Here is a 113,121-nt window from a genome sequence, read left to right on the forward strand (position 1 = left end):
ATCTAAGCGGGAAACTCGCCTTAAGATGAGATATCCCTGGGGACTAGATCCCCTTGAAGGGTCGTTCGAGACCAGGACGTTGATAGGTCAGGTGTGTAAGCGCAGTAATGCGTTCAGCTAACTGATACTAATTGCCCGTAAGGCTTGATCCTATAACAAGTCTGCCTTGTCGATCGGCGCCGTGCGAAAGCACTGGCCGCGATCCAGGCGACAGGTTGGATTCTCGTGTGTGATACACACAACTCAAAATTACTGCTTCTTCCAAGATTGGTTGTGCTGCGAAGCAGCGCAACACCCCTCTTTGCCTGATGACCATAGCGAGTCGGTCCCACCCCTTCCCATCCCGAACAGGACCGTGAAACGACTCTACGCCGATGATAGTGCGGATTCCCGTGTGAAAGTAGGTAATCGTCAGGCTCCCTAAGCCAGAAACCCCCGCCCGAAAGGCGGGGGTTTTTGCATTTCAGCGACCGAAATGCGTGTGGAGTACTCGGCATGGATGCTTGTCGTGCTGCATGCGCTGATGATTGCGATGCCGTCGAATGCCGAGAGGGCGGAACGCAACTTTTCGTCTGTTGTGACGATTGTTGAAGTTACTTGTAGCGCCGCCGCGGACCATTTGCATCAAGGCGCGTGCCGAAGTGCTTCACGCCGAGCCATCACCAGGCAACAGAGCGGCGCAAAGGGGCCAGCGCTGCGTATTCCTGATCCTCGTCCTCTTTTTGCGCAGCTGCACCATAGGGCTGCTCTCGCCAGTTCAGCGCGCTGTAGTCGGGCGTGATGATGACCCTTCGGGAATCAAAGTTGAACCGAAGATAGACGCGATCACCCGGCTTGAATCCGAACATCTCAAAATGCGCGTCGATGGCGAGCATCCATGGCATGTACGGTTGGCCATCCTGAGGAAGGTCAGGCTTGTTGCCGAGGGTCAGCTCAACCTCGGGATACTGTTTGAGCTTCTTGGGACGTGACTTACTATAGGCGTTAGCCATCTTCCGACTCCGGTAACGAGTTGGTTGTGGTCAGCGGGTCGTATGGGTGGCAGCCCATGCGGCCCGCGCTCTTACTGCTTTGCTCGCTTCAGCCGCTCTTCCGATTCGCGCTGTGGAGCAGATCGCTTCTCCTTATCGGTGAAGCAATAAGAAGTTTAGTTCGGATTGCATCTCATAAATCAGTGTTGCAATCGAACTAGCCGAGCGGCAGATGCTCGGAATGACACGCTTCGACTCGCGAGAAGAGTTTCGTACGTGTCCAATAGTTTGCTGATGATGGCCATGATATGACTTCGCAGACCTAATAAAATAAGGCGAAGAAAAATGAGACGGTTCTATCTCAAGAAAGGAGACCGTTCGTCGAACGGCGGCGTTGTTCTGGAAGGTATGGATTTCTTCGTACACCATGGCACCCCGGTGACATTTCTAGGCGCGGAGGTTTACTGCTCTGCGTGCGATTCGAAAGGTGTCATCGTCGCTCACGGACCACGACGGCCCGACTCGATCATGGGGAAGCATGCTGCGCTTGATGGTGATCGATGTGCTTGCCGCTGCCATCCCAGCCCGGTCATGCACGCTTCTCAAGATACGGCATCTGTGGAATTCACTGCAGGCGAACTTGCCGAGATGGGCTTCGGCCCCGCAGGAAATCCACTACCCCAACGTCGTCGCGAATCGCACGACGAGCAAGTGCGAGTCGTAGATCGTGCTGGAAAGCCAATATCCGGTGTGCCGTATCACATTCGTTCTGCGTCCGGTGCCACGTGCAAGGGGCTGACCGATAGCCAGGGGTACTGTCGTCGCGTCTATACCGATAATCCTCAACAACTCGACATCGCGGTGGGCATTCAGGCGCTGGAAAGGTGGGAGCGATGCCGGCGCCGACGTTGACGTCGGTAATGGCAGCAGTGCTACCTGCTCGACAGCCAGCCTCGCTGCCGGACGCTCACGCGTGGTGGCATGCACGCGAACGTTGGCGACTTCGGCCAGCCACCGACCGATACGCGCGTTGGCGGCCTCGACATCCAGCTTCAGCCCTGACTGCTTGAGCGTGGCTGCGAGCGGCACCACGAAACTCTCCTTCAGATAGCGGTTGAAGCGTTCGACCTTGCCCTTGGTCTTGGCCCGATAGGGTTGGCATACCTTCGGCGTGAAGCCGTAGGTCTCGGCCAGTGCGAGCAGTTGCGTGTTCCATCGATGCTGGCCTTCGCCGAATGCGTCGCGCTCGACAACCACCGACTTCGCGTTATCGAACAGCACCTGCTCGGGCGTGCCGCCGAAGTAGACGAATGCGTCGCGTAGGCACTAGCACAACGTCGTGGCGTCTTCGCCGGCGGTGAAGCGCACGAAGCTCGCACGGCTGTAACCGAGCGTCGCCACCAGCGCCAATAGCGGCGCGCGACCACGACGGATGACGGTGAAATCGGCTTGCATCTGTTTGCCCGGCGCCGTCTCGAACCGCACCACCGGTTCGGGTTCGGCACGCTTGTACGGCAGGAGAAACGCCTTGAGCTGGCTGATGCCGCCGTCATAGCCGGCGTCTTGCAGTTCCCGAAGCAGCACCGTCGCGGGAATCCAGTGCGGCCGCGCAGCGGCGACACGCTCGAGCAGGTAGTCCTTGAACGGGGCGAGCTTCGTCGGACGTGGCTCCCGTTGCTTGTAACGCCCCGCCTGCTCGTCGCGCAGATAGCGGCGCACCGTGTTGCGCGACAAGCCCGTTTGCCGCGCTATCTCCCGTACCGCCGTCCCCCGTCTTGCCAATACCTTGATTTCCACTGCTTGCTCCTGAGTCAGCATCGGCGGCAAAAAGCCGCCATCCTCTCCCAGGTGGGTCAGGTTTACTTCGGCGGGTGGGTCAGTTTTACATCGGCGCTAACAGCTCACCGCAAATTCCCGGTCGAACGTCGCAATGCGAGTCAAACGGTCACGGTAGGTCACCTGTTCTCCGCTGAAGCCTTTCTTACTTGTACTTTTCCCATGGCGTCAAAGATAGTCGCTCGCCAGGCTGCCGGCGAAAAGGCTTTGCGCCGTGACATCCCCGCTTTGTAACGTGTTGATCGCCGCGCGCACGTCCTCGCGAGTCAAATCGAGAGCCCGCAATTTGCCGCTCACTTCCGCAACGGATTCGATACGGCGATATACCTTTGAATGGGTCTGCGCATATTGCGCAAGCCCACGCAATTTCGGGATCGCATCGCTGAACTGCGTGCCGTGCGGATCGACGAGATCCGCGACCACAGTTCCGTCGTCGAGCGTAGCAAAGAATATGAAGTCCGGGCGGACCATCCGGTATTGCCCGTCCGCCAGATATGCCACGCCCAAAGACGATTGACCCGGCTGCTGCGGGTTGCGATACCAGAAGCTGAAGCCCTTGCGGCCGGATTCAGTTTCGAGCACCTTTATTTCCCATGCGTTCAGTTCGGCCGGATACCCGCCGTCCTTAACGCAGAGCAAATGGTTCTTCCAGATCGGCAGGTCTAACACCGTGCCGCCGTCACGGGCCTTCGTCGGCTCAAACCGCGCCTCCGGCTTGATCAATTCTACGTCCTGCGGATCCGCGCTCATCTCGACGATCTGACGGTACGATTCCTTGCGGTCGTCGTTCAACGCCTTGATCCGCGCTCCGTATTGCGTCATCCACGCCTTTACCAGACGGTCAGCCTCGCCGTCAAAGTAAGCCTGGACTTCGGTCACAAGGCCCAGGCCGGCCACAGTGACGCGCGCTTCAACGATGGCCTCCAGGAACTCCTCGGGATCGTGGTCCGGATTGGCCATTTTGTAGGCCAGATGATCAACATAGGTACGTGCAATGTCGGGCGTGAAGACGTGCGTGGCACGTCGATAGACATCGGCGATGGCCGCTGCATCGGCGTCCTCTTCCCACAACTGGTTGAAGCTCTTGGCCTTGCCTTGCAGATCGGCGCGGACGGTTCGCCCGTCCACCGTCAACACGGCCTCGCGCCGGGCCGCGATCGTCTCCCGGTTCTCCCGTTGGAACTGGTCTAGTGCTTCGTGCAATGCTGCATGAGCCAACTTGCCCGCGTTCGGCAGAATCCCGTCCGATGCCAGCTCATGCGCCAGCGCAGTCAGGCGCTTGGCTAGCTTCGCGCCACGTTGCGGACGGGTCTGCGACGGCAGGGCCTCGAACGCTTGCCATACCGATTCTGGCGCGTCGGGATTGGGCTTGACCTCAACGTAATCGATCAGGATGCGACCCGGCGTCGCTGCCTGCGTATCATCGCCGCTGATCAACGCATCGACTACACTCATTGCCGTCTTTCGGTCGAACTTCGGCAGCAAACAGTCGACCGTGTTCAATAGTTCGTTGCCGGGGATGCGACGCGCAAGGGGCGAACGCACCATGCGACCGAGCAACTGCGTAATGTGTGTGCGGTCGCTGGCCGCGCGGAACGACACCATTACCTCGGCGCGCGGGCAATCCCAACCGGTGCTAATCGCGTCCTTTGCGACCAGCACGCGGACCCAGTTCGACTCCTGAACGCGCTGCGGCTCGATGTAGGGTACGTCACGGTTGCCGAAGCGCTGAGTGGTGTGCTCCCCGAATACGTGCGCTACGCTACCGGGCGGCAGTTCCGGATAACGCGCATAGATGGTGTCCAGTGCGCGTCCGATCTCGTTCGGATCCGGCGTGTTTGGCACCTGCAATACCATCAGCGGGAGAACGGCGTGTGATTCTTCCTGCTGCTTGGCGTACTCGCCCCACGCTTGCGTGGAATCCTTCAGCTTGTCGGTCGCACGACGGACCAATACCGTATCGAACTCGCCAGCCTCTTCCGGAATGTCGAGCAATATCGTGTCTTTGATCAGACCGGATTCCTGTACCTTCGTCGGGTCCACCGTCACGTTATCCAACTTCATGCGCTTCGCGGCGCCTTCCATCGCCTGGTTGAATCGATCGACCGTAGCGGAGATGCCAAGGACGACCGGAATGCCCGGCACCCCACCTGTGCCGTTGATCAAACGAAGGACGATGGTGCTTTTGGCATTTTGGCTGGCGGTAGTGGAATTGCCCATGCCACGATGCGCTTCGTCGAGCACCAGGTACAGGGTCAAGTCTGGGTCCTCGATGGTGTTCTGGATGGTGTCCCAGATCGTATAGGCCCGCAGGTCCGGACGGGTCTCGGGCAGCAGGTCGCCCGCTTTGGCTTCGAGTTCTTCCTGATCGAACCCTCGAACCAACAAACTGTTTTTGCCCAACTTCTGTGTATTGAGGAAGTAGATCTTCCCCGCTTCGAACTTGGCCCGATTGAACGTGTTCTCCACGACAACCATGTCGGTGTGGTTAATACGGTCGCTGGCTTCCATCAGTCGGAAGCGGGTCTGTTCGTTTAGGGAGGGATCATCGCTGAACCAGATGACGACGGCACCCGCGTCAGCCTCGAAGCCGAATTCGTCGTCCCCGTGGAACAGCGCCTCGAACGCCGCAGCGGCCATGACGGTCTTACCTGCACCCGTGACGGCCGTGAGGGAGAAGGCGGTCTTGTCCCTCTCACCGCGCCAATACCTGCGTGCCTTGCCCAGATTGGTCAAAGCGTCGCGCACGGCATCGCGCTGGTAATCCTTGAGAGTGAACTTCATCCGTCAGTCTCCGTGGGTAAAGCTAAAGTTGGTCAAATAGGATTCGTACAGGCGCACGGGCTCCGCACCGTCCGGCAGACGGCGTGCGATCGCTTGATAGCGCCGATCGTCGTCGGTGACGATGTAAACGGTGTTGATTCCGGTTGCTGCATTCACTGCCTTGACGAAGGGTGTTGCCGCGTCAACGTCGGTCAATAAACCATAGGCATCCGCGACGGCCCAGCCATCGGACGGCAACTTGTCGATCCGCCGCCCACGAGCTCCCGCCCGCAACCAAAGCAATGGAGCAATGCGATGAAAAGCCAAGTTGTGGCTAACCGAGATCGGGGTCTCGTAGGTCAGCGTGAAGAACTCTGCATTCTCCTCGAAGCCTTCGGACATGGGGAATTCGTCGGTGAACTTGTAGTCGCCCTTGATCGCTTGACCATCCGGAGTCTTCCCCGTAATGGCGACTTCGACGCGAGGCTTAGTGATGAAGTCGCAGATTCCGTGCTGCTCCCAATCTGCGTCACCTGGCCGCAATCCTTGCTCGCGTAGTCTCTTCTGTTCATCTGCCGCAACTTCATTGTTCGTCACAGAGATTGACTGGCGGCTTCCGCCATCTTGGCGGTTCAAGCGCATGACGGCATGCGCTGCCGTCCCGGACCCTGAGAAGAAGTCGAGTACAACGGCCCTAGCGTTTTCGCCGATAGCAAGGCGCAGACAATCTTCGACTGCATATAACGACTTCGCGAACGGAAACTTTCTCCCGGGCAACAACGCTGCTAGTAAGCCCGTACCATTTGGTTGTGCGTTGTGAGACTCTTTATCCCATTGTGTCGTTGGCAATGCCGCCTTACCTGTCTCGAATTCGACGATAACTGACCCGTCCGGGTCGCGGCCGGTCACTTTCAAATGACCTTCGGCGACCTCCGATACTTGCCCACTCGTTAAATAGTAAATTGTGGGAGACTTTCCACGTTTGCCTGGAATGACCTTTACGAAACCTTCCGCTAAGCGTTTCTTTAGCGTGGCCGGCGTAAGCCCCCAAATCATCTCTGTACCATCCGGTTTCAAAGGCCAAACGGTAGTGCAGCCGGCTTTCTCGTCTACAGTTGACCGATCAACACCAGCCGCGAGCGATGTCCCGATTGACTCAATGCGGCCCGAATGGTTGCCGACGAAAATAGGGTAGAACTGGTCAGGCCTAGGCTGGGGACCATTTCTTCTCGAAGAGTCTTCAAACCGCCGCAGGCTCGCCCATCGAACTTTCTCACCCGAACTGTCGCGTTCTGCCGCCAGTTTGGCAGATCCAAATTTTACGAAATAGATGAATTCATTAGTTCGAGTCAGCTCATTCGCTCGGACTACGCCCTTGCGGTTAATGACTGACGACACCATCTGGATATTTGCTTCAGGGAACGTTTGCTCTAAAAGGAGCCCTAACCGCAAATATTCCTTCTCGTCGATCGTGACTATGAGCACCGATCCTTGAGGATTTAACAAATCCCTCGCAATCGCAAGGCGGCGCTCCATAAATGCAAGCCACTTGCTATGTCTATATAGGTCATCGTTCCCGACGTAGTCGTTGTTATATTTCCAGTCTTTCGCGCCCGAGTTGTACGGCGGATCAATATAAATAGCGTCGATCCTACCGCGATGCGTGTAGGTCAACGCATTGAGGACGTGATAATTCTCGCCGTTGATGACGGTATGGAAAGGTTTGTCGCCCCCGCGCTGTACTTTACCGGTGCTGACAAGGCCCGGGTGGATCGTGTCACTGAACTCCGCCACCACCACTAGATCATCCAGCGCAACCATCTGCCTCTCGATGCTTTCCACACCCAGCAGGATCAATTCGGCTTGTTTCGTCGCCTTGTAGACTGCTTTCACCTGCCACAAGCGCTGATCGCCCTTCTTGACGGTGCCACGTGGCGGCAAAACGCGGACCTTGTCTCCCTTACGGACGAGACGCTCGGGTAACTCAACGGCTTCAGGGCGGTGGCGCTCAAAGTTCAGGCCGAAGGGAAGGCGCGAGGATAGAACCTTGAACTCCCGATCAAGATCTGCCCCTAATTGTGGATCTTTGGCTTTGGTTTGGGCAATCAGGTCGGTCAGACGGGACACGGGCTACTCCTTTAACGTAGCCCGCAATGATGCCAGAGGCCGGAGCGATAGGGCGAAGTTGCTGTTCGTCAGGCATGTTTCGTGCTCGCGACGTTGGACACGCCGAAAGCCAAGGCTTCATCCATGTCCTGCTTTCGTATCTTGGTTGAGTATTGCGGGAAAGACGATCAGCTGTGTCGCTGGGTGTGGTGAGTTTGGAAGCTCATGCTGAGGGGGGCCGTTCATTGCCATCGTGGCGTAGGGATGGTTGTTGTTCTATGTTGACCGGCCGGTCGAATGTCGGCCGAGTTCTGTCAGATGGCCGACGCGCGCTTCGGCCAATGCCGACGTTCGAGGAGGCGATCAAGCTGCTCTGGCTGGCGCTGCGCAATGTGCTGGCCAAGACCGTGCGGTCCGCCTTCGACTGGAAATCAGCGATGAACCAGTTTGCTATCCTGTTCGGAGAGCGATTTATGCAGGCGCGCGGATAACGTGCTGTTCAACCGCCTCGCCCACAAAATGTCGGATAGGCCCGGTGCGTTGGACTGCAAAAACGAGCATTACGAAACGCGCCATCGAGTTGACGCAGTATCTAAGCAGAGAGTTTCAAGCAGTAAGCGGCAATACCGCTGAACGCTGCGCCCGCACCTCACGCAGACCATCCAAAGAGATGCTCTTGATCAAAATATGCGTCTCCGTTCGACGCGTTGCCAGTGTATTTGACCCGGATCGTCCCCTTGCCCTCGGATGAGAACCGTAGCTCCCCTGCCGTGAAATCATGACCGAGTTGATGCTGATTAACGCCATCGGTAACGAATGAATCGAGATGCCATGCCTGCCACTGGCACTTCGCGCGCTTCGAGGCGAATCTCACTGCGACACCCGCCGTAAGGTAGAGCCTTGTGGCGACGTTCATGTAGGGAATCTCATGCAGGTCATCGTAGTGCAAGTCACTCACGTCGCCGAGTGCCCGCCGGAAGTGATCGAGTGTAAATACATCGTTTGTTGCGTATGTCATAGGTATCCCCTGTGGGCAGTACCGGCCCATTTTTTGCGCGCATCAACGATGCAATTGGCGACCGAACGTCGTTATTTATAGGCTTGCGTGGACATATACGCGCTCGCGCTCCAGCTCAGTCATTTGTTTGCGCTGCTCGTCCGCCAGATCGAGCGTCTCAGCATCGTCGGCGATACGGCGAAACTCCATCTTGCGGTGCGTCTTGAAGATGTCAAAAAAGCCGTCGCCCGGCAGGCCATCCTTCGCCCTCGCCATCACCGCGGAATAGATGACCTCATTCCATGGTCCAAGTTCTGAGCACGCCTTCTCCAGCGTGTCGTACACATCGGAAGGCGGCGTTTCAGGTGGAAACGCACTGAACAATTGCTTGAAGGTGACCGTTCCGCGCTTCCTGGCCGCGCTGCCAATCATCGTGCGCACAGCACTAACATATCGATTAAGAACCATAGTGGACCTTTGCAATATCAGAGGTAAGCATTGCGCCTGTAATCAACATACGCTGTGATCCGCCCCATACTTTGACGGATCACCGTCGTGCTGGCAAATGTTCTCTCACATTCGTAAAGGCCGCAGTTCTGATGACATCGCCTGGACGCAACCGGAACCTGCGAGCATCGTCGGGTCAGGGGTCTTGTTTTTCTGCGCCAACTTTATCGCATCGGCGGATACGAGGGATGGGTCGAAGGGCTGCCGGCAAAGGAGACGAATACCTCCGAAGCCATACCTAACGTATCCGGTGGCAATATTTGTTTGTTCACCTTTATGAATTGGTACACCGGCAGCGTCAAGTGCCGCAGTGAGACTGGGCTGCAAGATCTGAAAACTTTGCTGTTCGTTGCTGTAGATGCCGGCTAGTCGCATGACCGTAGAAGAAACGGGTACAAAAAGCGCTGCGCCGGACACTACGATGTACGAAAGCAGAAAGGCCCCAAGTGAAGCCAGCTTAAGGGGTTGGTAAAAGCCCGGCCTCCAGGTACGAGCGTTAAGATACATGATTGCAGGCAGCAGGCTAACGGCCGTTGTGCCAATGAATACGGCGAACACGAGCAGCTTCTCGAGCCAACCGCCGTCTGCATATCGCTCCGCGATGTGCAGAGTAATCAGGAGAGGAATCGATGTCGCTGTCAGTGCCAAAATGGCAGCTAGAGCCAAGCCACCAGCGTGGATTGCATGGATAGGAAATTTTGCACCACTCTTTTGAGAAACATCTAATGATCTGCCGTTATAGATTCCAAAAGCAAATGCTGCAAGAAAGGCCATCACGAACATGATCCAGACCTGACTCGTGTCCAGCTCAACCACCAAGACAAATCCAGCGAGCCATCCAATAGTTGCACATAGAAACAACCGTGGAACCGCTTTCGGAAGAGTACGTTCCTGGCGGTAGTTCCACATGGTGCTAATCAGAAGCAGCGAGGGCGCGATGAACTGCAATAGGACAGCGACCGCGATAAGCATTGCCGCAATAAAAAGAAAGATCAAACCGCTGCCTGACATTGCCGAATCCTGGAACAAGCTTGTCCAATGTATTGACCGCAGATAACTCCAAACGAATAGAGCCGCTGGAAGGAAGGAAACAGGAGCTACTTTCCATGCGACGTCGAGTGTATCTTTGACCATCGCGATGGTTTCTTTGTACATGTCTTTTCGGCTCACCGCAGGCTGCTCTGAAACTGAGTCGCCCGACGTACTCTTGCGGATTTCGTGAACTGCGTGGTCGTTCGAGGACGGTGCTGCATCAAACTTACCTGATGAAGAAACTGAATGCAGCGTGCCATTTGGAAGTAAATTTTCTCCGGCAGAACGGGCGTCGCTCGCCGGTTTTCGACGGTCATCCTTCATCTTAGTTCTCCATTCTTTATCTTCGTTGTGTACAGCGCCCATCCGAGCACTGCGCAAGAAACACAGCAGTACGCCAACTGCTTTGTAGCCGCTAGCTGGTTGAGATAGTCGGCAGACTAATGGCGTCGCTCAGACCTAGTTGTGACGAGACGCGATTCGCGAATTCGGAGCAAACTCGATCGCCACGGATATGCGCATGATGATGCGGGCTTGTCTATGCGGATCATCAATCGTGTCTGACCTTTCCCCTCTGAAGTATCCCACTGTAAAGTTAGTGGCAAGGCCGCAGGAGAAACCTTGTCATGAAGAAGTCGCGGTTCAGCGAAGAGCAGATTATCGGGGTGCTGAGGGAAGCCGATGCCGGCATGAAGGTCGCAGACTTGTGCCGCAAGCACGGCATATCGGATGCGACGTTTTATAACTGGCGTAGCCGCTACGGCGGCATGGATGTGTCGGAAGCGCGACGATTGCGGCAACTGGAGGAGGAAAACCAGCGGCTCAAGCGGCTGGTGGCAGACCAGGCGCTGGACATCCAGGTTCTGAAGGACGTGCTCGGAAAAAAGTGAGTTCGCCCGCGCAGCGCCGGGAAGTCGTGCAGCAGGTAATTGGACAGCACGACTATTCGGAGCGTCGAGCGTGCGCGCTCATTGGCCTGAATCGCCGGACATTCCGGCGATCGGTGCCGTCTGACGTCGACCACGAAGTGCGGCAACGGCTACGCGAACTGGCGCAGCAGCGGCCACGGTTTGGTTCGCCCCGCCTGCACGTGTTGCTACGCCGAGAAGGTCTGGTCCAGAACCACAAGCGCACTGAGCGGCTATATCGCGAAGAAGGCCTGTCGCTTCGCCTGAAACGGCGAAAGAAGCGTCCAAGTCATTTGCGCGCGGTAATGCCGACACCCACCGGCGCCGACGAAAGCTGGGCGATGGACTTTGTTGCTGACGCGTTGGTGCATGGCCGACGCATTCGAATGCTGACCATCATCGACACGTGGAACCGGGAGTGTCCGCACATCGAGGTCAACTTCTCGCTGACGGGTGTTCGCGTGGCGCGCGTTCTCGAGCAGTTGCGGCAACGGGGACGGCCCCCCAACCTGATTCAGGTGGATAACGGCCCGGAGTTCGTCAGCAAGGCGCTCGACGCCTGGGCGCACGAGCACAGCGTAAAACCGCAGTTCATTCGGCCCGGCAAACCGGTGGAGAACGCTTACATCGAGAGCTTCAACGGCCGACTGCGTGAAGAATGCTTGAATCAGCATGCGTTCGCCAGTCTCGACGATGCACGCGGGCGAATCGAAGCGTGGCGCACGGACTACAACTCGGTGCGTCCGCATAGTGCCTTGGGGCAACTGGCGCCGGACCAATTCCGGCAATTGCATCAACCGAAAACCGGCGAGCCCACTAACTTACGAGTGGTGTACTCGAAGGGGTAAGGTCAACGTCCTACAGCAGCTACTCCTTTGAGGCGTTGCGACAGGCAGGATTGGGACTACGGTCGATCGCATCCGTCCAAAGCGGACGTTCGAGGTTCGTGGGAACACTCATAGATTGAACGACCGCTTAGGCCGAACTGCTGTCCCCGCGAAGCCGGCTTGGATGACCGGACCACTCTGAAGCAGCCGCCTGTTGGTGACGCGCCGAAGGACGGCTCTGGGTCGTCAACCGGCTGTCGCATTCTTGGAAACGGTCATTCATCAGCGCGCGTACTAGAACCGACCACGCCGCGGGATGCTCTTCCTGATGACAAGCTCATGTCTGTCTGCGACGAGCGGACTGTGCCCCACAGGGGCACAGTCTGACGTAGGTCGGGGTGTTCCCTCGAACTCGGAGTGTTCCAGGCAGTCCAGTCAACTCCGTGCTCTCCAGTCCAGCTAACCATGCACTAATCCAGCCAATTTCGTTTCCCTGCACAAATAAGTTAAACGTCAATATTCCCCGCCCGCAACGCATTCGACTCAATAAACGCCCGCCGCGGCTCGACGTCATCCCCCATGAGGGTAGTAAAGATCCCATCCGCAGCAATCGCGTCCTCGATCTGCACACGCAGCAGTCTCCGCACCGCCGGATCCATCGTCGTTTCCCACAGCTGCCCGGGGTTCATCTCCCCCAGCCCCTTATACCGCTGCTTCGACACGTTCCGCTCGGCATCCGCAAGCAGCCACTTCATCGCGCTCTTGAAGTCGTTCACAGCCATACTGCGCTCCCCGCGCTTGATGACCGCACCTTCCCCAATAAGCCCCTTGAACGTATTCGCGGTGGTCACGAGCTGCTGATAATCCGCCGTGTGCTGGAACTCCTGGTCGATGACCGAAACCCGCACGTTCCCGTGATGCGTCCGCTCGACATGCAGCGACCGTTGCTCGCGAACCGGGTCATACGAAGGCACCACACGCACGCCGTTCTTGAGCGCGTCATCATGCAGCGCGGCGTGCAGCGCCTTCGCCGAAGCCTCCGTCGAAGCCTCATTGGAGAGGTCGATCGCCACCCCGTCCATGACCGCTTCAAGCGCGGCCGGGTCATACAACCGGCTCAACCGCTCGATCACGCTCTTCGACAGCAGGTACGACCGCGCCAGCTCCCCGAGCGCATCGCCGGAAATCGCTGCCGCATTCTCGCCAGGCACCAGCTCCGACCCTTGCAGCGCCAACCGCAGCATGTGCGCGTTGAGCTCCACGTCGTCCTTCAGATACCGCTCGTCCTTGCCTGCCTTGATCTTGTAAAGCGGCGGCTGCGCGATATACACATACCCGCGCTCGATCATGTCCGGCATTTGGCGATAGAGGAACGTGAGCAGCAGCGTCCGGATGTGCGCACCGTCGACGTCCGCGTCGGTCATGATGATGATGCGGTGATAGCGCAGCTTGTCGAGGTTGTAGTCTTCCTTGCCGATCCCGCAGCCCAGCGCGGTCACGAGCGTGACGATCTGCTCCGACGACAGCAGCTTGTCGTAGCGCGCCTTCTCGACGTTCAGCACCTTGCCGCGCAGCGGCAGGATTGCCTGGAACTTGCGGTCACGCCCTTGCTTGGCCGAGCCGCCTGCCGAGTCGCCCTCGACGATGTAGATTTCGCACTTCGCCGGGTCTTTCTCCTGGCAGTCCGCGAGCTTGCCCGGCAGGCCGACGCCGTCGAGCACGCCCTTGCGGCGGGTCATCTCGCGCGCCTTGCGCGCGGCATCGCGCGCACGCGCGGCTTCGACGATCTTCCCGCAGATGATCTTCGCGTCGATCGGCGTTTCGAGCAGGAACTCTTCCAGCGCTTTCGCGACGACTTCTTCAACCGGCGCCCGCACTTCGGACGACACCAGCTTGTCCTTCGTCTGCGAGCTGAACTTCGGCTCCGGCACCTTCACGGAAAGCACGCACGACAGCCCTTCGCGCATGTCGTCGCCGGTCGTCTCGACCTTCGCCTTCTTCGCGATTTCGTTATCGGTGATGTACTTGTTCATGACGCGCGTCATCGCGGCGCGCAGGCCGGTCAGGTGCGTGCCGCCGTCGCGCTGCGGAATGTTGTTCGTGAAGCACAGCACGTTCTCGTTGTAGCTGTCGTTCCACTGCATCGCGACTTCGACGCCCACGCCTTCCTTCTCGCCGATGGCGTGGAAAATGGTCGGGTGCAGGTTGGTCTTCGTCTTGTTGATGTACTCGACGAAGCCCTTCACGCCGCCGGCGAACGCGAAATCGTCTTCCTTGCCCGAACGCAGGTCGGTCAGGCGAATCCGCACGCCGTTGTTCAGGAACGAAAGCTCGCGCATCCGCTTCGCGAGGATGTCGTAGTGATACTCGACCGTGCCGAAAATGGTCGGATCGGCCATGAAGTGCACTTCGGTGCCGCGGTTCTCGGTGTCACCCGTCACCAGCATCGGCGACACTTCCACGCCGTCCACCATCTCGAGCACGCGATCCTGCGCGACGCCGCGATGGAACTCCATGAAACGCTTCTTGCCGTTGCGGCGCACGGTGAGGCGCAGCCAGCTCGACAGTGCGTTCACGCACGACACGCCCACGCCGTGCAGGCCGCCGGACACCTTGTAGCTGTTCTGGTCGAACTTGCCGCCGGCGTGCAGCTCGGTCATCACGATCTCGGCGGCGCTGCGCTTCGGCTCGTGCTTGTCGTTCATCTTCACGTCGGTCGGAATCCCGCGGCCGTTGTCGGTCACGGAAATCGAGTTGTCGGCGTGAATCGTCACGTGGATGTCGTTGCAGTAGCCGGCCAGCGCTTCGTCGATCGAGTTGTCGAGCACCTCGAACACGAGGTGATGCAGACCGGTACCGTCCGACGTGTCGCCGATGTACATCCCGGGGCGCTTGCGCACCGCTTCCAGACCTTCGAGGATCTGGATCGACGAAGCGCCGTAGCTGCTGTTATCGGGTTGCGGATTGTGCTGTTCACTCATGGATATCTTCCGGTTCTGCGAGGCCACTCTAGTGGCGGCGCGGTACGTTTCAGCGAGAAATCGCCGGGCCGCTCCAGTTTCCTGGCTCGTCCCGGGTGCCGGTCAGGCACCCGAAGGACGGGTTGTCGGTTCGCCATAAAAACGCCAAAGGGGCTTGCCGCCCCCTGGTGTGTGTCGTGATGTCGCGCGCGTCAGATGCGCATCGGCATCACGACATACTTGAACTCTTCGTTCTCGGGCACCGTGATCAGCGCGCTCGAGCTGGCGTCGCCGAGGCTCACCTGCACGGTGTCGACCTTCAGGTTCGCGAGCACGTCGAGCAGGTACGTGACGTTGAAGCCGATGTCGACGGTATCGCCCTGATACGCGATTTCCAGTTCTTCCTGCGCCTCTTCCTGGTCGGCGTTGGTCGACATGATCTTCAGCTGGCCCGGGGCGATGATGCAGCGCACGCCCTTGAACTTGTCGGAGGTCAGGATGGCCGCGCGCTGCAGCGAACGCTGCAGTTCTTCACGGCCGATCTCGAACGTGTTCTTGTGCGCCTTCGGGATCACGCGCTGGAAGTCGGGGAACTTGCCCTCGACGAGTTTCGACACGAGCTCGACCTGGCCGAACGTGAACTTGGCCTGGGTCTGCGCGATGTCGATGGTGACGGTGTCGTCGATGTCCTCGAGCAGGCGCTGCAGCTCGAGAATGGTCTTGCGCGGGACGATCACTTCCTGGCGGCCGAACGTGCCGCCTTCGAGCTTCATCGACGAGAACGCGAGGCGGTGGCCGTCGGTGGCCACGGCCATCAGCTGGTCGCCGTCGACGACGAGCAGCATGCCGTTCAGGTAGTAGCGGATGTCCTGCTGCGCCATCGCGAAGTGCACCATGCCGAGCAGCTGGCGGAACGACTTCTGCGGGACGGTGAGGGTCGCGCCGAAATCCTTCGCCTGCGCGACGGTCGGGAACTCGTCGGCCGCGAGCGTCTGCAATGCGAAGCGGCTCTTGCCCGATTGAACGGTGAGGCGCTTGTCGGCGAGCGACAGCGTGACCTGGCCGTCAGGCATCGCGCGCAGGATGTCGAGCAGCTTGCGGGCCGCGACGGTGGTCGCCACCTGGTCGCCGCCGACGCCGAAATCGGCGCGCGTGGTGATCTGCAGCTCCAGGTCGGTCGACAGGAACGAAACGTCCGGGCCGTTCTTGGTGATCAGCAGGTTGGCAAGGATCGGCAACGTATGGCGGCGTTCGACGATGCCGCTGACCGTTTGCAGCGGCCTGAGGAGGGTGTCTCGTTCGGTCTTGACCAGTTGCATAGAGTTCCTTCGTTGAGTAACGGCCTGCAGCGCAGCAGCCTCGCAGCGCCCCGCCGGCCGGGCTCTTGGCCCGCCGCCGCCGGAGCGGTCAAACCAGTATTGTGCCTCAAAACCGAATCGCCCCCCTTAAATTGGGGCGGAGGCCGAATTATCAAGTGCGCCCGCGTGCTCAGCCCTTCAGCGTCTGTTCCAGCACGTGCAGCTCATGGTTGAGCTGCGCGTCCTTGCTGCGCTCGTCGGCGATCTTGCGCACCGCGTGCAGCACGGTGGTGTGATCGCGCCCGCCGAACAGCTCGCCGATTTCCGGCAGGCTCTTCTGCGTGAGTTCCTTCGCGAGATACATCGCGATCTGCCGCGGCCGCGCGATGTTCGCCGGACGCTTCTTCGAATACATGTCGGCGACCTTGATGTTGTAGAAGTCGGCGACGGTCTTCTGGATGTTCTCGACCGAAATCTGCCGGTTCTGCACGGTCAGCAGGTCTTTCAGCGCTTCCTTGGTCAACTCGATCGAAATTTCACGGCCGTGGAACTTCGAATACGCGAGGATCTTGCGCAGCGCGCCTTCGAGTTCGCGCACGTTCGAGCGCAGGTGCTTCGCGACGAAGAACGCGACGTCTTCCGACAGGTTCACGCCTTCCGACTGCGCCTTGCGCATCAGGATCGCGACGCGCATTTCCAGCTCGGGCGGCTCGATCGCGACGGTGAGGCCCGAGTCGAAGCGCGAGATCAGGCGATCGTCGATCCCCGAGATTTCCTTCGGATACGTGTCGCTGGTGATGATCACCTGCGCCTTGTTCGCGACGAGCGCCTCGAACGCGTAGAAGAATTCTTCCTGCGTGCGCGACTTGCCGGAGAAGAACTGGATATCGTCGATCAGCAGCAGGTCGAGCGAGTGGTAGTAGCGCTTGAAGTCGTCGAACGCCTTGCGCTGGTACGCCTTCACCACGTCCGACACGTATTGCTCGGCATGGATGTAGCGGATCCGCGCGCCGGCCTTGTCGAGCAGCAACTGGTTGCCGATCGCGTGGATCAGGTGGGTCTTGCCCAGGCCGACGCCGCCGTACAGGAACAGCGGGTTGTACGAGATGCCGGGGTTGTCCGCGACCTGGATCGCGGCGGCGCGTGCCAACTGGTTCGCCTTGCCGGTCACGAAGTTGTCGAACGTGAGCACCGGGTTGAGCTTCGAGCGCTCGTACATCGAATCGGCTTCGCCGCCGTTGGCTGGCGCGGCGCCGGGCCCCGGGCGCCACGTGCGGCGGCCGGCGGCCGCTTCGTGCGCGGGCAGGCTCGGCAGGTCGATGTCGGCGTCGTCGGCGTTCAGGTGGTGCGCGGCGGCGGCCGACGGCGTCATCGGCACGTTGGCCGGCGCCGCCGATGCATTCGCGGCCAGGTTGGCGGCAATCGCGGCCACCGTGGCGGCCGGGCCGCTCGGCTGCAGCGGCGCGCGCGGGGCGGCCGACGTGCCGCCGGCAGCGGCGCTGCGCATGCCGGCCTTCGGATCGAGGACGAACTGGATTTCGATCGGCGCGTTCCAGAAATCACGGGCCAGATCGGAGATCCGGCCCGAAAACTGGCTCTTGACCCAGTCCAGCTTGAAACGGTTCGGCGCGGCGATGGACAGCGTGTTCGCTGACGCATCGAAGGCCACCGGGGCCAGGGGTTTGATCCACGTCACGTACTGCTGGGGCGTGAGCTCGCGCTCCAGCAGTGCGGAACAGTGTTGCCAGAAATCGTTCATCAAGTAACTGTCGTTTTTTGCATGCACAGCGCGGCTCGCCGCCGCCCTTGTCGCGGTCGCGCAACAAGGCCCGAAGCGGTCGTGCGAGCGTGCCTCGGACGCCTGCGTCACAGTCGTGGAGAGGCAGGCGGGAGCCGGGGCGGCGTGCGGGATTCTTGGAGATAAGGCGAGATTCTAACGCCAAACGCAGCCACAGCGGGACTTATCCACAGGCTGGTTTTGTGGGGCGCGGGGCCGGATCGGCCGGGGCGGGCACAGGTGGTCGACTCCTAAGGTATTGACCGTCAAGAGAAAAACGGTTTAAATAGCGGGTTCCGCGAAAACCAATCCTGTATTCCCGGCGATTGCGTTCGCCCGAATGCCTCCGGTTAAGGGCACGCGGTCCCCTGAATTTCGACATTCTCGAACAAGTGAGAACATCATGAAACGTACTTACCAACCGTCCGTGACGCGCCGCAAGCGCACCCATGGCTTCCGTGTCCGTATGAAGACGGCAGGTGGCCGCAAGGTCATCAACGCTCGCCGCGCGAAGGGCCGCAAGCGCCTCGCCATCTAAGGCAGGTTGCGCGCTGTGTCCGCCGTCCGCAGTCCTGCGGAAGGTACCGTCGAGCCGGGTGCGAATCCGTCGCAGACGAAAGCCGCCTTCCCGAAAGCTGCGCGACTTCTGAAAACGGATGAATTTTCATCCGTTTTTCGTTTGCGCCCCTGGCGGCGCTCCGCGCACTTCGTGATTTACGGCAAGCCGACCGGCCAGGCAGCTCGGCTGGGGCTTGTCGTCGGCAAGAAGTACGCGCCGCGTGCAGTCACGCGTAATCTCGTGAAGCGGCTGGCGCGCGACGCGTTTCGCTTGCGCCGGGCCGAATTCGCCGGTTACGACCTGCTGCTGCGGCAGCACACGCGCTTCGACAAGAAAGCGCTGCCGAGCGCGGCTTCCGCCCCGCTCGCAGCGATGTGCGCGGCCGAGATCCGCGAACTGCTCGACAGGGCAGTCCGGGAAATCTCCCGCCGCGCGTCGAAGCCCGCGTCCGAGTGACGCATCCGTTCGCGGTGCGGCGTTCGCGCCCGCCCGGCCGGTTTTGACGCGGTGCCGAACGGCGCCGCCCAAGGTATGGAAACGGTATTGATCGCCTTGCTGCGCTTCTACAAGGTTGCCGTGAGCCCCCTGCTCGGCAACCGTTGCCGTTTTTATCCTTCCTGTTCGGATTACGCGCGCGAGGCAATCCAGTATCATGGCGCCGCGCGCGGCACGTATCTCGCCGTCAGGCGCGTGTGCCGATGCCATCCGTTTTCCGCGGGCGGCATCGACCTCGTCCCGCCGCCCAATTCCGACACTCGCGCTCGCGGCGAAGCCGACGCGCGGTCCCATCGACTCTGAGACAACGCATGGATATCAAACGCACCGTCCTATGGGTGATCTTCTTCATGTCAGCTGTCATGCTGTACGACAACTGGCAGCGGTCCCACGGACGCCCGTCGATGTTCTTCCCGAGTGCTACGCAGACGGCCCCCGCGGCCGCTGCCGGCGGCGCATCGGGCACGGGCGCGACGACGACCGCAGGTGAAGTACCTGCCGCCGCAGCCGGCACCGCTCCGTCGACGACGGCACCGGCCGCGCAGGCGCAGCTCGTGAAGTTCTCGACCGACGTATACGACGGCGAAATCGACACGCGCGGCGGCACGCTCGCGAAGCTGACGCTGAAGAAGCAAGGCGACGGCAAGCAGCCCGACCTGTACATCACGCTGTTCGACCACGCGGCCGGCCACACGTATCTCGCACGCTCGGGCCTGCTCGGCGGCGATTTCCCGAACCACAACGACGTCTACTCGCAGGTCAATGCGGGCCCGACGTCGCTGACGGGCGACCAGAACACGCTGAAGCTGTCGTTCGAATCGCCGGTGAAGGGCGGCGTGAAGGTCGTGAAGACCTACACGTTCACGCGCGGCAGCTACGTGATCGGCGTCGACACCAAGATCGACAACGTCGGCACGGCGCCTGTCACGCCGACGGTCTACATGGAGCTCGTGCGCGACAACACGGCCGTCGAAACGCCGATGTTCTCGCACACGTTCCTCGGGCCGGCGGTCTACACGGACACGAAGCACTTCCAGAAGATCGATTTCAGCGACCTCGACAAGAACAAGGCGAACTTCGAGAAGTCGGCCGACAACGGCTGGGTCGCGATGGTGCAGCACTACTTCGCGTCGGCATGGATTCCGCAGCAGGGCGTGAAGCGTGACATCTACGCCGAGAAGATCGATCCGGCGCTGTATCGCGTCGGCGTGAAGCAGCCGGTCGCCGCGATCGCCCCGGGCCAGTCGGCCGACGTGCAGGCGCGCCTGTTCGCCGGTCCGGAAGAAGAGCGCATGCTCGAAGGCATCGCGCCGGGCCTGGAACTCGTGAAGGACTACGGCTGGGTGACGATCATCGCGAAGCCGCTGTTCTGGCTGCTCGAGAAGATCCACGGCTATGTCGGCAACTGGGGCTGGGCGATCGTGCTGCTCACGGTCCTGATCAAGGCGGTGTTCTTCCCGCTGTCGGCTGCGAGCTACAAGTCGATGGCGCGCATGAAGGAAATCACGCCGCGGATGCAGGCGCTGCGCGAACGCTTCAAGAGCGATCCGCAGAAGATGAACTCGGCGCTGATGGAGCTGTACAAGACCGAGAAGGTCAATCCGTTCGGCGGCTGCCTGCCGGTCGTGATCCAGATCCCGGTGTTCATCTCGCTGTACTGGGTGCTGCTCGCATCGGTCGAAATGCGCGGCGCGCCGTGGATTCTGTGGATTCACGACCTGTCGCAGCGCGATCCGTTCTTCATCCTGCCGGTGCTGATGGCCGTCTCGATGTTCGTGCAGACGAGCCTGAACCCGACGCCGCCGGACCCCGTCCAGGCGAAGATGATGAAGTTCATGCCGATCGCGTTCTCGGTCATGTTCTTCTTCTTCCCGGCCGGCCTGGTGCTGTACTACGTCGTGAACAACGTGCTGTCGATCGCGCAGCAGTACTACATCACGCGCAAGCTCGGCGGGGTCAAGAAGAAACCGGCCTGACGCCTGTCGCACACGCGGGCGGCCAGCCGCCCGCGATGCATGCAAAAAAGCCGCATGGTTTGCCCCATGCGGCTTTTTGTTTTTGGGCGGCGATGCGTGATGCGTGTGCGTCCGTCGTTCCCGGTCAGGCCTTCTTCGCTTCGATTTTCGGTTCGACGATGTAGAACTGCTCGATCAGTTCCTGAACGAGGTAACGCTGATGCGGCGGCAGCGCCTCGATCTTCGACGCGAGTTCGATCGTCTCGGGCGTCGGCGGATAGCGCTCGTCGCGCGGCAGCGGTTGCGGCGTCGGGTGTTCGATCACGCTCGGCGACGGGCCGTAATGCAGCCAGTGCAGCTCGACGCGCAGCCACTCGGCGAGCGTTTCGAGTTTGTCCGACGTCGGAATCGTGCGGCCCGTCAGCCATTTGTGCGCGGTTTGCGGCGAAACGGGATGCGTTCCGCGGTGGCGCAGATTGAATCGGTTCGCCAGCTCCGTCGCGCCGGTGACCTTCTCCGGGCTGCGCCGCAGGGCGAATTTCAGGCGTTCCGAGAACGCGGCTTTTTCTTCGGATGTCGGCATGGGGGAGATTGTGCAATTCCGCCGATGACTTTCAGACAACTGCGTAGGATAAACGTATCTCATTTGGATGAATCCCAACCAGGTGCGGAGCGGGCGATCGAATTGGGGGCCCAGTCGTTGGCCCACTCCGGCAGGCATACTCGTCCGAAACGGGTGGTTCGATGCTACGCCGGATTGATACTCGGCTTAGCCCCAGCGGGATAAATTCGGGGGAGTCCGAAACCAACGGGGTGGCCGGTGGCGTGCGGGCCGGCACGCTACAATGCCCGCGTTCCGATGCCCGAACTGTTGCGCGGGCGCACCATTCACTGCCTGACCACCCGATTCATCCGATTCCCATGCTCGCTACCGATTCCGATCCCATCGTCGCCATTGCCACTGCTGCCGGCCGGGGAGGGATCGGTGTCGTCCGCGTGTCGTTCGGACGAGGCGGCGAGGCGGCCGCGTTGCCGCTGATCGACGCGTTGTGCGGGCAGAAGCTCGCGCCGCGTCATGCGAGCTACGTGCCGTTCCTCGACGAGCACGGCGCGCCGCTCGACCGCGGGATCGCGCTGTATTTCCCGGCGCCGCATTCGTACACCGGCGAGCACGTGCTCGAGCTGCAGGGGCATGGCGGGCCGATCGTGATGCAGTTGCTGCTGCAGCGCTGCCTGGATGCGGGGCGCGGCTTCGGGTTGCGGCTCGCGGAGCCGGGCGAGTTCACGCGGCGTGCATTCCTGAACGACAAGCTCGACCTCGCGCAGGCCGAGGCCGTAGCCGACCTGATCGAGGCGAGCACCGAGGCGGCGGCGCGGTCGGCCGGGCGTTCGCTGGACGGCGCATTTTCAAAGCAGATCCATGCGCTCGTCGACGACGTGATCACGCTGCGGATGCTGGTCGAGGCGACGCTCGATTTTCCGGAAGAGGAAATCGATTTCCTCGAAGCGGCCGATGCGCGCGGCAAGCTCGCGAAGATCCGCGCGCAGCTCGCGCACGTGCTCGGCGATGCACGGCAGGGTGCGCTGTTGCGCGAGGGCTTGTCGGTGGTGCTCGCGGGGCAGCCGAACGTCGGCAAGTCGTCGCTGCTGAACGCGCTCGCCGGCGCGGAGCTGGCGATCGTCACGCCGATCGCCGGGACGACGCGCGACAAGGTTGCGCAGACGATCCAGGTCGAAGGGATTCCGCTGCACATCGTCGATACGGCCGGGCTGCGGGAGACGGAGGACGAGGTCGAGCGGATCGGCATTGCGCGCACGTGGAGCGAGATCGAGCGCGCGGACGTCGTGCTGCATCTGCTCGATTCGCGCACGGGGATGACGCCGGATGACGAGACGATCGCGGCGCGGTTTCCGGGCGGCGTGCCGGTGGTGCGCGTGCTGAACAAGACGGATCTGACCGGGGTGGCTGCTTGCGTCGAGCATCCGGCGGCGGAAGGCGATCTGACCGAGGTGCATCTGTCGGCGAAGCGCGGCGACGGGATCGACATGCTGCGCGCGGAGCTGCTGCGGATCGCCGGTTGGCAGGCGGGGGCCGAAGGCGTGTATCTCGCGCGCGAGCGGCACCTGATCGCGCTGCGGGCCGCGCAGGAGCATTTGGCGCAGGCGGCGGATCATGCGGAGCAGAGGGCGCAGTCGCTCGATCTGTTTGCCGAGGAGTTGCGGCTCGCGCAGGAACAGCTCAATGCGATTACCGGGGAATTCACTTCGGATGATCTGCTGGGGGTGATTTTCAGCAGGTTTTGTATCGGGAAATAACTGCGTCACCCGAAGACTCGGAGAAACGCAGAGGCCGACTGCACACTCGTCAATACGGTTTGACTCCAACGCGATGGTTCGCGCAGGCGTATGCGAGAGAGAACGCTACAAAGATGAAGAGGCACGCGGCAACAATCCTGGCGACTCGACTCGTTTTCTCGATCTTCGTGAACAGAACACTGCCGATGAGAATGAGCGCGACGCCGATGAAGAAGTCACTTGCCGCGCTGCCCATACCGCCTTCGGCGTGGCTGTCCACAAAGCTCATGTAGTCGTAACTCAGAAGATGGTGCAATTGTTCCATGTTTCGCACATGGATGAGTGTCGCAACGGCAAAGGCTAGTCCCGCTACCGAGATGACCGACGCGGCGATTGACAGTGCAACTTGGGCTCGTGTTTTCATGAGTTATCCCACCGTGTAATAGGCTTGCGTCTGCGCGTAGATCAGGATAACAAGGAGGGCGATGGCACAGCCAAGAGCGACGTTGAAGCTGCTGGCGCTGCGATTTGCCTTAAGCGCGGATAGCGCCGCGAACGCGCTAATGGCGGCGAGCACCAAGACGTAAAAGCGACTCGCGAGCAGTTCAGCTGCCGGTACCTCTCGATCGAAGCGATTTGTCCAATGGTAGGTAATCGCTTTCAGCGTCAGGCCATCAGTGATGACGGCCGGTTTGAGCAGCAGGTGAGACGCAGGCGCGCCCGCACCAAGGTAGCAGAGAATGAGCACGAGAAATGCCACCGCGACAAATTTCAGTTTCATAGGTTATTGAATTCAGCAAAATTCCAGCGCAAATGCGTATTCACTGTTCCCAAACGTCGCCGTCCCGGTTTTGATAGCTGCCGTAGTGGTGCTGATACATCCACTTGCCGCCACGTAGTTCACAGCTGGCATTTGTCGCAAGCTGGCGCCGCCCATATCGCCTGACGCGATTGTGCTTCGTAACAGCCAACATTGAGCAAAAAGCGTTGCCGCTCATTGTCGCGAGCCGACCTCACCACGCCCTGCGGCTATGCGCCTGTCCCGCCGCCGTTTTCTTTGCACGCTCGTCGCGTTGCCGATGGTTGCCGCACGCGCCGCAGAGAATTCTTCCGTGCGGCTTCGGGCGGCCGACCGCAACGCAATCATCCGCGCCGTCTTTTCCGATGGCGCATCGTTTCCCGATCTGAGCTCGCGTCACGTTGCGCTGATGAAGACCCTGCGAGTGATGTGGCTTCCGGTCGAATCCGGTGCACCGGGTATCGATCCGATACGGCCGCTGATCGGTGAAGGGGCGACGATCGCACTAGTGAAAGCGACACTCAAAACCGACGACGATACGCTCGCCATTCGCACACTGGCCGAACTCGGACATCTCGTGCCCGAGTTTGCAGCGGTTTCCGGCACGCTTGCGCCTGGGCGATACACAATCCCGCCAGCGCTTCGCAAGCTGTTCTCGTTCAAGGAAAGCGGTGTCGATGCGTCGGGCCATTTCGAATTTCGTGCCGTGCATTTCGCCGTGCTGAGGGGCGCCAACTGGACGACCGTGGATGCGAACTCGATCGACGACGTGTTGGACGAAGGGGACTTTTGGCCAATGCCCTACATCGATGGCAAGCGGCCGTATGGAGATTGCACTTACTACCAGTTTGACATGGCCGAACTGCTGGGCGAGCCGTACAAGCGGGACGCCCGAGGCAATCTGGTCAAAGATGCGGAAAAGGATGCGCGCCTCGAGCGTCTCCACTACGAAACGCTCGCTGCGCTACAGGTGTTCCTGATGCATGCCGAACTGAACCGATCGGCATGATTGGCTCACGGTTCGGACCAACAATTACGCTTTGACCGTCAGGCGATCAAAGCCCCCGAACCGTCACTCACTTCAATCCCAATGCCGATGATGATAGTACCCGCCACCACCGTAATACCCACCGCCGTCAGGCACCACGATACAGCCGCTCAACAACACGGCGATACCGGCAATCAGTAAAAGGGTCTTCTTCATCGCGTTCACCTGCTCGGGTTCGGTATGAAACCCAGCATAGCGAGCACTGACAACACCGGCTGTAAGCGTTCGTATCCCTGTCCCGCAATCCGTAACGGCGGATTATTCCGGTCACAATGACCGTAACAAATACCCAAACAGCAGACGTTTTCAGGCGACGACGACCCTGTTTCGCCCCGCATCCTTCGCACGATACAGCGCGGCATCGGCGGCTTCGATCAATGCATCGGGCGTCGACAGGTCGTCGGCCGACACGGTCGCGCAGCCGACGCTGACGCTCACGCGCCCGGCCGGCGCAGCAGGCATCGCGAGATCGAGCCGCAGCACCGCTTCGCGCACTTCGTCGGCGACTACCCGCGCGCCGCGCGCGCCGGTGTTCGGCAGCACGATCGCGAACTCCTCGCCGCCGTAACGCGCGACGATATCCGCGGGCCGCCTCACCGCGCCGGCCAGCGCATTCGCGACCGCAATCAGGCACGCATCGCCCTTCACGTGACCGAACGCGTCGTTGTACGCCTTGAAGCGATCGACGTCGACCATCAGCAGCGACAGCGGTTCGCCCTGCCGCCGCGCCTGCAGGAACAGCGTGTGGAAATGATCGTTGAAGTGGCTGCGGTTGAATGCGCCCGTCAGCCCGTCGCGCGCGGAGGAACGGATCAGCGTCGCGTGCGCCTCGAACAGCCGCTGGTACAGCATCGTCACTTCCCACGCGAGCACGCACACGAGCACGCCCGGCGTGAACATGCTGAACACGCGCGCGAGATACCAGCCGACCGTGAAGCGATGGTTGCTCATCAGGTTCAGCGTCGTGTCGGTGAGGCACGCGAGCACCGCGATCGCGAGCCACAGGTCGAGCGTCGTGCGCAGCCGCCCGCTGACCAGCACGGCAACGAGCGCCAGCGCATTGAGCATCCACACGACGAGCGCGACGCCGTTGACGGGCAGCACGGCCGCGTCGCCCGGAGGATGAAACGCTGGCGGCAGCGACACGTTCAGCGCGAACAGGCACAGCAGCCCGGCGGCGACGGCCGGCCCGCCGACCAGTGCGAGCGTCCACCAGCGCGTCTGCTGCGCGCCGATCGGTGCGCGCGCCAGCCGCACGCGGGCGAGCAGCGCGACCATCACGAAACCCGGGAAGCCCGCGTGCCAGAAGATCCACATCCACGCGGCGCTTTGCGGTTGCGCGCCGAACAGCCCCTGCGGCGCGAACACGCCGGGAAAGGTGAGCAGCTGCAGCGCGACGGCGAGCGCAGTGAACGCGTAGGCGCCGCCGAGCGCGCCGAGCACCGGCTGGCGCGTCACGGTGAACTGCGCGCCGAGAAAGAACGCCGCGATGCTCGCGGTGGTGAACACGGTGAGCGCGCACATCGGCATGAACGGCTCGACGGCCGGCAGCGCGACGTTCGCATGCGGCGCGGCGATCCCGAGCGCAAGCATGATGACGAGCGCCGTCAGCGCGCCGAACCAGAGCTGACGGCGCGTCGTATGCTGGATCAGGATGCCTTCCATGGATGTCCCCGGGCACGTATGCGTAAAACGCCCGGTCGTGCGCCGGGCGGCAGGCAGCCGGCGCTGTGCGACCGGTGCCGCCTGATGCTATCGCGTTATGGGGGCGCGCTCAAATCCCGAGGCCGGGACCGAAATTGCCGGCGACCCAGTGCGTGACGGCGTCAACGTCCGCGTAGTCCTGTTCGGGCAGGCCGTCGAGCATCGACAGCACTTCGTTGCTGGCGCCGGCGTCGCGCGCGGCATCGACGATCGTATCCTTGTTCGCCGGGTAGTGGACGGCCGCCAGCACGTCGGCGATCTGCAGATCGATCGTTTCGTGGGGAATGTCATGCGGGGGGCTGGCGGGCTTGTCGTTCACGGCGGCGTCTCGCGGGTTGAGCGGGAATCGGATCGAGGCGGAATTCGGGGGCGTAACGGAGCGCATCACGCGCTGCACAATCCGGGGCGGCCAAGCCGGCGCGCCCCGCGGATGGACGGCGATCGACTCAATGCCCGCGTCGCACGCGGCGCCACGGATGCTTCCAGTCGATGTGCGGTGCGTTTTCGTCGCGAGGATGCTGGCGCCGATGTTCCTGCCAAAGTTCGTCGGAGAACAGCGCCGCCACGATCACGAGCGGCAGCACGAGGAAAATACCGAGTATGACTTGCTCGATCACGATAGCCTCCGTGCGGTGGCAGGAACCCTTGCTCCCATTTTAGGCTCTGAACTTCGCCCGCGTTCAATTTCTTACAGTGCGAAACGGGCCCGCGCGCGGCCATGCCGCGCGGGCGTTCCGCACGTGCGCCGGCATCAAAAAGGATATGAACATGCAACTCCAGAACGATACCAACACGCTCGCGCTGCGGCCGCTGGAGCGCCAGGACCTGCGCTTCGTCCACGAGCTGAACAACGACGCGAAGATCATGCGCTACTGGTTCGAGGAGCCGTACGAAACCTTCTCGGAACTGTCGCAACTGTACGACCGTCACGTGCACGACCAGCGCGAGCGCCGGTTCGTCGCGGTCGACGCGCAAGGCGAACTGATCGGCCTCGTCGAGCTGATCGAGCTCGACTACATCCATCGCCGCGGCGAGTTCCAGATCATCATCGCACCGCAATGCCAGGGGCGCGGCTATGCGGGCCAGGCGACGCGCCTCGCGATCGAATACGCATTCAAGGTGCTGAACATGCGCAAGCTGTACCTGATTGTCGATACGTCGAATGCAGCGGCGATTCACGTGTACGAAAAATGCGGATTCCAGCACGAGGCCGAATTGAGGGAAGAATTTTTCGGAAACGGCGCGTATCACAACGCTTATCGCATGTGCATCTTCCAGCGCGATTATTTCGAGCGTCAGCAATCGGCCTGATTGAAGCTGGGTAAATACCTGGATGAAAGTCGCCCGCGGCGGGGCTTCCGCGGGCGCCGGATGCATGCGGGGAAATACGGATAAATACGGATCCGCTTATACCTGGCATTGTTCTTGTATCAGGTAAATGCGATTCCGCGCTGCGATAAAGTCGAATCGTTTCGGATGACTTTAGGTGCAACGCATCAAAATGATCCGGATAGCGAAATGGATTATCCAAACCGTTCAATTGCCGCATTGTAAATTTTCTGAAAGTCTTGTCGGGTAACGCTTTCCGCCCGGCGCCATGAGCCTGTCCGCCGCGCGCCGAACGTTGCCGCTTGCGCGCATCGAGCGAAAAACGGGCTGCGCGCGGGGTGCGACAATCCGCCGCTATTGCGGTCGCACAACAAATGTGCTTGCTATCGCTTGCCGGTCTTCTAAAGTGAAAAACGCGGGTTCACGATCACCTTTAAACACATAGCTAACCCAAGCCTGGTGCCCGCAAGCCTGGAGACAGAATATGATGAAGCGTACCGGTATCCTTTTTGCCCTCGTCGGCGCATTTGCCGTGGTGTCGATTGCCCAGGCAGGCGGCGATTCGGCGGTCAAGCCGAAGCAGGAAATCCAGCTGACGAAGAACGCATGGGGCTGCCTGTCGAAAGACAATCTGGACTCCGTACTGAATCACGAGCGCGACGGCAAGTCGCAGGCGAGGCAGCAGTACTTCGACGACTACCGGTGCCTGTCGGTGCCCGAAGGCCAGCGCTTCCGCGTGGTGTCGGTCGACCAGGGCGACGTGCAGTTCGTCAGTGCCGACAACAGCGACCAGCAGGGTCTCTGGACCGATTCGCGCTTCGTCAAGCAATAACCGCCCAGTCACCGCGCAGTCGCTCGACGCGCGAGCGCGCCGGCCCGACGAGCCGGCGGCGCGAACCGAATACGGCCCGGCTCATGCCGGGCCGTTGCGCTGTGAGTCGCGCATGACACGCGCCGGACGGCGCGCATTCGGTATCATCACGGCCCGACCGAACCGAATGCCCGCCCGGGCCGCATCCGCATGGCGCTGAAATCCACGATCTACAAAGCCGAACTGCAAATCGCCGACATGGATCGGCATTACTACGCCGATCACGCGCTGACGGTGGCGCGCCATCCGTCGGAAACCGACGACCGGATGATGGTGCGCCTCGTCGCGTTCGCGCTGTTCGCGCACGAGCGGCTCGAATTCTGCAAGGGGTTGTCGGATGTCGACGAGCCCGACCTGTGGCAGAAGGACCTGACTGGCGCGATCGACGTCTGGATCGAAGCCGGCCAGCCCGACGAACGGCGCATCTCGAAGGCGGCCGGCCGCGCCGGGCAGGTCACGGTGATCGCGTACGGCGGCAAGACGTCGGATATCTGGTGGCAGGGTGTACGCAGCAAGGTCGAGCGGCTGCGCAACGTGCAGGTGCTGTCGCTCGCCGACGGCGTCGCGACCGCGCTCGGGCAGCTCGCGGAGCGCACGATGCGCCTGCAGTGCACGGTGCAGGACGGCGCGGCGTGGATCTCGAGCGCCGACCACGATCCGGTCGCGGTCGAATGGACGGTGCTGAAGGCGCGCGCGGGCGCGTGACGGCCCGCGCACCGGCCGCATTCAGCCGATCGCGGCCGGCGGCCCCTTGAATTCGAGCATGTTGCCTTCGGGATCGAACAGGTAGATCGATGGCCCGTAGCCGCCGGCGCCGTAGCGCTCCGCGGGCGCGCCCGGCCGCGCGCCATGTGCGGCGAAATGCGCGATCAGCGCGTCAGGGTCGAACGGCTCGACGCGCAGGCACAGGTGATCGAGGTTGCGTCCCGTGCCGGGCGGGCCGCTGTCGGGACGGTCGATCGGGCCGCCGACCGACAGCAGGTCGATCAGCGCATCGCCGGCGCGCAACTGCACGAGGCCCAGATCGGGCTGTTCCTTCTCCACATGGCAGCCGACGGCGTCGCAGTAAAAGCGCGTCATCGCCGCCATGTCGGTCACGCGCAGCACGATATGATCGATCGCGCGGATGGTGGGCTTCATGAGTGGATACTCCTTCGCAGTCGACGAGCATCGAGTGTAGACGCATCGCGCCTGCGCCGCCCGCTGGAACGCGGCACAATCGACAGACGAAAAAAAGCCCGTTCACGCAGAGCGGAACGGGCTTAATCCATATCAGGAGGAGACATGGAGGAGACAGTTCCAACTATACACACGGCGATGGTGCGACGCAATATTCCGAATGCAAAAAAACGTCAGGACGACGATTTGTCGCATCCGCACTGCAGCAAAATGGTGACGGGGCGATGACGAAAACCGTGCCGGAGCAGACGGCGCACGCGATTCGCCGGATTTATCTTCAATTGATGTGACCCCGGTTCGCCGTCAGAATCACAGAGCAAGATTCAGGGCGCGACGGCACGTGCCGATGTCTAGAGTAGGCACCATCTACACTAGAGTGCGAGGTTCAGATGAAAACCGCCTATCCGACCGACGATGCCCGCTGGGGCGCCGTGACCGAGCGCGATCCGCATGCGGACGGCGCGTTCTTCTATGCCGTGAGCACGACCGGCGTGTTCTGCCGCCCGACTTGCGCGTCGCGGCTGCCGCGTCGCGAGCATGTGTCCTTCTTCGCCGATCCGGCGGCTGCGCGTGCAGCCGGGTTCCGGCCCTGCAAGCGTTGCCAGCCGGAAGGGCTGCCGCGCGAGCTCGAGATCGTCAACCGCGCGTGCGCGGTGCTCGACGCGCATGCCGAGCGGCTCACGCTTCAGCAACTGAGCGATGCCGTGCACGTGAGCCCGTTCCACCTTCAGCGGCTCTTCAAGCGCGTGGTCGGCGTGTCGCCGCGGCAGTACCAGGCCGCGCAGCGCGGCGCCGCGCTGCGGCAGGCGCTGCAAAGCGGGCAGCCGGTCACGCAGGCGGCCGTGGACGCGGGCTTCAACTCGCCGTCGCGGCTCTATGCATCGGTGCCGCGCGAGCTCGGGATGGCGCCGTCCGCGTTCCGCCGCCAGGGCGCCGGCCTGCGGATCGACTATACGACCGCACCGACGTCGCTCGGCACGGTACTCGTCGCCGCGACCGAACAAGGCATCTGCCGGATCGCGTTCGGCGATGAACCGGCGTCGCTTGTCGGCGAGCTGAAGGACGCGTTCGCGCGCGCCGAACTGGTCGAATCGTCGGCACGGCTCGCGCCGTTCGTCACGCAGATCCGTGCATACCTGGATGGCACGCGGCACGCGTTCGACCTGCCGCTCGACATCGCGCCGACGGCGTTCCAGCAGCGCGTGTGGGAAGCGCTGACGCATATTCCGTACGGCGAAACGCGCAGCTACTCGGAGATCGCCGAGGCGCTCGGCTCGCCGCGCGCGGTGCGGGCCGTCGCGTCCGCGTGCGCGTCGAACCCGGTCGCGATCGCGATCCCGTGCCACCGCGTCGTGCAAAAGGGCGGCGCGCTCGCCGGGTATCGCTGGGGCGTGCGCCGCAAGGCGACGCTGCTTGCGTCCGAGGCGCGTCATGTGCACAACGATGAAACCGAGTCCGTTGCGGAGGGCAGCGTAGTTTGAGCATCGCAAAAACAACGATCACGTCAATCGTGAGCGGCGGCCATGTGCCGCCGTCCGCGCAGATGGAACTGCGCTTCAACGCACCGTACGACTGGGCGCGCGTGCTGCGCTTCTTCAGCGGGCGCGCGATTCCGGGTGCCGAGCAGGTGGCGGACGGCGCGTATCGCCGCATCGTCGATCTGCACGGCGATTCCGGCCGGCTCACGGTCACGAAGCATCCGCGCAAGCATTGCCTGATCGCGACGGTCGAGGGGGCGGTCGCGCGCCATGTCGACGATGCGTTCGCCGCGCGCGTCGCGACGATGTTCGATCTCGGCGCCGATCCGGCCGCGATCGGCGGCGGGCTCGCGCGCGATCCGTGGTTCGCGCCGCTCGTCGAGGCCGCGCCGGGGTTGCGCGTGCCGGGCGCATGGTCGGGGTTCGAGCTGGCCGTGCGCGCGATCGTCGGCCAGCAGGTGAGCGTGAAGGCCGCGACGACGATCGTCGGCCGGCTCGTCGAGCGGGCCGGCGAGCGTGTCGTGAGTGAGGACGACGGCGCGCCCGCGTGGCGCTTCCCGACGCCCGACGCGCTGGCCGCGTGCGATCTCGACAAGATCGGGATGCCCGGCAAGCGGGTTGCGGCGCTGACGGGCGTGGCGCGCGCGGTGGCGGCCGGCGACGTGCCGGTTGATCGCACGCATGCCGATCTCGCGACGCTGCGCGGCGCGTGGCTCGACCTGCCCGGGATCGGCCCGTGGACCGTCGAATACATCGCGATGCGTGCATGGCGCGACCCGGACGCGTGGCCGGCATCCGATCTCGTGCTGATGCAGTCGATCGCCGCACGCGATCCTGCGCTCGACCGGCTGACGAGCCAGAAGCGCCGCACCGAAGGCTGGCGGCCGTGGCGCGCGTATGCGGCGCTGCATTTGTGGAACGAAGTGGCCGACCGGGCGGGCGGCGCGCGCGGCGGTTGATGGCGACGGCCCGCGGCCGGGCGCGGGGGCGCTTCCCGCAACCCCTTGTCCTGCGGGGCTGAGAGGCCGCAAGCCATTTCGACTAATGTCGTTTCGCAATGGACTGCGCCCGGGTCCGATTTCGAGCAGGGAAGTTGCGCGACATCGCGGCCAGCAAAATAAAACCCTCGATCACAAGCGTGAGATTTGCATGCCGAACGGGCGGATACGCCCATACGCCCGTGCGTGTGGCGCGGTCGGGATGCATATATGGCTGTCTGGGTTCGTCCCCGTACCTATACTGAATTCACCTGACGAAACCGGAGGCAGAGCATGAACGTCAATGTGGCCGCCAAGGAGCCCACCAGCGCTGGCCAGTTGGTCACCCGGAGCTATGCCAGGCTCGTGCTGGCGGGCTTCGCGCTGGTACCGGCGTATCTGATTGCCTACCTGTACTTTTTCCAGGATCCGTCGCTGAAATTCGAGAATCACGCCTTTCACGAGCTGGCGATCGCGGTCGCGACGCTCGAAGGTGCGTTCGTCACCTATGTCTGCTGGCGGTGCTATCGCTTGTCGGGCGAGCCGCTGCTACGCTGGCTTACGCTAGGCTTTCTGGGTTTTACTCTCATCTATGCGTTGCATGGCGCCTTTACCGGCATGGCGCATCACAATATCTGGCTGTTCCTGCTGTACGGGCCGGCCTCGCGCCTGACCATGTCGATCCTGCTGTTCGTCGGGCAACTGTCGTACAGCCGGGCGGCCGACAGCGCAACCGGACGCGCTGATCGCCGCGTCTGGGCGACGTGGATCGCGCTGTTCGGGCTGATCGACGTGGCGGTCGCCTGGATCGCCTACTCGCCGGTGGCCGGTGCCCTGTGGGTGCGCCTGTCGATGGAGGGCGGGGCCCTGGTGTTCTCTACCGTGAACGTCGCCGCGCTGGTCGTGCGCCGCATCCGCTCGCCGCTCATGACGATCTACGGCATTTCAGTGGCGTCATTCGCGCTGTCCTCGCTCGCCTTCATCCTCGGGCGGCCGTGGAATCATATGTGGTGGCTGGCGCACGCGATCTTTGCCGCGGGCTTTGTCCTGCTCAGCTACGGTGTCGTCCAGGCCTTTCATACAACGCGGTCGTTTTCGAAGATCTACAGCCAGGAAGAGCTGTTTGCCCGCTTGAGAGACGCGATGGCGAGGACGGAGCGTGCGCTGCAGGAACTGCAGCGGACCAACGCGAAGCTCGAGCACATGGCGGCAACGGACCCGCTCACGGGTGCGGCCAATCGGCGCCAGTTCATCGAAAGCGTGGAAGCCGAAATTACCCGGGCGAAGCGCAATGGCGCGCCGTTTTCGTTGCTGGCGCTCGATCTCGACCACTTCAAGGCGATCAACGACAGTTACGGGCATCAGGCGGGCGACGAGGTGTTGCAGCGCTTCGTCAACAAATGCCTCGATGCGATCCGGCCGTACGACGGCTTCGCGCGGGTGGGCGGAGAAGAATTCATGGTGCTGCTGCCGCAAGCCGCGCTGGATACCGCGCAGTCGATCGGTGAGCGCATCCGCGCAGCGATTGCGGGTGCCCCGTTCGAGGCCGGCATCGGCAAGCCGATTGAGGTCACCGTGAGCGTGGGGGCGTCCGAGTTCGGTCGGGACGGAGAGACGATCGACGCGATCCTGCGCAAGGCCGACGAACGCCTGTACTGTGCGAAACATCAAGGTCGCAACCGGGTGGTGACAGCGTAGCCGGCAGCAGATCTCCTGCCGGTCCCGCTCCGTCGCCGTCAGATCGTGCGGCGAGCAGCCATCGCGCGAGCACGCCGGCCACCGGCGAGTAGGCGATCCGGGCAACCGCCCCGGCGATCGCGAGTTCGGGGTGACCACGACTTGAGGTGCGCGAGCGGTCAGGTCGACGGCACGGTGGCACCTGCCGCCGCTTGCCCACTCGTCGCATTCCGTCGGACGAATTCGTCTGGCCGACGTGCGCGTCGACGCCGCCGGGAACCGGCGAGGCATGACGCGATAGCCGCAACCGGCCCGTCCGGCGGCCTGCTCCGGCCCGCGCACCATGCCCGGGGCCACCTCAAGCGCGGGTCTCGGCGAGATGTTAAAGTGCCCGCTACCAACGAAGCGACCAATAATCCAGCCGGCCGCGCGCGGCGTTCTGCGCGCGGTCGTCACGCACTTGCGTCTCCATGTCGAACACCATGACTCACCGCCAGTCCGAACTGCTGCTGAATCGCCTCGAAGCGCTGAGCTCGGGCCCGACGCGGCAGCATCTGCCCGACGGCCTGCGCGGCATCGAAAGGGAAAGCCTGCGCGTGACGCGCGACGGGATGATCGCGTTCACGCCGCATCCGCGCGCGCTCGGTTCGGCGCTCACGCACCCGTCGCTGACGACCGACTATTCCGAAGCGCTGATCGAGCTGATCACGCCCGCGGAACGCGACGCCGCGATCACGCTCGAACGTCTCGACGATCTGCATCGCAACGTGTATGCATCGCTCGGCGACGAGATGCTGTGGAACGACTCGATGCCGGGCCTGCTGCCGGCGGACGACCAGATCCCGATCGCCGATTACGGTACGTCGAACATCGGCCGCCTGAAGACGGTGTACCGGCGCGGCCTCGCGTATCGCTACGGCCGCACGATGCAGTGCATCGCCGGCATCCACTACAACTACTCGCTGCATGAGGAAGTGTGGCGGCGCCTGCATGCGGAAGAAGGCTCGACGGCCACGCTCGTCGATTACCAGTCGGAGCGCTATCTCGCGCAGATCCGCAACTTCCGCCGCCGCAGCTGGTTGCTGATGTACCTGTTCGGCGCGTCGCCCGCGCTCGACACGAGGTTCCTGCGCGGCAAGCCGCACAAACTCGACACGTTCGACGCCGATACGCTGTACCTGCCGTACGCGACGAGCCTGCGGATGAGCGATCTCGGCTACTCGAACACGACCGCGCAGGCCGCGCTGCACGTCGACTACAACACGCTGTCCGGCTATCTCGACGCGCTGTCGAAGGCCGTGAGCGAGCCGTATCCGGCGTACGAGGCGATCGGTACGCATCGCGACGGCGAGTGGATCCAGATCAACACGAACGTGCTGCAGATCGAGAACGAGTTCTACTCGACGATCCGGCCGAAGCGTGTCACGTATTCGGGCGAGCGGCCGCTGCATGCGCTCGCGTCGCGCGGCGTGCAGTACATCGAGGTGCGCTGCCTCGACATCGATCCGTTCGAGCCGACCGGCATCGCGCTGGAAACCGCGCGCTTCATCGACGCGTTCCTGCTCGCGTGCGCGCTCGACGAGAGCCCGGCGCTCGACTGCCCCGCGTACAAAGAAGCGAACGCGAACTTCGGCAGCGTGACGATGGAAGGGCGCAAGCCGGGGCTCACGCTGACGCGCGACGGCCAGCCGGTCACGTTGCAGGCGTGGGCCGACGAGCTGATGGCCGATATCGAAACCGTCGGCCGCCGTCTCGACGAGATCCGCGGCGGCGACGAGCATGCGCGCGCGATCGCCGCGCAACGCGAGAAGCTCGCCGATCCGGAGCGCACGGCGTCCGCGCGCGTGCTGCGCACGATGCGCGAGAACGGGCAGTCGTTCCTCGGATTCGCGCTGGCGCAGAGCGAAACGCATGCCGCGCATTTCCGCGCGCGTCCGCCGTCGGCGGACACGCTGCGCACCGAGCAGGCGCTCGCCGCGAAGTCGCTGGCCGAGCAGGCCGAGCTCGAAGCGAAGGAGGCCGGATCGTTCGACGCGTTCGTCGCGGCCTACCGCGCGTATACGCTGAACCGCTTCAGCGTCTGACGATCGCGCCCGCGGCCGCGCGTGTTGGCATGCGGGCCGCGAGTGAGGCGGCCGGCGCAGGGCGCGCTACGGGGTGGCCGCCGCCAGTGGGCAGTGCCTCGGGCCTCGCCGGCCACCAGGCGGTTCGTCGCGCTGATGCGCGATCGATCCGGTCCAGCCGACAGTCAATGATGGGCGTATGTGCCGCGATCGATCGCGTGCGGCAGCGCCGGCTTCCCTGATTCCACGTTCGCCCGGCCGTCGCGGCCATAACCGGCATCCTCGCCGCGCGCCTGCGCGGCACGCTGCATGATCGCCTGCATGTTCTCCGGAAAGTCGGGACTGCTCGCGAGGCTCGTCCGGTAGCCGGCTGCCTGCAACTCCACGAGTTCCTGGCGGACCTGCGCGCGCGTCAGCGTCGACGCGGCCTGCGCGTGCGCCGTGAAGGCCGCGCCGATCAGCAGGAACGCGCATGCCGCGTGTTTCATCGTCTTCATCGTGTTCGCTCCGTGAGGTTCCGGCGCCGCGCCGTCGCTGGCGCGGGCGGAATCGATGCGGCCAGTCTAGGCTTCGGACGCCAAACGAAACATCCCGCCCGCCGGCAGGCACCTTTGCCGCACGTGCAACATTGCGCGGGTGACGACGTTGCGCAGCCCCGGCAAACCGTTCGCGACGGGCTTCCTGTCGAACGCGACAGCGACTCGCCAATTTCCGGTCATCGTGCGGCGGATGGTCCGTACCGGGGCGCCACGTATCGGGCTTGTCCCCCTTGTGCAAGCGTCGCGCGCCTCCTAACCTCTTTTAAGCGACTGATCGGTTGGCCGTGCAACGTCGTTGCGTGCGCAAGCGCCCGATCGTTGTCGCGACGGCAGAACGACCGCTTTGCACCGAATCCGGGGGCGCGCCGAAGCGCCAACCCGGGTCGACCGCGCAAGGCATGGAACCCGAGCAAGCGCTAAAGCGCCAACCCGGGTCGACCGCGCAAGGCATGGGACCCGAGTAAGCGCTGAAGCGCTAACTCGGGTCGACCGCGCAAGGCATGGGACCCGAGTAAGCGCTAAAGCGCTAACTCGGGTCGACATTGGAGACACGATGAGCCCTACCGACGCCCTACCGCCCGGCATCGTCTTCGCGCAGCCGTTGACGCCCGTCGCCAACTCGCTGCTCCTGTCCTTCCTCGTCGCCGCGATCCCGATCGCGGTTGCGCTGATCGCGCTCGGCGTGCTGCGCCGCCCCGCGTGGCAGGCATCGCTCGCCGGGCTCGTCGCCGGCCTCGCGGTCGCGATCGGCGCGTGGGGCATGCCGGCCGGGCTCGCGTTCGACGCGGTCGGCGCGGGCATGGCGCTCGCGGTCGTGCCCGTGATGTGGATCGTCTTCAACGCGCTGCTGCTGTACAACATCGCGGTGAAGTCGGGCCGCTTCGACCAGTTCCGGCAGTGGATGCTCGACAACCTGCCCGACGATCGCCGCCTCGTGCTGCTCGTCGTCGCGTTCTCGTTCGGCTGCCTGCTCGAAGGGATCTCGGGATTCGGCACACCGGTCGCGATCACCAGCGCGCTGCTGATCGCGCTCGGCTTCCCCGCGCTCGAAGCGCTCACCTACACGCTGCTGTTCAACACGGCGCCGGTCGCGTTCGGTGCGCTCGGCGTGCCGATCACCGTGCTCGGCGCGGTCACGTCGCTGCCGCCCGCGACGCTCGCCCAGATGGTCGGCCGGCAGTTGCCGTTTTTTGCGCTGCTGCTGCCGTTCTACGTGGTCGGCGCGTATGGCGGGCTGCGCTCGATCTCGAAGCTGTGGCCGGCGCTGCTCGTGTCGGGCGCCAGCTTCGCGATCGCGCAGTTCGTCACGTCGAACTTCCTCGGCTACCAGCTCACCGACGTGCTGTCGTCGCTCACGTCGCTGATCGTCACGATCGGCTTCCTGCAGGTGTGGAAGCCGCAGCCCGATCCGCAGTTCGCGCTCGCGCGCAGCGTGCCCGCAACGGCCGGCGCGGCGCGCGCGGGCTTCGGCGGCTGGCTGCCATGGCTCGTCGTGTCGGTGGTCGTGATCGTGTGGGTGCACGCGGGCATCGCGGCGATCGGCGACGTGAAGATCAAGTGGCCGGGCCTGCACAATGCGGTGTTCGTGTCGCTGTACCACAAGCCGTATGCGGCGATCTGGGACTTCCAGCCGCTCGGCACGGGCACCGCGATCCTGCTCTCGGCGGTCATCACGGCCGCGCTGACGCGCACCGGCGCCGGCGCGTTCCTCGAGTGCGTGGTCAAGACCTGGCGGCAGACGTGGATCGCGATCGTCACGGTGATGATGATCGTCGGGCTCGCGTACCTGCTGAACTACTCGGGGATCAGCTACACGCTCGGCACGGGCGTCGCGTCCACGGGCGCGCTGTTCCCGCTGGTGTCCGCGTCGCTCGGCTGGATCGCCGTGTTCCTGTCCGGCAGCGACACGTCGGGCAATGCGCTGTTCGGCAACCTGCAGGTCGTCGCCGCCAGGCAGCTCGGCCTCGATCCCGTGCTGATGGCCGCGACCAACTCGTCCGGCGGCGTGATGGGCAAGATGATCTCGCCGCAGAACATCGCGACGGGCGTGTCGACGACGGACCTGAAGGGGCAGGAAGGCGTCGTGTTCGCGCGCACCTTCTGGCACAGCGTGATCCTCACGCTGCTGCTCGGCGTGCTCGTGTTCCTGCAGCAGCACGTGTTCACGTGGATGATTCCGGCGCTGCCGAAGTGATGCGCGGCGCAACGAGAGAAGGAAGGCACGAGGAAAGGACGAGGGAAGGCGCGGGAAAAGCGCCAGTCAAAGCGCGAAACCGGTGAACGCGCGGCAGTTCAGCGCGCGTTCACTCGTCGCGTCGCGTCCACCGCTTCGCCGCCGGCCGGCAGGATGCACGCGAGGAACGCGTCGATCGCCGGGCTCTGGCGGCGCGCCTTCAGGTAGTACACGTATTCGTCGATCGTCGTGTCGACGCCGCGCAGCGCGATCACACGCAGGTCCGGATGGCGCTCGGCCTCGCCGAGCGGAAACAGGCTGCCGCCCACGCCGTGCAGGATCGCCTCGCGGATCGCTTCGCGGCTGCCGATCTCGGCCACCGATACGGCCGCGACGCCGGCCGTCGCGAGGATCGTCTCGGTGCAGCGGCGCGTGACCGAGCCTTCCTCGCGAATCAGAAGCCGCACGTCGGCGAGCTGCACCGGATCGATCGCGTCGAAACGCGCGAGCGGATGGGTGCGATGCACGACGAGCACGAGCGGATCGGTCGAGATCACCTTGCGTTCGAGCCCTTCGGTGTCGTTGCGCTGCGACGAGACGGCGAGATCGATGCGGAATTCCTGCAGCGCCTGCAGGATTTCCTCGGAGTTGCCGATCCGGCAGGTGAGCGCGATCGACGGATGCGCGTTCGAGAAGCGGCCGACCGCGTTCATGATGTAGTACGGCCCCGTCGCGCCGATCCGCAGATGGCCCTCGAACAGGCCGCCGACGTTGCGCAGCATGATGTCGGCCTGCGCCTCGAGCGCGATCATCTTCTCGACGAGCGGCAGCAGCTCGACGCCCGTCTCGGTGACCTCGAGCTTGCGGCCGCTGCGGTAGAACAGCTCGACGCCGTACACCTGCTCGACCTGCCGGATCTGCGCGGCAATGGTCGGCTGGCTCACGCCGAGATGGCGCGCGGCGCGCGTGATGCTGCCCTGCCGGACGGTCGCGTGGAACGCCTTCAGCTGATCGAACACGACTCGGCTTCTCCCCCCCCTCTTCATCGCGCGTCAGCGTAGCGCAGGCGTGTGTCGGCCGCATGAAACGCGCGTCGTGCGCCGCTTCGAAAAAAAACTGGGGGTCACCAAAAGAAACCTGCGGTAACCGGTCACGGCTAGGACACGCCGGTGCGGGGTAATAGCGGCAACGCACCGACCGCCGGCCCCGCTTGACCGGCGCCTCACTCCTACCGACAACAGGGTTCTCTTCATGTCCTCGAACAATCGACGCGATTTCCTGCGCCTCGCCGCGCAGTCGGCCGGCGCGATGGCCGCCTACGCCGGCTTCCCGCCCGCGATCCGCAACGCGTTGGCGATGCCGGCCGCCTACCGCACCGGCACGATCCGCGACGTCGAACACGTCGTGATCTTCATGCAGGAAAACCGTTCGTTCGACCATTACTTCGGCGGGCTGCGCGGCGTGCGCGGTTTCAACGACCCGCGCCCGCACCTGTTGCCGAGCGGCGCACCGGTGTGGCAGCAGCCGCCGGCGTCGGTGTTCACGAAGAACTACCATTCGCGCGGCCTCGATCCTTCGGCGCCGTACGTGCTGCCGTTCTACCTCGATCCGAAGCAGACGACCGAATTCCAGCCGGGCACCAACCACGGCTGGAGCAGCGGCCACCTGTCCTGGAACAACGGCCAGTGGGACCAGTGGGTGAACCAGAAGCAGGACGTGCTGACGATGGGCTACCTGAAGCGCCAGGACCTTACGTACCACTACGCACTGGCCGATGCGTTCACGATCTGCGATTCGTACTTCTGCTCCGCGCACGCCGACACGGCGCCGAACCGCATCTATCTGTGGACCGGCACGATCGACCCGCTCAACCGCTACGGCGCGCAGCCGAACGGCCCCGGCATCGGCGAGCGCAACAACGTGAACGGCTACACATGGACGACCTATGCCGAACGCCTCGAGGACGCGAAGATCAGCTGGAAGCTGTACCAGGGCGGTACGGGCATCCCGGGCGACCCGACCGACAACTACACCGACAACTCGCTGATGTTCTTCAAGCGCTTCCAGGTGAAGGAAGGCGCGAGCGGCCCGCTGGTCGACAAGGGCGCGTCGAACCACACGCTGGCCGAGCTGAAGGCCGACGTGCAGGCGAACAACCTGCCGCAGGTGTCGTGGATCGTGTCGCCGTACAAGTACAGCGAGCACCCGCAGGCGTCGCCGACCGACGGCGCGTTCTACATCAACATGGTGCTCGAGGCGCTGACGTCGAACCCCGAGGTGTGGGCGAAGACGGTGTTCATCCTCAACTACGACGAGAACGACGGGCTGTTCGACCACGTCGTGCCGCCGGTGCCGCCGGTGACGAGCGGCGTGGGCGGGCAGGGCATCGTGTCGCCGGACCTGCTGTCGACTCTCGGCGACGAGCTGCTCGACCTGAACAAGTACCCGGGCGAGATGAGCCCGCTCGTGCCGGGCGCGGACCCGGGCGGCCTCCAGCCGATCGGCCTCGGGCCGCGCGTGCCGCTGATCATCATCTCGCCGTGGACGAAGGGCGGCTGGGTCTGCTCGGAGACGTTCGACCATACATCGGTGCTGCGTTTCCTCGAAGCGCGGTTCGGCGTGAAGGAGCCGAACATCAGCGCATGGCGCCGGTCGATCTGCGGCGACCTCACGTCGGCGTTCGACTTCTCCGCGCGCCCCGACACGCGTACGGTGAGCTTCACGGTGCCGCAGCACATCGCGACGGCCGGCCAGGCGTACCAGGTGCCCGCGCAGCAGTCGATGCCGGCGCAGGAGCCCGGCACGCGGCCCGCGCGTGCGCTGCCGTACGAGTTGTTCGTGCACAGCCGCGTGGGCGCGCATGACGACACCGTATCGCTCGACTTCGCGAACACCGGCGACGCGGGCGCGGCGCTCTACGTGTACGACCGCCGCAACCCGGCGACGCCGGCGCGCCGCTATGCGGTGTCCGCGCACGATCGCTTCGTCGACACGTGGAGCACGTCGGCCGCGCGCGGCGACTATCATCTCGCGGCATACGGCCCGAACGGCTATCTGTGCGAGTTCCAGGGCAACACGCGGCTCGTGGCGGACGGCCGTCACGCGAACCTCGAAGCGAAGATCGGCTACGACGTACGCAACCGCCACGTGTACCTGCAACTGCGCAACAGCGGGCGCGCGGCATGCAGCGTGACGGTCGACAACGCGTACAGCCATGCGCATGCACGCACCTATACGCTGGAGCCGGGCGAGCGCGTCGAGGATCACTTCGAGCTGTCGTCGAGCCACGGCTGGTACGATCTGACGATCACCGCGACGACGCTGCGCGGCGGCGACGACAAGGTTGTGCGCCGCTTCGCGGGCCACGTCGAGACGGGCCAGCCGAGCCACAGCGATCCGGGGCCGGTGAAGCACACGGCCTGACGGCCGGCATGCGTCGCGCGGTTCGGGCACGGGGCGCCCGCCGCGCGGCCGCTGCATTCCGGCTGCATTCCGGTAGGCGGAATTGGCTTTTGGAAACTGAAAACTGTTGACGATGTGTCGGGCCGAGGGTTATACAAGGATCATTCGCCGATATGGCGCCCTCGATTTCTACCGCAGCCTCGCTGCCTGCCCGACCATGACTGCCCCGAACGCGCTCAGCGCCATCGAACTCCTGCAAAGCCAGTCGCTCGCGATGATTGTCCAGGACATGCTCGAGCGCGCGATCGTCTCCGGCGAATACGCGCCCGGCGAGAAGCTCAACGAAGTCGAGATCGCGACCAGGCTGAACGTATCGCGCGGCCCCGTGCGCGAAGCGTTCCGCGCGCTCGAACAGGCCGGCCTGCTGCGCAACGAGAAGAACCGCGGCGTGACCGTGCGCGTCGTGCCGCTGCGCGAGGCCGAGGAGATCTACGAAGTGCGCGCGATGCTCGACGAGTCGGTCGCGCGCGCGCTCGCGAAGCGCATCTCGCCCGATACGCTGAAAGTGCTGAAGGGCATCATCCAGTCGATGAAGGACGCCGCGAAGACGCACGACGTCACGCGCTATACCGAGCTGAACGTGCAGTTCCACGACGCGATGGTCGTCGGCGTCGGTAATACGCACCTCACCGACACCTACCGCCGGCTCGTGCGCCAGCTCGGCCTGCTGCGCCAGGCTGCGATCGAGGCCGAGGAGGATGCGATCGCGGTGTCCGCGGCCGAGCACGACAAGATCGTGCAGGCGCTCGCGGGCGGCGACGAGAAGAAGGCCGTCGCACTCGTGCGCGAGCACGTCGCGCACGGTCTCGCACGGATGCGCCGCACGCACGAGCAGGGGCTGCCGGCGACGGGCAAGGCGGCGCGGGAGAAAACCGCGCGCGCGTAAGGCCGGCAAGGCCCACGCGGCAGCCGCACAAAAGCCAAGGGACGCTTCGCAGCGTCCCTTTTGCTTTGCGTCGTCAGGCCGACGCGTCGTCACGCCTTGTCGGCTTTCCCGGCCGCGCTCGCGAATTTCGCGAGCCACGTATCGACGGCCGCCGGCCGCCGGCTCTCGTCCTCCGCGCGCTCCTTGCGGCGGATCGCATTGCGCACGACGTGCGCGCCGACATAGCGGATCGGCTCCGGCGGGAAATGGCCGAGCGGGCCGCGCACGATCGGGCTGCGCGTCCACGCGTTGTCGAGGCCGAGCACGAGCGACGACAGGATCTGCCCGCCCATGTAGGTCGGCCCGACGCCGTTGCCCGAATAGCCGAAGCCGTAGAACACGTTCGGCGCATCGTCGAGGCGGCCGAAGAACGGGAAGCCCGTCACCGAACGATCCGACGGCCCGTTCCAGCTCGCGGTGACCGGTACGCCCGCGAGCGACGGGAAGAATTCGCGCAGGCTGTGCGTGAGCTGTGCCTCGTACGGCGAACGCCGGTCGAACACGGGCGCGATGCGGCTGCGCCACGAGAACGTATTGCCGCCCTTGCCGAGCATCAGCCGCCCGTCGGCCGTCGTGCGGTAGTAGTAGACGAAGATCCGCGAATCGAGCACCGACACACCGTCCACGAGCCCGGTTTTCTCGAGCAGCTCGGGACACTTCTCGGTGATGACCATGTCGCTCGACACGACCGCGATCGTGCGCTCGAACTGCGGGAAACGGCTCGCCATCCACGCGTTGATCGCGAACACGAGCTTGCCCGCGCTCACGCTGCCGGACGGCGTGCGAACGACGGCCGGCTGCCCGGGCGTGAAGTCGAGCATCGGCGTGCGCTCGTAGATCCGGATGCCCATCGCGAGCGCGACGCGGCGCAGCCCGCGCACGAGCTTGCCGGGATGCACGGTCGCGGCGATCGGCGAGTAGACGCCGTCGAGATTGCGCGCGGAACCCGAGCGGCGCGCGACTTCGGCGGGCGGCAGCGGCTCGTAGCTATGGATGCCGCACGCGGCGAGCGCGTCGAGCACCGGCGCGAGCGTGCCGACCTGCGCGCGCGACGTCGCGGTGTACAGCGTGCCGTCGAGCCGCAGTTCGGCATCGATGTCATGCGCGCGGCAGAAATCGGCGATGTGCTGGACGGCTGCTTCGGATGCCTTCACGAGCCGGATCGCCTCGGCTTCGCCGAACAGGCGCCGCAGCGTCAGGAATTTCGCGGACCACGTGAGCAGGCAGCCGCCGTTGCGGCCGCTCGCGCCGGCGCCGCACAGGTCGGCCTCGAGGATCGCGATGTCGAGCGCGGGGTTGTGCTGCTTCGCCTGGATCGCGGTCCAGAGCCCGGTGAAGCCGCCGCCGACGATGCAGACGTCGGCCTGCGTCGCACCTTGCAGCGCGGGGGCGAGATCGCCGTCGTTGAACAGCGCTTGTTCGATCCAGAAGGGGCGCATCGGATGGTTCGTCAATAAGAGTCGGGGCCGCGCCATGCACGGCGGAAAACCTGGCGGCCGCGTGCGCACTCGCGTGCGGCCAGATGCATCGCGTGACGTCGTCAGGCCGCCGCTTCGGCCGACACGCGGCGCACGCCCGTCGCGCGCAGCGTGTCGGCGATCGCGGCGACGGCGCCCGGAATGCCGGCTTCACCGAAGTGGCCGATGCAGCCGACACGGAACGTCTCGACTTCGGTCAGCTTGCCCGGATACGGAATGTAGCCGCGCTTTTTGACCTCCTGATAAAACCGCTTGAAATCGTAGTTCGGATCGTCCGGCGCATGGAACGTGACGATGATCGGCGCCTGGATCGCCGGGTCGAGGAACGGCCGGAAGCCGAGCGCGCCGGCCGCTGCCCACCCGTTGAAACGCTTGCATACCGGCACTTCATTCACCTTCGGACCCCTTGACTGTGGCGCCGCGGCACGCGGCGGATGAGTGGTGACCAGCCTCTTGCTGCTACGTTGTTTTGCTTTCTGTTCTCTGCATGTTGTTGACAATCTACAAATCATCCATTTTAATGTCAAGCATGAAAAGCACTCCCATCGGCGCGGCGCGGGCGCCGACGACTCAACCTCTCTCCGAACCGAAAGGACTGAACGTCATGACCGAGACGCCTGTATCCGTGGAAGTGAACGGCCGCCGCTACAACTGGATGAGCCGGCCCGTGGTGGTCGTCTGCGTCGATGGCTGCGCATACGAATATCTGGAAATGGCGGCCGAGGCCGGCGTCGCGCCGTTCCTGCGCACGCTGCTGAAGCCCGGCACGGCGCTCAAGGGCGAGTGCGTGGTGCCGAGCTTCACGAACCCGAACAACCTGTCGATCGTGACAGGCGTGCCGCCGGCGGTGCATGGGATCAGCGGCAACTACTTCTACGATCGCGACACCGGCGCCGAGGTGCTGATGAACGATCCGAAGTACCTCGTCGCACCCACCGTCCTCGCGACCTTCGCCGAACAGGGCGCGCGCGTCGCGGTCGTCACCGCGAAGGACAAGCTGCGCCGCTTGCTCGGCAAGGGGCTGAAGGGCATCTGCTTCTCGTCGGAGAAGGCCGACGAGGCGAGCATCGACGAAAACGGCATCGACAACGTGCTCGAGCTGGTCGGCAAGCCGGTGCCGAGCGTGTACAGCGCGGACCTGTCGGAATTCGTGTTCGCGGCCGGCGTGCGCCTGCTCGAGACGCGCCCGGTCGACTTGATGTACCTGTCGACCACCGACTACGTGCAGCACAAGTGCGCGCCCGGCACGCCCGGCGCGAACGCGTTCTACGCAATGATGGACAAGTACCTGCAGCGTCTCGACGAGCTCGGTGCGATCGTCGCGATCACGGCCGACCACGGGATGAACGCGAAGCATGACGACGAGACCGGCGAGCCGAACGTGATCTACCTGCAGGAACTGTTCGACGAGTGGCTCGGCCACGACGCGGCGCGCGTGATCCTGCCGATCACCGATCCGTACGTCGTGCACCACGGCGCGCTCGGCTCGTTCGCGACCGTCTACGTGCCGGCGTCGGCCGATGCCGGCGCGCTGCGCGCACGGCTCGCCGCGGTCGACGGCATCGAGGTCGTGCTGACGGGCGCCGAAGGCTGCGCGCGCTTCGAGCTGCCGCCCGCGCGGATGGGCGACCTGATCGTGATCTCGAAGCAGGACGTCGTGCTCGGCACGCGCCGCATCAAGCACGACCTGTCGGGCCTCGATGTGCCGCTGCGCTCGCACGGCGGGATCTCCGAGCAGATCGTGCCGCTGATCTTCAGCAAGCCGGTCGCCACCGACGTCACCGGCCGCGCGCGGTTGCGCAACTTCGACATCATCGACATCGCGCTCAACCATCTGCAGTGATGCGCACGCATCCGCAAGGGGACACACTCATGAACGCCATTGCAGCATCGACGGCCGTCCGCGAGATTCGTCGCGAAGCACTGCGAATCGACGGCGAACGGATTCATCGGGATGCGGTGATCGACGTACGAAACCCGTACGATGGCTCGCTGGTCGGCACCGTGCCGAAGGCGACGCTGGACGACGTGCGGCGCGCCTTCGCGGTCGCGCACGCATACCGGCCGACGCTCACGCGCCACGACCGCGCGGCGATCCTGCGCCGCGCGGCCGACATCGTGCGCTCGCGCACGGCTGAAATCGCGGCGCTGATCACGGCCGAAGCCGGGTTGTGCATCAAGGATTCGACGTACGAAGCGGGCCGCGTGGCCGACGTGCTGACGTTCGGCGCCGGTGAAGTGCTGAAGGACGACGGGCAGATCTTCTCGTGCGACCTGACGCCGCACGGCAAGAAACGCCGCGTGTACACGCAGCGCGATCCGCTGCTCGGCGTGATCTCGGCGATCACGCCGTTCAATCACCCGATGAACCAGGTCGCGCACAAGATCGTGCCGTCGATCGCGACCAACAACCGGATCGTCGTGAAGCCGTCGGAGAAGGTGCCGCTGTCGTGCTACCTGTTCGCGGACATCCTGTATGAAGCGGGCCTGCCGCCGCAGATGCTGCAGGTGCTGACCGGCGACCCGAAGGAAATCGCCGACGAGCTGATCACGAACCCGGCGATCGACCTGATCACGTTCACCGGCGGCGTCTCGATCGGCAAGTCGATCGCGTCGCGGATGGGCTACCGGCGCGCGGTGCTCGAACTCGGCGGCAACGATCCGATCATCGTGATGGAAGACGCCGATCTCGACGAAGCGAGCACGCTCGCGGTGTCGGGTTCGTACAAGAACTCGGGGCAGCGCTGCACCGCGATCAAGCGGATGCTCGTGCACGAGGCGGTGGCCGATCGCTTCACCGAACTCGTGGTCGAGAAGACGCGTGCATGGTCGTACGGGAATCCGGCCGACCCGTCGGTCGACATGGGCACCGTGATCGACGAAGCGGCCGCGAAGTTCTGCGAGCAGCAGGTGAATGACGCGATCGCGCGCGGCGCGCGGCTCTTGGTCGGCAACGTGCGCGACGGCGCGCTGTATTCTCCGACGGTGATCGATCGCGTGACGCCCGACATGCCGCTCGTGAAGTATGAAACCTTCGGCCCCGTATCGCCGATCATGCGCTTTCGCGACATCGACGAGGCGATCCGGATGTCGAACAGCACCGACTATGCGCTGTCGTCGTCGGTGTGCACGAACCGCTTCGACACCATCACGCGCTTCATCACCGAGCTGGAAGTCGGCAGCGTGAACGTGCGCGAGGTGCCGGGCTACCGGCTCGAACTGACGCCGTTCGGCGGCGTGAAGGATTCGGGGCTCGGCTACAAGGAAGGCGTGCAGGAAGCGATGAAGAGCTTCACGAATACGAAGACGTATTCGCTGCCGTGGTAAGCGTGGTGGCGCGCGCACGCCGCGCCGGCGGTGCGCGCCGCGATGCCACCCGGCCGTGCGTGGCCATCACGGCCACAGGCGGCGGTCAATCGTCGTCGTCGCCGTGACGGTGATGGCGCCAGCCTCGATGCCGGCCGTTGTCGTGCCAGCGACGGTCGCGGTATTCGCCGTAGTACGGGGCGTAGTAGGCCGGCGCAGGTTCATAGTAGACGGGCGGCGGCGCGTAGACCACCGGAGGCGGCGTTTCGATTACCGGGCCCGGCACGCCGAAGTACACGCCGACGTCGGCATGTGCGAACGCGCTTGCCGACAGGCAGGCCGCCGCGATGCCGATGACGCCGGACAACAGGATTCGCTTCATCTCTCTTCGCTCCGTTCGCGGCCGACCGGCCTGCGAATAACCCACTTCATCCTGTCTCAATGGTACGTAGCGCTCACGGCGCGGGTGATACCGGGTTGTCGCTTCTGTAACTACCCGTAACGCCTCGTCGTGCCCCGCTTCCGGCAAGATTTCGTCTGACGTTGATGAGGGGTGGCCGACGCAGGCCGTCGCGACATGGTTCGCGCGTTATTCGATAGGCTCATATCGTTAGCCGATTTGCGTTTTTGCGGCGCTTCGACGCGTCGGTAGAATTCGCGGACCTCTCGAACGGCGCATGCGTGCCGGCGGGATGATTCTGTCCAATCATTCGGGGTCCGCACCATGAAATTCTTCCGCTCCATCCTGATCGTCGCAGTGCTGCAGGCCACCGCGGCAACCAGCGCGCTGGCTGCCGACGACCTGTCGCAGATCAAGTCGGCCGGCGTGTTCCGGGTCGGCACCGAAGGCACCTACGCGCCGTTCACGTACCACGACGAGACGGGCAAGCTGACGGGCTTCGACGTCGACATCGCGACCGCGATCGCGCAGCGCCTCGGCGTGAAGCCACAGTTCGTCGAAGGCAAGTGGGACGGGCTGATCGCGGGCCTCGACGTGAACCGCTACGACGCGGTCGTCAACGAAGTGTCGATCACCGACGCACGCAAGGCGAAATACGATTTCTCGACGCCGTACATCACGTCGCACGCGGTACTGATCGTGCGCGCGGACAACACGACGATCCGCTCGTTCGACGACCTGAAAGGCAAGCGGTCGGCGAACACGCTGACGAGCAATTTCGGCAAGCTCGCAGCCGCGCATGGCGCGGACGTGGTGCCCGTGCAGGGTTTCAACGAATCGATCGACCTGCTGACGTCGGGACGAGTCGACGCGACGATCAACGATTCGCTGTCGTACCTCGATTTCCGCAAGCACAAGCCCGACGCGAAACTGAAGATCGCGGCGACCGACAAGACCGGCGCCGGCGACGCGTCCGGCGTGCTGTTGCGCAAGGGCAGCCCCGCGCTGGTGGCCGCGATCGACAAGGCGCTCGCGGACATCAAGGCGGACGGCACCTACGCGAAGATCTCGCAGAAGTACTTCGGCCGCGACGTGTCGCAGCCGTGATGCGAGGCTGAACGATGCCGGCCTGGCTGAACCTGATGACGGAATCGCTGCGGCCCCTGCTTTACGCAGGGCTCGTGTTCACGGTTCCGCTCACGCTCGCGTCGTTCGCGATCGGCTTGCTGCTCGCGTTCGGCGCGGCGCTCGCGCGGCTGTTCGGGCCGCGCTGGGCGCAGGCCGCCGTACGCTTCTATATCTGGCTTTTCCGCGGCTCGCCGCTGCTCGTGCAACTGTTCGTGATCTTCTACGGATTGCCGAGCGTCGGCATCGTGCTCGATCCGCTGACGGCCGCCGTGATCGGCTTCTCGCTGAACGTCGGCGCGTACAACGCCGAGGTGATTCGCGGCGTGATCGAATCGATGCCGAAGGGGCAGTGGGAGGCGGCGTACTCGATGGCGATGACGCGCGCGCAGGCGTTGCGCCGCGCGATCCTGCCGCAGGCTGCACGCGTGGCGCTGCCCGCGCTGTCGAATTCGTTCATTTCGCTCGTGAAGGACACGTCGCTCGCGGCCGTGCTGACGGTGCCCGAGATCTTCCAGGCCGCGCAGCGCATCGCGGCCGTGACCTACGAACCGCTGATTCTCTATACCGAAGCCGCGCTGATCTATCTGCTGTTCAGCTCGGTGCTGTCCACGCTGCAACGCCGCCTCGAAACCCGCTTCGGCCGTCACGCGCTGTTCCAGGCGGAATTGCGATGATTCGTCTCGAACGCATCGACAAGTCGTTCGGCGCGCAGCGCGTGCTGAGCGCGATCGACCTCGCGTTGCAGCCGGGCAGCGTGACTGCGCTGATCGGGCCGTCCGGCAGCGGCAAGAGCACGCTGCTGCGCTGCGTGAACCTGCTCGAAGTGCCGGAGGCGGGCACGCTTGCGGTCGGCGATGCACGCATCGACTTTGCGTCGGGGCGCCGGCCGTCGCGCGACACGGTGTTTGCGGTACGCAAGCAGACCGGCATGGTGTTCCAGAACTTCCAGTTGTTTCCGCACCTGAGCGCCGTGCAGAACGTGATGGAGGGGCTCGTGACCGTGCAGCGCTGGCCGCGAGAGCGTGCGCGCCAGCGGGCACTCGCGTTGCTCGACAAGGTCGGTATCGCGGACAAGGCCGACGCATGGCCGGCCACGCTGTCGGGCGGGCAGCAGCAGCGCGTGGCGATCGCGCGTGCGCTCGCGCCGTCTCCGCAGGTGCTGCTGTGCGACGAGCCGACGTCGGCGCTCGATCCGGAGCTGTCCGTCGAAGTGGTCGAAGTGCTGCGCCAGCTCGCGCGCGAAGGCACGACGATGCTGATGGCCACGCACGACCTGCGCTTGGCCGCATCGATTGCGCACGACGCGGTGTTCCTCGCCGACGGCCGCATTGTCGAGGCCGGTACGTCGCGCGACCTGTTCGGCCGGCCGTGCGACCCGCGCACCGCGAAATTCGTCGCGACGCTCGCGCAGGGCGTGCCGGCGTTCTGACGCAAGTCGCGACACCGGCGACGCTCAGCTCGGCACGTACCCGTCGAGCACGGCGGCGACGATGGCTTCCGGCGCATCTTCCTGGACCAGGTGGCCCGCATGCGGCACCCTGATCAGCTTGCCGTTCGCGATGCGATCGGCAAGCGCCTGCCCCTGTCCGAGCGGAATCCACGCGTCGTCCTCGCCCCACACGATGCGCACCGGAAAGTCCGGCGGCGCGTAGCGGGCCTCGGCTTCCTCGATGTAGCGCTGGCGCATCTGCGCGATCTGGCGATAGAACGCGGCCTGACCGGCTGGCGTGAGCCACGGCGCACGGTAGATCGACAGCGCGTCGTCGCTCAGCGGGCGCGCGACCGCATGGCCGAGATAGGCCGACACGAGCGCGTGATGCGCATACGGGGGCAGCCCGGCGAACGCGGCCTCGTGCTGCGCGACGTGCTGCACGAACGGCGACCCTTGCGGCGCGATCGCGACCGGATTCACGAGCGTGAGGTCTGCGTACGCGATGCCGTCGAGGAAGTGCGCGCGCAGCACGGTCGCGCCGCCGTAGTCGTGCGCGAGCACGCGCGGACGTGAAATCTTCCACTCGTTCAGCATCGCACCGAACAGCCCGTTCTGGCGGCCGAGCGACACGTCCGTGTCCGGCATGTCGGATTGACCATAGCCGAGCAGGTCGTAGAAGAACACGCGATGACGCCACGCGAGCCACGGCGCGATCCGGCGCCACACCTGCGAAGAAAACGGCGTGCCGTGCACGAGCACGAGCGGCGGGCCTTCTCCGAGCGTGCCCCATGCAATCCGGTGGCCTTCGAAATTGAAGCGGTTCGCGAGTTCGAGCATCGGCTTCTCCGTGATAACCTGTTTTGGCTGTTAACAGGTTACGCCGGATTGTCCGGATGTGAAACCGATAGGTGGAATTAAATGGTTACTCGATCTGAGCCTGCGCGATTCGCGCACGAATGGAGCACGGCCGATTTCGTCGGCGGCCATCCGGCGCTCGACTTCCTCAACACGGTGGCCGACACCGGCAAGACGCGCGACGAGGACAAGCTCGTCGACTGGCCGGCCGTGCGCGCGTGGGCCGAGAAAGCGGGATTGCTGGCGCCGGACGATCTGGCGCGGCTGCGGCGCCATCCGCGGCAGGACGGCCCGGACGAGCTGGCGGCGCTGCATCGCTTTCGTGACGATGCGTACGCCGCGATCGCGCACCTGACGGCCGGAGGCGGCGGCAGCGCCGGCGCGCGCGCGGCGGACCGGCTCGCGATGGCGATCCGCGAAGCGATCGGTCGCAGCGCGTTCGACGCGGTCGACGGCCGGTTCGCGTGGCGGCCTGACGCACGCGCCGCTTCGCGCTGGATCGATGCGGCCGCGCTTGGCTTCGAGCAACTGCTGCGCAGCGACGATTTCGCGCGCGTGCGGCAGTGCGGCCGGTGTACATGGTTTTTCGTCGACCGCGGCCGCGGCGTCGGGCGCCGATGGTGCGACATGCGCACGTGCGGGAATCGCGCGAAGGTGGAGGCGTTCAGGGAACGGTGAAGCGCGCCGTTACGGTTGCCGCGTCGCGCGCGGCCGGCGCGCGAGCGTCATTGAGCGGCTTCGTGCGGCCGATGTTCCGGCCATAGCGTTGCGGCGACGAACAACCCGGCCGCGAGGAACGGCGCGCCGATCGCGAACAGGATGGCCATGAGACCCCAGCGATCCCAGAACCGGTCGACGACCGCGCGCTCGGGTGTGACGGGGTCGTACAGCACATTGACCGCTTCGCCTGCGTACAGGCCCGGATGCGACGACGCCGAGCCCTGGGCGAACGTGATCCGGCGCCCGCTGTCGGTCGTGAACGCGACGATCGCCGAATACAGCGACGTGCGTGCACGGGATGAGCGCGCGTTTTCCGCGATCTCGACGACATGGCCGGTCGATTGCGCATAGTGACGGGCAATCTGCCACTGACGCAGGCCGGTGGCGCCTGCGCCTGCCAGGAAGCCGGTGCCGATCGCGATCGGAATCAGCGCGATCGCGACATCCCAGCGGCGCCGCGCCTGCTTGCGTGCGGCCCGGGTCGGCGGTGCGTCGGATGGCCGGCGGCGGCGCTCGCCGATGATCAGCAGGCCGCCGATCGCGAACGACGCGATGGCGAGCAGCGCCGCCACCGCAGCCGGAAACCAGCGCTGCGCAAAATCGTCGATCAGCGCGGGGCGGTCGGGATGGGCGGGGTCGAGCAATACGTCGACGTTCTCGCCGATGTCGTAGGCGGGGACGGTCGATGCGGTATTGCCGGCGATTTCGCGGCGCTGGCCGTCGTTCGCGAGGTACGCGACGATCGGCCGGTACGCGCGCATCGCGTCGCTGTCCTGCACGATGCGCACGATCGTGCCCGGCGCGCGAACCAGGTGGCCGGTCGCCCGGCCGGCCGTGACGGCGAGCACGCCTGCCAGCACGAGCAGCGCGACGCCGAGCGCCAGCGCGCCGAGCGCGTCCTTACCGGGCATGACCGGATCCGGTTCGTGCGTCGCGCGGCGGATTCGGGTGTGCCGGGGTGAGCGGCGTGTCCCGACGGACAGGCCGGTATCGGTGCAACCATGGCCTCTCAATGGTCGCGTCTCGTTCGCATGCATCCATGTCTGGCGTCCCATGTTCTCTCAGTGCCGGCGGGCAAACGGGAGTGCCTGCGCCGGTCGTGTGATATTTGTCGGACGATTCTAGCGGAAACGATGCGAAACGGGCGTGCGGGTGGGTACCGCGACAGAGGGCGTGCCGCGAGCGCGGCGCGCGGAAATGGAAAAAGCCCGGTTAGCTTTCGCTAACCGGGCTTCGGAATTCCTGGTGGGGCGTGAGTGACTCGAACACTCGACCTACGGATTAAGAGTCCGCTGCTCTACCAACTGAGCTAACGCCCCCAACAGAAGAAAGATTATGCGTGAGTATTTCAGGCTTGGCAAGTCCTTTGTGCGAATTTCCTGAAAATATTTCGTCACGGCAACGGCAGCTGCCGGCGCGATGACGAGCGATCGCAGTTTGCGCGCTCCCGGTATGATGACGCCACACGTGTTGCGCGGCGGTCGCGCAACGCTTTCTGGACTTTCGAAGATGGACGAAAACGCTGTCCGCGAATTGCTGGATCGCCTGCTGGCCCCGTGGGTCCGCTCGCTCGGTCTGGTCCCCGTGTCGATCGGCGACGACAGCGTCACGCTGCGCCTGCCGTTTTCCGGCGAATTCCGCCATTCGGGCGGCGGGATCTGCGGCCAGGTGTTCACGGCGGCCGCCGATACCGCGATGGTGGTCGCGATCTCGGCCGCGCTCGGCGAGTTCCGGCCGATGACGACCGTCTCGCTGAACACGAACTTCATGCGTCCCGTGCGCAAGGGCGACTTGCTCGTCACCGCGCGCGTGCTGCGGATGGGCCGCAACCTCGTGTTCGGCGAAGTCGAGCTGTTCGACGAGGACGGCAAGATGGCCGTCCACGCGACGTCGACCTACGCGCTCGTCAGCTGAGCGGCGCGATGTTCGACCAGATCGTCTTTGCGGGCGGCGGCAATCGCTGCTGGTGGCAGGCCGGCTTCTGGGACGTCGCGCAGCCGGCGCTCGGCCTGCGCCCGCGCGTGATCACCGGCATCTCGGCCGGCGCGGCGACCGCGTGCATGCTCTATACGCGCGACGCCGCGTGGGTGATGCGCTATTACGAAGAGGCGCTGCGCCACAACCGGAAGAACGCGTACTGGGGCAACCTGTTCGGGCGCGAGCCCGTGTTTCCGCATTACCGGATCTACCGTCAGGCGTTGCTCGACATCTACGGCGAGCCGTTCGCGAAGCTCGCCGCGGCACCGGAGATCCGCATTGGCGTGTCGCACGTGCCGCGCTGGCTCGGCGCGCGCAGCGCGGTCGCCGCCGGCCTCGTCGCGTACAACATCGAGAAGTACGTGCGCAAGACGCTGCACCCGACGCTCGGTCGCACGCTCGGCTTTCGGCCCGAATTCGTGCGTGCGCAGGCTTGCACGCAAGTCGACGAACTCGCCGACCTGATCCTGCAGTCGTCCTGCACGCCGCCGTTCACGCCGGTGCTGCGCCGCGGCGGCCGGCCCGTGCTCGACGGCGGGATGGTCGACAACGTGCCGGTCGACGCGCTCGACCCGTCGCCGGGTGACGTACTGGTGCTCGTCACGCGGCTGTATCCGCGCCCGCAGATGTTCACGGTCGCGCATGGCGACCAGCGGCGGCTGTACGTGCAGCCGTCGAGCAAGGTGCCGATTTCGAGCTGGGATTACACGAGCCCGTCGCAGATGCGGCATGCGTACGACCTCGGGCGGCGCGACGGCGAGCATTTCCTGTCGCGCGTCGGCGCGATGACGGGCGGCAGCGTGGCCGCCTGACGGCAGGGAACGGAGCAGCGGGGCCGCGCGGCGCGCGCAGCCCGTGCGGTCAGCGCTTGCGGATCGGCGTCAGCGCTTGCGGGTTGGCGACGCTCGACATGTCGCCCTGGTCGAACGCAAGGATGTTCCTGAAGGCCGCGCTGAAGTAGAGCTCGTAGCTTTCGCGTTCGACGTAGCCGATGTGCGGCGTGCAGATCACGTTTTCCATCCGCAGCAGGCTGTAGCCCTGCAGGATCGGCTCGCTTTCGAACACGTCGATCGCGACCATCCCCGGCCGGTTGTGCGACAGCGCGTTGACCAGCGCATTTTCCTCGAGCAGTTCCGCGCGGCTCGTGTTGACGAGCAGCGACGTCGGCTTCATCCGCATCAGGTCTTCCTGCTTCACGATCCCGCGCGTGTCGTCGTGCATGCGCAGGTGCAGCGACAGCACGTCGCTCTGCTCGAACAGCGCTTCGCGGCTTTCGGCGGCCGCGTAGCCGTCGGCGCGGGCGGCCTCGAGCGAATGCTCGCGGCCCCAGATCAGCACGTTCATCCCGAATGCCTTGCCGTAGCCGGCGACGAGCCGGCCGATCTTGCCGTAGCCCCAGATGCCGAGCGTCTGGCCGCGCAGCACCTGGCCGAGGCCGAAGTTCGGCGGCATCGCCGACGTCTTCAGGCCCGACTGCTGCCAGGCGCCCTGCTTCAGGTTCGCGACGTACTGCGGAATGCGGCGCTGGGCGGCCATCACGAGCGCCCAGGTCAGCTCGGCGGGCGCGACCGGCGAACCCGTGCCTTCGAGCACCGCGATACCGCGGTCGGTACAGGCTTCGAGATCGATGTGACTCGAGACGCGGCCGGTCTGGCTGATCATGCGCAGGTTCGGCAGCTTGGCGAGCAGTTGCGACGAAATCGGGGTCCGTTCACGAATCAGCACGAGCGCCTCGACTTCCGCCAGACGGCTTGCGAGCTGTCCCAACCCGCGCACCGTATTGTTGAAGACCTTCACATCGTGGTCGGCAAGCATCTCGAAGCAGTTCAGCTTGCGGACGGCGTCCTGGTAGTCGTCGAGGATGGCAATTTTCATGGTGAGCGGGTGTCGCGCGTGGAAAGCAGCGGTGGCGGTGGTGGCGGCGCACGTCGCGCGCCCGTCCCGCCCGGCCGGGGCCGACATGATGCTACGTCGGCCGCCTTCATGGTGTCTTTTTAACAGGTTGTTACGCTCCGCCGCAATCGGCGCCAGCCTCACCGGGAGGCGCTTGCGTGCCGGGCGGCGGGGTGCGCTGTTGTGTCGCATCAAATACGTCCTTCCTGATTCGACCGCGTACTCGACGAGGTTCACCCAATTGTTGCTCCAATCAGAATAATTGGATCAACTATCCGCAGAAGGCGAGGATTTTTGACTATTTTTATCTCGATTCAGCGACCTGTTAGGCAACTCTGCATCTTTTTCGCTGTCGTAGGAGAATTACGCATTTGCTTCATCTTTTTGAAGTTGTAACAGCGGCAGGAGTCGTTTATGGATCATTTGCAGTCGATGCGCGTGTTCGTCAGGGTTGCAGATCTCGGCAGTTTCGCGCGGGCCGCGAGCGCAATGGATATCTCCAACGCGGTTGCGACGCGTCACGTCGCCGATCTGGAAGGCCGGCTCGGCACGCGTTTGCTGAACCGCACCACACGCAGTCTTTCCCTGACGGAGTCGGGCCAGGTCTATCTGGAGCGTGCTCGCCAGATCCTCGATGAGCTCGAGGACGTCGAGCAGATGGTCGTCGCACGCAATCACGAGCCGGTCGGCACGCTGCGCATCGTCGCGCCGGTCGTGTTCGGCCTGCATAACCTCGCGCCCGTGTTGCAGTCGTACACGGAGAATTTCCCGAAAGTGGTGCCGGATCTCACGCTGGTCGACCGGCAGGTCGATCTCGTCGAGGAAGGCTTCGACGTCGGCATCGTCGTGACGCGCCAGATGCGCAGCGCGAGCATCGTCACGCGGCGCCTGACCACCGGCTGCATGACCGTATGTGCGACGCCGAGCTACCTGGAGAAGCACGGGGTCCCGACCCATCCGGAGCATCTCGCCGAACACCCGAGCCTGAGCCTGCCGACCGAATACTGGGGCGACGAGCGCGTATTCACGGGGCCGGACGGCGAAGTGCGCGTGCGCCCGACCAACGTGATCGTCGCGAACAACACCGCGATGCTGCGCCAGTGCGCGCTGCTCGGGATGGGCGTCGCGATCCTGCCGAGCTACCTGATCGGCGGTGACATCGCGCACGGCGCGCTCGTGCGGCTGCTGCCGGATTTCCGGCTGCCGCAGGTCGAGATCAACATCGCTTACCCGAGCCGGCGCCATCTGCCCGCGAAGGTGCGCACGTTCATCGACCACCTCGTCGAGCATTTCAGCCACTCGACCGACGCGACGCTGGGCGAACAGTGGGCCGCGCAGAGTTCGGCGCTCGCGCCGATCGGCGTCGAGACGCGTGCCGAGCAGCCCGAATCGGCCGACCCTAACCTGTCGCCGCGCCTGCCGCGTTCGCTGCGCACGCGCGTCGCGGTGCCGTCGCCGCTGTAACGGCGCGACGGCCGGGCGGCGATTGCCGCGGCACAAGAAAAAACGCGGATCGAGCGATCGATCCGCGTTTTTTTATGGCTGCCTGCCGGAACCTGATGCGCCGGGGCGAACCCCGGCGGCCGGGTCGTTACGAACCCGTCTTGCGCGCCGTCGTCTTGCGGGCGGCGGTCTTGCGGGCCGGTGCCGGTTTCGCTTCGGCGCCTTCCGTCACGGTTTCGGCATCCTTCGTCGCCGATTTTGCCGTCTTCTTCGCGGCGGCCGCCTTCGGTTCCTTCTTCTCGAACTCGAAGCCGATCTTGCCGTCCGGCTGCTTCACGAGGAACGCCTTGAAGTTGCGGCCGGTGCGCGACGACTTGAAGTTCGGCATCAGATCCGTACGACCGTCGGCGAGCAGCTTGCCCATCTGCTCGCGCGTGATTTCCTGCTGCAGGATCACCTTGCCCGAGCGGAAGTCGCAAGTCTTCGGGTTGGCAACCGAGTGCTCGCACACGTAGCTCATCCCGTGCTCGAACACGCGGCCCTTGCACTTCGGGCACGCGCCGACCGGCTCCTGCGCGGAGAAGTCGGGCGCTTCGCCGTCCTCGCCGCCCTGGTCCTGGCCGAAATCGAACTCGAGCTTGTAGTTCTTCGTCTCGTCGTCGAAGGACAGCTTGAGGATCGCCGAGAACGGGCGGCCCATCTTGCTGCGGAACCCGGACAGCGGACCGATTTCCTTCTTCTGCAGCAGCTCCTCGACTTCCGGGATCTCGAACTGCCGGCTGCCCGGGATCTTCGAGATCGAGAACTCGCACTTCGTGCACGCGAAGCGGCGGTAGTTTTCCTTCACCTGGCCGCCGCAGTTCGGGCACGGCGTCACGAGCGTCGCGTAGTCGCCGGGGATCGTGTCGGAATCGTATTCCTTCGCGCGCTTGACGATCTGCTGCGTCATGCGGGCGATTTCCTGCATGAACGCTTCGCGCCCGAGATTGCCGCGCTCCATCTGCGACAGCTTGTATTCCCATTCGCCGGTGAGTTCGGGCGCGGTGAGTTCCTTCACGCCGAGGCCGCGCAGCAGCGTCATCAGCTGGAATGCCTTCGCGGTCGGGATCAGTTCGCGGCCTTCGCGCAACAGGTATTTCTCGCCGAGCAGGCCTTCGATGATCGCCGCGCGCGTCGCCGGCGTGCCGAGGCCCTTCGCGGCCATCGCCTCGCGCAGCTCGTCGTCCTCGACGAGCTTGCCCGCGCCTTCCATCGCGGACAGCAGCGTCGCTTCCGAGTAGCGTGCGGGCGGCTTCGTCACGAGCGCGACGGCGGCGATTTCGTCCGTCTTCACCTTCTCGTTCTTCTGCACCGGCACGAGGTTCGCGTCCGCACCTTCGGCGTCGCGGCCGTACACCTGCAGCCAGCCCGGTTCGACGAGCACCTTGCCTTCGGTCTTGAAGTGATGGCCGGCGACTTCGGTGATCCGCGTCGTGACGCGGAATTCGGCCGCGGGGAAGAACACGGCGAGGAAGCGCTTCACGACCAGGTCGTACAGCTTCTGCTCCGGCTCGGACAGCGACTTCGGCGCCTGCAGCGTCGGGATGATTGCAAAGTGGTCGCTGATCTTCGAGTTGTCGAAGATGCGCTTGTTCGGCTTCACCCAGCCCTTGTCGAGCACCTGCTTCGCATGCGGCAGGTAATTGTTGCTCTCCTTGAGCATCTCGAGCGTGGACTCGACCGTCGAAAGATAGTCTTCCGGCAGCGCGCGCGCGTCGGTACGCGGGTAGGTCAGCACCTTGTGCTTTTCATACAGTGCCTGCGCGAGACCGAGCGTGTTCTTCGCGGAGAACCCGAAGCGGCCGTTCGCCTCGCGCTGCAGGCTCGTCAGGTCGAACAGCAGCGGCGACAGTTGCGTCGACGGCTTCGATTCCTCGGAGACCGTGCCGACCTGGTCGCGGCATGCGGCGACGATCGTTTCGGCGGCAGGCAGGCTCCACAGGCGGGAGTCGCGCTTTTCCGGATCGAATTCGTCGCGCTTGAATTTCGGGTCATACCACTTGCCTTCGTAGAAGCCGCCCGCGCACGCGAATTCGGCCCTCACTTCCCAGTAGTCGCGCGGGATGAAGCGGCGGATTTTCTCTTCGCGTTCGACGACGATCGACAACGTTGGCGTCTGAACGCGGCCAACTGTCGTCAGGAAGAAGCCGCCGCCCTTGCTGTTGAACGCGGTCATCGCGCGGGTGCCGTTGATCCCGACGAGCCAGTCGGCTTCCGAGCGGCAGCGTGCGGCGTCGGCGAGCGGCAGCATGTCGGTGTCGCTGCGCAGGTTCGTGAAGCCGTCGCGGATCGCCTGCGGAGTCATCGACTGCAGCCACAGGCGCTGGACCGGCTGCTTCGCCTTTGCGTGCTGCGCGATCAGGCGGAAAATCAGCTCGCCCTCGCGCCCCGCGTCACATGCGTTGATCAGGCGGTCGACGTCCTTGCGCTTCATCAGCTTGGTGAGCACCTTGAGCCGCGACTCGCTTTTTGCGATCGGGTTCAGGTCGAAATGCGGGGGGATGACGGGCAGATGCGCGAAGCTCCATTTCCCGCGCTTGACCTCGTACTCTTCCGGGGCGGCGATTTCCAGCAAGTGGCCGACAGCGGACGAAAGGACGAATTCGTCGCTCTCGTAATACTCGTCATGCTTGGTAAAGCCGCCCAAAGCGCGTGCGATGTCGTTCGCGACAGAAGGCTTTTCCGCAATGATCAGTGCTTTGGACATGACAGGTGTGTGTTGGTAGACCGGGTTCGCCGGTTGTGGGTCGCTTTTACGACCGCTTTATAGCACACGCCGTAGCGATGGCGGCTCGGCGTGTAAAAAGCGGCCCATCATAGAGGGGGGCCGCAGCGGCGGCAAGCGCCCGCCGCGGCGGAGCGCGCAAACATGCGAAAAACCGCCGGGCCGGCCCGCGAATTCAGGCTTCGACGGTCAGGACGTTGCGCAATTTCGGTGCGTGCGGCGCGCCGGGTACCGCGCTCAGGTCGGACAGCATCCGCTCGACGATCGCCGCATGCGGCAGCACCGTTCCGAAGAAGCGTGCGGTGTTGGCATCCTCGATCAGGATCGTCGGGAAGTTCTCGACGTCGAGATCGTCGAACTGGTCGGCATGCGTTTCGATGTCGATCCAGGCGAAGCAGGCGTCCGGATGTGCGTCGGCGAGCCGGTCGAAGGCCGTCCGGTAGTCGCGGCACGTGCCGCACCACTCGGCGCACAGGCAGGCGACGAGCAACGTGCCGGGATCGGCGAGACGCTCGGCGATCCGATCCGCATCGGTGTCGAGATTCAGCGCAGGCATGGATTTCCTTGAGTATCGTCGGCGGCGCGGCCGCCCCTATGCGGGGAAATGTAGCACGCCGCGCGCGGGCGGGGCGGGCGCCGCGTCAAGCCGGGCGAAGCGGCCGCCGGGGAGGCTGGCGACGTGGCCGGCCAATTCCAGCGCGAGCAGCGCGCGGTGCAGCACGTCGTCGGACAGGCCGCTGTGTTCGGCGAGCCATTCGTACGTGACGGGGCTGTATCCCATCGCGGCCAGCACGGCCAGTTCGGACGGGGTGCCGGGCGGTGGAGACGGCGGCGATGCGTCGGTTCGGGCTGGCGCGGCGGCCGCAGCGGCGGGATCCGCGTGCGTGCTGCCAGCGGCTTCGGTTCCGTGGGGGCCGCCGGCATTCGCGCCCTGATTTCCGGAGCACGGCGCGTCACCCGCCGCGCGAGCCGCCGGTTCGCCCAGCCCGTATTCCTCGAGCACATCGAGCGCCGCCGTCGTAAGCTTCGCGCCGTCGCGGATCAGCGCGTGGCAGCCCTGGGCGAGCGGCGCGTGGATCGAGCCCGGCATCGCGAACACATCGCGCCCCAGTTCGTTCGCGAGCCGCGCGGTAATCAGCGAGCCGGAGCGCGGCGCGGCCTCGACGACGAGCGTACCGATCGCGAGCGCGGCGATCAGCCGGTTGCGCTGGGGGAAATGCGCGGCGCGGGCCGGCGTGCCGAGCGGCCATTCCGACACGATCGCGCCGTGCGCGGCGATCTCGTGGGCGAGCGCCCGGTGCCGCGCCGGGTAGACGAGGTCGGCGCCCGTCGCGATCACCGCGACCGTGCCCGACCGGCCATCGAGCCCACCGCGATGGGCGGCGCCGTCGATCCCGAGCGCGAGGCCCGAGACGATCGAGAGCCCCGCGTCGGACAACTCGCGTGCGAAGCGCGTCGCGTCGGCGAGCCCCTGCGGCGTCGCGTGGCGGCTGCCGACCACGGCGAGGCCGCGCGCGTGCAGCAGGTCGAGTCGGCCCTTTACATATAGCAGCAGCGGCGGATCGTGCAGGTCGCGCAACCGCGGCGGGTAGGCCGGATCGTTGAGCGTGACGAGCGCATTGCCCGGCGCATCGAGCCACGCGAGCGCGGCATCGGTGCGCGCGTCGAGATCGTCGTGCGGGCTCGCACGCACGGCCTGTGCGGCGGCGGGGCTGCCGACGGCGGCGATGGCTTGATCGGACGCGCGCAGCAGCGCCGCCGGCGACCCGAATGCATCGAGCAGCCCCTGCAGCACGGCGGGCGCGAGGCCGGGCGCATGCGCGAGCTGCAGCCATGCGCGAAGCGCCGAGGTGGTCAGCGCTTGCGGCGACATGAGGCTCCCCTCGAACGCGGCGGCCAGCGGACCGCGTGGCGCCATGATAAAATTTTCATCATCCGAAATACTCGACAGGGCCGCGCGCGCAGGCGCCCGGCCAATTGCAGGGCGATCCGCGGCATTGATTCGCCGCGCATCCGCCTCATCTTCATTGCATCCCGGCGGCGGCGCCAGCCGGCCGGATGGCCGATGCGCCACGCCGCTCCACCGAATACCGAACGCCATGGCTTTGCTCAATATTCTTCATTACCCCGACAAGCGGCTGCACAAGGTCGCCAAGCCCGTCGACAAGGTCGACGACCGGATCCGCAAGCTCGTCGCCGACATGGCCGAGACCATGTACGCGGCGCCCGGCATCGGCCTTGCGGCCACGCAGGTCGACGTGCACGAGCGCGTGATCGTGATCGACATTTCCGAGGAGAAGAACGAGCTGCGCGCGTTCATCAACCCCGAGATCGTGTGGTCGAGCGACGTGAAGCAGATCTACGAAGAGGGCTGCCTGTCGGTGCCCGGCATCTACGACGAAGTCGAGCGTCCCGACCACGTGCGCGTGCGCGCGCTCAACGAGCAGGGCGAGACCATCGAGCTCGACTGCGAGGGCCTGCTCGCCGTGTGCGTCCAGCACGAGATGGATCACCTGATGGGGCGCGTGTTCGTCGAATACCTGTCGCCGCTCAAGCAGACGCGCATCAAGACGAAGATGAAGAAACTCGAACGCGCGATGTAACGCGTTCGCCCTGCCCGATCCCGAACGCTGTCATGACCCATACGTTGCGCGTGATTTTTGCCGGTACGCCGGAATTCGCCGCGGCTGCCCTCGCCGCGATCCACGAGGCCGGTTTTCCGGTGCCGCTCGTGCTGACCCAGCCCGATCGCCCTGCCGGGCGCGGGATGAAGCTGCAGGCGAGCGCCGTGAAGCGCTACGCCGTCGAGCACGGGATGCCCGTCGCGCAGCCGCCGTCGCTGCGCCGTGCGGGCAAGTACCCGGCGGAGGCGGCCGACGCGATCGAGCTGCTGCGCGCGACCCCGCACGACGTGATGGTGGTTGCCGCGTATGGCCTGCTGCTGCCGCAGGAGGTGCTCGACATTCCGCGCGACGGCTGCATCAACATCCATGCGTCGCTATTGCCGCGCTGGCGCGGCGCCGCGCCGATCCACCGCGCGATCGAGGCCGGCGACGCCGAGACGGGCGTCACGCTGATGCAGATGGACGTCGGCCTCGACACCGGCGCGATGATCGAGGAGGCGCGCATCGCGATCGCACCCGACGATACGACCGCGACCCTGCACGACCGGCTCGCTGCCGACGGCGCGCGACTGATCGTCGATGCGCTCGTGCGACTCGAGCGCGACGGCACGCTGCCGGCGACGCCGCAGCCGGCCGACGGCGTGACCTACGCGGAAAAGATCGGCAAGCATGAAGCGGCGCTCGACTGGCGCAAGCCTGCCGACGTGCTCGCGCGCCAGGTGCGCGCGTTCGATCCGTTCCCGGGCGGCGTCGCGACGCTCGACGGCGCGGCGATCAAGCTGTGGGCGGCCGAGCCCGTGGCGGCGCGCGGCGACGCGCTGCCCGGCACGATCGTCGAAGCCGCGCCGGAAGGCGTGGTCGTCGCGTGCGGCAGCGGCGCGCTGCGCGTCACCCAGCTGCAGAAGCCGGGCGGCAAGCGGTTGCCCGCGCGCGAATTCCTCGCCGGCTCGCCGCTCGCGGCGGGCCAGCGTTTCGCGCTGCCTGATGAGGCTGCCTGAGGTTGCCTGAAGGGGCCTGAGCGCCATTCGACACGGCCTGCCGGCCGTGCGCAATCGGCCGTACGGCCGAGTCGCGCGGCGCGGCAGGCGCGCGTAGAATTTCCCTGCGCTCTCCGGTTTCGAGGTTTTCATGTTCGGCATCACCCATTTCGGCTTCTTCGTGCTGGCAGTTTTCCTGCTGAACGTCACGCCCGGTCCCGACACGGCCTATATCGTCGGCCGCAGCGTCGCGCAGGGCCGCGGCGCGGGGCTGATGTCGGCGCTCGGCATTTCGGCCGGCTGCTGCGTTCACGCGCTCGCGTGCGCATTCGGCCTGACTGCGCTGCTCGCGGCATCGGCTGCCGCGTTCACGGTGATCAAGCTGGTCGGCGCCGCCTACCTGATCTACCTCGGCGTGCGGATGATCATTGCGAAGCAGGCGGCCGAGCCGTCGGGCACGGCGGCCACGCAGGCCGCGAAGCCGCTGCGCCAGCTGTTCATGCAGGGCTTCTGGACCAACGTGCTGAACCCTAAGGTCGTGCTGTTCTTCGTGTCGTTCTTCCCGCAGTTCGTGTCGGTCGACAGCCCGCACAAGGCCTGGGCGTTCCTGACCCTCGGTGCGGTGTTCGTCGCGATGAGCACGGTCTGGACCAGCCTGGTCGCCTGGGTCGCGGGCAGCGTCACGCAGCGCTTTTCCGGCAAGCCGGGCGTCAGGAAGTGGCTCGACCGCACGGTCGGCAGCGCTTTCGTCGGCCTCGGCCTTCGTCTTGCAACATCGCAACGCTGAGATTGAATTTTTCCGGCAAGACCTTATCTAACAAATCGCTTACAATTTTCCGTCGCGCCCTGTGATGCGCGGCGGGTTCCCTGACGGATAAGGAGTGGGTATGTTCAATTGGGTCAAAACGGCGATGCTGATGGCCGCGATCACGGCCCTGTTCATCGTGATCGGCGGGATGATCGGCGGCTCGCGCGGCATGACGATCGCGCTGCTGTTCGCGCTCGGCATGAATTTCTTCTCGTACTGGTTCTCCGACAAGATGGTGCTGCGCATGTACAACGCGCAGGAGGTCGACGAGAACACGGCGCCGCAGTTCTACCGGATGGTGCGCGAGCTGGCCACGCGCGCGAACCTGCCGATGCCGCGCGTCTACCTGATCAACGAGGACGCGCCGAACGCGTTCGCGACGGGCCGCAACCCCGAGCACGCGGCAGTCGCCGCGACGACGGGCATCCTGCGCGTGCTGTCGGAGCGCGAGATGCGCGGCGTGATGGCGCACGAGCTCGCGCACGTGAAGCACCGCGACATCCTGATCTCGACGATCACCGCGACGATGGCGGGCGCGATCTCGGCGATCGCGAACTTCGCGATGTTCTTCGGCGGGCGCGACGAGAACGGCCGGCCAACCAACCCGATCGCGGGTATTGCGGTCGCGCTGCTCGCGCCGATCGCCGGCGCGCTGATCCAGATGGCGATTTCGCGGGCACGCGAGTTCGAGGCCGACCGCGGCGGCGCGCAGATTTCCGGCGATCCGCAGTCGCTTGCGACCGCGCTCGACAAGATCCATCGCTATGCGGCCGGCATTCCGTTCCAGGCGGCCGAGGCGCATCCGGCCACCGCGCAGATGATGATCATGAACCCGCTGCACGGCGGCGGCCTGAAAAACCTGTTCTCGACGCACCCGGCCACCGAGGAGCGCATCGCGCGCCTGATGGAGATGGCGCGTACCGGCCGCTTCGACTAAGCCTCGGCACGCCGCGCGGCGGTTGCCGCGTGGCGTCCGTCCCGCCACCCCGCACGCTTCGCGCTGCGGGGTGTTTCATTTGTGCGAGCCGTAAAGGGGCCAAAGGGGCCGCGTGGTCGCACGCTACAATGCGCGGTTTGGGAGCGCGGGGCCACGTGGCGGCCGCGATCCTGCCGTTTGCCGTATTTGTTTGCTGCGCTTGTTTGCCGATTCCGCTCTGATGACACGAACCCGTTCTTCCGCTCCGCCTTCTTCCGGCCGCCCGGCGCGCCTGGCCGCGCCGCATCTGGCGCCCGATTCGCTCGGCTTCGCACTCGACGCGGCCGCGCAGGCGGTCGATGCAGTGCGGCGCGGTACCGCGCTGCCGGCAGCACTCTCCGCGGTATTCGCGCAGATGGCGTCCGGTGCGCAGGCGCTCGCGCGCGGCGCGACGCAGGACGTCGCCTACCGGACGATGCGTCGCCTCGGCAGCGCGGACTGGCTGATCGGCCGGCTCGTCAGCAAGGCGCCGCCCGCGCACGTGTACGCGGTGCTGGCCGGCGCACTCGCGCTGTTGCTCGACCCGGCGGACGAGGCAGCGTATTCGGCGTTCACGGTTGTCGACCAGGCCGTGACCGTGATCGGCGCGCGCCGCGAATATGCGTTCGCGAAGGGGATGGTCAACGCGGTGCTGCGCCGGTTCCTGCGCGAGCGCGACGCGCTCGTCGCGGCGATGCAGGACGACGCCGTCGCACGCTGGAATTACCGTGCATGGTGGGTCGATGCGGTGAAGCGCGCATGGCCCGACGCATGGCAGGCGATCCTCGCGGCCGGCGAGCGCCAGGGGCCGCTGACGCTGCGCGTGAATGCGCGCCGTGCGAGCGTCGACGCGTATCTCGACACGCTGCGCGCGAGCGGGATCGAAGCGACCGCGATCGGCCGGCATGCGGTGCGGCTCGCGTCGGCGCTGCCGGTCGAGCGCATTCCGGGATTCGCCGACGGCGTGGTGTCGGTGCAGGACGCTGGCGCACAGCTCGCGGCCGAATGGCTCGGCGCGCGCGACGGCATGCGCGTGCTCGACGCATGCGCGGCGCCCGGCGGCAAGACCGGTCATATTCTCGAACTGGCCCGTGCGGAAGTCGTCGCGCTCGAAAGCGATGCGGCGCGCGCGGCACGCATCGGCGAGAATCTCGTGCGCCTGTCGCTCGAAGCGGACGTGCGCGTCGGCGATGCGGGTGCGCCCGACGCGTGGTACGACGGGCGCCCGTTCGACCGTATCCTGGCCGATGTGCCGTGCTCGGCGTCCGGCATCGTACGGCGGCATCCCGACATTCGCTGGCTGCGCCGCGAGGCCGACATTCCGGCGCTCGTCGCGGAACAGCGTCGCATCCTGTCGGCGTTGTGGCCGCTCGTGAAGCCGGGCGGCGAACTGCTTTACGTGACCTGTTCGGTCTTCCCCGAAGAAGGCGAGTTGCAGGCCCGCTGGTTTGAAGCGGCCTGTGAAGATGCGGTACGATTGGACGCCCCCGGCCAACTGCTGCCGGGCGGAGTGCAGGGAGGGGCGGCCGCCGGCGCACTCGACCAGAACACCGATCACGACGGATTTTTCTACGCGCGGTTTCAGAAACGGTGACGATCAAACACCTTTTTCCACTTCGGCTCGCGGCCGTCCTGATGGTCGCGTTGACGCTGTGCCTGGCCATCGTCCGGCCGGCGCATGCCGAATCGATCGCCGTGCAGCGCGCGTCGCTCCAGGCCGACGGAAGCGGCTGGAGCCTCGACGCCCGGTTCGATTTCGAGCTGAATCCGAACCTCGAGGATGCCGTCAACAAGGGCATCCCGCTTTATTTCACGACCGACTTCGAGCTGAGCCGCGCGCGCTGGTACTGGTTCGACGAGCAGCCGGTGTCGGTGACGCAGACTATCCGCCTGTCGTTCCAGCCGCTCACGCGCGAGTACCGCGTGTCGACGGGCGGCCTGCAGCTCGGTTTCCCCACGCTGAAGGACGCGCTCGCGGTCGTCAGGCACATCACGTCGTGGCGCGTGATCGAACGCAACCAGGTGCGCGTCGGCGAAACCTATACGGCGTCGGTGCGCATGCAGCTCGACACGGCGCTGATGCCGAAGCCGTTCCAGGTCGATGCCGTGAACAACCGCGACTGGACGCTCGGGTCGGACTGGAAGCGCTTCAACTTCACGGTGACCGAACGTGCTAAATAAAGTGCGCCGCGCGGCCAGCGGGAAGAGCCTCCTCGTTCGCGTGATCGTCTCGACCGTCGCGCTCACCGCGTTGCTGCTGCTCGTGCTGCTCGCGGCCGCGAGCGCGAACACCGAATTCTTCGATCGGTACTACTCGTGGCTGTACGCGACGAACATCGTCGTCGCGCTGGTGTTCCTGCTTGTGGTGCTCGGGCTGATCGGGATGATCGTCGTGCGCCTGAGGAAGGGCAAGTTCGGCACGCGGCTGCTCGCGAAGCTCGCGGTGTTCTTCGCGCTCGTCGGCGTGGTGCCGGGCGGGATCATCTACATCGTGTCGTACCAGTTCGTGTCGCGCAGCATCGAATCGTGGTTCGACGTGAACGTCGAGACCGCGCTGACGGCCGGCCTGAACCTCGGCCGCGGGATGCTCGACGCATCGCTGTCCGACCTGCAGACGAAGGCGCGGATGATGTCCGACCAGCTCGCGAGCGTCGATGCGAATACGAACGGCACGACGCTCACGCTGCTGCGCCTGCGCGACCAGTTCGGCGTGCAGGACGCGACGATCGTCGAGCCGAGCCGCGGCGGCTCGGGCGCGGCGCCCGACCTGCACATCGTCGCGCAGGCGTCGGGCAATTTCGCGGCGCTGATCCCCGACGACCTGCCGACCTCGCTGATGCTGAGCCAGGCGCGCGAACACGGCGCGTACGCGGCGATCGAGGGCGAGGTCGACGGCGATCCGCGCGCGCACGGCGCGAAGGGCCCGCTGCGGCTGCGCGTCGTGCGGCCGATTCCCGACGCGACGACGTCGCTGCTGCAGCCGGCCGAACGCTTCCTGCAACTCACGCAGCCGGTGCCGCCTGCACTTGCGCACAACGCCGACGCCGTGCAGCGCGCGTATCGCGAGTACCAGGAAAAGTCGCTCGGCCGCACGGGGCTGCGCAAGATGTACATCGGCACGCTGACGCTCGCGCTGTTCCTCGCGACCTTCATCGCGATGATGCTCGCGCTTGCGCTCGGCCAGCAGCTCGCGCGGCCGCTGTTCCTGCTCGCGCAGGGCACGAAGGAGGTCGCGGAAGGCGACTACACGCCGAAACGCGAGATCAAGACGCGCGACGAGCTCGGCTTCCTCACGCAGTCGTTCAACGCGATGACGCGCCAGCTCTCCGAGGCGCGCCTCGCGGTCGAGAAGAACCGCATCGCGCTCGAGCATTCGAAGGCGTATCTCGAAAGCATCCTCGCGAACCTGACGGCCGGCGTGTTCGTGCTCGACCGCCAGTTCCGGCTGACGACGGCCAACCGCGGCGCCGAGCGGATCTTCCGGCAGCCGTTCAATTCGCTGATCGGCACGACGCTCGACCAGATTGGCGTCGTCGCCGGGTTCGGTGCGATGATGCGCAAGGCATTCGCCGATCGCGAGGCGGCCGACAGCGGCAGCGGCGATCACGGCCACTGGCAGCAGCAGTTCGCGGTCGAGGTGCCCGGCGAAACCGACCCGCTGACGCTGCTGGTGCGCGGCACGCGGCTGATGTCGACGGTCGAGGGGCAGGAAGACGATCCGCAGACGGCGGGCTATGTCGTCGTGTTCGACGACATCTCCGACGTGATCTCCGCGCAGCGTTCGGTCGCGTGGGGCGAGGTCGCGCGCCGGCTCGCGCACGAGATCAAGAACCCGCTGACGCCGATCCAGCTGTCGGCCGAGCGGCTGCAGATGAAGCTGTCCGACAAGCTCGCGCCGCCCGACGCCGATGTGCTCAAGCGCGGCGCGACGATGATCGTCAACCAGGTGGCCGCGATGAAGCGGATGGTCGACGATTTCCGCGAATACGCGCGCACGCCGCCGGCCGTGCTCGCGAACCTGCAGCTCAACGAACTGGTGAGCGAAGTGCTCGGGCTGTATGGCGTCGGCGAAGGCAAGAACCCGATCGTCGCCGAGCTCGCGCCGTCGCTGCCGGTGATTCGCGGCGACGCGACGCAATTGCGCCAGGTGATTCACAACCTGCTGCAGAATGCGCAGGATTCGGTCGCGGAGTCTGCGCATCCGCGTGTGTTGATCGAAACCAAGACAGTAGAATATGGCGATCCCGACGCCGACGGCAAAACACGCGTCGCGGTACGTCTTACCGTGTCCGACAACGGGCCCGGTTTTCCGGCGCGCATCCTGACCCGCGCGTTCGAGCCTTACGTGACGACGAAGGCGAAGGGCACGGGGCTGGGGTTGGCCACGGTCAAGAAAATCGTCGACGAGCACGGCGCGCGGATCGATCTGCGCAATCGCATGCACGGCGAGAGCGTCGAGGGTGCGCAGGTGTCGATCCTGTTCCTGCAGATGGCGAGCGATGCGCCAGGCGCCGAACCAGGCGTGCAGGGCGGGACGGCCCCCGCTAAGACAAAAGCAAGTGTGCAGACAAAGGCAGCGTAAATGGCAACCATCCTGGTGGTAGATGATGAAATGGGCATCCGGGAATTGCTCTCGGAGATCCTCAGCGATGAAGGACATGTCGTCGAGGCGGCGGAGAACGCGCAGGCCGCGCGGGAATACCGGTTGAATCAGGCTCCCGATCTCGTGCTGCTCGATATCTGGATGCCCGATACCGACGGCGTGACGTTGCTCAAGGAATGGGCGGCGCAGGGGCTGCTGACGATGCCCGTGATCATGATGTCCGGGCATGCGACGATCGATACGGCCGTCGAGGCGACGAAGATCGGCGCGCTCGATTTCCTCGAGAAACCCATCGCGCTGCAAAGGCTGCTGAAGTCCGTCGAGCACGGTCTCGCACGCGGCGCGGCGCCGATGTCCGCCAACGCGGCGGCGAAGGCCGGCGCCGGACAGGCCGCGGGACCCGCGGCGGTTGCGTCCGCGGCTGCGCTGCCGACGCTCGGCGACGACATGGCTTCGGCACTCGGCCTCGCGGGCCAGACGGCAGCGATCCCGTTCGACATCCCGTTGCGCGAAGCGCGCGATGCGTTCGAGCGTGCGTACTTCGAATATCACCTCGCGCGCGAGAACGGCAGCATGACGCGCGTCGCGGAGAAGACGGGCCTCGAGCGCACGCACCTGTATCGCAAGCTCAAGCAGCTCGGCGTCGAGCTCGGCAAGAAGCCGTCCGAAGGCGCTTTATAAATTTTTTTGCGAAAACACTTGAGCAGGTGCGAGAAGCTCGCTATACTTTCTCTTCTTCGTTGGCCCGGTAGCTCAGTTGGTAGAGCAGCGGATTGAAAATCCGCGTGTCGATGGTTCGATTCCGTCCCAGGCCACCAGCAGTTCCAACCCCAAGAATCGGAAGGTTCTTGGGGTTTTTCGTTTGTGGTGGGTATTGCGCGTCATCTGCGGTGTGCGCGGCAGCATTCGCGGGGGCGTGATAAAATCCGTGCCCGTTCAATGACTTAGCGCATCGCTTGATGCGCGCGGCAACGATACCGCGCGATGGGCGGTATAAGCGCGCCGCCGCGTTCGCGGCCGATCGCGCTGCCTATACTGGTCGAGCCGGCGCAAGCCGGCACGCGTCGGGCCGCCCGGCGGCAGCCGGCCCTGGGGCGCAGTGCGACGCGAGCCTACACATTCACGGAGTATCACGGTGATTCGGACAGACGCTAAAGACGGCGCGCTCGTGTTGTTTTCCGGTGGGCAGGACTCGGCCACGTGCGTGGCATGGGCCCTCGAACGCTACCAGACGGTCGAGACCCTTGGCTTCGACTACGGCCAGCGCCATCGCGTCGAGCTCGAGTGTCGCGAAGGCGTGCGCGAAACGCTGAAGAGCCGGTTTCCCGCATGGTCGGACCGGCTCGGCGACGATCACATGGTCGACCTGTCGGTGCTCGGCGCGATCAGCGATACCGCGATGACGCGGACGATCGAGATCGAGACGGCGGCGAACGGCTTGCCGAACACGTTCGTGCCGGGCCGCAACCTGCTGTTCATGACGATCGCCGCGGCGATCGCCTATCGCCGCGGGCTGCGCGTGCTGGTCGGCGGCATGTGCGAGACCGATTTTTCGGGCTACCCGGATTGCCGCGACGACACGATGAAGGCGCTGCAGGTCGCGCTGAACCTCGGGATGGACACGCGCATCGTGCTCGAGACGCCGCTGATGTGGCTCGACAAGGCGCAGACCTGGCAGCTCGCCGAACAGCTCGGCGGCGAGGCGCTCGTCGAACTGATCCGCGTCGAGACGCACACGTGTTACGTGGGCGAGCGCGCTGAACTGCACGACTGGGGCTTCGGCTGCGGCGAGTGCCCGGCCTGCAAGCTGCGCAAGCGCGGCTACGAGGCCTACCTGAAGGGTGAGCGGGTGACCGAAGCGCCGCTGTGACGCGGGTGCGCCGGCAGCGCTTGATGGATAACGGATTCTGATCGACAACGAGCGGCGCGAGCCGGACGAAGGACGATGACTTACGCGGTCAAGGAAATTTTCTATACGTTGCAGGGCGAGGGCGCGAACGCGGGCCGGCCGGCCGTGTTCTGCCGGTTCGCCGGCTGCAACCTGTGGTCGGGCCGCGAAGAGGATCGTGCGGAGGCCGTGTGCCGCTTCTGCGATACGGACTTCGTCGGCACCGACGGCGAGAACGGCGGCAAGTTCAAGGACGCCGAAGCGCTCGTCGCGACGATCGCCGGCCTGTGGCCGGATGGCGAAGCGCACCGCTTCGTCGTCTGCACGGGCGGCGAGCCGATGCTGCAGCTCGACCAGCCGCTCGTCGACGCGCTGCACGCGGCGGGCTTCGAGATCGCGATCGAGACCAACGGCTCGATGCCGGTGCTCGAGACGATCGACTGGATCTGCGTGAGCCCGAAGGCCGACGCGCCGCTCGTCGTCACGAAGGGCAATGAACTGAAGGTCGTGATCCCGCAGGACAACCAGCGGCTGGCCGACTACGCGAAGCTCGACTTCGAGTATTTCCTCGTCCAGCCGATGGACGGCCCGTCGCGCGACCTCAATACGAAGCTCGCGATCGACTGGTGCAAGCGTCATCCGCAGTGGCGCCTGTCGATGCAGACCCACAAATATCTGAACATTCCCTGAGCCACGGCCTTTGACATCGTGCTGATTACCCGAAAACTCGAATTCGACGCGGGCCACCGCATTCCCGATCACCGCAGCCAGTGCCGGAACCTGCATGGCCATCGCTACGTGCTCGAAGTCACGCTGCGCGGCGATCTCGTCGATACCGAGGGGGCGCCCGACCGCGGCATGGTGATGGATTTCGCCGACGTGAAGGCGCTCGCGGTCGAGCACCTCGTCAGCAAGTGGGACCACGCGTTCCTGGTCTACGCGCGCGACGAGGTCGTGCGCTCGTTCCTCGAGCAGATGGCCGACCACAAGACCGTCGTGATCGACCGGATCCCGACCGTCGAGAATCTCGCGGCAATCGCGTTCGACCTCCTCGCGAACGTGTACGACGCGCACTACGGCGTGAACCTGCGCCTCGAGCGCGTGCGCCTGTACGAAACGCCGAACTGCTGGGCCGACGTCGAGCGCCAGCCCGGTCGCTGATCCTGCCTTCCCGGCAGCCCCGCCGGCCGGCGCGGGCTGCTCGCCACGGCGCCACGCGGCCTTGTTCCGCACCGGCGCCGCTCCCCGTCCGTTCCCACATTCCGCGTAACGCCGCGCTATGATCGTTGCGTGGCACCGCGAAACGCATCCGTGCGCCGTCGCGCGGCCCGCGCTGTCAGATCGGCCGCCCACGTCCGACTAACGTTCAAGGGCCCGGCCTGGCGCCGCCGCGCTTCGCTGTCCGGCGCGTCGTCGCGCCGCCTTGCCTGTTGCTTGCCCCGTTCGAGTGCCGTTCCGTCCAGGAGGCCGTATCGATGAGCACGCTCACCAATTCCCTGAAACAACGCCTGCGCGACGGCGACGAGCCGCTGTACGGCCTGTGGCTGTCGCTCGGCAGCGACTCGGCCGCGGAAGCGCTCGCGCACGCGGGCTACGACTGGCTCTGCATCGACATGGAGCACGCGCCGAACGACAGCCGCGACGTCGCCTCGCAGTTGCGCGCGATCGCTGCCGCGCACCTGCCGAGCGAGCCCGTCGTGCGCGTGCCGGCGCGCGAGCCGTGGCTCGTGAAGCGCGCGCTCGACGCCGGCGCACGCACGCTGATGTTTCCGTGCATCGAGACGCCCGACGACGCCGCGCACGCGGTGCGGCTGACGCGCTTCCCGTCGCCCGAATCGCCCGACGGGCTGCGCGGCGTCGCGGGCATGGTGCGCGCGGCGGCGTTCGGCATGCGCCGCGATTACCTGCAGAGCGCGAACGCGCAGGTCGCGGTGATCGTGCAGATCGAGTCGGCGCGCGGTGTCGACGAAGTCGATCGGATCGCGGCGACGCCCGGCATCGACTGCCTGTTCATCGGCCCGGCCGATCTCGCGGCGAGCCTCGGGCATCTCGGCGACATCCGCCACCCGGATGTCGAAACCGCGATGGCGCGCGTACTCGCGGCCGGCAAGCAGGCCGGCGTCGCGGTCGGCATCTTCGCGGGGGATACGGCAGGCGCGCGCCAGTACCGCGAGGCCGGCTACCGGATGATCACGCTGTCGGCCGACGTGAGCTGGTTGTTGCGCGCCACACGGCAGGCGCTGCAGGAGGTACGGTCATGAACGGCGACGGTGCGAGCCGCGCGCGGGCGCAGGGTGCGACCGGGGCGCGCAAGCGGATCGGCGCGATGCTCGGCCTGTGGATCGTGTGTGCCGCCGCCGCCGCGCAGGGTGCGCCGCAAGCGAAGCCCGATCCGTCGCACGAGACGCAATCGGCGGTCGCCGACTACAACGCCGGCGACTATCGCGCGGCGCTGGTGCAGTTCCACGACGCGGCCGAGCGCGGCGACCGTCTCGCGCAATTCAACTACGCGATGATGCTGCTGACGGGCGAGGGCGTGACGGCGAACGTCGACGAAGGGCTGCGCTGGCTGAAGCGCGCGGCCGACGCGAACATGTCGCATGCACAGTACGTGTACGGCCGGATGTTCGACGACGGCGAGTTCGTCGCACGTAATCCGGCCGAAGCGCATCGCTGGTTCCTGCGGGCGGCGAAGCAGGGGCACGTGCAGGCCGAACTGTCGCTCGCGAACCAGTTCCTCGACGGGCGCGGCACGCCGCGCGACAACCGGCAGGCGTTTGCATGGTACAAGCAGGCCGCCGACGCGGGCGAGCCGACCGCGCAGTACGTGACCGCGTCGTTCTACGAGCGCGGCGGCGACGGCGTCGCGCTGAACCTGAACATCGCGCGGGCGTATTACGCGGCGGCGGCCGCGCAAGGCGACGAGGCGGCCGGGCTGAAATTCAAGGAGTTGAGCGCGCGGCTGAAGACGCAGGGGCCGGCATCGGGCGCCGGCGCGGAGCAAGGCGGACCGCACGCGCCGCCGCCGTGAGCGGGAGCCGCGCTGCGTGGCCGCGTTCGCCGCGCTCAATTGAAAAACGGCGCCGGGGCGCCGTTTTCTTTCCGCGGTGCGTGCCGCGCGGTCAGCTCTTCATCAGGCGCCGCTGCCGCCCGACGCTCATGATCATCCCGATCGCGATGCCGAGCGTCGTGAGCGCGGTGCCGCCGTAACTCATGAACGGCAGCGGCACGCCGACGACCGGCAGCACCCCGCTCACCATCCCGATGTTGACGAACGCGTAGACGAAGAACGCGAGCGTGAGCGAGCCCGCGAGCAGGCGGCCGAACAGCGTCGCGCCCTGCGCGGCGATATAGAGCCCGCGCGCGATCAGCGCCATGTACAGCGTCAGCAGCACGAGCCCGCCGACGAGCCCCCATTCCTCCGAGAACACCGCGAAGATGAAGTCGGTGTGCTTCTCCGGAATGAATTCGAGGTGCGCCTGCGTGCCTTTCAGGTAGCCCTTGCCGAGCACGCCGCCCGAGCCGATCGCGATCACGGCCTGGATCGTGTGGAAGCCCTTGCCGAGCGGGTCGGAGGTCGGGTCGAGCAGCGTGCACACGCGGTGCTTCTGATAGTCGTGCATCAGCGGCCACTGTACTTCGGGCTGGCAGATGCGCTGCTCGAACACGGCGATCGAGCCGACCGCGATCACGCCCGCGACGAGCACGGGCACGATCAGCTTGAACGACAGGCCGGCGAGATAGATCACGAAGAAGCCGGCCGCGAACACGAGCAGGCCCGTGCCGAGGTCGGGCTGCTTCGCGATCAGCCCGACCGGCACCAGCAGGATCCCGAACGCGGCGAGGAAGTCGTACCAGCGCAGCCCGCCTTCACGGCGCTGGTAGTACCACGCGAGCATCAGCGGTGTCGCGATCTTGAGGATCTCGGACGGCTGGATCACGACACCGACGTTCAGCCAGCGTTTCGCGCCCTTCTTGGTCATCCCGAACAGCGCGACTGCAACCAGCAGCGCGACCCCGAACGTGTATAGCGGGACCGCGAAGCGCATCAGCGTGGTCGGCGGGATGTTGGCGATCACCCACATCAGCACGAACGTCAGCAGGATGTTGCGCAACTGGTCCTCGACGCGGCCCGGCATGTCGATCGCCGCGCTGTACAGCGTGACGATGCCGACGCACAGCAGCAGGAACACGATGAGGGCGAGCGGGCGGTCGAAGCCCGCGAACATCTGCTTGATCTTGTCGAGCCAGGCGCGCTTGTCGAATTGCATGCCTTTCTCCGTTAATGAGCGGTGCCGGCGTCCGCCGCTTTCGCGGGGGCCGTCGCACGGTGGTTGTCGTCCCGCGGCGTGGCGACGAGCGGCTGCGCGTCGCTGGCGGGCCGGCGCGGCCGGTGCGGGCGCCGGATCGGCGGCAGGCTCGCGGCCCGCGGCGCCGCGGCGCTCGCGTCGGCGGGCGGTGCCGCGCTGGCGCCGGTCGCACCCGACGCAACGGGCGCCGATGCGGCCTCCGCCGCGCTGGCCGCGGTCGGCACGACCGGCTGCGGCAGCGCCGTGAAGCCGGCCGCGACGGCGGCGGGCTTCGATGCGTCGCCGATCACGGGCGTGCTCACCGGCTCGGTCGCCGACGCGGCGGCGGCCACGGCCGCGGCCTCGTTCTTCGGGTTCTGGCGCTCGACGAGGTAGTAGTCGAGCACGCGGCGCGCGATCGGGCCCGCGGCCTGCGCGCCCCAGCCGCCGTTCTCGACGACCAGCGCGACGGCGATCTGCGGATGGTCGACCGGCGCGTACGCGATGAACAGCGCGTGGTCGCGCAGATGCTCGGCGAGCAGGTGGCCCTTGTAGTTGGAGCCCTGCAGCGAGAACACCTGCGCGGTACCGGTCTTGCCGGCCGCGAGGTACGGCGCGCCGCGGAACACCTTGTACGCGGTGCCGGACGGATTTTCGATCACGTTCTCCATCCCGCGCTTCACGACGTCGATGTCGGCTGCCTTGAGCGGGATCACTTCGCTTTCCTTCGGCACGGTCAGGCGGCGCCCGCGCGAGATCGGATCCTCGATTTCCTTCACGAGGTGGGGCTTCATCACGACGCCGTTGTTCGCGAGCGTCGCGGTTGCGTGCGCGAGCTGCAGGATCGTGAACGAGTTGTAGCCCTGGCCGATCCCGAGGCTGATCGTCTCGCCGTCGAACCACTTCTGCTGCGCGGCCTTCTTGAACGCCTTCTTCTTCCAGTCGGTCGACGGCAGGATCCCGCGCGCCTCGCCCAGGATGTCGATCCCGGTAATCTGGCCGAAGCCGAACGGCTTCATGAAGTTCGCGATCGCGTTCACGCCGAGGTCGCGCGCGAGCATGTAGAAGTAGGTGTCGTTCGACACCATGATCGCCTTGTTCATGTCGACCCAGCCCTGGCCGGAGCGCACGTCGTTGCGGAACGTGTGGCCGCCGAACGTGAAGTAGCCGGGATCCTGGAAGCCCCAGCCCGGCGTGCGCTTGCCGAGCGTCAGGCCGGCCAGCGCCATGAACGGCTTGTACGTCGAGCCGGGCGGGTAGGTGCCGTGCAGCGGGCGGTTCAGCAGCGGCTTGTCGGTCGAGTTGTTCAGCTCGTCCCAGGTCTGCTGGTCGATGCCGTCGACGAACGAGTTCGGGTCGAAGCTCGGCGACGACACGAACGCGAGCACGTCGCCCGTCTTCGGCTCGATCGCGACGAGCGCGCCGCGCTTGCCGGCGAACGCCTGCTCGGCGACCTGTTGCAGCGCGATGTCGAGCGACAGCACGAGGTTGTTGCCGGGCGTCGCCTGCGTGCGCGACAGCGTGCGCACGGGCCGGCCGCCGGCCGTCACCTCGACTTCCTCGAAGCCCGTCAGCCCGTGCAGCTCGGTCTCGTAGCTCTGCTCGACGCCGATCTTGCCGATGTAGTCGGTGCCCTTGTAGTTGTTCGCGTCGCGGCGCGGATCGTAGTTTTCCTGGTCGCTGTCGTTGTCGTCGCTCACCGAGTCGATGCGATCCTGGTCGCGCTTCGAGATCCGGCCGATATAGCCGATCACGTGCGCGGCCGTCATCCCGAGCGGGTATTGCCGGAACAGCCGCGCGCGCACGTCGACGCCGGGGAAGCGGAAGCGCTGCGCGGTGAAGCGCGCGACTTCCGCGTCGGTGAGCCGCGTGCGGATCGGCAGGCTCTCGAAGTTCTTCGAGTCTTCCTGCAGCTTCTTGAAGCGGCGGCGGTCGCGTGCGTCGATCGGGATGATCTCGGACAGCTTGTCGATCGTGTGGTCGAGCGTGTCGTCGAGCTTCGACGGCGTGATCTCGAGCGTGTAGGCCGAGTAGTTCTTCGCGAGGATCACGCCGTTGCGGTCGGTGATGATCCCGCGGTTCGGCACGATCGGCGCGACCGAAATGCGGTTTTCCTCGGCCTGCAGCGCGTATTTGCCGTGCTGCATCAACTGCAGGTAGAAGAAGCGGCTCGCGAGCAGCCCGAAGCAGACGAACACGAACACGCCCGCCGCCGCGACGCGCAGGCGGAACTTCGAGAGCTGCTGTTGGGTGTCGTTGAATTCGGTCATGCGGTTACGGTCGGTCTGACCCGCGGGCGGGCGGGCGAGGTGCCGCCCCGGAGCGCGGTGCGCGGTGGGCGTGGGGGCGGCAAGTATTCAAGGTCGGTCCTGGCGGCGCGGCTCAGATGGGACGCGTATCGTCCGGATCGACCGGGCGGCGTTGCGGCATCAGCAGCAGGTGGCTCGCGATCGGCCACAGCGCGGCTTCGACGAAGCCGTCGACCAGGTAGCGCCAGCCCGGGAACGCGGCGCCCATCACGAGACGGATCACGAACGGCACGAGTTGCGCGACGACGAGCAGCGGCGTGACATACAGCACCTGCACGCCGATCGGCATCCACAGCACGCGGCGGTGGATCGTGATCGCGCCGTACGACAGCAGCGTATAGGCGAGCGCGTGCTCGCCGAGCAGCCCCGCGTCATGCACGTCCATCAGGATGCCGAGCGCGAACGCGACGCCCATCCCGACCTTGCGCGGCTGGTGGATGTTCCAGAACAGCAGCACGAGCGCGACGAAGTCGGGCACGCCGGGCAGGCGGCCCCACGGCATCAGGTTCAGCAGGAACGCAGCGGCGAGGCTGAAGACGATGAAGTACGGATTGACCGGCTGCAGGATGTATTGCGGGCGGTTCATCGCTGGGCTCCTGGTTGCCCGGCTGCGGGCTTGGCCGGAGCGACGGGCGCGGGCTTCGCGCCGGCGGCCGGCTTCGCGTTCGCGTCGGCCTTGTCGGCTTTCTCGCCCTTCGCGGCCCCTTTTGCCCCCTTCTTGCCGCCCTTCGCGTTCTTGTCGGCGGCCGGATCGGGCTCGGCCGGGCGCGGCGGGACGTCGTTCTGGTAATGCAGCACGAGCATCTGGCGCGCGCCGCGCACGGCGGCGATCGGCGCGCAGGTCACGCGTGCGAATGCGGTATCGGCGAGCTTGTCGACGCGCGCGACCTTCGCGACCGGCAGGCCGGGCGGATAGACGCCGTCGAGGCCGCTCGTGACGAGCTCGTCGCCGGCGACCAGATCCGCGCTCGTCGGCACGAAGCGCAGGTCGAGCGAATCGCCCTTCGGCGTGCCGTAGATCACGCTGCGCAGGCCGGTGCGCAGCACCTGCACGGGAATGGCGAGATCGCGGTCGGTGACCAGCGTGACTTCGGACTGCAGCGGGAACACGCGCGTGACCTGGCCGACCACGCCGTTCTCGCTGACGACGGGCGCGCCGTTCTGGATGCCTTGCTGCGAACCTTGCCCGATCACGATCTTCTGCGTGAACGGATCGCTCGTGTCGTACTGGATCTCGACTGGCGTCGATTGCGTCGCGATGTGCTGGCGCAGCTCCAGCACCGCGCGCAGGTGCACGTTTTCCTGCGCGAGCACGGCGGCCTGGTTGGCCTGCGTCGACAGTTGCAGGTTGCGCTTGCGGAGGTCGTCGTTCTCGTGGCGCAGCGACGCGCCGGTGACGGCGATGTCGGCCGCGCCCATGAACAGGTCGCGCGGCACGAGCGCCGCGCGCTGCAGCGGATAGAGCGCGGTGCCGAGCACGCCGCGGACGATTTCGAGCGTGCTGAAGCGCGCGTCCGACACGAGGAGCGCGATGGCGAGGGCAACGAAGAAGATGAGCCGCGCGAGCGCGGGCGGACCTTGCTTGAAGAGGGGCGGCGGACTGTATTCCATGGTCGGCGCCGGGCGCGTGTGATCGGTTAAATGATGCTCAGACGCGCAAACGGCGCGGCGGTTCGTTCTAAACGAGCGATCCGGCCACGCCGCGGGTGCGTCATGTCAAGGAACTGCCTAGACGATCACTCGTACGAGAAGATGCTGCCCAGCTTGTCCATGCGCTCGAGCGCCATGCCCGAACCGCGTACGACGCAGGTGAGCGGATCTTCCGCGACGAGCACCGGCAGGCCGGTTTCTTCCGCGAGCAGGCGGTCGAGGTCGCGCAGCAGCGCACCGCCGCCCGTCAGCATCATCCCGCGTTCTGCGATGTCGGCGCCGAGTTCCGGCGGCGTCTGTTCGAGCGCGATCTTCACCGACGACACGATCTGGTTCAGCGGATCGGTCAGCGCTTCGAGGATTTCGTTGCTGGAGATCGTGAAGCTGCGCGGAATACCTTCCGACAGGTTGCGGCCCTTCACTTCCATTTCCTTGACTTCGGAGCCCGGGAACGCGGAGCCGATTTCCTTCTTGATCGCCTCGGCGGTCTGCTCGCCGATCAGCATCCCGTAGTTGCGGCGGATGTAGTTGACGATCGCCTCGTCGAACTTGTCGCCGCCGACGCGCACCGAGCCCTTGTACACGATGCCGCCGAGCGAGATCACGCCGACTTCCGTCGTGCCGCCGCCGATGTCGACGACCATCGAGCCGGTGGCTTCCGACACCGGCAGGCCCGCACCGATCGCGGCCGCCATCGGCTCCTCGATCAGGTAGACCTGCGATGCGCCGGCGCCGTGCGCGGCTTCCTTGATCGCGCGGCGCTCGACCTGGGTCGAGCCGCACGGCACGCAGATGATGATGCGCGGCGACGGCGAGAACATGCGCGACTCGTGCGCCGTCTTGATGAACTGCTTGATCATCTGCTCGGTGACGGTGAAGTCGGCGATCACGCCGTCCTTCATCGGGCGGATCGCCTCGATGTTGCCCGGCACCTTGCCGAGCATCTGCTTGGCTTCCTTGCCGACCGCCTGGATCGTTTTCTTGCCGTTGGGGCCGCCTTCCTGGCGGATCGACACGACGGACGGTTCATCGAGCACGATGCCCTTGCCGCGCATGTAGATCAGGGTGTTTGCGGTGCCGAGGTCGATCGCGAGATCGTTGGAGAAGTAGCTGCGCAAAAAACCGAACATTCAGAATCCTGTTTCGCTCTGGGCCGGCCCTGCATAGCGAGCGCTGAGGGCGGCAGCGGAAAAAATAACAGCCTCGGGAAGCGTGGCGGAAGCGGCCGCCGCGGCGCACGAAGCTGCGAGTGATGTCTACCGGGGATCGCACGAAGCACGCACGGCTTGCCCAAACAGGGCGAAACGGTGCGGGAAAAGGCTGCCGGGTTTGGGTCGAACGCGTAATGATACCTTATAATTTCACGGTATTTGAATCGAAACGGGTGGTATTTTTGCCGCTTCGGCCCCGATTTTTGAGGGTGGGATCGCACCCTCCAACCCCCCGCCGCGGTGCTGCTTTTGATGCGCCGCGCAGCCTTGTTTTTTCCGGTGATCGCATGGCCCTGACCCTGACCGATGTGAAACGCATCGCGCACCTGGCGCGACTCGAAATGGCCGACGCCGACGCCGAGCACATGCTCGGCCAGCTCAATGAATTCTTCGGCCTCGTCGAGCAGATGCAGGCGGTCAACACCGCCGGCATCGCGCCGCTTGCCCACCCGATCGAACAGATCCAGGAAGTCGCGCAGCGCCTGCGCGACGACGCCGTGACGGAAGTCGTCAATCGCGACGACAACCAGCGTCCGGCGCCGGCCGTCCAGGACGGCCTCTATCTCGTGCCGAAGGTGATCGAGTAAGCATTCGATGACAAGCGCGCCGGCCGGCTTGCGCCGCGCGCCACCCAGAATTCCCAGGAAAACCACTCAATGCACGCAAAAAGCCTGACCGAACTGCGCGCCGCGCTCGCCGCCAAGGAATGCTCGGCCGTCGAGCTCGCACAGCACTACCTGAAACGGATCGACGCCGCGCACGACCTGAATGCATTCGTCCACGTCGACGCCGATCTGACCCTCGCGCAGGCGAAAGCCGCCGACGCCGAGCTCGCGCGCGGCTCGGGCGGCGCGCTCACCGGCCTGCCGATCGCGCACAAGGATGTCTTCGTCACGCGCGGCTGGCGCTCGACCGCCGGCTCGAAGATGCTCGCGAACTACGAGAGCCCGTTCGATGCGACCGTCGTCGCCCGCCTGCAGGCGGCCGGCATGGTCACGCTCGGCAAGACCAACATGGACGAGTTCGCGATGGGCTCGTCGAACGAGAATTCGGCGTTCGGCGCGGTGAAGAACCCGTGGGACACGAACGCGGTGCCGGGCGGCAGCTCGGGCGGCAGCTCGGCCGCCGTCGCCGCGCGCCTCGCGCCGGCCGCGACCGGCACCGACACCGGCGGCTCGATCCGCCAGCCCGCATCGTTCGCGGGCGTGACCGGCATCAAGCCGACCTACGGCCGCGTGTCGCGCTACGGGATGATCGCGTTCGCGTCGTCGCTCGACCAGGGCGGCCCGATGGCGCAGAGCGCGTCCGACTGCGCGCTGCTGCTGAACGGGATGGCCGGCTTCGACGAGCGCGACTCGACGAGCCTCGAGCGCGACGATGAGGATTTCACGCGCCACCTCGGCCAGCCGTGGGCGGCCGGCAACGATGCGGGCAAGCCGCTCGCGGGCCTGCGCATCGGCTTGCCGAACGAATATTTCGGCGACGGCCTTGCCGATGACGTGCGCGCGGCGATCGACGCGGCACTCAAGCAGTATGAAGCGCTCGGCGCGACGCTCGTGCCCGTGTCGCTGCCGAAGACGGAACTGTCGATCCCCGTGTACTACGTGATCGCGCCGGCTGAAGCATCGTCGAACCTGTCGCGTTTCGACGGCGTGCGCTTCGGCCATCGCGCCGCGCAGTACGGCGACCTGCTCGACATGTACAAGAAGTCGCGCGCCGAAGGCTTCGGCCCCGAGGTGAAGCGCCGGATTCTGGTCGGCGCGTACGTGCTGTCGCACGGCTACTACGACGCGTACTACCTGCAGGCGCAGAAGATCCGCCGCATCATCGCGAACGACTTCCAGGAAGCGTTCAAGTCCTGCGACGTGATCATGGGCCCGGCATCGCCGACGGTCGCATGGGATCTCGGCGCGAAGGGCGACGATCCGGTGCAGATGTATCTCGCGGATATCTACACGCTGTCGGTGAGCCTCGCCGGCCTGCCCGGCATGAGCGTGCCGTGCGGCTTCGGCGCGGGCGCGAACGCGAAGCGCCCGGTCGGCCTGCAGATCATCGGCAACTATTTCAACGAAGCCCGGATGCTTCAGGTCGCCGACGCGTTCCAGCGCGCAACCGACTGGCACAAGCAAGTTCCGGCAGGGGTGTAAGCATATGGCTACTCAATGGGAAGTCGTCATCGGTCTCGAGACGCACGCGCAACTGTCGACCGTCTCGAAGATTTTCTCCGGCGCGCCGACGCAGTTCGGCGCCGAGCCGAACACGCAGGCGTGCCCGGTCGACCTGGCGCTGCCGGGCGTGCTGCCGGTGCTGAACCGCGGCGCGGTCGAGCGGGCGATCCGCTTCGGCCTCGCGATCGGCTCGACCATCGCGCCGCGCAGCATCTTCGCGCGCAAGAATTACTTCTACCCCGATCTGCCGAAGGGCTATCAGATCAGCCAGTACGAGATCCCGGTCGTACAGGGCGGCACGATCACGATCCAGGTGCCCGCCAATGAAAAGGCCGGCAAGGCAGCGTACGAGAAGACGGTCAACCTGACCCGCGCGCACCTCGAGGAAGACGCCGGCAAGTCGCTGCATGAAGACTTCGCCGGGATGACGGGGATCGACCTGAACCGCGCGGGCACGCCGCTGCTCGAGATCGTCACCGAGCCGGAAATGCGCAGTGCGGCCGAGGCCGTCGCCTATGCGAAGGCGCTGCACGCGCTCGTCGTGTGGCTCGGCATCTGCGACGGCAACATGCAGGAAGGCTCGTTCCGCTGCGACGCGAACGTGTCGGTGCGCCCGGTCGGCCAGGAGAAGTTCGGCACGCGCGCGGAAATCAAGAACCTGAACTCGTTCCGGTTCCTCGAGGAAGCGATCAACTACGAAGTGCGTCGCCAGATCGAGCTGATCGAGGACGGCGGCGAAGTCGTGCAGGAAACGCGCCTCTACGATCCGGACAAGCGCGAGACGCGGTCGATGCGCAGCAAGGAAGACGCGCACGATTACCGTTATTTCCCCGACCCCGACCTGATGCCGCTCGTGATCGGCCGGGACTGGGTCGAGCGCGTGCAGTCCGGGATGCCCGAGCTGCCGGCCGCGATGCAGCAGCGCATCGTCGAGCAGTACGGCGTGTCCGCGTACGACGCGGGCGTGCTGACGTCGAGCAAGGCGATGGCCGCGTACTTCGAATCCGTGGTCGCGAAGGCCGGCGCGGCGAATGCGAAGATCGTCGCGAACTGGCTGATGGGCGACGTGTCGTCGCAACTGAACCGCGACGGCATCGAGATCGACGCGATTCCCGTGTCGGCCGCGCAACTCGCGCTCGTGCTGCAGCGCATCGCGGACGGCACGATCTCGAACAAGATCGCGAAGGAAATCTTCGCGGCGATCTGGGACGAGAAGGCGACCGACGAAGGCGCGGCCGACCGCATCATCGACGCGAAGGGGCTGAAGCAGATCTCCGACACCGGCGCGCTGGAAGCGATCATCGACGAGGTGCTCGCGGCGAACGCGAAGTCGGTCGAGGAATTCCGCGCGGGCAAGGAAAAGGCGTTCAACGCGCTGATCGGCCAGGCGATGAAGGCGACGAAGGGCAAGGCCAACCCGCAGCAGGTCAACGAACTGCTGAAGAAGAAGCTCGGCTGAGCATGATCGCGCGCCTGAACCGCGCTTGACGACGGGCCGCCCCGAATCAGTTCGGGGCGGCCCGTTGCGTTGGTGGGTGCGTTATCGTATGCACCACATACCGTCCAACGGAGGAACGAATGGCGAAACAACCGTCGCTCGACGATTTCCGCGTGCCGACCAGCACGCGCGAGAAGGAAGCCGCCGCATTCAAGCTCGATGCGTTCGACCCGGCCGCGAAGCCGTTCTCGTCCGGTTCGAAGGAGGCCGACCGCGAACGGCTGTCGGCCGTGTCGACCGAACTCGACATGCAGCAGGAGCGCCTGCACACGCAGCAGAAGAAGCGCGTGCTGCTCGTGCTGCAGGGAATGGATACCAGCGGCAAGGACGGCACCGTGCGCGCGGTGTTCCGCGACGTCGATCCGCTCGGCCTGCGCGTCGTGTCGTTCAAGGCGCCGACGCCGATCGAGGCCGCGCACGACTTCCTGTGGCGCGTGCACGTGCAGGTGCCGGCCGCGGGCGAGCTCGCGATCTTCAACCGCAGTCACTACGAAGACGTGCTCGTGCCGCGCGTGCTCGACCTGATCGACGCCAAGGAATGCGAGCGCCGCTACCGGCAGATCCGCGATTTCGAGACGATGCTGGTCGAGAACGGCACGACGATCATCAAGTGCTTCCTGCACATCTCGAAGGACGAGCAGCGCGAGCGGCTGCAGGCGCGTATCGACGATCCCGCCAAGCACTGGAAGTTCGACATCTCCGATCTCGACGCACGCAAGCACTGGGACGCGTACCAGTCGGCCTACCGCGACGCGCTCGCCGCGACGTCGGCCGAGCATGCGCCGTGGTACGTGATTCCGGCGAACTCGAAGACGCACCGCAACGTGATGATCGCCGAGCTGCTGCTGCGCGCGATGACCGACATGAAGCTGGAATTCCCGCCGCCGAAGCCCGAGCTCGAAGGCGTGAAGATCCGCTAGGCTGCGACCTTGTGGAACACATCGAACTGAACTGAACTGAACAACGGAACCCGACATGATGCGAGTGATTACCGCCAACCTGAACGGCATCCGCTCCGCCGCGAAGAAGGGCTTCTTCGAGTGGCTCGGCGAACAGAACGCCGATTGCGTGTGCGTGCAGGAAATCAAGGTATCGGCCGACGACCTGCCGGCCGAATTCGTCGAGCCGCACGGCTTCAGGAGCTATTTCCACCACGCCGAGAAGAAGGGCTACAGCGGCGCGGGCGTGTACAGCCGCCACGAGCCCGATGACGTGATCATCGGCTTCGGCAGCAGCGAATTCGATTCCGAAGGGCGCTACGTCGAGGCGCGCTACGGCAAGCTGTCGGTCGTGTCGGTGTACGTGCCGTCCGGCTCGAGCGGCGAAGAGCGCCAGCAGGCGAAGTACCGCTTCATGGACGAGTTCATGCCGCACCTCGCCGCGCTGAAGAAGAAGCGCGAGGTGATCCTGTGCGGCGACGTGAACATCGTCCACAAGGAAATCGACATCAAGAACTGGAAGAGCAACCAGAAGAATTCGGGCTGCCTGCCGGAAGAGCGCGAGTGGCTCACGAAGCTGTTCGACGATGTCGGCTATGTGGACGTGTTCCGCACGCTCGACCCGCGCGCCGAGCAGTACACGTGGTGGAGCAACCGCGGCCAGGCGTACGCGAAGAACGTCGGGTGGCGGATCGATTACCAGATCGCGACGCCCGGCGTGGCCGGCACCGCGAAAAGCACGTCGATCTTCAAGGACATCAAGTTCAGCGATCATGCACCGCTGACGATCGACTACGACTACAAGAAGTAATCCCGGCCGCCGCGCATCGCGTGCGGCGCCGGTGTCGCATTGCCGGATCGCCGGATGCAAAACGGGCCGCATGTCGAACATGCGGCCCGTTTTGCTTCGTTTCGTTTCGGCGCGGCGATCGTGCCTGCCGTCCGGCGGCGCTTACTGCTTGATCGATGCCATGTCCACCACGAACCGGTACTTCACGTCGCTCTTCAGCATCCGCTCGTAGGCCGCGTTGATCTGCTGCATCGGAATCGTTTCGATATCCGACGTGATCCCGTGCTCCGCGCAGAAGTCGAGCATTTCCTGCGTTTCGGCGATCCCGCCGATCAGCGAGCCCGCGAGGCGGCGGCGCTTGAAGATCAGGTTGAACACCTGCGGCGACGGATGGTCGTGCTCCGGTGCGCCGACCAGCGTCATCGTGCCGTCGCGTTTCAGCAGGTGCAGGAACGGGTTCAGGTCGTGCTGCGCGGCAACCGTGTTCAGGATGAAGTCGAAGCTGTTCAGGTGCGCGTTCATCTGCGCTTCGTCCTTCGAGATCACGACTTCGTGCGCGCCGACGCGCTTGCCGTCCTCGATCTTCGACGGCGACGTCGTGAACAGCACGACGTGCGCGCCCATCGCGCGCGCCAGCTTCACGCCCATGTGGCCGAGGCCGCCGAGACCGACGATGCCGACCTTCTTGCCGGGACCGACGTTCCACTGGCGCAGCGGCGAGTAGGTCGTGATCCCCGCGCACAACAGCGGCGCGGCGCCGGCCGGGTCGAGCGTCTCGGGCACGCGCAGCACGAACGCCTCGTCGACGACGAGCTGCGTCGAATAGCCGCCGTACGTGACGTCGCCCGTCACGCGGTCCTGGCCGTTGTAGGTGCCGACGAAGCCGTTTTCGCAATACTGCTCGAGGCCGTCGGCGCAGCTCGGGCAGGTGCGGCACGAATCGACGAGGCAGCCGACGCCGACCAGCTCGCCGACCTTGAAGCGCGACACCTGCGGGCCGGTCGCGGTCACGCGGCCGACGATTTCATGGCCCGGCACGACCGGATAGATCGTGTTGCGCCATTCGTTGCGGGCCTGGTGAAGATCCGAGTGGCAGACGCCGCAGTAGAGGACGTCGATCTGGACGTCGAGGTCGCGCAGCGCGCGACGCTGGAATTCGAACGGGGCGAGCGGCGACTGCGAATCGGTCGCCGCGTAGGCATAGGTTGTGCTCATGCAATGGGCTCCTTGTCCGGAAAAAGATCCGGCGAAACAGACTGCCGTCGCATCATGTGGCGATGCGGCGAGGCAGGACGTCATCGTAAGGAGCGCGGCGCCGCGGCGAAATACACGAAGGTCTGGAAGATTTGCCTATTCCTCTCGAATTGCACGCGAACAGCCGTCAAAACGCATTCAAGGTGCTACATTGCGAGCCAGATTCTCTTGCCGGACAGGACCACGCCGATGAGCTTCCAGCCCCTTTTTGACGACGCGGGCGATCGCGTGCAGCGCCGCATGATCGAACTGCATACGCGCCTCGCGCCGAACGAGGGCGACACGCTCGCGGCGCTCGACGGCGTGCGCTTCTTCCGCGTGAACCGTCCCGCGCCGCGCATGCCCGTGCTGTACGAACCGAGCATCATCGTCGTGTGCCAGGGGCGCAAGCTCGGCTATCTCGGCGAGCGCTCGTTCGTGTACGACGCGCAGCAGTATCTGGTGCTGTCGGTGCCGCTGCCGTTCGAATGCGAGACCTTCGCGAGCATGGACGAGCCGTTTCTCGCGATCTCGATCCGCGTGGATCTCGCGGTGATCGCCGAGCTCGCGATCCTGCTCGACGAGACGCTCGGCGCGGCCGCCTGCGAACCGCGCGGCGTCTATTCGACGCCGCTCGACGCGCCGCTGGCCGACGCGGTCGTGCGGCTGCTCGAAGCGCTTGCATCGCCGCACGACACACGCGTGCTGGGGCCGGCGATCATGCGCGAGATCGCGTACCGCGTGCTGACCGGCGCGCAGGGCGACGCGATCCGCGCGGCGCTGGTCCAGCAGCATCACTTCGGCCGCATCGCGAAGGCGCTGCGGCGCATTCATGCGGAGCTGAAGACCGATCTCGACGTCGAGACGCTCGCGCGCGAGGCCGGGATGAGCCTCGCGGTGTTCCACGCGCAGTTCAAGCACGTGACGGCGACGTCGCCGATGCAGTACGTGAAGGCCGCGCGGCTGCATCAGGCGCGGTTGATGATGGTGCAGGACGGGGTCGGCGCCGGCACGGCGGCCGCGCGCGTCGGCTATGCGAGCGCGTCGCAGTTCAGCCGCGAGTTCAAGCGGCTGTTCGGCCGCAGTCCGGGCGACGAGGTGCGCTGGATGCGCGAGAGCGGTGTTCGTCCGGCTGCGGCGGACGTGGACGCGTAGCGGACGGCCACGCGCGGCGCTCAGCGCCGCACGACCTTGCGTCGTTGCGCGTTGATGCCCGCGTAGTCGGGCAGCGTGTCGACGCGCTTTCCGATCGCCTTCGCGTACAGCGGCATCAGGTCCGGCAGGCGGTTCAGCAGATCCTGGCGCCGCGCGGTGCTGTACGGGTGCGTGTAGATGAAGCCCGTCGCCTTGTTCGCGCGCGTCGCGACCGCGAGCTTGTCCCACAGCGTGATCGCCGCGCGCGGATCGAAGCCCGCGCGTGCGGCGATGTCGCCGCCGATCACGTCGGCTTCGGTCTCGTCGGTCGGGTCGTAGTGGAGCGCCTGCAGACGCTCCCCGAGGTTCAGTGCCTGCGGCAGCGGATCGCCGACGCCGAACAGCGGCGGCAGCGTGGCCGCGCGCAACGACGTCTGCGAGGTCTCACTGAAGTTGCTGCGCGCGTGTTCGCGCAGCGCGTGCGCGATGCCGTGCGCGAGCAGCACGCCGAACTCGTCGTCGCTCAGGCGGACGCGGTCGAGCATGCCGCCGTACACGAGCACCTTGCCGCCCGGCAGGCAGGTCAGACGGATGTCGCGCGAGCGGATCACGTTGACGTCCCACGCCCAGCTCTTCACGCGGTCGTTCCACTTCACCGAATACGGCGCGAGCTTCGCGACGATCGCGCGCAGGCGCTTCACGCGCGGCTGGTTCGCGGGCAACAGGCGGTTGCTGTCGGCGGCCGCCTGCACGATCTGCGCGTATTCGTTCGCGGTGAGCTGCTCGAGCAGCGGCGACGGGATCAGCGTGCGGAACGCGATCGCATTGCCGTAGCGGACCTGCTGCGACGTCGGCGTATAGGCCTTCGCCGGCACGGCGGCGCCGCTCGGCTGTGCGGCTTCGGCGGCGGACGGCGGGGCCGGTGCGGCGGAAGTCGCCGGCGTGGATGGCGTTGCCTGCGCCGCGGCCGGCGCGGAGCCCGTGGCAGTCGCGCCGGCGTCGGCCGCGTGCGCGAACCCCGCGGCGAATGCCGCGGCACCGACGCTCAGCGAGGCCGCCACGCGCGCGACGCGGTGCAGGCGGTCACTGCGCACGGCTGGCCTCGCCGTTGCGTGCGGTACCGTTCCACGGCGCGATCTTGAACAGCAGCAGCATCCCGGGAATCGCGAGTGCGGTGCACACCAGGAAGTAGTCGAACCAGCCGATCTTCGCGACGACGAAACCGCTCGCGGCCGACGCGAGCGTGCGCGGCACCGACGCGAGGCTCGTGAACAGCGCGAACTGCGTGGCCGTATAGCGCGGGTCGGTCGTGCTGGCGATATACGCGACGAACGCGGCCATCGTCAGGCCGGTCGTGAAGGTTTCGACACCGTAGACGAGCGCGAGCGCGACCGTCATCGGGCTGAATTGCGGCGTGACGGCGATGCCGAACACCGACAGCCCCGCTGCGATCGCGTGGCTCGTCGAAACGGTGAAGTCGTAGAGCACCGCGAGCACCGGCGAACCGGGGCCGAGCTGCGCGAGCCACGCGAAGCCGAGCGTCGACACCATCTGCAGCGCGCCGAAGATCCACAGCCCGCGGCCGATGCCGATCTTCACGAGCCAGACGCCGCCGATGATGCCGCCGGCGACGCTCGCGACGAGCGCGGTGGTTTTCGCGACGATGCCGATCTCGGTGCGCGTGAAGCCGATGTCGAGGAAGAACGAGGTCGACAGCGTGGTGGCCATCGTGTCGCCGATCTTGAACAGGAAGATGAACGCGATGACGAGCAGCGCGCCGGCCCAGCCGTCGCGCTGGATGAATTCGCGGAACGGCAGCACGATCGCATCGCGCAGGTTGCGCGGCGGCGTGCCGACCACTTCGGGCTCGCGCACGAGCAGCGTCATCAGGATGCCCGGCAGCATGAATGCGCCGGTGAGCGCGAACACGACGTCCCACGGCATGTGGTCGGACAGGATCAGCGCCAGCGAGCCGGGGATCAGCGCGGCGAGCTTGTACGCGTTCACGTGCACCGCGTTGCCGAGGCCCTGTTCGGTGTCGCGCAGCAATTCGCGGCGGTACGCGTCGATCACGATGTCGGAGCTTGCGCCGAAGAATGCGACGAGCGTCGTGAGCGCGGCCACCGTCCAGATCGAGTCGCGCGGGGACACGAAGCCGAGCGCGGCGATCGCGCCGGCGACCAGCACCTGCGTGAGCAGCATCCAGCCGCGCCGGCGGCCCGGCCGCCAGCCGGGCAGGCGCGGGATGTAGCGGTCCATCAGCGGCGCCCACAGGAACTTCCACGTATACGGGAACTGGATCAGCGCGAACAGGCCGATTTCCTTCAGGTTCACGCCCTCGGAGCGCAGCCATGCCTGCACGAGGTAGACGAGCGTGAAGAGGGGCAGGCCGGACGTGAAGCCGAGGAACACGCAGATCAGCATGTGCGTGTTCAGATAGGCTCGCCAGCCGGGGTGATCCTCGTGAGCGGTGAGTGCGGGCGCCTCGTGTGGCGTTTTCGACATGGACTGGAACTGGGTAGCGTTGACTGATTGCGGCGGCAGCGCAGGCGGCGCGAACGGCGCAGGTGGGGCGGCCGCACGGCGTGCGACCGGGTCTTCCGTCAACGGCTCCCCGGCTCAGCTGCGCTTGACGCGATAGACAGCAAGACTACCACGCCAGTTCGCTCCCCATCGAATCGGCTGGCCTTCGTGCAGCACGACGCGGTCGAGGATCGTCACGCCGACTTCGGGCGCGAGTGCCTCGAAATCCTCGATCGTCAGCACCCGGACGTTCGGCGTGTTGTGCCACTGGTAGGGCAGCGATTTCGACACCGGCATCCGGCCGTTCAGCACCGACAACCGGTGCGGCCAGTAGCCGAAATTCGGGAACGACACGATGCATTCGCGCCCGACCCGCGCGGTCTCGCGCAGGATCGCGGCCGTCTGGTGAATCGTCTGCAAAGTCTGCGACAGGATCGCGATGTCGAAGCTGTGGTCCTCGAACAGGCGCAGGCCGTCTTCCAGGTTCTGCTGGATCACGTTGATGCCGTTCTTCGCGCTCGCGAGCACGCCCGCGTCGTTCAGCTCGATCCCGTAGCCGGTCACGTCCAGTTCTTCCATCAGCAGCGCGAGCAGCGAGCCGTCGCCGCAGCCGAGGTCGAGCACCGTCGAGCGCGGTTCGACCCAGCGCGCGATCGTGCGGAAGTCCGCGCGCGCGGACAGGGAATTCAGCGCTTGCTGGTTCATACGCCCACCTCGTTGGCGATTCGTTCGTAGTACGCGCGGATCAGGTTGTGATAGCGCGCGTCGTCGAGCAGGAACGCGTCGTGACCGTGCGGCGCATCGATTTCCGCGTAGCTGACCGTGCGCTTGTTGTCGAGCAGCGCCTTCACGATCTCGCGCGAACGCGCGGGCGCGAAGCGCCAGTCGGTCGAGAAGCTCGCGATCAGGTATTTCGCCTGCGTGTGCGCGAGCGCGGCCTTCAGGTTGCCGTCGAACGCCTTCGCCGGGTCGAAGTAATCGAGCGCGCGCGTGATCAGCAGGTACGTGTTCGCGTCGAAGTAGTCGGCGAACTTGTCGCCCTGGTAGCGCAGGTACGACTCGACCTCGAATTCGACGTCGAAGCTGAAGTTGTACGCGTCGAGCGCGCCGTCGGCGCGACGCAGCGCGCGGCCGAATTTCTCGGCCATGTCGTCGTCGGACAGGTACGTGATGTGGCCGATCATCCGCGCGACGCGCAGTCCGCGCCTCGGCTTCACGCCGTGCGCGTAATAGTCGCCGCCGTGGAAATCGGGATCGGACAGGATCGCCGAGCGCGCGACCTCGTTGAACGCGATGTTCTGCGCGGACAGTTTCGGCGTGGACGCGATGTCGATGCAGTGGGCGACGCGCTCCGGATACATCAGGCTCCACGCGAGCGCCTGCATCCCGCCGAGGCTGCCGCCCATCACGGCCGCGAAGCGCTCGATGCCGAACGCGTCGGCGACGCGCGCCTGCGCGTGCACCCAGTCCTCGACGGTGACGACCGGATAGCGCGCGCCGTACGGCTTGCCGGTCGACGGATCGATGCTCATCGGGCCGGTCGAGCCGAAGCACGAGCCGAGGTTGTTCACGCCGATCACGAAGAAGCGGTTGGTGTCGAGCGGCTTGCCGGGGCCGACCATGTTGTCCCACCAGCCGGTGCTGCGCGGGTCGTCCGCGTAGACGCCGGCGACGTGATGCGACGCGTTGAGCGCGTGGCAGACGAGCACCGCGTTCGAGCGCGCGGCGTTGAGCTCGCCGTACGTCTCGACGACGAGCTGATAGTTGCCGATCACGCTGCCGCTTTGCAAGCGCAGCGGTTCGGCGAAATGCATGGTCTGTGGAGCGACGATGCCGATCGATTCCATTCGTTCCGCCTTATGCCTTGTGACAGGGCGGCTAAATGGTGTCGGCGAGGCGCGGAGTCGGAGATGCGCGGCTGACGACCTCTTTAGCCGCATTTGTAGTGAACCGCCGGGACCAAGACAAATCAAGGCCCCGGCCGGTTCGCGCGCCCGCAATCGAGTCAGCAAATCGGCGCGCTTCCGACTGCCGCCCGAGGGGCGGCAGGTCGGCAAAGTATAGCGGAAATCGCGGAACGCGGATTTCGGGGCGTGCCGTCAGCGTCGCGCTACTGCAGGATCAGCCGCAGATGCGCATCGGCCTGCTCGCCGGGCGGTTTCTGGAAGCCGCCCTTTGCGAAGCGGTGCCACCTGCCGATCACATAGCTGACGAGCAGGCTCGCGCGCGCGGCGGGATCGTAGTCGGCCGGCAGCACGAATGGCGCCGCGCTGTCCTGCGGCGCATTCGCCTCGGTGCGCGCGACGCGCAGGCATTGCTTGACGGTTGCCTCGATGCGGTCGAGCAGCTGGTTCACGCGCTCGGTGAGCCGCTCGTCCTCGCCGACCAGCGCTTCGCCCGTCAGCACGCGCGTCATCCCCGGGTTCTTCGCGGCGAAATTGAGCATCGTCAGCGCGATCGTGCGCGCCTGCAGCACGCCGTTCGGCTCCTTCGCGACGATCTGGTTGACGAGGCCAAACAGCGACTGCTCGATGAACTCGATCAGCCCCTCGTACATCTTCGCCTTGCTGGTGAAATGCCGGTACAGCGCGGCTTCCGACACGTCGAGCCGGGCCGCGAGCGCGGCGGTCGTGATTTTCTCGGGCTTCGGCGTCTCGAGCATCGCCGCGAGCGTCTGCAGGATCATCACGCGCCGCTCGCCCGGCTTCGGGCGTGGGCGCGAGGGTGTGGCCTGGCCTTCCGTTACGGCTTGGTCCTGCGGGTAAGTCGGCTGCATTTTTGTCGCCCCGATCGTGTGCCCAGTCGCAGCGATTTTAACGAACGAATGCGCTGGTCGACATAATGCGGGCGTCCGGTGCCCGGCAGATGGCCGGGCAGGTGGCCGGTGATCCATACCGTGCCGATGCCGAGACGCTTGTAGCGCTTCAGGTGGTCGCGCGTATCTTCGACGAGGATCGCGTCGGACAGCCGCGCATGCGCGGCGCGCAGCGTCCGGCGCAGCATCGTGTGATCGGGCTTCGCGCGCCACGCGCGGCGGTCGCGCATGTGCTCGATCGCGATCACCCGTTCGAACAGCCGCTCGATGCGCAGCTCGCGCAGCACCGCGCGCGCATAGTTCTCCGGCGCGTTGGTCAGCACCAGCTTGCGGCCCGGCAGCGCGGCGACGATCCGTGCCAGGCCGCGCTCGGCGCGCACCATCGCGGGCAGGTCGGAAAACGTGTGGACGGCCCGCAGGAAATCGTTCGGGTCGATCGGGTGATGGCGCGTGAGGCCGAGGAGCGCGGCGCCGTAGCGCCGCGTGTAGCCGTTGCGCAGGCGGTCGGCTTCGGCGCGCTCGACCTGCAGCGCGTCGATGATGTACTGCGTCATCGCACGGTTGATCTCGGGAAAGATCGCGTGCGATGCGTGGTGCAGCGTGTTGTCGAGATCGAACAGCCAGACGGGCGCGCCGGCGCGCGGCCGGCTGCGCGAGATGCGCCGGCGCCGCAGCGGGGCCGGCAGGTCGGGCGGAGAGGGCTTGCGGCGTGCGCTCAATGCGAGCGGATCATCGTGCCGAACGGCTGCTCGGTCAGGATTTCCAGCAGCACCGAATGCTCGATCCGGCCGTCGACGATGTGTACCGACTTCACGCCGCTCTTCGCGGCGTCGAGCGCCGACGAGATCTTCGGCAGCATGCCGCCGGAGATCGTGCCGTCCTCGAACAGCGCGTCGATCTCGCGCGCGGACAGATCGGTCAGCAGGTTGCCGTCCTTGTCCATCACGCCCGGGATGTTGGTCATCATCAGCAGCTTCTCGGCGTTCAGCACGGTGGCGAGCTTGCCCGCGACGAGATCTGCGTTGATGTTGTACGAGAGACCGTCCTCGCCGAAGCCGATCGGCGAGATCACCGGGATGAACGCGTCGTCCTGCAGCGCCTTCACGACCGCCGGGTTGATCGCCTCGACTTCGCCGACCTGGCCGATGTCGATGTACTGGCCCGGGTTGTCGCGGTCCGGCATCAGCAGCTTGCGCGCGTGGATCAGGCCGCCGTCCTTGCCCGTCAGGCCCACCGCGTGGCCGCCGAAGTGGTTGATCAGCGTCACGATGTCCTGCTGCACTTCGCCGCCCAGCACCCATTCGACGACTTCCATCGTCTCTTCGTCGGTGACGCGCATGCCCTGGATGAAGGTGCCGGCCTTGCCGATCTTCTTCAGCGCCTGATCGATCTGCGGGCCGCCGCCGTGGACGATCACCGGATTGATGCCGACCAGCTTCAGCAGGATCACGTCGCGCGCGAAGCCCTGCTTGAGCCGCTCTTCCGTCATCGCGTTGCCGCCGTATTTGATGACGATGGTCTTGCCGTGGTAACGGCGGATGTACGGCAGCGCTTCGGCGAGGATTCCTGCTTTCAGCGTGGGGGCGATCTGCGAGAGGTCGATGGGCTCGGACATGGCGGAGGCTCTGGCTGGGAACGGTTGAAACACGGCGAATTGTACAGGAGTGGCGCAGCGCAGCATCGGGTTTTTGGGCGAGCCGGGACGCGGGCGGCGAGACTGGGGCACCGCACGCGGCGGCCCGCCGGCTATGGCGCTGCGCGATGCGGGCAGCGGTGCGGGGACGGTGCTGGCGGGGTGGTCCGCGTGCGTTCGCGACGGACATCGGCCGGGTGGCCGGCGTGCAAAATCCGTGCGCCACGCTATGCTTGTCGCGTGGGGCGACCTCACGCCCGCTTCCGCGATTCCGCCATGACCGATTCTGTCGCCGACGTCCGTTGCGCCCCGCGCCGCGCGCGCTGCCCGCATTGCGGGCGCAGCTTCGACTGCGGCGCCCGCACGCAGCCGTTCGACTGCTGGTGCGCGTCGATGCCGGGGCTGCCCGGCGGTACGCCGCCGGCGGCCGGCGCGCGCTGCCGGTGCCCCGAGTGCCTCGCCGACGAGATCGCGCAGCGGATGGCCGGCGCGGCCGGCTGACGGCACCGGCCGTGCACGCGGTGCGTCCCGTTCGTGCGCGCCGATCCGGCCCCGCTAGAGGCCCCGCCCGCTAAACGGGTAAACTGCCCGGATGCAACGAATCACCACCACCGGGCGCGTCAACCTCAGCCACCTGTTCTGGCTCCGCAATCTCGCGATCATCGGCCAGCTCGTGACGATCGGCGTCGTGCAGACCTATTTCGGCGTGCATCTGCCGTTGCCGGCGATGCTGATGGTCATTGCGCTCGAAATCGTTTTCAACGCGCTGACCTGGGTGCGCGTGCTGCGCGCGCGGCCCGAGACCAATTTCGAGCTGCTCGGCCAGTTGTGGGTCGACCTCGGTGCGCTGTCCGCGCTGCTGTTCCTGTCGGGCGGCACGACCAATCCGTTCGTGTCGCTGTACCTGCCGTCGCTCGCGATCGCGGCGGCCGTGCTGCCGTGGCACCTGATGATCTGGCTCGCGGCGTTCGCGGTCGCATGCTACGCGGCGCTCGGTTTCGATTCGGTGCCGCTCAACATGGACAATCCCGCGAACCTGTTCGACTACTACCGCACCGGGATGTGGGCGAACTTCATGGTCAGCGTCGGGCTGATCGCGTGGTTCGTCGCGCGCATGTCGAAGGCGCTGCGCCAGCGCGATTCGGCGCTCGGCGAAGCGCAGCAGCACCTGCTGCGCGACGAGCGGGCGGTCGCGCTCGGCGTGCAGGCCGCCACCGTCGCGCACGAGATGGGCACGCCGCTGTCGACGATCGCGATGCTCGCGGAGGAACTGCGCGACGCGGCGCGCGCCGATCCGGGGCTGGCCCGCTACGAGGCCGACCTGAAGGTGCTCGAGGAACAGATGACGCTCTGCACGTCGGCGCTCGCACGCCTGCGCAGCCGCGCGAGCGCGCCGGCGAGCCGCCAGCCGGTGGACGACTGGCTCGACACGTTCGTCGAGCACTGGCGCCTGCGGCATCCGCACGTGCAGTTCGAGCTGCTCGGCGCGCGACCGGCGGGCGTCGCGCTCGACGATACGGTCGCGGCCGGCCAGATCCTGACGATCCTGCTCGACAACGCCGCGCGCGCGAGCCCGCAGCGCGTGACGCTGGCCGCGAAGGTCGGGCACGACCGCACGGCCGACGAGATCGAATTCGAAGTATGCGACGACGGGCCCGGCATTCCGGCCGCGCTGCGCGAATCGCTCGGCGCGATGCCGGTCGACAGCACGCAGGGCGGGCACGGGGTCGGCCTGTATCTCGCGTTCAGTGCGGCCGCGCGGCTCGGCGGCGAGATCGAACTGTCCGACATCGCGCCGCGCGCAGCGGGCGGCAACGGGCGGGCCGGCGGTGCGGCGAATGGTCACGCTGCCGCATCGGGACAACGCGCGGGACAACGCGCGGGCCAGCGAACGGGCGAACGCGTGGCCGAACGAACGGCCGGCACGCCGGACAGCCGCGCGAGCGCCGCGCGCGGCACGCGGGCCGTGCTGCGCCTGCCGGCCGTGCGCGTCGCCGCGCCGGCCGCCTCAACCAACACGTAGACGGAGAAACCACATGAGCGAGAACAATTTCCTGGTGATCGACGACAACGAGGTGTTCGCGGGCACGCTCGCGCGCGGCCTCGAGCGCCGCGGTTACGCGGTCCAGCAGGCGCACGACAAGGAGGCGGCGCTCAGGCTCGCCGCGGGCGGCAAGTTCCAGTTCATCACCGTCGACCTGCATCTCGGCGAGGATTCGGGCCTGAGCCTGATCGCGCCGCTGTGCGACCTGCAGCCCGATGCGCGGATTCTCGTGCTGACCGGTTACGCGAGCATCGCGACCGCCGTGCAGGCGGTGAAGGAAGGCGCCGACAACTACCTCGCGAAACCCGCGAACGTCGAGTCGATCCTGGCCGCGCTGCAGACCAACGCGACCGAAGTGCAGGCGGACGAAGCGCTCGAGAATCCGGTCGTGCTGTCGGTCGACCGGCTCGAATGGGAGCACATCCAGCGCGTGCTGGCCGAGAACAACAACAACATCTCGGCAACCGCGCGCGCGCTGAACATGCACCGCCGCACGCTGCAGCGCAAGCTGGCGAAGAAGCCGGTGCGGCAGTAAGCGGCGCGCCGCGGTTGCCGCGGCGGCTGTCGGTCCGGTACGACGCACGATGCGGGTTGCGAGGTGCGGGCATGCACGCGGGCGGGCCGCGCACGGTTGCCCGTCGGACGCACCAATGAAAACGGGCGGCCCGCCGGGCCGCCCGTTTCGCATTCGATGCCGCGCGCGTTACAGCACGTAGCGCGACAGGTCTTCGTCTTGCGCCACTTCGCCGAGCGCCCGGTCGACATACTTCGCGTCGATCGTCACGCGCTCGCCGGCGTGGTTGCCGGCCGAGAACGACACTTCCTCGAGCAGTTTCTCGATCACCGTGTACAGCCGGCGCGCGCCGATGTTCTCGGTCTTCTCGTTGACGGAATACGCGATCTCCGCGAGGCGGCGGATGCCGTCGTCGGCGAATTCGAGCTGCACGTCTTCGGTCGCGAGCAGCGCCTGGTACTGCTTGACGAGGCTCGCGTCGGTCGCGACGAGGATCGCCTCGAAATCGTTCACCGACAGCGAATCGAGCTCGACGCGGATCGGGAAGCGGCCCTGCAGTTCGGGGATCAGGTCGCTCGGCTTCGCGAGGTGGAACGCGCCGCTCGCGATGAACAGGACGTGATCGGTCTTCACCGTCCCGTACTTCGTGTTGACGGTCGTGCCTTCGACGAGCGGCAGCAGGTCGCGCTGCACGCCCTGGCGCGACACTTCGCCGCCGCTGCCTTCGTTGTTGCGCGACGTGATCTTGTCGATCTCGTCGAGGAACACGATGCCGTTCTGCTCGACGTTCTGCACGGCCTTCGTCTTCACTTCCTCTTCGTTCAGCATCTTCGCCGCTTCCTCGTCGGTCAGCAGCTTCAGCGCTTCCTTGATCTTCACCTTGCGGCGCTGCTTCTTGCCGCTGCCGAGGTTCGAGAACATCGAGCGGATCTGCTCGGTCATCTCTTCCATCCCGGGCGGCGCCATGATGTCCATGCCGGCCGACGGCTGCTCGAGGTCGAGCTCGACTTCCTTGTCGTCGAGCTGGCCTTCGCGCAGGCGCTTGCGGAAGGTCTGGCGCGTCGCGTTGTTGTCGTCGTTCGCGTGATCGGCATTGCCGCCGAAGCCCACCGCGCGCGGCTGCGGCAGCAGGATGTCGAGGACGCGGTCTTCCGCCTGGTCGGTCGCCTTGCTGCGCACCTTGCGCATCTCGGCTTCGCGCGTCTGCTTGACCGAGATCTCGATCAGGTCGCGCACGATGCTGTCGACATCGCGGCCGACGTAGCCGACTTCGGTGAACTTGGTCGCCTCGATCTTGATGAACGGCGCATCGGCGAGCTTCGCGAGGCGGCGCGCGATCTCGGTCTTGCCGACGCCCGTCGGCCCGATCATCAGGATGTTCTTCGGCGTGATTTCCTGGCGCAGCGGATCGGCGACCTGCTGGCGGCGCCAGCGGTTGCGCAGCGCGACCGCGACGGCCTTCTTCGCCTTGGCCTGGCCGATGATGTGCTTGTCGAGTTCCGAGACGATCTCGGCAGGGGTCATGGTGCTCATGGGGCGGTCCTTACTCGATCGTTTCGATGATGCGGTTGTGGTTCGTGTAGATGCACATGTCGCCGGCGATCCCGAGCGACTTCTCGACGATCTCGCGCGGCGACAGCTCGGTGTTCTCGACGAGCGCGCGGGCCGCGGCCTGCGCATACGCACCGCCCGAGCCGATCGCGCAGATGCCGCCTTCGGGGTCGAGCACGTCGCCGTTGCCGGTGATCACGAGCGTGGTGGTCGCATCGGCCGCGATCAGCATCGCCTCGAGGCGGCGCAGCATCCGGTCGGTGCGCCAGTCCTTCGCGAGCTCGACGGCCGCGCGGGTCAGGTTGCCCTGGTGCTTTTCGAGCTTCGCCTCGAAGCGGTCGAGCAGCGAGAACGCATCGGCGGTGCCGCCCGCGAATCCGACCAGAACCTGGTTGTTGTAGATCCGCCGCACTTTCCGCGCGCCACCCTTCATGACGATGTTGCCGAGGGTTACCTGGCCGTCGCCGCCGAGCGCGACCTTGTCGCCGCGCCGGACCGAAACGATGGTCGTGCCGTGAAATTGCTCCATCTGCGTTCCTTGAGAAAAACGGGGAAGAGTCGGGCGGCGCGAGGCGCCGCCGCGTGAATCGCAGTGCGCCGGGGAGCGGCCCGGCGCGCGTCCGTTTCATTTTAGGGCGGGCGCCGGGATATCAAGAGGCGGAGGGGCAAATCGGCCGGCCGGGAACCGGCCCTGGGCCGGTGCCGGAAAAACAAAAAGCGCGCGGCAGGCCGCGCGCTTCCGGGAAGCAGCGTGTCGGAGCGGAACGCCCGCTCGATCAGTCGCCGAACAGCTTCTGGCGCAGTTCGCGGCGCTCCTGCGCCTCGAGCGACAGCGTGGCCGTCGGGCGCGCGAGCAGGCGCGGAATGCCGATCGGCTCGCCGGTTTCCTCGCACCAGCCGTAATCGCCGGAATCGATGCGGGCGAGCGACTGCTGAACCTTCTTGAGGAGCTTGCGTTCGCGGTCGCGCGTGCGCAGCTCGAGCGCGTGCTCTTCCTCGATCGTCGCGCGATCGGCGGGATCCGGCACGATCACCGTCTCGCGGAGGTTCTCGGTCGTCTGGCCTGCATTCTTGAGGATGTCCGCCTGCAACTGTTCGAGCCGATTTTTGAAGAAGGCGAGCTGATCCTCATTCATGTAATCCTTGTCGCTCATCTTCAGGATTTCGGCTTCGGTCAAGGGTTTCTTCGTCATCTGCTTGCTTCTTCAATGTGCGGCAAATCGATAGATATTGCCTGCACTTTGGGATTACCCGCAACCGCGCTTGCAATCATTTGCGATTTGCCGCCGCGGGGCCGAAAGCCTCTGGAAAACCGGTTCTCAAATACCAGGATAGGCCTGGCACGGATTTGCGCGCGCGGCGAACCGGTATGCTGCGCGGCAGATCGCATCGGCCGCGGCCGGATGGCGGATTGACGATCCGGCGCGGTTGCGATGCCCGGACAACTGGTTCTGCAAGAACCGGGCCTATTTGTTGCCGTACTCCAGCGGGCACGTATTGTAACTGAATCGCAAGCGGGCGCCGTATCGGGTCGATCCCCGCCCGTTGCGCCAATATCTAGAAAATATAACGCGCAAATCGCGAAAAAGCGATGACGGCGAAACCCTGCCCGCAAAGGGCGTCGCGCGGCAGCCGCAACCGCCTGCGAAGGCGGCCGGGCGGCGGGGTGCGCGAAGGTCGCCCGCGAGGGTCAGGCGAGGCAGGCGTCGAGGCCGTCGGTGATCAGGTCCTGCGGCAGGTCGACGCCGATGAACACCATCTTGTTGGTCTTCTTCTCGACCGGCAGCCACTTCGCGGCGAGGTCGCTGCCCATCATCTGGTGCACGCCCTGGAACACGACCTTGCGGTCGACGCCCTTCATGTACAGCACGCCCTTGTAGCGCAGCATCCGCTCGCCGTAGATCTGCAGGATGCCGCCGAGGAAGTCTTCCAGCTTGTTCGGGTCGAACGGGCGGTCGTTGCGGTACACGAACGACTTGATCTTGTCGTCGTGGTGCGCGTGGTGATGATTGTGGCCGTGGTCGTGATCGTGCGCGCATTGACCGTGATCGTGGTCGCAACCGGCGTGATCGTGATCATGGTCGTGATCGTGGTGGTGATGCGCGTGATCGTCCTCGGCGAGGAAATCGGGGTCGATCTCGAGCTTCGCGTTCAGGTTGAAGCCGCGCAGGTCGAAGATCTCCTTGATGTCGGCGTCGCCGAAGTTCACGACCTTGATCGTCGCCTTCGGGTTCATGTGCATCAGGCGGTGCTTGAGGCCGGCGACGGTCTGGTCGTCGACGAGATCCGACTTCGTGACGAACAGGCGGTCGGCGAAACCGACCTGGCGCTGCACGACTTCGTGCTCGTCGAGCTGCGCGTTCGCGTGCTTCGCGTCGACCAGCGTGATGACCGCGTCGAGCAGGAAGTCGTCGGCGATTTCGCTGTCGATGAAGAAGGTTTGCGCGACGGGGCCCGGATTCGCGAGGCCGGTCGTCTCGATCACGATGCGGTCGAAGTCGAGCTTGCCTTCGCGCTTCTTCGCGGCGAGATCGCCGAGCGCGCGTGCGAGGTCGCCGCGGATCGTGCAGCAGATGCAGCCGTTGCTCATCTGGATGATCTGCTCGTTCGAATCCTGCACGAGGATTTCGTTGTCGATGTTCTCTTCGCCGAACTCGTTCTCGATCACGGCGATCTTCATGCCGTGCTGTTCGTTCAGGATGCGCTTGAGCAGCGTCGTCTTGCCGCTGCCGAGGAAGCCGGTAAGGATGGTGACGGGAGTGGCCATGTCGGTCGCCTGTGGTTCGTGAATCGGGGTCAAAACCAGGGTGTGCGTCGCGCGGGGCGCACAGCCATTCATTGAAACATACCTGTCAAGCCCCCGCCCGTCGTCCGGACGACGGGCGAAAGCGCAGGCCCGCCACGCAGGGGCGGCGGGCAGGGGGTGTCCGCCAAGATCGGGGCGATCAGACGATTTGCAACAGCAGGCCCTTCAGATATTCGCCTTCCGGGAACGCGGCGAGCAGCGGGTGATCGACGCCCGCGCCGAGCCGCTTCAGGATGCGCGCGTCGACCTTCGCGTCGGCTGCCGCGCCCGCGACGATCTTCTGGAACAGGTCCATGTCGATCGCGCCCGAGCACGAGTACGTGAACAGCAGGCCGCCCGGACGCAGCAGCTTGAAGCCGCTCAGGTTGATGTCCTTGTACGCGCGCGCCGCGCGATCGACGCTGTCGCGGGTCGGCGCGAACTTCGGCGGATCGAGCACGATCAGGTCGAAACGCTCGCCTTCGTCGACGAGGCGGCGCAGCGTCTTGAACGCGTCCGCGTCGAGCCAGGTCGCGCGTTCGGCGTCGAAGCCGTTGGCGACGACGTTCTGCTGCGCGAGCGCGAGTGCGTCGCCCGACGAGTCGATCGACACGACGCGGTTCGCGCCGCCCTTGAGCGCCGCAAGCGAGAAGCCGCCCGTGTAGCAAAAGCAGTTCAGCACGTCGCGGCCGGCCGCGTACTGCGCGACGAGCGCGCGGTTGTCGCGCTGGTCGACGTAGAAGCCCGTCTTGTGGCCGTTCGGCACGTCGACGTGATAGCGCACGCCGTTTTCGTTCGAGATCAGCGTCGCGGGCGGCGCGTCGCCGGCCAGCACGCCGGTCGTCTGTTCGAGCCCTTCCTTGTCGCGGATCGACACGTCCGAGCGCTCGTACACGTTCGGGCAGCCCGTCGCGCCGGTGAGCGCCGCGACGATCGCGTCCTTCCACGCTTCGACGCCCGCGGCCATGAACTGGCAGACGAGCTGGCCGCGCGGCGCCGCACCGGCTTCGGCGGTGTCCGCGACGTAGTAGTCGACGATCAGTCCCGGCAGCCCGTCGGCTTCGCCGAACACGAGCCGCACCGCGCCCGTGCCCGACACCATCGTCGTGCGGTGCGCGACCGCGCGCTGCACGCGGCGCTTGAAGAACGCGTGGTCGACCGGCTCGTTCTCGTCGAAGCTCCAGACGCGCACGCGGATCTGCGACTGCGGGCTGTACGCGCCGCGCGCGAGGAAGCGGCCGTCGTGCGCGCGCACGATCACGGTCGCGCCGGGCGCGGGCTTGCCGTCGACGCGGTCGATCGCGGTGGCGTAGATCCACGGATGGCGGCGCAGCAGCGATTTTTCCTTGGACGGCTTGAGTGTGACAGTTTGCATGATGAGATCGAAATGGGCCGCGCCCGGAGCCGACCGTTGCCGGTCGCCGCGCGCGGCGGGTAACACGGGACGCGCGTCAGTCGCGCTTCTTCGCGCGCGGATGCGCGCTGTCGTAAATCTTCGCGAGATGCTGGAAGTCGAGCGACGTATAGACCTGCGTCGCGGCGACGCTCGCGTGGCCGAGCAGTTCCTGCACCGCGCGCAGGTCGCCGCTCGACTGCAGCACGTGCGTCGCGAACGAGTGGCGCAGCACGTGCGGATGGACGTTGGCGGGGATGCCCGCGGCGAGCGCCGCGCGCTTCACGCGCTCGCGCACGACGCCCGGCGCCATCCGGTTGCCGCGCACGGACAGGAACAGCGGATGCGGGTCGTGCTTCACGAATTCGCCGCGCACCGCGAGCCATGCATTCAGCGCATCGATCGCCTTGCGGCCGACTGGCACCTTGCGTTCCTTGTTGCCCTTGCCGCGCACGGTGACTTCGGCCTCGGCGAGATCGAGCCAGCCCGCCGAGCGGTAGCCGTCGGCCTGCGTGTACATGACGTCGAGCCCGATCAGCTCGGCCAGGCGCAGCCCCGACGAATAGAACAGCTCGAGGATCGCGTGGTCGCGGATGCCTTCGGTCGTGCCGGCGAGCGGCGCGTCCATCAACGCGGACGCGTGGTCGACCGACAGCGCCTTCGGCAAGGTCTTCGCGCGTTTCGGCGCGCGCACCGCGGCAACCGGGTTCGCGGGCATCTCGATGCGCTGCGCGAGCCAGCGGTAGAACGCGCGCCACGCGGACAGCCGGTGCGAGATCGACCGCGCGGACAGCCCGCCCGCGTGCGCGCGCGCGACCGCGCCGCGCATGTCGGCGGCCGTCAGCGCTTCGAGCGGCCGGCCGGCCGCGAGCTTCTTCAGCTCGTCGAGTTCGTGCGTGTACGCGCGCAGCGTGTGTTCCGACAACTGCCTGACGTGCTTCAGGTTCGACAGGTAGGCGGCGACCGGATCGTCTGTCATCGCGTGGGGCAGGATCAGTGCGGCAGCAGGCGCGTGAGCGCGGCGCTCGCGAGCGTCGCGATCTGCGCGAGGAAGTCGGTGGCCATCCCGTCGTGGAAGCGGCGCGGATCGGGCGAGCCGAGCACGAGCAGGCCGAACGCGGGGGCATCGGTGCCGGCGAGCGGCGCGCGCAGCGCGAGCAGCGCGACCGATGCGGCCGTGCCGTCGCCGGCCGGTGCGGCTTCCGCGCCTTCCGCCGCATTCGCGGCCGACGCGGCTACCGCCGGCGCAAGCCACTGCGCGGCTTCGAAGCCCGTGTTCGCGCCGCAGTACGGCGTCGACAGGCCGTTCGTGAAGAGGCGTACTTCCTCGCCGACCTGGCGCGCGAAGTCGGCTTGCGCGTAGGTGTCGGCGACGTCCCACACGCGCAGTGCCGTCTGCGGCACGTCGAACACGTCGGCGATGCCGTCGGCGATCGTGCGCGGCAGCGCATACGGATCGCGTTCCGAGATCACGCGTGCGGTCCAGCGGCTGAACTTCGCGGACAGGCTGTCGTTCTCGTGGCCGTAGCGCACGAGCTCGGCGAGGCGGCGCTCGAGATGCTTGTTCTTGTCGCGCAGCATTTCCATCTGCCGCTCCTGCAGCGAGATCGCGGCCTTGCCGTGCGGGTTCGCGAGACGGATCGTCGCGAGCAGTTCGGCATGCTGCGCGAAGAATTCGGGATTGGCGAGCAGGTAGTCGGCGACTTCGCGATCGTTCATGTGGCTGGAGCGTTCAGTTATCAAGGACGTTGCAGGGTCAGGCGTTCAGGTCGATCTCGCCTTCGAACACGGTCGTGGCGGGGCCGGCCATCATCAGCGCGGCGGCTTCGTCGCGCGCGCCGTCCCAGCCGATCGTCAGTGTGCCGCCGTGCGTGTGGACGGTCACGGGCGAATCGAGCAGGCCGCGCCGGATGCCGGCCGCGACCGCCGCGCACGCGCCGGTGCCGCACGCAAGCGTCTCGCCCGCGCCGCGTTCGTACACGCGCAGCTTCACTTCGCTGCGCGACACGATCTGCATGAAGCCGGCGTTCACGCGCTGCGGGAAGCGCGCATGGCGCTCGATCAGCGGGCCTTCTTCCAGCACCGGATACGCTTCGACGTCGTCGACGACCTGCACCGCGTGCGGATTGCCCATCGACACCGTCGAGATCCAGCGCGTCGCGCCGCCGACATCGAGCGGCCACAGCGTGTCGCGGCCCTCCGTGCGGCCGTCGAGGCCCGACGCTTCAAACGGGACTTGCGCCGGCGCGAACACGGGCGCACCCATGTCGACGACGACTTCGCCGTTGTCCTGCAGCGTCAGCGTGATCAGGCCCTTCATCACCTGCACACGCACGCTGCGCTTGTCGGTCAGGCCGCGGTCGCTGACGAATTTCACGAAGCAGCGTGCGCCGTTGCCGCAGTGTTCGACCTCGCCGCCGTCGCAATTGAAGATCCGGTACTTGAAATCCGCGCCGTCGACGGTCGGCTTTTCGACAAGCAGCAACTGGTCTGCGCCGATGCCGAAGTGGCGGTTGGCGAGCGCGCGCACCTGCGCTTCGGTGAGCGGCGGCAACGCGCGCGAATAGCCGTCGAGCACGACGAAGTCGTTGCCCGCGCCGTGCATCTTGGTGAACGAGAGTTTCACTGGGTCCGGAATTCCATGGCGAACAAGGCGGTCAGCGCGGCTCGCCCGACACCGCGCCATGCCGGGCGGCGTCGTTCGTCGTGCTGATCTCAACCGCAAATGATACATGCAGCCGACAGGGGCGTCCTGCGCGGGGCGGGTGTTCGGCTTCGCTTGCGAGGGGGAGCGGGACGATATCCGCCGAACGGCTGACTGGTTGCGCGGGCGGCGGGCGGGCAGATTCAGGTGGTGCGGCGGGATGGACGGGGTCGGGACGGGTGGGCCCGGCGGCGCGAGTCCGGGCATCGCGAGGGCACGGGATGATCCGCGTGCGTGTTTTCGTACCGGTCAAATTGACAATTCAATCAGGCGATTCGTATAGTGTGGATATACGACATGCGGGCCATGCTGTCGATATCGCCTCGCGTGTGGGAGTCCCATGATCAAGTCATGGCAGCACAAGGGGCTGGAAGCGTTTTTCACGAACGGAAGCAAGGCGGGCATTCGACCGGACCATGCCCCGAGGCTGAGGCGCCAGCTCGTCCGTCTCGACATGGCGAGTCAGCCGCTCGACATGAACGTGCCGGGCTGGGGCTTTCATGGCCTCGCCGGCGGGTTGGAGGGTTACTGTTCGGTGAGCGTGAGCGTCAACTGGCGCCTGACGTTCCGGTTCGAGGGCCCCGATGTCGTCCTGGTCAATTATCAAGACTATCACTGAGGTCATTCAACGCCATGACTCGCATCTTCAATCCGCCCCATCCGGGCGAGGCGCTGCGCGACGACGTTTTGCCGGCGCTCGGCCTGACTGTCACCGAGGCCGCCGCGCAGCTCGGTGTGACGCGGGCGGCGCTGTCGCGCATCCTGCACGGCCACGCCGGCATCTCGCCGGAAATGGCGTTGCGCCTCGAGGCGTGGCTTGGCGAAGAGAACGGCGGCCGTGCGGACCTGTGGCTCGCGCAGCAAGCCGCCTACGACCTGTGGCAGGCACGCGCGAAAGGCTTGCCGAAGGTAACCAGGGCGCAGGCGCGCGCATGACGGCGCGCCCGCGGCCGGGTCAGTACAGGCTCGGCTCGCCCGGCGGGCGCGTCTTGAAGCGCTTGTGGACCCAGTAGTACTGCTCGGGCATCAGCGGGATCTGCTCCTCGAGGAATTCGTTCATCCGCCGCGCGTCGAGATCGTCGTCGCCGGTCGGGTAGTCGGCCCACGGCTTGAAGACCTTCAGCCGGTAGCCCTTGTAGTTCGGCAGCACCTCGCCGATAAAGGGCAGAACCTGCGCGTGGCCGGTCTTTGCGAACCGGCCGACCGCCGTCAGCGTGCAGGCGGGTACGCCGAAGAAGGGCACGAACGTCGAGTTGCGCAGCCCGTAGTCCATGTCGGCGCCCAGCATCACCGGCTTGCGGTCGCGCAGCCAGCGCAGCACGGTACGCGCGCTGTCGGCCCGGCTCGCCAGTTCCGCGCCGAAGCGGCTGCGGCCGGCTTTGGCCGCGGCTTCGATTTCCGGGTTCTTCATCGGCGTGTAGAGCGAGCCGCACGTGCGGCCGAGTGCGAGATTGATCGCCATCGAGCCGGCCTCGATGCCGACGAAATGGAAGCCGAGCAGGAGGGTCGGCGGCATGTCCGGATCGCTGAGGTCGACCTCGCTCTCCACCGTGAACAGCTTGCGGTAGACCTGTTCCGACGCGAACCACTGGTAGCTGCGCTCGACGTAGCTGCGGATCGCGTGGCGGAAATGCTGGCCGGCCACTTCCTCGCGCCGTTCGTCGCTCCAGTCCGGGAAGCAGAGTTTCAGATTGGTATGTACGATGCGCTTTCGCCCGCTGGGGATCTGGTACAGCAGCCAGCCGAGACCATCGCCGAGCCGCGCGGTCAGGCCGTACGGCAACCGGGCGAGCAGCTTCAGAAAGCCGATGGCGAGATGTGTGCCGAGGCGGCCTAGCATGCGGGACCTCCGTGGGGCCGGCTGGCCGGCGCGTTGCGAACAGGGGGGTAAGACGGCGGAAGATGCAGCACGTGCGGCACTCTGTGACAATTCAGGAAAGCCGCTATAATACGGTCTTCGCCGAGTTAACTGACAACTTGCGGGGCGAAGCCGGCTGGTGCGACATGCGCTGTCCGGTCCTGGTAATCCGCTAAAGCGTCGCCGCTTCAGGCCCAACGAAGCTGGCTACGTGAAACCAACCGTAACCACACAGGAGCCTGAAAAAGTGGCAAACGATTATCTCTTCACGTCCGAATCCGTCTCCGAAGGCCATCCGGACAAAGTCGCGGACCAAATCTCGGACGCGATTCTCGACGCCATCCTCGAGCAGGACAAATATTCCCGCGTTGCGGCGGAAACGCTGTGCAACACGGGTCTCGTCGTTCTGGCCGGTGAAATCACCACGACGGCGAACATCGATTACATCCAGATCGCGCGCGACACGATCAAGCGCATCGGCTACGACAACACCGACTACGGCATCGACTACAAGGGTTGCGCGGTGCTCGTCGCGTACGACAAGCAGTCGCCGGACATCGCCCAGGGCGTCGATCGTGCCCACGACGACAACCTCGACCAGGGTGCGGGCGACCAGGGCCTGATGTTCGGTTACGCGTGCGACGAAACGCCGGAACTGATGCCGCTGCCGATCTACCTGTCGCACCGTCTCGTCGAGCGCCAGGCCAGCCTGCGCCGCGACGGCCGCCTGCAATGGCTGCGCCCGGACGCGAAGTCGCAGGTGACGGTCCGCTACGTCGACGGCCGCCCCGATTCGATCGACACAGTCGTGCTGTCGACGCAGCATGCACCGGACATCGAACTGCCGGCGCTGCGCGAAGCCGTGATCGAGGAAATCATCAAGCCGACGCTGCCGGCCGACCTGATCAAGGGCGACATCAAGTTCCTCGTGAACCCGACCGGCCGGTTCGTGATCGGCGGCCCGCAGGGCGACTGCGGCCTGACGGGCCGCAAGATCATCGTCGACACGTACGGCGGTGCCGCACCGCACGGCGGCGGCGCGTTCTCGGGCAAGGATCCGTCGAAGGTCGACCGTTCGGCTGCGTATGCAGGCCGCTACGTCGCGAAGAACATCGTCGCCGCCGGCCTCGCGTCGCGCGCGCTGATCCAGGTGTCGTACGCGATCGGCGTCGCCGAGCCGACCTCGGTGATGGTCAATACGTTCGGCACGGGCCGCGTGTCGGATGCGGTGATCACGAAGCTCGTGCGCGAGCATTTCGATCTGCGTCCGAAGGGCATCATCAAGATGCTCGACCTGCTGCGCCCGATCTACGAGAAGACGGCTGCTTACGGCCACTTCGGCCGCGAAGAGCCGGAATTCTCGTGGGAAGCGACCGACAAGGCGCTTGCACTGGCCGAAGCGGCCGGCGTGGAGCCGACGGCCCGCGTCGCGTAAGCGTCGTTCGCCGAAATGAAAAACCCCGGCTTTGCCGGGGTTTTTTTTGGGTTTCGATCGCCGGCACGACGGCGGCGATCGTCGCGGGCAGTGCCCGCCGGCGCACCTTCAGCGCGCGCCGAACCCGAACCAGCCGTTGCTGGCCGCCAGGCGGCGCGGGCGGTTGATGCGGCGCTGCGGGCCGAGCGCACGGCGCAGTGCAAGCGCGCGCAGCGACGACGGCTTCTGCAGCAGCGAGCGAAGGCCGGCACGGCGTACGAACGCCTGTGTGCTCATCATCGAGAAAAACGCGTGGAACCACGCACGGATACCGTCCAGCCGGCTATGTGCGTGCGTACGCTCGGCCAGCGCCTGCCTGCGTGCGCGGTGATGGCGCAGCGAGCGGGCAGGAGCGGACGGCACGACGCGCTTCGCAGCGCGGCTGAAACGGGAAGTCAGACGGAATGGCATGTGAACGATGCTTCGCTTGTATGGATGGCGCCCTTGAAGAGCGCACTGGTATGAACGGCCTCGGATGACGCAACGGATCTTACTGAAAGTCGCTGCGCGCCGCGCCCGCGAAAACTGACAGGCCGCGACAGGCTACAGGGGATTCATGACGGGCAAAAGTCGCGATAAACCCTTGTGCCGCAAGGCGTGTGCCGCATACCGCCTGTCGGTGAGGCCAGCGCCGCGCCGCACAGTTCCCTTGAGCCAGATCAAATCGGCGAATGGCATGCCCCTGCGCACGACAATGGTGCTGTTCGCGGCATCCGGCGCCGATTTACAATCGTCACATTCACACAATAAACGTCTGGCATCCCATGTCGTCTCCATTGCAGTCGGAATCGATCCGCGCGCAAGTCGCGGAATTGCGCGAGCGCGGCTTCGTCGTCGCGCGTGGCCTCGTCGGCGAGCAACAGTGCGCGGCGCTCAAGCAGATCGCCGAGCGCCAGTTGCAGGAAGCCGCCGAGCCGATCGAATTCGAGGCGGACCTGCGCTACCCGGGCGCACCCGAATCGAAGTACGCGCCGGGCGGGCACACGGTGCGGCGGCTGCTCGATGCGTACACGCGCGATCCGGCCTTCGCCGAGCGCGCGATCGCACCTGAAATCGGCGCATGGATGCACGAGTATTTCGGCGAAGAGCCGGTGCTGTCGCGCGCGCATCACAACTGCATGATGACGAAGCACCCCGCGTACGGCAGCCTGACGGGCTGGCATCGCGATTTCCGCTACTGGTCGTTCGAGCGCGCGGACATGGTGTCGGTGTGGCTCGCGCTCGGACCGGAAACGAACGAGAACGGCGCACTGTGGCTCGTGCCGGGTTCGCATACGGCCGAATTCGGGCCTGAAGCGTTCGACGATGCGAAGTTCTTCCGCAGCGACCTGCCGGAGAACCGGAAGATGATCGACGCGGCCACGTGCCCGTCGCTCCGGACGGGCGACGTCGTGTTCTTCCACAGCAACACGCTGCATTCGGCCGGGCAGAACCGCTCCGACCAGGTGAAGTTCTCGCTCGTGTACACCTACCACGGCGCGAGCAACCGGCCGCTGCCCGGCACGCGCTCGGCGGCGAAACCGGAAGTGCGGTTCTAGGGCCAGCGCAAGCCCGTTATTAGCGTGAACAGGCTAGGCGCAGATCGGGCGGCCTGCAAAGCCGTCGCGATCGCGCGATTCGATGCGGTTGCGCATCGCGGGCGGATGAAGCAACGGGCGGCCTGGCCGCCCGTTTCGTTTGATGCGGCCCGTTCGTGTGACGCGGGCCGTGCGTGCGTCGCGCGGCGGCGCGATCAGCGCTTGCCGCCGGGCATCGCGAGGCCGATCAGGCCGATGAACGATGCGACGGCGCCGCCCACGATCAGCAGGATCGTCTTCGTTGCGGGCGAGCCGGTGAAGAAGCGCGA

Annotated in this window: 104 protein-coding genes, 2 tRNA genes, 2 rRNA genes and 3 pseudogenes (1 of these 111 only partly in view); 57 read left to right on the forward strand and 54 right to left on the reverse strand. The window is 65.7% G+C overall.

The window, feature by feature from the left end; translation table 11 throughout:
- A 23S ribosomal RNA gene (locus BFF94_RS23490) occupies positions 1-152 on the forward strand; the annotation flags it as partial.
- Positions 153-304: 152 nt separating this feature from the next.
- Positions 305-417: ribosomal RNA gene (gene rrf, locus BFF94_RS23495) — 5S ribosomal RNA — on the forward strand.
- 242 nt (positions 418-659) lie between these two features.
- Here rrf and BFF94_RS23500 read toward each other — a convergent pair.
- A complete protein-coding gene (locus BFF94_RS23500; RefSeq protein WP_128841797.1) occupies positions 660-992 on the reverse strand; it encodes a hypothetical protein in 333 nt (110 codons plus the stop codon).
- 324 nt (positions 993-1,316) lie between these two features.
- Here BFF94_RS23500 and BFF94_RS38475 point away from each other — a divergent pair, with 324 nt between their 5' ends.
- Positions 1,317-1,883, forward strand: coding sequence for a PAAR domain-containing protein (locus tag BFF94_RS38475; RefSeq protein ID WP_128841798.1), 567 nt, complete (start codon positions 1,317-1,319; stop codon positions 1,881-1,883).
- On the opposite strand, the pseudogene istA reads toward BFF94_RS38475, so the two are convergent.
- The 3 genes and pseudogenes from istA to BFF94_RS23520 all read right to left on the reverse strand — a co-directional run.
- A pseudogene (gene istA / locus BFF94_RS23510) lies at positions 1,869-2,789 on the reverse strand (IS21 family transposase); the annotation flags it as partial. The gene BFF94_RS38475 and the pseudogene istA overlap by 15 nt on opposite strands.
- Before the next feature lie 186 nt (positions 2,790-2,975).
- A complete protein-coding gene (locus tag BFF94_RS23515; protein WP_128841799.1) occupies positions 2,976-5,591 on the reverse strand; it encodes a DEAD/DEAH box helicase in 2,616 nt (871 codons plus the stop codon).
- Positions 5,592-5,594: 3 nt separating this feature from the next.
- A complete protein-coding gene (locus BFF94_RS23520; protein WP_128841800.1) occupies positions 5,595-7,697 on the reverse strand; it encodes a site-specific DNA-methyltransferase in 2,103 nt (700 codons plus the stop codon).
- A gap of 323 nt (positions 7,698-8,020) precedes the next feature.
- Here BFF94_RS23520 and BFF94_RS23525 point away from each other — a divergent pair.
- Positions 8,021-8,167: pseudogene (locus tag BFF94_RS23525) on the forward strand (IS256 family transposase); the annotation flags it as partial.
- 158 nt (positions 8,168-8,325) lie between these two features.
- Here the strand turns inward: BFF94_RS23525 and BFF94_RS23530 are convergent.
- The 3 genes from BFF94_RS23530 to BFF94_RS23540 all read right to left on the reverse strand — a co-directional run bounded on the left by BFF94_RS23530 (position 8,326) and on the right by BFF94_RS23540 (position 10,536).
- Entirely contained in the window at positions 8,326-8,694 is a 369-nt protein-coding gene (locus tag BFF94_RS23530; RefSeq protein ID WP_128841801.1) for a hypothetical protein, read from the reverse strand.
- Positions 8,695-8,769: 75 nt separating this feature from the next.
- The gene (locus BFF94_RS23535; RefSeq protein WP_143269605.1) at positions 8,770-9,114 is read right to left on the reverse strand and encodes a hypothetical protein; all 345 of its coding nucleotides are present in this window, start codon (positions 9,112-9,114) and stop codon (positions 8,770-8,772) included.
- A 132-nt stretch (positions 9,115-9,246) separates the two neighbouring features.
- On the reverse strand, positions 9,247-10,536 hold the full coding sequence (locus BFF94_RS23540; protein WP_128841803.1) for a hypothetical protein: 1,290 nt from the start codon (positions 10,534-10,536) through the stop codon (positions 9,247-9,249).
- Between the two features lie 302 nt (positions 10,537-10,838).
- On the opposite strand from BFF94_RS23540, the gene BFF94_RS23545 reads away from it, so the two are divergent.
- Positions 10,839-11,968, forward strand: a protein-coding gene (locus BFF94_RS23545; RefSeq protein WP_372454280.1) for an IS3 family transposase whose coding sequence is annotated in 2 segments (ribosomal slippage) — positions 10,839-11,082 and positions 11,082-11,968 — 1,131 coding nt in all. Because the reading frame shifts where the segments join, the coding sequence is not laid out codon by codon here.
- Between the two features lie 485 nt (positions 11,969-12,453).
- Here BFF94_RS23545 and gyrB read toward each other — a convergent pair.
- From gyrB to dnaA, 3 genes are all read right to left on the reverse strand, one after another.
- On the reverse strand, positions 12,454-14,928 hold the full coding sequence (gene gyrB / locus BFF94_RS23550; RefSeq protein ID WP_128841805.1) for a DNA topoisomerase (ATP-hydrolyzing) subunit B: 2,475 nt from the start codon (positions 14,926-14,928) through the stop codon (positions 12,454-12,456).
- A gap of 191 nt (positions 14,929-15,119) precedes the next feature.
- Positions 15,120-16,226, reverse strand: coding sequence for a DNA polymerase III subunit beta (gene dnaN, locus BFF94_RS23555; protein WP_006750113.1), 1,107 nt, complete (start codon positions 16,224-16,226; stop codon positions 15,120-15,122).
- A 169-nt stretch (positions 16,227-16,395) separates the two neighbouring features.
- Positions 16,396-17,964 (reverse strand): chromosomal replication initiator protein DnaA, encoded by a 1,569-nt coding sequence (dnaA, locus tag BFF94_RS23560; RefSeq protein WP_219139913.1) that lies wholly within the window; start codon positions 17,962-17,964, stop codon positions 16,396-16,398.
- 421 nt (positions 17,965-18,385) lie between these two features.
- Between dnaA and rpmH the strand changes: the two genes are divergently transcribed.
- From rpmH to yidC, 4 genes are all read left to right on the forward strand, one after another.
- Positions 18,386-18,520, forward strand: coding sequence for a 50S ribosomal protein L34 (rpmH, locus tag BFF94_RS23565; RefSeq protein ID WP_004198824.1), 135 nt, complete (start codon positions 18,386-18,388; stop codon positions 18,518-18,520).
- 15 nt (positions 18,521-18,535) lie between these two features.
- On the forward strand, positions 18,536-18,997 hold the full coding sequence (gene rnpA, locus BFF94_RS23570; RefSeq protein WP_128841304.1) for a ribonuclease P protein component: 462 nt from the start codon (positions 18,536-18,538) through the stop codon (positions 18,995-18,997).
- Positions 18,998-19,072: 75 nt separating this feature from the next.
- Positions 19,073-19,339: a membrane protein insertion efficiency factor YidD gene (yidD, locus tag BFF94_RS23575; protein WP_009694594.1), complete on the forward strand. Its 267-nt coding sequence runs from the start codon at positions 19,073-19,075 to the stop codon at positions 19,337-19,339.
- An 8-nt stretch (positions 19,340-19,347) separates the two neighbouring features.
- Positions 19,348-21,012, forward strand: coding sequence for a membrane protein insertase YidC (yidC, locus tag BFF94_RS23580; RefSeq protein WP_128841303.1), 1,665 nt, complete (start codon positions 19,348-19,350; stop codon positions 21,010-21,012).
- A 124-nt stretch (positions 21,013-21,136) separates the two neighbouring features.
- On the opposite strand, the gene BFF94_RS23585 is transcribed toward yidC, so the two are convergent.
- Positions 21,137-21,574, reverse strand: a complete 438-nt coding sequence (locus BFF94_RS23585) for a transcriptional regulator (protein ID WP_128841307.1) — start codon at positions 21,572-21,574, stop codon at positions 21,137-21,139.
- Between the two features lie 338 nt (positions 21,575-21,912).
- Here BFF94_RS23585 and mnmE point away from each other — a divergent pair, with 338 nt between their 5' ends.
- Positions 21,913-23,307 (forward strand): tRNA uridine-5-carboxymethylaminomethyl(34) synthesis GTPase MnmE, encoded by a 1,395-nt coding sequence (mnmE, locus tag BFF94_RS23590; protein WP_128841302.1) that lies wholly within the window; start codon positions 21,913-21,915, stop codon positions 23,305-23,307.
- 49 nt (positions 23,308-23,356) lie between these two features.
- Here the strand turns inward: mnmE and BFF94_RS23595 are convergent, their stop codons facing one another.
- Both BFF94_RS23595 and BFF94_RS23600 read right to left on the reverse strand, forming a co-directional pair.
- Positions 23,357-23,710 carry a hypothetical protein gene (locus tag BFF94_RS23595; RefSeq protein ID WP_128841301.1) on the reverse strand — a complete coding sequence of 118 codons (354 nt, stop codon included), beginning with the start codon at positions 23,708-23,710 and terminating at the stop codon, positions 23,357-23,359.
- A 3-nt stretch (positions 23,711-23,713) separates the two neighbouring features.
- Positions 23,714-24,067 (reverse strand): hypothetical protein, encoded by a 354-nt coding sequence (locus tag BFF94_RS23600; protein ID WP_128841300.1) that lies wholly within the window; start codon positions 24,065-24,067, stop codon positions 23,714-23,716.
- Between the two features lie 250 nt (positions 24,068-24,317).
- Here BFF94_RS23600 and BFF94_RS23605 point away from each other — a divergent pair, with 250 nt between their 5' ends.
- Positions 24,318-25,094, forward strand: a complete 777-nt coding sequence (locus tag BFF94_RS23605; protein WP_246637394.1) for a hypothetical protein — start codon at positions 24,318-24,320, stop codon at positions 25,092-25,094.
- A 72-nt stretch (positions 25,095-25,166) separates the two neighbouring features.
- Here the strand turns inward: BFF94_RS23605 and BFF94_RS23610 are convergent, their stop codons facing one another.
- From BFF94_RS23610 to BFF94_RS23625, 4 genes are all read right to left on the reverse strand, one after another.
- On the reverse strand, positions 25,167-25,289 hold the full coding sequence (locus tag BFF94_RS23610) for a lipoprotein (RefSeq protein WP_175851916.1): 123 nt from the start codon (positions 25,287-25,289) through the stop codon (positions 25,167-25,169).
- 150 nt (positions 25,290-25,439) lie between these two features.
- A complete protein-coding gene (locus tag BFF94_RS23615; protein ID WP_128841299.1) occupies positions 25,440-26,798 on the reverse strand; it encodes a GGDEF domain-containing protein in 1,359 nt (452 codons plus the stop codon).
- Positions 26,799-26,907: 109 nt separating this feature from the next.
- Positions 26,908-27,156 carry a DUF2795 domain-containing protein gene (locus BFF94_RS23620; protein WP_128841298.1) on the reverse strand — a complete coding sequence of 83 codons (249 nt, stop codon included), beginning with the start codon at positions 27,154-27,156 and terminating at the stop codon, positions 26,908-26,910.
- Positions 27,157-27,283: 127 nt separating this feature from the next.
- Positions 27,284-27,454 (reverse strand): hypothetical protein, encoded by a 171-nt coding sequence (locus BFF94_RS23625; RefSeq protein ID WP_006489933.1) that lies wholly within the window; start codon positions 27,452-27,454, stop codon positions 27,284-27,286.
- Positions 27,455-27,605: 151 nt separating this feature from the next.
- On the opposite strand from BFF94_RS23625, the gene speG reads away from it, so the two are divergent.
- The 3 genes from speG (at position 27,606) to BFF94_RS23640 (ending at position 29,742) form a co-directional block, all read left to right on the forward strand.
- Positions 27,606-28,148, forward strand: a complete 543-nt coding sequence (speG, locus tag BFF94_RS23630) for a spermidine N1-acetyltransferase (protein WP_128841297.1) — start codon at positions 27,606-27,608, stop codon at positions 28,146-28,148.
- A 502-nt stretch (positions 28,149-28,650) separates the two neighbouring features.
- On the forward strand, positions 28,651-28,998 hold the full coding sequence (gene sap1, locus BFF94_RS23635) for a surface attachment protein Sap1 (RefSeq protein ID WP_162285522.1): 348 nt from the start codon (positions 28,651-28,653) through the stop codon (positions 28,996-28,998).
- Positions 28,999-29,187: 189 nt separating this feature from the next.
- On the forward strand, positions 29,188-29,742 hold the full coding sequence (locus BFF94_RS23640) for a YaeQ family protein (RefSeq protein WP_128841296.1): 555 nt from the start codon (positions 29,188-29,190) through the stop codon (positions 29,740-29,742).
- A gap of 21 nt (positions 29,743-29,763) precedes the next feature.
- Here BFF94_RS23640 and BFF94_RS23645 read toward each other — a convergent pair whose 3' ends face one another.
- Entirely contained in the window at positions 29,764-30,177 is a 414-nt protein-coding gene (locus BFF94_RS23645; protein WP_034179392.1) for a VOC family protein, read from the reverse strand.
- A 428-nt stretch (positions 30,178-30,605) separates the two neighbouring features.
- Between BFF94_RS23645 and ada the strand changes: the two genes are divergently transcribed.
- From ada to gshA, 4 genes are all read left to right on the forward strand, one after another.
- Positions 30,606-31,697, forward strand: coding sequence for a bifunctional DNA-binding transcriptional regulator/O6-methylguanine-DNA methyltransferase Ada (ada, locus tag BFF94_RS23650; protein WP_219139914.1), 1,092 nt, complete (start codon positions 30,606-30,608; stop codon positions 31,695-31,697).
- Positions 31,694-32,653 (forward strand): DNA-3-methyladenine glycosylase family protein, encoded by a 960-nt coding sequence (locus BFF94_RS23655; protein ID WP_219139915.1) that lies wholly within the window; start codon positions 31,694-31,696, stop codon positions 32,651-32,653. Before ada ends, BFF94_RS23655 begins: the two co-directional genes overlap by 4 nt.
- 312 nt (positions 32,654-32,965) lie before the next feature.
- Positions 32,966-34,369 (forward strand): GGDEF domain-containing protein, encoded by a 1,404-nt coding sequence (locus BFF94_RS23660; protein WP_128841293.1) that lies wholly within the window; start codon positions 32,966-32,968, stop codon positions 34,367-34,369.
- Positions 34,370-34,818: 449 nt separating this feature from the next.
- Positions 34,819-36,432 (forward strand): glutamate--cysteine ligase, encoded by a 1,614-nt coding sequence (gene gshA, locus BFF94_RS23665; protein WP_162285521.1) that lies wholly within the window; start codon positions 34,819-34,821, stop codon positions 36,430-36,432.
- Between the two features lie 164 nt (positions 36,433-36,596).
- Here the strand turns inward: gshA and BFF94_RS23670 are convergent, their stop codons facing one another.
- Positions 36,597-36,908, reverse strand: a complete 312-nt coding sequence (locus BFF94_RS23670; RefSeq protein WP_128841290.1) for a DUF4148 domain-containing protein — start codon at positions 36,906-36,908, stop codon at positions 36,597-36,599.
- A 595-nt stretch (positions 36,909-37,503) separates the two neighbouring features.
- On the opposite strand from BFF94_RS23670, the gene BFF94_RS23675 reads away from it, so the two are divergent.
- The gene (locus BFF94_RS23675) at positions 37,504-39,144 is read left to right on the forward strand and encodes an L-lactate permease (RefSeq protein ID WP_219139916.1); all 1,641 of its coding nucleotides are present in this window, start codon (positions 37,504-37,506) and stop codon (positions 39,142-39,144) included.
- A gap of 98 nt (positions 39,145-39,242) precedes the next feature.
- Here the strand turns inward: BFF94_RS23675 and BFF94_RS23680 are convergent, their stop codons facing one another.
- Entirely contained in the window at positions 39,243-40,142 is a 900-nt protein-coding gene (locus BFF94_RS23680) for a LysR family transcriptional regulator (protein ID WP_128843780.1), read from the reverse strand.
- 232 nt (positions 40,143-40,374) lie between these two features.
- On the opposite strand from BFF94_RS23680, the gene BFF94_RS23685 reads away from it, so the two are divergent.
- On the forward strand, positions 40,375-42,546 hold the full coding sequence (locus BFF94_RS23685) for a phosphocholine-specific phospholipase C (RefSeq protein WP_128843781.1): 2,172 nt from the start codon (positions 40,375-40,377) through the stop codon (positions 42,544-42,546).
- 196 nt (positions 42,547-42,742) lie between these two features.
- The gene (locus BFF94_RS23690; protein WP_128843782.1) at positions 42,743-43,471 is read left to right on the forward strand and encodes a phosphonate utilization associated transcriptional regulator; all 729 of its coding nucleotides are present in this window, start codon (positions 42,743-42,745) and stop codon (positions 43,469-43,471) included.
- 89 nt (positions 43,472-43,560) lie between these two features.
- Here the strand turns inward: BFF94_RS23690 and BFF94_RS23695 are convergent, their stop codons facing one another.
- Positions 43,561-44,949, reverse strand: coding sequence for an FAD-dependent oxidoreductase (locus BFF94_RS23695; RefSeq protein WP_128843783.1), 1,389 nt, complete (start codon positions 44,947-44,949; stop codon positions 43,561-43,563).
- A gap of 101 nt (positions 44,950-45,050) precedes the next feature.
- Positions 45,051-45,332, reverse strand: a pseudogene (locus tag BFF94_RS23700) (2-aminoethylphosphonate--pyruvate transaminase); the annotation flags it as partial.
- A 260-nt stretch (positions 45,333-45,592) separates the two neighbouring features.
- Here BFF94_RS23700 and phnA point away from each other — a divergent pair.
- Together phnA and phnY are read left to right on the forward strand one after the other, a co-directional pair.
- Positions 45,593-46,831 (forward strand): phosphonoacetate hydrolase, encoded by a 1,239-nt coding sequence (phnA, locus tag BFF94_RS23705; protein WP_219139917.1) that lies wholly within the window; start codon positions 45,593-45,595, stop codon positions 46,829-46,831.
- A 29-nt stretch (positions 46,832-46,860) separates the two neighbouring features.
- Positions 46,861-48,315 (forward strand): phosphonoacetaldehyde dehydrogenase, encoded by a 1,455-nt coding sequence (gene phnY, locus BFF94_RS23710; RefSeq protein ID WP_128843784.1) that lies wholly within the window; start codon positions 46,861-46,863, stop codon positions 48,313-48,315.
- An 85-nt stretch (positions 48,316-48,400) separates the two neighbouring features.
- On the opposite strand, the gene BFF94_RS23715 is transcribed toward phnY, so the two are convergent.
- Positions 48,401-48,676, reverse strand: a complete 276-nt coding sequence (locus BFF94_RS23715; protein WP_128843785.1) for a hypothetical protein — start codon at positions 48,674-48,676, stop codon at positions 48,401-48,403.
- Between the two features lie 342 nt (positions 48,677-49,018).
- Here BFF94_RS23715 and BFF94_RS23720 point away from each other — a divergent pair, with 342 nt between their 5' ends.
- From BFF94_RS23720 to BFF94_RS23730, 3 genes are read left to right on the forward strand one after another with little or no spacing between them, the layout of a single operon-like run.
- Complete coding sequence (locus BFF94_RS23720) at positions 49,019-49,801, forward strand: amino acid ABC transporter substrate-binding protein (protein WP_128843786.1); 783 nt, start codon at positions 49,019-49,021, stop codon at positions 49,799-49,801.
- Between the two features lie 14 nt (positions 49,802-49,815).
- Entirely contained in the window at positions 49,816-50,496 is a 681-nt protein-coding gene (locus BFF94_RS23725; RefSeq protein WP_128843787.1) for an amino acid ABC transporter permease, read from the forward strand.
- Positions 50,493-51,251: an amino acid ABC transporter ATP-binding protein gene (locus tag BFF94_RS23730; RefSeq protein ID WP_128843788.1), complete on the forward strand. Its 759-nt coding sequence runs from the start codon at positions 50,493-50,495 to the stop codon at positions 51,249-51,251. The genes BFF94_RS23725 and BFF94_RS23730 overlap by 4 nt, the downstream gene beginning before the upstream one ends.
- A gap of 24 nt (positions 51,252-51,275) precedes the next feature.
- Here the strand turns inward: BFF94_RS23730 and BFF94_RS23735 are convergent, their stop codons facing one another.
- Entirely contained in the window at positions 51,276-52,091 is an 816-nt protein-coding gene (locus BFF94_RS23735; protein ID WP_128843789.1) for an alpha/beta fold hydrolase, read from the reverse strand.
- 81 nt (positions 52,092-52,172) lie between these two features.
- Here BFF94_RS23735 and BFF94_RS23740 point away from each other — a divergent pair, with 81 nt between their 5' ends.
- Positions 52,173-52,787: a CGNR zinc finger domain-containing protein gene (locus tag BFF94_RS23740; RefSeq protein ID WP_219139918.1), complete on the forward strand. Its 615-nt coding sequence runs from the start codon at positions 52,173-52,175 to the stop codon at positions 52,785-52,787.
- 47 nt (positions 52,788-52,834) lie between these two features.
- On the opposite strand, the gene BFF94_RS23745 is transcribed toward BFF94_RS23740, so the two are convergent.
- Positions 52,835-53,884, reverse strand: coding sequence for a DUF3592 domain-containing protein (locus BFF94_RS23745; protein WP_219139919.1), 1,050 nt, complete (start codon positions 53,882-53,884; stop codon positions 52,835-52,837).
- A 188-nt stretch (positions 53,885-54,072) separates the two neighbouring features.
- A tRNA-Lys gene (locus BFF94_RS23750) sits at positions 54,073-54,148 on the reverse strand.
- A gap of 190 nt (positions 54,149-54,338) precedes the next feature.
- On the opposite strand from BFF94_RS23750, the gene BFF94_RS23755 reads away from it, so the two are divergent.
- Both BFF94_RS23755 and BFF94_RS23760 read left to right on the forward strand, forming a co-directional pair.
- Positions 54,339-54,743 carry a PaaI family thioesterase gene (locus BFF94_RS23755; protein WP_128843792.1) on the forward strand — a complete coding sequence of 135 codons (405 nt, stop codon included), beginning with the start codon at positions 54,339-54,341 and terminating at the stop codon, positions 54,741-54,743.
- 8 nt (positions 54,744-54,751) lie between these two features.
- On the forward strand, positions 54,752-55,618 hold the full coding sequence (locus BFF94_RS23760) for a patatin-like phospholipase family protein (RefSeq protein WP_128843793.1): 867 nt from the start codon (positions 54,752-54,754) through the stop codon (positions 55,616-55,618).
- A 49-nt stretch (positions 55,619-55,667) separates the two neighbouring features.
- On the opposite strand, the gene BFF94_RS23765 is transcribed toward BFF94_RS23760, so the two are convergent.
- On the reverse strand, positions 55,668-56,681 hold the full coding sequence (locus tag BFF94_RS23765) for a D-2-hydroxyacid dehydrogenase family protein (protein WP_128843794.1): 1,014 nt from the start codon (positions 56,679-56,681) through the stop codon (positions 55,668-55,670).
- Between the two features lie 432 nt (positions 56,682-57,113).
- On the opposite strand from BFF94_RS23765, the gene gvmR reads away from it, so the two are divergent.
- Entirely contained in the window at positions 57,114-58,163 is a 1,050-nt protein-coding gene (gene gvmR, locus BFF94_RS23770) for a transcriptional regulator GvmR (RefSeq protein ID WP_128843795.1), read from the forward strand.
- Between the two features lie 127 nt (positions 58,164-58,290).
- On the opposite strand, the gene BFF94_RS23775 is transcribed toward gvmR, so the two are convergent.
- From BFF94_RS23775 to dprA, 3 genes are all read right to left on the reverse strand, one after another.
- The gene (locus tag BFF94_RS23775) at positions 58,291-60,888 is read right to left on the reverse strand and encodes a DNA topoisomerase III (protein WP_128843796.1); all 2,598 of its coding nucleotides are present in this window, start codon (positions 60,886-60,888) and stop codon (positions 58,291-58,293) included.
- A gap of 193 nt (positions 60,889-61,081) precedes the next feature.
- Positions 61,082-61,462 (reverse strand): thioredoxin family protein, encoded by a 381-nt coding sequence (locus BFF94_RS23780; RefSeq protein WP_128843797.1) that lies wholly within the window; start codon positions 61,460-61,462, stop codon positions 61,082-61,084.
- Positions 61,463-61,498: 36 nt separating this feature from the next.
- Positions 61,499-62,824: a DNA-processing protein DprA gene (gene dprA, locus BFF94_RS23785; RefSeq protein WP_219139920.1), complete on the reverse strand. Its 1,326-nt coding sequence runs from the start codon at positions 62,822-62,824 to the stop codon at positions 61,499-61,501.
- A 181-nt stretch (positions 62,825-63,005) separates the two neighbouring features.
- Here dprA and def point away from each other — a divergent pair, with 181 nt between their 5' ends.
- From def to BFF94_RS23855, 14 genes are all read left to right on the forward strand, one after another.
- On the forward strand, positions 63,006-63,509 hold the full coding sequence (gene def / locus BFF94_RS23790; protein ID WP_128843798.1) for a peptide deformylase: 504 nt from the start codon (positions 63,006-63,008) through the stop codon (positions 63,507-63,509).
- 32 nt (positions 63,510-63,541) lie between these two features.
- On the forward strand, positions 63,542-64,528 hold the full coding sequence (gene fmt, locus BFF94_RS23795; RefSeq protein ID WP_219139921.1) for a methionyl-tRNA formyltransferase: 987 nt from the start codon (positions 63,542-63,544) through the stop codon (positions 64,526-64,528).
- Positions 64,529-64,658: 130 nt separating this feature from the next.
- Entirely contained in the window at positions 64,659-65,294 is a 636-nt protein-coding gene (locus BFF94_RS23800) for a LysE family translocator (RefSeq protein ID WP_128843799.1), read from the forward strand.
- A gap of 100 nt (positions 65,295-65,394) precedes the next feature.
- Entirely contained in the window at positions 65,395-66,252 is an 858-nt protein-coding gene (gene htpX / locus BFF94_RS23805) for a zinc metalloprotease HtpX (protein WP_128843800.1), read from the forward strand.
- 220 nt (positions 66,253-66,472) lie between these two features.
- Positions 66,473-67,864, forward strand: a complete 1,392-nt coding sequence (rsmB, locus tag BFF94_RS23810) for a 16S rRNA (cytosine(967)-C(5))-methyltransferase RsmB (RefSeq protein WP_219139922.1) — start codon at positions 66,473-66,475, stop codon at positions 67,862-67,864.
- Positions 67,861-68,451 carry a DUF4390 domain-containing protein gene (locus BFF94_RS23815; protein ID WP_128843801.1) on the forward strand — a complete coding sequence of 197 codons (591 nt, stop codon included), beginning with the start codon at positions 67,861-67,863 and terminating at the stop codon, positions 68,449-68,451. The genes rsmB and BFF94_RS23815 overlap by 4 nt, the downstream gene beginning before the upstream one ends.
- Complete coding sequence (esaS, locus tag BFF94_RS23820) at positions 68,441-70,852, forward strand: sensor histidine kinase EsaS (protein WP_128843802.1); 2,412 nt, start codon at positions 68,441-68,443, stop codon at positions 70,850-70,852. Before BFF94_RS23815 ends, esaS begins: the two co-directional genes overlap by 11 nt.
- Positions 70,853-71,554 carry a response regulator transcription factor EsaR gene (gene esaR / locus BFF94_RS23825; RefSeq protein ID WP_128843803.1) on the forward strand — a complete coding sequence of 234 codons (702 nt, stop codon included), beginning with the start codon at positions 70,853-70,855 and terminating at the stop codon, positions 71,552-71,554.
- 61 nt (positions 71,555-71,615) lie between these two features.
- Positions 71,616-71,691 (forward strand) — tRNA-Phe (locus BFF94_RS23830).
- Positions 71,692-72,008: 317 nt separating this feature from the next.
- On the forward strand, positions 72,009-72,743 hold the full coding sequence (gene queC / locus BFF94_RS23835) for a 7-cyano-7-deazaguanine synthase QueC (protein ID WP_128843804.1): 735 nt from the start codon (positions 72,009-72,011) through the stop codon (positions 72,741-72,743).
- A gap of 75 nt (positions 72,744-72,818) precedes the next feature.
- Positions 72,819-73,451: a 7-carboxy-7-deazaguanine synthase gene (gene queE, locus BFF94_RS23840; protein WP_128843805.1), complete on the forward strand. Its 633-nt coding sequence runs from the start codon at positions 72,819-72,821 to the stop codon at positions 73,449-73,451.
- 18 nt (positions 73,452-73,469) lie between these two features.
- Entirely contained in the window at positions 73,470-73,922 is a 453-nt protein-coding gene (gene queD / locus BFF94_RS23845) for a 6-carboxytetrahydropterin synthase QueD (protein ID WP_128843806.1), read from the forward strand.
- A 314-nt stretch (positions 73,923-74,236) separates the two neighbouring features.
- Entirely contained in the window at positions 74,237-75,022 is a 786-nt protein-coding gene (locus tag BFF94_RS23850) for an HpcH/HpaI aldolase family protein (RefSeq protein ID WP_219139923.1), read from the forward strand.
- Positions 75,019-75,792, forward strand: coding sequence for a tetratricopeptide repeat protein (locus BFF94_RS23855; protein WP_128843807.1), 774 nt, complete (start codon positions 75,019-75,021; stop codon positions 75,790-75,792). The genes BFF94_RS23850 and BFF94_RS23855 overlap by 4 nt, the downstream gene beginning before the upstream one ends.
- Positions 75,793-75,883: 91 nt before the next feature.
- On the opposite strand, the gene rodA is transcribed toward BFF94_RS23855, so the two are convergent.
- The 5 genes from rodA to BFF94_RS23880 all read right to left on the reverse strand — a co-directional run bounded on the left by rodA (position 75,884) and on the right by BFF94_RS23880 (position 82,139).
- A complete protein-coding gene (rodA, locus tag BFF94_RS23860; RefSeq protein ID WP_128849652.1) occupies positions 75,884-77,032 on the reverse strand; it encodes a rod shape-determining protein RodA in 1,149 nt (382 codons plus the stop codon).
- Positions 77,033-77,043: 11 nt separating this feature from the next.
- Positions 77,044-79,320 carry a penicillin-binding protein 2 gene (gene mrdA / locus BFF94_RS23865; RefSeq protein ID WP_219139924.1) on the reverse strand — a complete coding sequence of 759 codons (2,277 nt, stop codon included), beginning with the start codon at positions 79,318-79,320 and terminating at the stop codon, positions 77,044-77,046.
- Between the two features lie 112 nt (positions 79,321-79,432).
- The gene (gene mreD / locus BFF94_RS23870; protein WP_009687274.1) at positions 79,433-79,945 is read right to left on the reverse strand and encodes a rod shape-determining protein MreD; all 513 of its coding nucleotides are present in this window, start codon (positions 79,943-79,945) and stop codon (positions 79,433-79,435) included.
- Positions 79,942-80,970: a rod shape-determining protein MreC gene (gene mreC, locus BFF94_RS23875; protein ID WP_128845953.1), complete on the reverse strand. Its 1,029-nt coding sequence runs from the start codon at positions 80,968-80,970 to the stop codon at positions 79,942-79,944. The genes mreD and mreC overlap by 4 nt, the downstream gene beginning before the upstream one ends.
- A gap of 125 nt (positions 80,971-81,095) precedes the next feature.
- A complete protein-coding gene (locus BFF94_RS23880; RefSeq protein WP_004189550.1) occupies positions 81,096-82,139 on the reverse strand; it encodes a rod shape-determining protein in 1,044 nt (347 codons plus the stop codon).
- Between the two features lie 368 nt (positions 82,140-82,507).
- Between BFF94_RS23880 and gatC the strand changes: the two genes are divergently transcribed.
- From gatC to BFF94_RS23905, 5 genes are all read left to right on the forward strand, one after another.
- Positions 82,508-82,807: an Asp-tRNA(Asn)/Glu-tRNA(Gln) amidotransferase subunit GatC gene (gene gatC, locus BFF94_RS23885; protein ID WP_128845951.1), complete on the forward strand. Its 300-nt coding sequence runs from the start codon at positions 82,508-82,510 to the stop codon at positions 82,805-82,807.
- Positions 82,808-82,876: 69 nt separating this feature from the next.
- A complete protein-coding gene (gene gatA / locus BFF94_RS23890) occupies positions 82,877-84,367 on the forward strand; it encodes an Asp-tRNA(Asn)/Glu-tRNA(Gln) amidotransferase subunit GatA (protein ID WP_219139925.1) in 1,491 nt (496 codons plus the stop codon).
- A gap of 4 nt (positions 84,368-84,371) precedes the next feature.
- Complete coding sequence (gene gatB, locus BFF94_RS23895) at positions 84,372-85,847, forward strand: Asp-tRNA(Asn)/Glu-tRNA(Gln) amidotransferase subunit GatB (RefSeq protein ID WP_128844697.1); 1,476 nt, start codon at positions 84,372-84,374, stop codon at positions 85,845-85,847.
- A gap of 119 nt (positions 85,848-85,966) precedes the next feature.
- The gene (locus tag BFF94_RS23900) at positions 85,967-86,806 is read left to right on the forward strand and encodes a polyphosphate kinase 2 family protein (protein ID WP_128844694.1); all 840 of its coding nucleotides are present in this window, start codon (positions 85,967-85,969) and stop codon (positions 86,804-86,806) included.
- Positions 86,807-86,861: 55 nt separating this feature from the next.
- Positions 86,862-87,635: an exodeoxyribonuclease III gene (locus BFF94_RS23905; RefSeq protein ID WP_128844692.1), complete on the forward strand. Its 774-nt coding sequence runs from the start codon at positions 86,862-86,864 to the stop codon at positions 87,633-87,635.
- 141 nt (positions 87,636-87,776) lie between these two features.
- Here BFF94_RS23905 and BFF94_RS23910 read toward each other — a convergent pair whose 3' ends face one another.
- A complete protein-coding gene (locus tag BFF94_RS23910; RefSeq protein ID WP_069746735.1) occupies positions 87,777-88,829 on the reverse strand; it encodes an NAD(P)-dependent alcohol dehydrogenase in 1,053 nt (350 codons plus the stop codon).
- Positions 88,830-89,057: 228 nt separating this feature from the next.
- Here BFF94_RS23910 and BFF94_RS23915 point away from each other — a divergent pair, with 228 nt between their 5' ends.
- The gene (locus BFF94_RS23915; protein ID WP_128844690.1) at positions 89,058-90,002 is read left to right on the forward strand and encodes an AraC family transcriptional regulator; all 945 of its coding nucleotides are present in this window, start codon (positions 89,058-89,060) and stop codon (positions 90,000-90,002) included.
- Positions 90,003-90,022: 20 nt separating this feature from the next.
- Here BFF94_RS23915 and BFF94_RS23920 read toward each other — a convergent pair whose 3' ends face one another.
- From BFF94_RS23920 to argB, 7 genes are all read right to left on the reverse strand, one after another.
- A complete protein-coding gene (locus BFF94_RS23920; protein ID WP_219139926.1) occupies positions 90,023-91,075 on the reverse strand; it encodes a M48 family metallopeptidase in 1,053 nt (350 codons plus the stop codon).
- The gene (locus BFF94_RS23925; RefSeq protein ID WP_128845673.1) at positions 91,065-92,486 is read right to left on the reverse strand and encodes an AmpG family muropeptide MFS transporter; all 1,422 of its coding nucleotides are present in this window, start codon (positions 92,484-92,486) and stop codon (positions 91,065-91,067) included. Before BFF94_RS23925 ends, BFF94_RS23920 begins: the two co-directional genes overlap by 11 nt.
- Positions 92,487-92,600: 114 nt before the next feature.
- A complete protein-coding gene (gene metW / locus BFF94_RS23930) occupies positions 92,601-93,209 on the reverse strand; it encodes a methionine biosynthesis protein MetW (RefSeq protein ID WP_006755281.1) in 609 nt (202 codons plus the stop codon).
- On the reverse strand, positions 93,206-94,351 hold the full coding sequence (gene metX, locus BFF94_RS23935; RefSeq protein WP_128845675.1) for a homoserine O-succinyltransferase MetX: 1,146 nt from the start codon (positions 94,349-94,351) through the stop codon (positions 93,206-93,208). The genes metW and metX overlap by 4 nt, the downstream gene beginning before the upstream one ends.
- 263 nt (positions 94,352-94,614) lie before the next feature.
- On the reverse strand, positions 94,615-95,280 hold the full coding sequence (slmA, locus tag BFF94_RS23940) for a nucleoid occlusion factor SlmA (protein WP_128845678.1): 666 nt from the start codon (positions 95,278-95,280) through the stop codon (positions 94,615-94,617).
- The gene (locus BFF94_RS23945; RefSeq protein ID WP_128845681.1) at positions 95,247-96,038 is read right to left on the reverse strand and encodes a pyrimidine 5'-nucleotidase; all 792 of its coding nucleotides are present in this window, start codon (positions 96,036-96,038) and stop codon (positions 95,247-95,249) included. Before BFF94_RS23945 ends, slmA begins: the two co-directional genes overlap by 34 nt.
- A complete protein-coding gene (gene argB, locus BFF94_RS23950; protein WP_128845684.1) occupies positions 96,035-96,934 on the reverse strand; it encodes an acetylglutamate kinase in 900 nt (299 codons plus the stop codon). The genes BFF94_RS23945 and argB overlap by 4 nt, the downstream gene beginning before the upstream one ends.
- Before the next feature lie 294 nt (positions 96,935-97,228).
- Between argB and BFF94_RS23955 the strand changes: the two genes are divergently transcribed.
- The 3 genes from BFF94_RS23955 (at position 97,229) to BFF94_RS23965 (ending at position 99,531) form a co-directional block, all read left to right on the forward strand.
- Complete coding sequence (locus BFF94_RS23955; protein WP_219139927.1) at positions 97,229-97,453, forward strand: cysteine-rich CWC family protein; 225 nt, start codon at positions 97,229-97,231, stop codon at positions 97,451-97,453.
- Between the two features lie 91 nt (positions 97,454-97,544).
- Positions 97,545-98,975, forward strand: a complete 1,431-nt coding sequence (locus BFF94_RS23960; protein ID WP_219139928.1) for an ATP-binding protein — start codon at positions 97,545-97,547, stop codon at positions 98,973-98,975.
- A 13-nt stretch (positions 98,976-98,988) separates the two neighbouring features.
- On the forward strand, positions 98,989-99,531 hold the full coding sequence (locus BFF94_RS23965; protein ID WP_021156278.1) for a response regulator transcription factor: 543 nt from the start codon (positions 98,989-98,991) through the stop codon (positions 99,529-99,531).
- A gap of 168 nt (positions 99,532-99,699) precedes the next feature.
- Here BFF94_RS23965 and hslU read toward each other — a convergent pair whose 3' ends face one another.
- The 8 genes from hslU to dapF form a co-directional block, all read right to left on the reverse strand.
- A complete protein-coding gene (gene hslU / locus BFF94_RS23970) occupies positions 99,700-101,043 on the reverse strand; it encodes an ATP-dependent protease ATPase subunit HslU (protein WP_128842705.1) in 1,344 nt (447 codons plus the stop codon).
- A gap of 10 nt (positions 101,044-101,053) precedes the next feature.
- The gene (gene hslV, locus BFF94_RS23975; protein ID WP_114178356.1) at positions 101,054-101,590 is read right to left on the reverse strand and encodes an ATP-dependent protease subunit HslV; all 537 of its coding nucleotides are present in this window, start codon (positions 101,588-101,590) and stop codon (positions 101,054-101,056) included.
- Positions 101,591-101,837: 247 nt separating this feature from the next.
- Positions 101,838-102,254: an RNA polymerase-binding protein DksA gene (dksA, locus tag BFF94_RS23980; protein WP_128842704.1), complete on the reverse strand. Its 417-nt coding sequence runs from the start codon at positions 102,252-102,254 to the stop codon at positions 101,838-101,840.
- A 497-nt stretch (positions 102,255-102,751) separates the two neighbouring features.
- Positions 102,752-103,828 (reverse strand): CobW family GTP-binding protein, encoded by a 1,077-nt coding sequence (locus BFF94_RS23985; RefSeq protein ID WP_128842703.1) that lies wholly within the window; start codon positions 103,826-103,828, stop codon positions 102,752-102,754.
- Between the two features lie 178 nt (positions 103,829-104,006).
- Positions 104,007-105,221 (reverse strand): class I SAM-dependent rRNA methyltransferase, encoded by a 1,215-nt coding sequence (locus tag BFF94_RS23990; protein ID WP_128842702.1) that lies wholly within the window; start codon positions 105,219-105,221, stop codon positions 104,007-104,009.
- A gap of 76 nt (positions 105,222-105,297) precedes the next feature.
- The gene (gene xerC, locus BFF94_RS23995; protein WP_219139929.1) at positions 105,298-106,218 is read right to left on the reverse strand and encodes a tyrosine recombinase XerC; all 921 of its coding nucleotides are present in this window, start codon (positions 106,216-106,218) and stop codon (positions 105,298-105,300) included.
- 14 nt (positions 106,219-106,232) lie between these two features.
- Positions 106,233-106,958 (reverse strand): DUF484 family protein, encoded by a 726-nt coding sequence (locus BFF94_RS24000; protein WP_219139930.1) that lies wholly within the window; start codon positions 106,956-106,958, stop codon positions 106,233-106,235.
- A gap of 37 nt (positions 106,959-106,995) precedes the next feature.
- Positions 106,996-107,865, reverse strand: a complete 870-nt coding sequence (dapF, locus tag BFF94_RS24005) for a diaminopimelate epimerase (protein ID WP_219139931.1) — start codon at positions 107,863-107,865, stop codon at positions 106,996-106,998.
- Positions 107,866-108,283: 418 nt separating this feature from the next.
- On the opposite strand from dapF, the gene BFF94_RS24010 reads away from it, so the two are divergent.
- Positions 108,284-108,562, forward strand: coding sequence for a type II toxin-antitoxin system RelE/ParE family toxin (locus BFF94_RS24010; RefSeq protein ID WP_128843811.1), 279 nt, complete (start codon positions 108,284-108,286; stop codon positions 108,560-108,562).
- A gap of 14 nt (positions 108,563-108,576) precedes the next feature.
- On the forward strand, positions 108,577-108,879 hold the full coding sequence (locus BFF94_RS24015; protein WP_128843810.1) for a HigA family addiction module antitoxin: 303 nt from the start codon (positions 108,577-108,579) through the stop codon (positions 108,877-108,879).
- A gap of 19 nt (positions 108,880-108,898) precedes the next feature.
- Here the strand turns inward: BFF94_RS24015 and BFF94_RS24020 are convergent, their stop codons facing one another.
- Positions 108,899-109,783 carry a lipid A biosynthesis lauroyl acyltransferase gene (locus tag BFF94_RS24020; RefSeq protein ID WP_128843809.1) on the reverse strand — a complete coding sequence of 295 codons (885 nt, stop codon included), beginning with the start codon at positions 109,781-109,783 and terminating at the stop codon, positions 108,899-108,901.
- 265 nt (positions 109,784-110,048) lie between these two features.
- On the opposite strand from BFF94_RS24020, the gene metK reads away from it, so the two are divergent.
- The gene (gene metK, locus BFF94_RS24025) at positions 110,049-111,236 is read left to right on the forward strand and encodes a methionine adenosyltransferase (RefSeq protein WP_040128500.1); all 1,188 of its coding nucleotides are present in this window, start codon (positions 110,049-110,051) and stop codon (positions 111,234-111,236) included.
- 108 nt (positions 111,237-111,344) lie between these two features.
- On the opposite strand, the gene BFF94_RS24030 is transcribed toward metK, so the two are convergent.
- Positions 111,345-111,686, reverse strand: a complete 342-nt coding sequence (locus BFF94_RS24030) for a hypothetical protein (RefSeq protein WP_219139932.1) — start codon at positions 111,684-111,686, stop codon at positions 111,345-111,347.
- A gap of 353 nt (positions 111,687-112,039) precedes the next feature.
- Here BFF94_RS24030 and BFF94_RS24035 point away from each other — a divergent pair, with 353 nt between their 5' ends.
- The gene (locus BFF94_RS24035) at positions 112,040-112,813 is read left to right on the forward strand and encodes a phytanoyl-CoA dioxygenase family protein (protein ID WP_128844194.1); all 774 of its coding nucleotides are present in this window, start codon (positions 112,040-112,042) and stop codon (positions 112,811-112,813) included.
- Positions 112,814-113,007: 194 nt separating this feature from the next.
- On the opposite strand, the gene BFF94_RS24040 is transcribed toward BFF94_RS24035, so the two are convergent.
- On the reverse strand, positions 113,008-113,121 hold the 3' portion of the coding sequence (locus BFF94_RS24040; protein WP_128844192.1) for a DUF3185 family protein. 93 nt of this gene lie beyond the right edge of the window; 114 of the gene's 207 nt are visible here — the last part of the coding sequence; the start codon falls outside the window, past its right edge — the gene reads right to left on this strand; the stop codon is at positions 113,008-113,010.

It is taken from the genome of Burkholderia catarinensis (assembly GCF_001883705.2).
Classification (GTDB): Bacteria; Pseudomonadota; Gammaproteobacteria; order Burkholderiales; family Burkholderiaceae; genus Burkholderia; species Burkholderia catarinensis.

Bases quoted from the DNA above. Each gene is read 5' to 3' on its own strand.
- gyrB (WP_128841805.1), bottom strand. From the start codon at position 14,928: ATGAGTGAACAGCACAATCCGCAACCCGATAACAGCAGCTACGGCGCT.
- dnaA (WP_219139913.1), bottom strand. From the start codon at position 17,964: ATGAACGATTTCTGGCAACACTGTTCCGCACTGCTGGAGCGCGAGCTC.
- BFF94_RS23800 (WP_128843799.1), top strand. From the start codon at position 64,659: ATGTTCGGCATCACCCATTTCGGCTTCTTCGTGCTGGCAGTTTTCCTG.
- sap1 (WP_162285522.1), top strand. From the start codon at position 28,651: ATGATGAAGCGTACCGGTATCCTTTTTGCCCTCGTCGGCGCATTTGCC.
- BFF94_RS23610 (WP_175851916.1), bottom strand. From the start codon at position 25,289: ATGAAGAAGACCCTTTTACTGATTGCCGGTATCGCCGTGTTGTTGAGC.
- BFF94_RS23925 (WP_128845673.1), bottom strand. From the start codon at position 92,486: ATGTCGAAAACGCCACACGAGGCGCCCGCACTCACCGCTCACGAGGAT.
- BFF94_RS23715 (WP_128843785.1), bottom strand. From the start codon at position 48,676: ATGAAGCGAATCCTGTTGTCCGGCGTCATCGGCATCGCGGCGGCCTGC.
- BFF94_RS23695 (WP_128843783.1), bottom strand. From the start codon at position 44,949: ATGCGCCCCTTCTGGATCGAACAAGCGCTGTTCAACGACGGCGATCTC.
- dksA (WP_128842704.1), bottom strand. From the start codon at position 102,254: ATGACGAAGAAACCCTTGACCGAAGCCGAAATCCTGAAGATGAGCGAC.
- BFF94_RS23530 (WP_128841801.1), bottom strand. From the start codon at position 8,694: ATGACATACGCAACAAACGATGTATTTACACTCGATCACTTCCGGCGG.
- yidC (WP_128841303.1), top strand. From the start codon at position 19,348: ATGGATATCAAACGCACCGTCCTATGGGTGATCTTCTTCATGTCAGCT.
- dnaN (WP_006750113.1), bottom strand. From the start codon at position 16,226: ATGCAACTGGTCAAGACCGAACGAGACACCCTCCTCAGGCCGCTGCAA.
- hslU (WP_128842705.1), bottom strand. From the start codon at position 101,043: ATGAGCACCATGACCCCTGCCGAGATCGTCTCGGAACTCGACAAGCAC.
- BFF94_RS23640 (WP_128841296.1), top strand. From the start codon at position 29,188: ATGGCGCTGAAATCCACGATCTACAAAGCCGAACTGCAAATCGCCGAC.
- def (WP_128843798.1), top strand. From the start codon at position 63,006: ATGGCTTTGCTCAATATTCTTCATTACCCCGACAAGCGGCTGCACAAG.
- BFF94_RS23990 (WP_128842702.1), bottom strand. From the start codon at position 105,221: ATGCAAACTGTCACACTCAAGCCGTCCAAGGAAAAATCGCTGCTGCGC.
- BFF94_RS23965 (WP_021156278.1), top strand. From the start codon at position 98,989: ATGAGCGAGAACAATTTCCTGGTGATCGACGACAACGAGGTGTTCGCG.
- BFF94_RS23775 (WP_128843796.1), bottom strand. From the start codon at position 60,888: ATGTCCAAAGCACTGATCATTGCGGAAAAGCCTTCTGTCGCGAACGAC.
- queE (WP_128843805.1), top strand. From the start codon at position 72,819: ATGACTTACGCGGTCAAGGAAATTTTCTATACGTTGCAGGGCGAGGGC.
- mnmE (WP_128841302.1), top strand. From the start codon at position 21,913: ATGCTCGCTACCGATTCCGATCCCATCGTCGCCATTGCCACTGCTGCC.
- mrdA (WP_219139924.1), bottom strand. From the start codon at position 79,320: ATGACCGAATTCAACGACACCCAACAGCAGCTCTCGAAGTTCCGCCTG.
- BFF94_RS24015 (WP_128843810.1), top strand. From the start codon at position 108,577: ATGACTCGCATCTTCAATCCGCCCCATCCGGGCGAGGCGCTGCGCGAC.
- fmt (WP_219139921.1), top strand. From the start codon at position 63,542: ATGACCCATACGTTGCGCGTGATTTTTGCCGGTACGCCGGAATTCGCC.
- BFF94_RS24035 (WP_128844194.1), top strand. From the start codon at position 112,040: ATGTCGTCTCCATTGCAGTCGGAATCGATCCGCGCGCAAGTCGCGGAA.
- rpmH (WP_004198824.1), top strand. From the start codon at position 18,386: ATGAAACGTACTTACCAACCGTCCGTGACGCGCCGCAAGCGCACCCAT.
- BFF94_RS23760 (WP_128843793.1), top strand. From the start codon at position 54,752: ATGTTCGACCAGATCGTCTTTGCGGGCGGCGGCAATCGCTGCTGGTGG.
- BFF94_RS23955 (WP_219139927.1), top strand. From the start codon at position 97,229: ATGACCGATTCTGTCGCCGACGTCCGTTGCGCCCCGCGCCGCGCGCGC.
- BFF94_RS24020 (WP_128843809.1), bottom strand. From the start codon at position 109,783: ATGCTAGGCCGCCTCGGCACACATCTCGCCATCGGCTTTCTGAAGCTG.
- BFF94_RS23745 (WP_219139919.1), bottom strand. From the start codon at position 53,884: ATGGGACGCCAGACATGGATGCATGCGAACGAGACGCGACCATTGAGA.
- BFF94_RS24030 (WP_219139932.1), bottom strand. From the start codon at position 111,686: ATGCCATTCCGTCTGACTTCCCGTTTCAGCCGCGCTGCGAAGCGCGTC.
- BFF94_RS23985 (WP_128842703.1), bottom strand. From the start codon at position 103,828: ATGGCCACTCCCGTCACCATCCTTACCGGCTTCCTCGGCAGCGGCAAG.
- mreD (WP_009687274.1), bottom strand. From the start codon at position 79,945: ATGAACCGCCCGCAATACATCCTGCAGCCGGTCAATCCGTACTTCATC.
- BFF94_RS23645 (WP_034179392.1), bottom strand. From the start codon at position 30,177: ATGAAGCCCACCATCCGCGCGATCGATCATATCGTGCTGCGCGTGACC.
- BFF94_RS23900 (WP_128844694.1), top strand. From the start codon at position 85,967: ATGGCGAAACAACCGTCGCTCGACGATTTCCGCGTGCCGACCAGCACG.
- BFF94_RS23765 (WP_128843794.1), bottom strand. From the start codon at position 56,681: ATGAAAATTGCCATCCTCGACGACTACCAGGACGCCGTCCGCAAGCTG.
- BFF94_RS23730 (WP_128843788.1), top strand. From the start codon at position 50,493: ATGATTCGTCTCGAACGCATCGACAAGTCGTTCGGCGCGCAGCGCGTG.
- rodA (WP_128849652.1), bottom strand. From the start codon at position 77,032: ATGCAATTCGACAAGCGCGCCTGGCTCGACAAGATCAAGCAGATGTTC.
- mreC (WP_128845953.1), bottom strand. From the start codon at position 80,970: ATGGAATACAGTCCGCCGCCCCTCTTCAAGCAAGGTCCGCCCGCGCTC.
- phnY (WP_128843784.1), top strand. From the start codon at position 46,861: ATGAACGCCATTGCAGCATCGACGGCCGTCCGCGAGATTCGTCGCGAA.
- BFF94_RS23855 (WP_128843807.1), top strand. From the start codon at position 75,019: ATGAACGGCGACGGTGCGAGCCGCGCGCGGGCGCAGGGTGCGACCGGG.
- BFF94_RS23880 (WP_004189550.1), bottom strand. From the start codon at position 82,139: ATGTTCGGTTTTTTGCGCAGCTACTTCTCCAACGATCTCGCGATCGAC.
- slmA (WP_128845678.1), bottom strand. From the start codon at position 95,280: ATGCAGCCGACTTACCCGCAGGACCAAGCCGTAACGGAAGGCCAGGCC.
- metW (WP_006755281.1), bottom strand. From the start codon at position 93,209: ATGAACCAGCAAGCGCTGAATTCCCTGTCCGCGCGCGCGGACTTCCGC.
- BFF94_RS23595 (WP_128841301.1), bottom strand. From the start codon at position 23,710: ATGAAAACACGAGCCCAAGTTGCACTGTCAATCGCCGCGTCGGTCATC.
- BFF94_RS23755 (WP_128843792.1), top strand. From the start codon at position 54,339: ATGGACGAAAACGCTGTCCGCGAATTGCTGGATCGCCTGCTGGCCCCG.
- ada (WP_219139914.1), top strand. From the start codon at position 30,606: ATGAAAACCGCCTATCCGACCGACGATGCCCGCTGGGGCGCCGTGACC.
- BFF94_RS23690 (WP_128843782.1), top strand. From the start codon at position 42,743: ATGACTGCCCCGAACGCGCTCAGCGCCATCGAACTCCTGCAAAGCCAG.
- xerC (WP_219139929.1), bottom strand. From the start codon at position 106,218: ATGACAGACGATCCGGTCGCCGCCTACCTGTCGAACCTGAAGCACGTC.
- BFF94_RS23850 (WP_219139923.1), top strand. From the start codon at position 74,237: ATGAGCACGCTCACCAATTCCCTGAAACAACGCCTGCGCGACGGCGAC.
- yidD (WP_009694594.1), top strand. From the start codon at position 19,073: ATGGAAACGGTATTGATCGCCTTGCTGCGCTTCTACAAGGTTGCCGTG.
- BFF94_RS23540 (WP_128841803.1), bottom strand. From the start codon at position 10,536: ATGAAGGATGACCGTCGAAAACCGGCGAGCGACGCCCGTTCTGCCGGA.
- hslV (WP_114178356.1), bottom strand. From the start codon at position 101,590: ATGGAGCAATTTCACGGCACGACCATCGTTTCGGTCCGGCGCGGCGAC.
- BFF94_RS23960 (WP_219139928.1), top strand. From the start codon at position 97,545: ATGCAACGAATCACCACCACCGGGCGCGTCAACCTCAGCCACCTGTTC.
- BFF94_RS23500 (WP_128841797.1), bottom strand. From the start codon at position 992: ATGGCTAACGCCTATAGTAAGTCACGTCCCAAGAAGCTCAAACAGTAT.
- gvmR (WP_128843795.1), top strand. From the start codon at position 57,114: ATGGATCATTTGCAGTCGATGCGCGTGTTCGTCAGGGTTGCAGATCTC.
- BFF94_RS23660 (WP_128841293.1), top strand. From the start codon at position 32,966: ATGAACGTCAATGTGGCCGCCAAGGAGCCCACCAGCGCTGGCCAGTTG.
- BFF94_RS23725 (WP_128843787.1), top strand. From the start codon at position 49,816: ATGCCGGCCTGGCTGAACCTGATGACGGAATCGCTGCGGCCCCTGCTT.
- BFF94_RS23905 (WP_128844692.1), top strand. From the start codon at position 86,862: ATGATGCGAGTGATTACCGCCAACCTGAACGGCATCCGCTCCGCCGCG.
- BFF94_RS24010 (WP_128843811.1), top strand. From the start codon at position 108,284: ATGATCAAGTCATGGCAGCACAAGGGGCTGGAAGCGTTTTTCACGAAC.
- BFF94_RS23600 (WP_128841300.1), bottom strand. From the start codon at position 24,067: ATGAAACTGAAATTTGTCGCGGTGGCATTTCTCGTGCTCATTCTCTGC.
- BFF94_RS23910 (WP_069746735.1), bottom strand. From the start codon at position 88,829: ATGAGCACAACCTATGCCTACGCGGCGACCGATTCGCAGTCGCCGCTC.
- BFF94_RS23735 (WP_128843789.1), bottom strand. From the start codon at position 52,091: ATGCTCGAACTCGCGAACCGCTTCAATTTCGAAGGCCACCGGATTGCA.
- gatB (WP_128844697.1), top strand. From the start codon at position 84,372: ATGGCTACTCAATGGGAAGTCGTCATCGGTCTCGAGACGCACGCGCAA.
- esaR (WP_128843803.1), top strand. From the start codon at position 70,853: ATGGCAACCATCCTGGTGGTAGATGATGAAATGGGCATCCGGGAATTG.
- BFF94_RS23585 (WP_128841307.1), bottom strand. From the start codon at position 21,574: ATGCCGACATCCGAAGAAAAAGCCGCGTTCTCGGAACGCCTGAAATTC.
- rsmB (WP_219139922.1), top strand. From the start codon at position 66,473: ATGACACGAACCCGTTCTTCCGCTCCGCCTTCTTCCGGCCGCCCGGCG.
- BFF94_RS23515 (WP_128841799.1), bottom strand. From the start codon at position 5,591: ATGAAGTTCACTCTCAAGGATTACCAGCGCGATGCCGTGCGCGACGCT.
- BFF94_RS23740 (WP_219139918.1), top strand. From the start codon at position 52,173: ATGGTTACTCGATCTGAGCCTGCGCGATTCGCGCACGAATGGAGCACG.
- BFF94_RS23615 (WP_128841299.1), bottom strand. From the start codon at position 26,798: ATGGAAGGCATCCTGATCCAGCATACGACGCGCCGTCAGCTCTGGTTC.
- BFF94_RS23720 (WP_128843786.1), top strand. From the start codon at position 49,019: ATGAAATTCTTCCGCTCCATCCTGATCGTCGCAGTGCTGCAGGCCACC.
- BFF94_RS23685 (WP_128843781.1), top strand. From the start codon at position 40,375: ATGTCCTCGAACAATCGACGCGATTTCCTGCGCCTCGCCGCGCAGTCG.
- phnA (WP_219139917.1), top strand. From the start codon at position 45,593: ATGACCGAGACGCCTGTATCCGTGGAAGTGAACGGCCGCCGCTACAAC.
- BFF94_RS24000 (WP_219139930.1), bottom strand. From the start codon at position 106,958: ATGAACGATCGCGAAGTCGCCGACTACCTGCTCGCCAATCCCGAATTC.
- BFF94_RS23675 (WP_219139916.1), top strand. From the start codon at position 37,504: ATGAGCCCTACCGACGCCCTACCGCCCGGCATCGTCTTCGCGCAGCCG.
- argB (WP_128845684.1), bottom strand. From the start codon at position 96,934: ATGTCCGAGCCCATCGACCTCTCGCAGATCGCCCCCACGCTGAAAGCA.
- metX (WP_128845675.1), bottom strand. From the start codon at position 94,351: ATGGAATCGATCGGCATCGTCGCTCCACAGACCATGCATTTCGCCGAA.
- gatA (WP_219139925.1), top strand. From the start codon at position 82,877: ATGCACGCAAAAAGCCTGACCGAACTGCGCGCCGCGCTCGCCGCCAAG.
- BFF94_RS23780 (WP_128843797.1), bottom strand. From the start codon at position 61,462: ATGCCTGCGCTGAATCTCGACACCGATGCGGATCGGATCGCCGAGCGT.
- gatC (WP_128845951.1), top strand. From the start codon at position 82,508: ATGGCCCTGACCCTGACCGATGTGAAACGCATCGCGCACCTGGCGCGA.
- htpX (WP_128843800.1), top strand. From the start codon at position 65,395: ATGTTCAATTGGGTCAAAACGGCGATGCTGATGGCCGCGATCACGGCC.
- BFF94_RS23915 (WP_128844690.1), top strand. From the start codon at position 89,058: ATGAGCTTCCAGCCCCTTTTTGACGACGCGGGCGATCGCGTGCAGCGC.
- BFF94_RS23605 (WP_246637394.1), top strand. From the start codon at position 24,318: ATGCGCCTGTCCCGCCGCCGTTTTCTTTGCACGCTCGTCGCGTTGCCG.
- gshA (WP_162285521.1), top strand. From the start codon at position 34,819: ATGTCGAACACCATGACTCACCGCCAGTCCGAACTGCTGCTGAATCGC.
- BFF94_RS38475 (WP_128841798.1), top strand. From the start codon at position 1,317: ATGAGACGGTTCTATCTCAAGAAAGGAGACCGTTCGTCGAACGGCGGC.
- BFF94_RS23670 (WP_128841290.1), bottom strand. From the start codon at position 36,908: ATGAAGACGATGAAACACGCGGCATGCGCGTTCCTGCTGATCGGCGCG.
- dprA (WP_219139920.1), bottom strand. From the start codon at position 62,824: ATGGCGCCACGCGGTCCGCTGGCCGCCGCGTTCGAGGGGAGCCTCATG.
- speG (WP_128841297.1), top strand. From the start codon at position 27,606: ATGCAACTCCAGAACGATACCAACACGCTCGCGCTGCGGCCGCTGGAG.